113 protein-coding genes and 2 pseudogenes (1 of these 115 running past the window's edge) are annotated in these 111,850 nt (G+C 67.6%); 52 read left to right on the top strand and 63 right to left on the bottom strand.

The features are described from left to right. Positions 1-167, top strand: the end of a protein-coding gene (locus A5708_RS10270) for an LCP family protein (RefSeq protein WP_155765965.1). The gene continues 1,402 nt to the left of window position 1, outside the view; only the last 167 of its 1,569 coding nucleotides appear in the window; the start codon falls outside the window, past its left edge; the stop codon is at positions 165-167. A gap of 7 nt (positions 168-174) precedes the next feature. On the opposite strand, the gene A5708_RS10275 is transcribed toward A5708_RS10270, so the two are convergent. The 5 genes from A5708_RS10275 to A5708_RS10295 all read right to left on the bottom strand — a co-directional run bounded on the left by A5708_RS10275 (position 175) and on the right by A5708_RS10295 (position 4,510). Further along, positions 175-966 carry an SDR family NAD(P)-dependent oxidoreductase gene (locus A5708_RS10275; RefSeq protein WP_065028510.1) on the bottom strand — a complete coding sequence of 264 codons (792 nt, stop codon included), beginning with the start codon at positions 964-966 and terminating at the stop codon, positions 175-177. 13 nt (positions 967-979) lie between these two features. Beyond that, positions 980-1,810 carry an SDR family oxidoreductase gene (locus A5708_RS10280; protein WP_065028511.1) on the bottom strand — a complete coding sequence of 277 codons (831 nt, stop codon included), beginning with the start codon at positions 1,808-1,810 and terminating at the stop codon, positions 980-982. A gap of 101 nt (positions 1,811-1,911) precedes the next feature. After that, positions 1,912-2,847, bottom strand: coding sequence for an enoyl-CoA hydratase (locus A5708_RS10285; protein WP_065028616.1), 936 nt, complete (start codon positions 2,845-2,847; stop codon positions 1,912-1,914). Between the two features lie 110 nt (positions 2,848-2,957). After that, on the bottom strand, positions 2,958-3,746 hold the full coding sequence (locus A5708_RS10290; protein WP_065028512.1) for an ABC transporter permease: 789 nt from the start codon (positions 3,744-3,746) through the stop codon (positions 2,958-2,960). After that, positions 3,746-4,510 carry a phosphate ABC transporter ATP-binding protein gene (locus A5708_RS10295; RefSeq protein WP_196772597.1) on the bottom strand — a complete coding sequence of 255 codons (765 nt, stop codon included), beginning with the start codon at positions 4,508-4,510 and terminating at the stop codon, positions 3,746-3,748. The genes A5708_RS10290 and A5708_RS10295 overlap by 1 nt, the downstream gene beginning before the upstream one ends. A gap of 80 nt (positions 4,511-4,590) precedes the next feature. Here A5708_RS10295 and A5708_RS26750 point away from each other — a divergent pair, with 80 nt between their 5' ends. The 3 genes from A5708_RS26750 to A5708_RS10305 all read left to right on the top strand — a co-directional run bounded on the left by A5708_RS26750 (position 4,591) and on the right by A5708_RS10305 (position 6,900). After that, on the top strand, positions 4,591-4,755 hold the full coding sequence (locus A5708_RS26750; protein ID WP_155765966.1) for a hypothetical protein: 165 nt from the start codon (positions 4,591-4,593) through the stop codon (positions 4,753-4,755). Then, a complete protein-coding gene (locus tag A5708_RS10300) occupies positions 4,756-6,237 on the top strand; it encodes an alpha,alpha-trehalose-phosphate synthase (UDP-forming) (protein ID WP_065028513.1) in 1,482 nt (493 codons plus the stop codon). It begins immediately after the preceding gene. 84 nt (positions 6,238-6,321) lie between these two features. Then, the gene (locus A5708_RS10305; protein ID WP_065028514.1) at positions 6,322-6,900 is read left to right on the top strand and encodes a hypothetical protein; all 579 of its coding nucleotides are present in this window, start codon (positions 6,322-6,324) and stop codon (positions 6,898-6,900) included. A 16-nt stretch (positions 6,901-6,916) separates the two neighbouring features. Here the strand turns inward: A5708_RS10305 and A5708_RS10310 are convergent, their stop codons facing one another. The 12 genes from A5708_RS10310 to A5708_RS10365 form a co-directional block, all read right to left on the bottom strand. Then, positions 6,917-7,408, bottom strand: coding sequence for a mammalian cell entry protein (locus A5708_RS10310; protein ID WP_065028515.1), 492 nt, complete (start codon positions 7,406-7,408; stop codon positions 6,917-6,919). Next, positions 7,408-8,115: a mammalian cell entry protein gene (locus tag A5708_RS10315; protein ID WP_065028516.1), complete on the bottom strand. Its 708-nt coding sequence runs from the start codon at positions 8,113-8,115 to the stop codon at positions 7,408-7,410. The genes A5708_RS10310 and A5708_RS10315 overlap by 1 nt, the downstream gene beginning before the upstream one ends. After that, positions 8,115-9,842: a virulence factor Mce family protein gene (locus A5708_RS10320; protein WP_065028517.1), complete on the bottom strand. Its 1,728-nt coding sequence runs from the start codon at positions 9,840-9,842 to the stop codon at positions 8,115-8,117. The genes A5708_RS10315 and A5708_RS10320 overlap by 1 nt, the downstream gene beginning before the upstream one ends. A 14-nt stretch (positions 9,843-9,856) precedes the next feature. Further along, positions 9,857-11,011, bottom strand: coding sequence for an MCE family protein (locus A5708_RS10325; protein WP_065028518.1), 1,155 nt, complete (start codon positions 11,009-11,011; stop codon positions 9,857-9,859). Next, the gene (locus A5708_RS10330) at positions 11,008-12,450 is read right to left on the bottom strand and encodes a virulence factor Mce family protein (protein ID WP_065028519.1); all 1,443 of its coding nucleotides are present in this window, start codon (positions 12,448-12,450) and stop codon (positions 11,008-11,010) included. Before A5708_RS10330 ends, A5708_RS10325 begins: the two co-directional genes overlap by 4 nt. Then, positions 12,447-13,511 (bottom strand): virulence factor Mce family protein, encoded by a 1,065-nt coding sequence (locus A5708_RS10335; RefSeq protein ID WP_065028520.1) that lies wholly within the window; start codon positions 13,509-13,511, stop codon positions 12,447-12,449. Before A5708_RS10335 ends, A5708_RS10330 begins: the two co-directional genes overlap by 4 nt. Next, positions 13,501-14,556, bottom strand: coding sequence for a virulence factor Mce family protein (locus tag A5708_RS10340; protein WP_065028521.1), 1,056 nt, complete (start codon positions 14,554-14,556; stop codon positions 13,501-13,503). The genes A5708_RS10335 and A5708_RS10340 overlap by 11 nt, the downstream gene beginning before the upstream one ends. Further along, on the bottom strand, positions 14,556-15,758 hold the full coding sequence (locus A5708_RS10345) for an MCE family protein (protein ID WP_065028522.1): 1,203 nt from the start codon (positions 15,756-15,758) through the stop codon (positions 14,556-14,558). Before A5708_RS10345 ends, A5708_RS10340 begins: the two co-directional genes overlap by 1 nt. A gap of 20 nt (positions 15,759-15,778) precedes the next feature. After that, positions 15,779-16,621 (bottom strand): MlaE family ABC transporter permease, encoded by an 843-nt coding sequence (locus A5708_RS10350; RefSeq protein ID WP_007772500.1) that lies wholly within the window; start codon positions 16,619-16,621, stop codon positions 15,779-15,781. Between the two features lie 19 nt (positions 16,622-16,640). After that, complete coding sequence (locus A5708_RS10355; RefSeq protein WP_007772499.1) at positions 16,641-17,405, bottom strand: MlaE family ABC transporter permease; 765 nt, start codon at positions 17,403-17,405, stop codon at positions 16,641-16,643. Positions 17,406-17,641: 236 nt separating this feature from the next. Further along, the gene (locus tag A5708_RS10360; protein ID WP_065028523.1) at positions 17,642-18,556 is read right to left on the bottom strand and encodes a 3-oxoacyl-ACP reductase; all 915 of its coding nucleotides are present in this window, start codon (positions 18,554-18,556) and stop codon (positions 17,642-17,644) included. 44 nt (positions 18,557-18,600) lie between these two features. Next, a complete protein-coding gene (locus A5708_RS10365; RefSeq protein WP_065028618.1) occupies positions 18,601-18,792 on the bottom strand; it encodes a ferredoxin in 192 nt (63 codons plus the stop codon). 212 nt (positions 18,793-19,004) lie between these two features. Here A5708_RS10365 and A5708_RS10370 point away from each other — a divergent pair, with 212 nt between their 5' ends. The 5 genes from A5708_RS10370 to A5708_RS10390 all read left to right on the top strand — a co-directional run bounded on the left by A5708_RS10370 (position 19,005) and on the right by A5708_RS10390 (position 23,969). Beyond that, complete coding sequence (locus tag A5708_RS10370) at positions 19,005-20,186, top strand: acyl-CoA dehydrogenase (RefSeq protein ID WP_065028524.1); 1,182 nt, start codon at positions 19,005-19,007, stop codon at positions 20,184-20,186. Between the two features lie 29 nt (positions 20,187-20,215). Continuing rightward, positions 20,216-21,313: an acyl-CoA dehydrogenase family protein gene (locus A5708_RS10375; protein ID WP_065028525.1), complete on the top strand. Its 1,098-nt coding sequence runs from the start codon at positions 20,216-20,218 to the stop codon at positions 21,311-21,313. A 5-nt stretch (positions 21,314-21,318) separates the two neighbouring features. Further along, positions 21,319-22,830 carry a long-chain-fatty-acid--CoA ligase FadD17 gene (gene fadD17, locus A5708_RS10380; RefSeq protein WP_065028526.1) on the top strand — a complete coding sequence of 504 codons (1,512 nt, stop codon included), beginning with the start codon at positions 21,319-21,321 and terminating at the stop codon, positions 22,828-22,830. A gap of 59 nt (positions 22,831-22,889) precedes the next feature. Next, on the top strand, positions 22,890-23,120 hold the full coding sequence (locus A5708_RS10385; protein ID WP_065028527.1) for a hypothetical protein: 231 nt from the start codon (positions 22,890-22,892) through the stop codon (positions 23,118-23,120). A gap of 135 nt (positions 23,121-23,255) precedes the next feature. Beyond that, positions 23,256-23,969 carry a hypothetical protein gene (locus tag A5708_RS10390; protein WP_065028528.1) on the top strand — a complete coding sequence of 238 codons (714 nt, stop codon included), beginning with the start codon at positions 23,256-23,258 and terminating at the stop codon, positions 23,967-23,969. On the opposite strand, the gene A5708_RS10395 is transcribed toward A5708_RS10390, so the two are convergent. Genes A5708_RS10395 through A5708_RS10410 form a run of 4 tightly spaced genes read right to left on the bottom strand, consistent with a single transcriptional unit; the run spans position 23,955 to position 28,785 of the window. Next, positions 23,955-25,505, bottom strand: a complete 1,551-nt coding sequence (locus A5708_RS10395) for an acetolactate synthase large subunit (RefSeq protein ID WP_065028529.1) — start codon at positions 25,503-25,505, stop codon at positions 23,955-23,957. The two genes, A5708_RS10390 and A5708_RS10395, sit on opposite strands and share 15 nt — an antisense overlap. Then, a complete protein-coding gene (locus A5708_RS10400; RefSeq protein WP_065028530.1) occupies positions 25,502-26,329 on the bottom strand; it encodes an amidohydrolase family protein in 828 nt (275 codons plus the stop codon). The genes A5708_RS10395 and A5708_RS10400 overlap by 4 nt, the downstream gene beginning before the upstream one ends. Positions 26,330-26,368: 39 nt before the next feature. Continuing rightward, the gene (locus A5708_RS10405) at positions 26,369-27,136 is read right to left on the bottom strand and encodes a fructosamine kinase family protein (RefSeq protein ID WP_065028531.1); all 768 of its coding nucleotides are present in this window, start codon (positions 27,134-27,136) and stop codon (positions 26,369-26,371) included. Next, entirely contained in the window at positions 27,133-28,785 is a 1,653-nt protein-coding gene (locus A5708_RS10410; protein ID WP_065028532.1) for an acyl-CoA synthetase, read from the bottom strand. Before A5708_RS10410 ends, A5708_RS10405 begins: the two co-directional genes overlap by 4 nt. A gap of 34 nt (positions 28,786-28,819) precedes the next feature. On the opposite strand from A5708_RS10410, the gene A5708_RS10415 reads away from it, so the two are divergent. After that, positions 28,820-29,683: a crotonase/enoyl-CoA hydratase family protein gene (locus A5708_RS10415; RefSeq protein WP_419538319.1), complete on the top strand. Its 864-nt coding sequence runs from the start codon at positions 28,820-28,822 to the stop codon at positions 29,681-29,683. Between the two features lie 147 nt (positions 29,684-29,830). Then, positions 29,831-30,634 (top strand): DUF559 domain-containing protein, encoded by an 804-nt coding sequence (locus tag A5708_RS10420; protein WP_065028533.1) that lies wholly within the window; start codon positions 29,831-29,833, stop codon positions 30,632-30,634. A 20-nt stretch (positions 30,635-30,654) separates the two neighbouring features. Here the strand turns inward: A5708_RS10420 and A5708_RS10425 are convergent, their stop codons facing one another. Then, entirely contained in the window at positions 30,655-31,878 is a 1,224-nt protein-coding gene (locus A5708_RS10425; RefSeq protein WP_065028534.1) for a cytochrome P450, read from the bottom strand. A 42-nt stretch (positions 31,879-31,920) separates the two neighbouring features. On the opposite strand from A5708_RS10425, the gene A5708_RS10430 reads away from it, so the two are divergent. Next, entirely contained in the window at positions 31,921-32,643 is a 723-nt protein-coding gene (locus A5708_RS10430; protein ID WP_065028535.1) for an acetoacetate decarboxylase family protein, read from the top strand. Positions 32,644-32,792: 149 nt separating this feature from the next. On the opposite strand, the gene A5708_RS10435 is transcribed toward A5708_RS10430, so the two are convergent. Then, complete coding sequence (locus A5708_RS10435) at positions 32,793-33,824, bottom strand: LLM class F420-dependent oxidoreductase (protein WP_065028536.1); 1,032 nt, start codon at positions 33,822-33,824, stop codon at positions 32,793-32,795. A 66-nt stretch (positions 33,825-33,890) separates the two neighbouring features. Here A5708_RS10435 and A5708_RS10440 point away from each other — a divergent pair, with 66 nt between their 5' ends. From A5708_RS10440 to A5708_RS10460, 5 genes are all read left to right on the top strand, one after another. Next, complete coding sequence (locus A5708_RS10440; protein ID WP_196772593.1) at positions 33,891-34,886, top strand: Zn-ribbon domain-containing OB-fold protein; 996 nt, start codon at positions 33,891-33,893, stop codon at positions 34,884-34,886. 15 nt (positions 34,887-34,901) lie between these two features. After that, positions 34,902-35,966 (top strand): thiolase domain-containing protein, encoded by a 1,065-nt coding sequence (locus A5708_RS10445; protein WP_065028538.1) that lies wholly within the window; start codon positions 34,902-34,904, stop codon positions 35,964-35,966. Then, positions 35,966-37,165 (top strand): thiolase domain-containing protein, encoded by a 1,200-nt coding sequence (locus A5708_RS10450; RefSeq protein WP_065028539.1) that lies wholly within the window; start codon positions 35,966-35,968, stop codon positions 37,163-37,165. The genes A5708_RS10445 and A5708_RS10450 overlap by 1 nt, the downstream gene beginning before the upstream one ends. Next, complete coding sequence (locus tag A5708_RS10455; RefSeq protein ID WP_065028540.1) at positions 37,162-37,569, top strand: nuclear transport factor 2 family protein; 408 nt, start codon at positions 37,162-37,164, stop codon at positions 37,567-37,569. Before A5708_RS10450 ends, A5708_RS10455 begins: the two co-directional genes overlap by 4 nt. 96 nt (positions 37,570-37,665) lie before the next feature. Continuing rightward, positions 37,666-38,454 (top strand): alpha/beta hydrolase, encoded by a 789-nt coding sequence (locus A5708_RS10460; protein WP_065028541.1) that lies wholly within the window; start codon positions 37,666-37,668, stop codon positions 38,452-38,454. Here A5708_RS10460 and A5708_RS10465 read toward each other — a convergent pair. Continuing rightward, positions 38,451-38,975 carry a gamma carbonic anhydrase family protein gene (locus A5708_RS10465; protein WP_065028542.1) on the bottom strand — a complete coding sequence of 175 codons (525 nt, stop codon included), beginning with the start codon at positions 38,973-38,975 and terminating at the stop codon, positions 38,451-38,453. The genes A5708_RS10460 and A5708_RS10465 overlap by 4 nt on opposite strands. A 115-nt stretch (positions 38,976-39,090) precedes the next feature. Between A5708_RS10465 and A5708_RS10470 the strand changes: the two genes are divergently transcribed. After that, positions 39,091-40,269: a Rieske 2Fe-2S domain-containing protein gene (locus A5708_RS10470; RefSeq protein ID WP_065028543.1), complete on the top strand. Its 1,179-nt coding sequence runs from the start codon at positions 39,091-39,093 to the stop codon at positions 40,267-40,269. 5 nt (positions 40,270-40,274) lie between these two features. Beyond that, positions 40,275-40,727, top strand: a complete 453-nt coding sequence (locus A5708_RS10475; RefSeq protein ID WP_065028544.1) for a hypothetical protein — start codon at positions 40,275-40,277, stop codon at positions 40,725-40,727. Between the two features lie 119 nt (positions 40,728-40,846). Here the strand turns inward: A5708_RS10475 and A5708_RS10480 are convergent, their stop codons facing one another. The 7 genes from A5708_RS10480 to A5708_RS10510 form a co-directional block, all read right to left on the bottom strand. Beyond that, positions 40,847-41,935, bottom strand: coding sequence for a sulfotransferase family protein (locus tag A5708_RS10480; protein WP_231117872.1), 1,089 nt, complete (start codon positions 41,933-41,935; stop codon positions 40,847-40,849). A gap of 105 nt (positions 41,936-42,040) precedes the next feature. Further along, positions 42,041-42,823, bottom strand: a complete 783-nt coding sequence (locus A5708_RS10485; protein WP_064882164.1) for an SDR family oxidoreductase — start codon at positions 42,821-42,823, stop codon at positions 42,041-42,043. Beyond that, positions 42,820-43,947, bottom strand: coding sequence for a hypothetical protein (locus A5708_RS10490; RefSeq protein WP_065028546.1), 1,128 nt, complete (start codon positions 43,945-43,947; stop codon positions 42,820-42,822). Before A5708_RS10490 ends, A5708_RS10485 begins: the two co-directional genes overlap by 4 nt. Positions 43,948-44,035: 88 nt before the next feature. After that, positions 44,036-44,347, bottom strand: a complete 312-nt coding sequence (locus tag A5708_RS10495) for a hypothetical protein (protein ID WP_065028547.1) — start codon at positions 44,345-44,347, stop codon at positions 44,036-44,038. 63 nt (positions 44,348-44,410) lie between these two features. Continuing rightward, on the bottom strand, positions 44,411-45,469 hold the full coding sequence (gene dmpG / locus A5708_RS10500) for a 4-hydroxy-2-oxovalerate aldolase (protein ID WP_065028548.1): 1,059 nt from the start codon (positions 45,467-45,469) through the stop codon (positions 44,411-44,413). Then, on the bottom strand, positions 45,466-46,398 hold the full coding sequence (locus A5708_RS10505; RefSeq protein ID WP_065028549.1) for an acetaldehyde dehydrogenase (acetylating): 933 nt from the start codon (positions 46,396-46,398) through the stop codon (positions 45,466-45,468). The genes dmpG and A5708_RS10505 overlap by 4 nt, the downstream gene beginning before the upstream one ends. A 52-nt stretch (positions 46,399-46,450) precedes the next feature. Next, positions 46,451-47,236: a 2-keto-4-pentenoate hydratase gene (locus A5708_RS10510; protein ID WP_065028550.1), complete on the bottom strand. Its 786-nt coding sequence runs from the start codon at positions 47,234-47,236 to the stop codon at positions 46,451-46,453. A gap of 71 nt (positions 47,237-47,307) precedes the next feature. Here A5708_RS10510 and kstD point away from each other — a divergent pair, with 71 nt between their 5' ends. After that, positions 47,308-48,999 carry a 3-oxosteroid 1-dehydrogenase gene (gene kstD, locus A5708_RS10515; RefSeq protein ID WP_065028620.1) on the top strand — a complete coding sequence of 564 codons (1,692 nt, stop codon included), beginning with the start codon at positions 47,308-47,310 and terminating at the stop codon, positions 48,997-48,999. 5 nt (positions 49,000-49,004) lie between these two features. Continuing rightward, positions 49,005-49,865, top strand: a complete 861-nt coding sequence (locus A5708_RS10520; RefSeq protein ID WP_065028551.1) for a MaoC family dehydratase — start codon at positions 49,005-49,007, stop codon at positions 49,863-49,865. Positions 49,866-49,930: 65 nt separating this feature from the next. Here the strand turns inward: A5708_RS10520 and A5708_RS10525 are convergent. From A5708_RS10525 to A5708_RS10555, 7 genes and pseudogenes are all read right to left on the bottom strand, one after another. Then, positions 49,931-50,775 (bottom strand): annotated as a pseudogene (locus tag A5708_RS10525) (endonuclease domain-containing protein). A gap of 126 nt (positions 50,776-50,901) precedes the next feature. Continuing rightward, the gene (locus A5708_RS10530; protein WP_064951988.1) at positions 50,902-52,071 is read right to left on the bottom strand and encodes a lipid-transfer protein; all 1,170 of its coding nucleotides are present in this window, start codon (positions 52,069-52,071) and stop codon (positions 50,902-50,904) included. Continuing rightward, positions 52,072-52,473 carry a MaoC family dehydratase gene (locus A5708_RS10535; RefSeq protein WP_065028552.1) on the bottom strand — a complete coding sequence of 134 codons (402 nt, stop codon included), beginning with the start codon at positions 52,471-52,473 and terminating at the stop codon, positions 52,072-52,074. After that, positions 52,470-53,432, bottom strand: coding sequence for a bifunctional MaoC family dehydratase N-terminal/OB-fold nucleic acid binding domain-containing protein (locus tag A5708_RS10540; protein ID WP_065028553.1), 963 nt, complete (start codon positions 53,430-53,432; stop codon positions 52,470-52,472). The genes A5708_RS10535 and A5708_RS10540 overlap by 4 nt, the downstream gene beginning before the upstream one ends. Further along, complete coding sequence (gene fadE29 / locus A5708_RS10545) at positions 53,429-54,592, bottom strand: acyl-CoA dehydrogenase FadE29 (RefSeq protein WP_065028554.1); 1,164 nt, start codon at positions 54,590-54,592, stop codon at positions 53,429-53,431. Before fadE29 ends, A5708_RS10540 begins: the two co-directional genes overlap by 4 nt. Next, positions 54,583-55,596 (bottom strand): acyl-CoA dehydrogenase family protein, encoded by a 1,014-nt coding sequence (locus A5708_RS10550; RefSeq protein ID WP_065028555.1) that lies wholly within the window; start codon positions 55,594-55,596, stop codon positions 54,583-54,585. The genes fadE29 and A5708_RS10550 overlap by 10 nt, the downstream gene beginning before the upstream one ends. Continuing rightward, the gene (locus tag A5708_RS10555; RefSeq protein WP_065028556.1) at positions 55,596-56,846 is read right to left on the bottom strand and encodes a cytochrome P450; all 1,251 of its coding nucleotides are present in this window, start codon (positions 56,844-56,846) and stop codon (positions 55,596-55,598) included. Before A5708_RS10555 ends, A5708_RS10550 begins: the two co-directional genes overlap by 1 nt. Before the next feature lie 121 nt (positions 56,847-56,967). Here A5708_RS10555 and A5708_RS10560 point away from each other — a divergent pair, with 121 nt between their 5' ends. The 4 genes from A5708_RS10560 to A5708_RS10575 are packed head-to-tail and all read left to right on the top strand — an operon-like array spanning position 56,968 to position 59,502. Then, positions 56,968-58,131 (top strand): steroid 3-ketoacyl-CoA thiolase, encoded by a 1,164-nt coding sequence (locus A5708_RS10560; RefSeq protein ID WP_065028557.1) that lies wholly within the window; start codon positions 56,968-56,970, stop codon positions 58,129-58,131. A 19-nt stretch (positions 58,132-58,150) separates the two neighbouring features. Further along, complete coding sequence (locus tag A5708_RS10565; RefSeq protein ID WP_196772600.1) at positions 58,151-58,558, top strand: hypothetical protein; 408 nt, start codon at positions 58,151-58,153, stop codon at positions 58,556-58,558. Further along, the gene (locus A5708_RS10570; RefSeq protein WP_065028559.1) at positions 58,559-59,011 is read left to right on the top strand and encodes a nitroreductase family deazaflavin-dependent oxidoreductase; all 453 of its coding nucleotides are present in this window, start codon (positions 58,559-58,561) and stop codon (positions 59,009-59,011) included. A gap of 38 nt (positions 59,012-59,049) precedes the next feature. Next, positions 59,050-59,502: a nitroreductase family deazaflavin-dependent oxidoreductase gene (locus A5708_RS10575; protein WP_065028560.1), complete on the top strand. Its 453-nt coding sequence runs from the start codon at positions 59,050-59,052 to the stop codon at positions 59,500-59,502. Here A5708_RS10575 and A5708_RS10580 read toward each other — a convergent pair. Both A5708_RS10580 and A5708_RS10585 read right to left on the bottom strand, forming a co-directional pair. Continuing rightward, on the bottom strand, positions 59,499-60,404 hold the full coding sequence (locus A5708_RS10580; protein ID WP_065028561.1) for an SDR family oxidoreductase: 906 nt from the start codon (positions 60,402-60,404) through the stop codon (positions 59,499-59,501). The genes A5708_RS10575 and A5708_RS10580 overlap by 4 nt on opposite strands. Before the next feature lie 14 nt (positions 60,405-60,418). Beyond that, positions 60,419-61,213 (bottom strand): SDR family oxidoreductase, encoded by a 795-nt coding sequence (locus tag A5708_RS10585; protein WP_155765967.1) that lies wholly within the window; start codon positions 61,211-61,213, stop codon positions 60,419-60,421. 60 nt (positions 61,214-61,273) lie between these two features. Here A5708_RS10585 and echA20 point away from each other — a divergent pair, with 60 nt between their 5' ends. From echA20 to A5708_RS10615, 6 genes are all read left to right on the top strand, one after another. Beyond that, the gene (gene echA20 / locus A5708_RS10590; RefSeq protein WP_065028562.1) at positions 61,274-62,029 is read left to right on the top strand and encodes a (7aS)-7a-methyl-1,5-dioxo-2,3,5,6,7,7a-hexahydro-1H-indene-carboxyl-CoA hydrolase; all 756 of its coding nucleotides are present in this window, start codon (positions 61,274-61,276) and stop codon (positions 62,027-62,029) included. Then, a complete protein-coding gene (ipdA, locus tag A5708_RS10595) occupies positions 62,029-62,913 on the top strand; it encodes a cholesterol ring-cleaving hydrolase subunit IpdA (protein WP_065028563.1) in 885 nt (294 codons plus the stop codon). Before echA20 ends, ipdA begins: the two co-directional genes overlap by 1 nt. Before the next feature lie 8 nt (positions 62,914-62,921). Further along, positions 62,922-63,662: a cholesterol ring-cleaving hydrolase subunit IpdB gene (gene ipdB / locus A5708_RS10600; RefSeq protein ID WP_196772601.1), complete on the top strand. Its 741-nt coding sequence runs from the start codon at positions 62,922-62,924 to the stop codon at positions 63,660-63,662. Next, entirely contained in the window at positions 63,662-64,735 is a 1,074-nt protein-coding gene (gene ipdC, locus A5708_RS10605; protein WP_065028565.1) for a (3aS,4S,5R,7aS)-5-hydroxy-7a-methyl-1-oxo-octahydro-1H-indene-4-carboxyl-CoA dehydrogenase, read from the top strand. Before ipdB ends, ipdC begins: the two co-directional genes overlap by 1 nt. Positions 64,736-64,800: 65 nt before the next feature. Continuing rightward, positions 64,801-65,448, top strand: a complete 648-nt coding sequence (locus tag A5708_RS10610; RefSeq protein WP_081292903.1) for a SatD family protein — start codon at positions 64,801-64,803, stop codon at positions 65,446-65,448. Further along, positions 65,445-66,185 (top strand): hypothetical protein, encoded by a 741-nt coding sequence (locus A5708_RS10615; protein ID WP_065028566.1) that lies wholly within the window; start codon positions 65,445-65,447, stop codon positions 66,183-66,185. Before A5708_RS10610 ends, A5708_RS10615 begins: the two co-directional genes overlap by 4 nt. A 12-nt stretch (positions 66,186-66,197) precedes the next feature. Here A5708_RS10615 and fadA6 read toward each other — a convergent pair whose 3' ends face one another. The 5 genes from fadA6 to ipdE1 form a co-directional block, all read right to left on the bottom strand. Next, positions 66,198-67,358, bottom strand: coding sequence for a steroid 3-ketoacyl-CoA thiolase FadA6 (gene fadA6 / locus A5708_RS10620; protein WP_065028567.1), 1,161 nt, complete (start codon positions 67,356-67,358; stop codon positions 66,198-66,200). 53 nt (positions 67,359-67,411) lie between these two features. Then, entirely contained in the window at positions 67,412-68,032 is a 621-nt protein-coding gene (kstR2, locus tag A5708_RS10625; protein ID WP_155765968.1) for a TetR family transcriptional regulator KstR2, read from the bottom strand. 75 nt (positions 68,033-68,107) lie between these two features. Next, a complete protein-coding gene (locus A5708_RS10630; RefSeq protein ID WP_065028569.1) occupies positions 68,108-69,280 on the bottom strand; it encodes a DUF4878 domain-containing protein in 1,173 nt (390 codons plus the stop codon). Between the two features lie 82 nt (positions 69,281-69,362). Then, positions 69,363-70,151, bottom strand: coding sequence for a (5R,7aS)-5-hydroxy-7a-methyl-1-oxo-2,3,5,6,7,7a-hexahydro-1H-indene-carboxyl-CoA reductase (gene ipdF / locus A5708_RS10635; RefSeq protein ID WP_065028570.1), 789 nt, complete (start codon positions 70,149-70,151; stop codon positions 69,363-69,365). Continuing rightward, positions 70,148-71,296: an acyl-CoA dehydrogenase IpdE1 gene (gene ipdE1, locus A5708_RS10640; protein WP_065028571.1), complete on the bottom strand. Its 1,149-nt coding sequence runs from the start codon at positions 71,294-71,296 to the stop codon at positions 70,148-70,150. The genes ipdF and ipdE1 overlap by 4 nt, the downstream gene beginning before the upstream one ends. A gap of 85 nt (positions 71,297-71,381) precedes the next feature. Here ipdE1 and fadD3 point away from each other — a divergent pair, with 85 nt between their 5' ends. The 5 genes from fadD3 to A5708_RS10665 are packed head-to-tail and all read left to right on the top strand — an operon-like array spanning position 71,382 to position 77,113. Next, positions 71,382-72,917: a 3-((3aS,4S,7aS)-7a-methyl-1,5-dioxo-octahydro-1H-inden-4-yl)propanoate--CoA ligase FadD3 gene (fadD3, locus tag A5708_RS10645; RefSeq protein WP_065028572.1), complete on the top strand. Its 1,536-nt coding sequence runs from the start codon at positions 71,382-71,384 to the stop codon at positions 72,915-72,917. Then, a complete protein-coding gene (locus tag A5708_RS10650; RefSeq protein ID WP_065028573.1) occupies positions 72,917-74,062 on the top strand; it encodes an acyl-CoA dehydrogenase family protein in 1,146 nt (381 codons plus the stop codon). The genes fadD3 and A5708_RS10650 overlap by 1 nt, the downstream gene beginning before the upstream one ends. Further along, positions 74,059-75,003 (top strand): acyl-CoA dehydrogenase family protein, encoded by a 945-nt coding sequence (locus A5708_RS10655; RefSeq protein WP_065028574.1) that lies wholly within the window; start codon positions 74,059-74,061, stop codon positions 75,001-75,003. The genes A5708_RS10650 and A5708_RS10655 overlap by 4 nt, the downstream gene beginning before the upstream one ends. Next, positions 75,000-75,950, top strand: a complete 951-nt coding sequence (locus tag A5708_RS10660) for an acyl-CoA dehydrogenase family protein (protein ID WP_065028575.1) — start codon at positions 75,000-75,002, stop codon at positions 75,948-75,950. The genes A5708_RS10655 and A5708_RS10660 overlap by 4 nt, the downstream gene beginning before the upstream one ends. Then, complete coding sequence (locus A5708_RS10665; protein ID WP_065028576.1) at positions 75,947-77,113, top strand: pyridoxal phosphate-dependent aminotransferase; 1,167 nt, start codon at positions 75,947-75,949, stop codon at positions 77,111-77,113. The genes A5708_RS10660 and A5708_RS10665 overlap by 4 nt, the downstream gene beginning before the upstream one ends. An 18-nt stretch (positions 77,114-77,131) precedes the next feature. On the opposite strand, the gene A5708_RS10670 is transcribed toward A5708_RS10665, so the two are convergent. After that, the gene (locus tag A5708_RS10670; protein ID WP_065028577.1) at positions 77,132-77,962 is read right to left on the bottom strand and encodes an arylamine N-acetyltransferase family protein; all 831 of its coding nucleotides are present in this window, start codon (positions 77,960-77,962) and stop codon (positions 77,132-77,134) included. Between the two features lie 124 nt (positions 77,963-78,086). Between A5708_RS10670 and A5708_RS10675 the strand changes: the two genes are divergently transcribed. Next, a complete protein-coding gene (locus tag A5708_RS10675) occupies positions 78,087-78,575 on the top strand; it encodes a hypothetical protein (protein ID WP_065028578.1) in 489 nt (162 codons plus the stop codon). 15 nt (positions 78,576-78,590) lie between these two features. On the opposite strand, the gene A5708_RS10680 is transcribed toward A5708_RS10675, so the two are convergent. The 6 genes from A5708_RS10680 to hsaA form a co-directional block, all read right to left on the bottom strand. Then, complete coding sequence (locus tag A5708_RS10680) at positions 78,591-79,403, bottom strand: CHAD domain-containing protein (protein WP_231117865.1); 813 nt, start codon at positions 79,401-79,403, stop codon at positions 78,591-78,593. 105 nt (positions 79,404-79,508) lie between these two features. Continuing rightward, positions 79,509-81,116, bottom strand: a complete 1,608-nt coding sequence (locus A5708_RS10685; protein WP_065028580.1) for an FMN-binding glutamate synthase family protein — start codon at positions 81,114-81,116, stop codon at positions 79,509-79,511. Positions 81,117-81,213: 97 nt separating this feature from the next. Next, positions 81,214-81,780: a 3-hydroxy-9,10-secoandrosta-1,3,5(10)-triene-9,17-dione monooxygenase reductase subunit gene (hsaB, locus tag A5708_RS10690; RefSeq protein ID WP_044487525.1), complete on the bottom strand. Its 567-nt coding sequence runs from the start codon at positions 81,778-81,780 to the stop codon at positions 81,214-81,216. 10 nt (positions 81,781-81,790) lie between these two features. Then, complete coding sequence (gene hsaC / locus A5708_RS10695) at positions 81,791-82,693, bottom strand: iron-dependent extradiol dioxygenase HsaC (protein WP_065028581.1); 903 nt, start codon at positions 82,691-82,693, stop codon at positions 81,791-81,793. Next, the gene (gene hsaD, locus A5708_RS10700; RefSeq protein WP_065028582.1) at positions 82,690-83,565 is read right to left on the bottom strand and encodes a 4,5:9,10-diseco-3-hydroxy-5,9,17-trioxoandrosta-1(10),2-diene-4-oate hydrolase; all 876 of its coding nucleotides are present in this window, start codon (positions 83,563-83,565) and stop codon (positions 82,690-82,692) included. Before hsaD ends, hsaC begins: the two co-directional genes overlap by 4 nt. A gap of 3 nt (positions 83,566-83,568) precedes the next feature. Continuing rightward, positions 83,569-84,753 carry a 3-hydroxy-9,10-secoandrosta-1,3,5(10)-triene-9,17-dione monooxygenase oxygenase subunit gene (gene hsaA / locus A5708_RS10705; RefSeq protein WP_064882082.1) on the bottom strand — a complete coding sequence of 395 codons (1,185 nt, stop codon included), beginning with the start codon at positions 84,751-84,753 and terminating at the stop codon, positions 83,569-83,571. 158 nt (positions 84,754-84,911) lie between these two features. Here hsaA and A5708_RS10710 point away from each other — a divergent pair, with 158 nt between their 5' ends. Continuing rightward, positions 84,912-85,994, top strand: coding sequence for a ferredoxin--NADP reductase (locus A5708_RS10710; RefSeq protein WP_065028583.1), 1,083 nt, complete (start codon positions 84,912-84,914; stop codon positions 85,992-85,994). 46 nt (positions 85,995-86,040) lie between these two features. Further along, positions 86,041-86,571 (top strand): hypothetical protein, encoded by a 531-nt coding sequence (locus A5708_RS10715; protein ID WP_065028584.1) that lies wholly within the window; start codon positions 86,041-86,043, stop codon positions 86,569-86,571. Positions 86,572-86,573: 2 nt separating this feature from the next. On the opposite strand, the gene A5708_RS10720 is transcribed toward A5708_RS10715, so the two are convergent. Further along, positions 86,574-87,455 (bottom strand): SDR family oxidoreductase, encoded by an 882-nt coding sequence (locus A5708_RS10720; protein ID WP_065028585.1) that lies wholly within the window; start codon positions 87,453-87,455, stop codon positions 86,574-86,576. Between the two features lie 85 nt (positions 87,456-87,540). On the opposite strand from A5708_RS10720, the gene A5708_RS10725 reads away from it, so the two are divergent. Then, positions 87,541-88,113 carry a TetR/AcrR family transcriptional regulator gene (locus tag A5708_RS10725; protein ID WP_065028586.1) on the top strand — a complete coding sequence of 191 codons (573 nt, stop codon included), beginning with the start codon at positions 87,541-87,543 and terminating at the stop codon, positions 88,111-88,113. Here the strand turns inward: A5708_RS10725 and A5708_RS10730 are convergent. Then, on the bottom strand, positions 88,110-90,260 hold the full coding sequence (locus tag A5708_RS10730; RefSeq protein ID WP_065028587.1) for an acyl-CoA dehydrogenase: 2,151 nt from the start codon (positions 90,258-90,260) through the stop codon (positions 88,110-88,112). The genes A5708_RS10725 and A5708_RS10730 overlap by 4 nt on opposite strands. 342 nt (positions 90,261-90,602) lie before the next feature. On the opposite strand from A5708_RS10730, the gene kstR reads away from it, so the two are divergent. Continuing rightward, complete coding sequence (kstR, locus tag A5708_RS10735; protein WP_064952052.1) at positions 90,603-91,202, top strand: cholesterol catabolism transcriptional regulator KstR; 600 nt, start codon at positions 90,603-90,605, stop codon at positions 91,200-91,202. 13 nt (positions 91,203-91,215) lie between these two features. On the opposite strand, the gene A5708_RS10740 is transcribed toward kstR, so the two are convergent. Beyond that, a complete protein-coding gene (locus A5708_RS10740; RefSeq protein WP_065028588.1) occupies positions 91,216-92,295 on the bottom strand; it encodes a LacI family DNA-binding transcriptional regulator in 1,080 nt (359 codons plus the stop codon). Positions 92,296-92,422: 127 nt separating this feature from the next. On the opposite strand from A5708_RS10740, the gene A5708_RS10745 reads away from it, so the two are divergent. The 7 genes from A5708_RS10745 to A5708_RS10775 all read left to right on the top strand — a co-directional run bounded on the left by A5708_RS10745 (position 92,423) and on the right by A5708_RS10775 (position 98,776). Next, the gene (locus A5708_RS10745) at positions 92,423-93,358 is read left to right on the top strand and encodes a metal ABC transporter solute-binding protein, Zn/Mn family (RefSeq protein ID WP_065028589.1); all 936 of its coding nucleotides are present in this window, start codon (positions 92,423-92,425) and stop codon (positions 93,356-93,358) included. Beyond that, the gene (locus tag A5708_RS10750) at positions 93,355-94,176 is read left to right on the top strand and encodes a metal ABC transporter ATP-binding protein (RefSeq protein WP_065028590.1); all 822 of its coding nucleotides are present in this window, start codon (positions 93,355-93,357) and stop codon (positions 94,174-94,176) included. The genes A5708_RS10745 and A5708_RS10750 overlap by 4 nt, the downstream gene beginning before the upstream one ends. After that, positions 94,176-95,036, top strand: a complete 861-nt coding sequence (locus tag A5708_RS10755; RefSeq protein ID WP_065028591.1) for a metal ABC transporter permease — start codon at positions 94,176-94,178, stop codon at positions 95,034-95,036. Before A5708_RS10750 ends, A5708_RS10755 begins: the two co-directional genes overlap by 1 nt. A gap of 37 nt (positions 95,037-95,073) precedes the next feature. Next, positions 95,074-95,784: a sensor domain-containing protein gene (locus A5708_RS10760; protein WP_065028592.1), complete on the top strand. Its 711-nt coding sequence runs from the start codon at positions 95,074-95,076 to the stop codon at positions 95,782-95,784. A gap of 61 nt (positions 95,785-95,845) precedes the next feature. Further along, entirely contained in the window at positions 95,846-96,604 is a 759-nt protein-coding gene (locus A5708_RS10765) for a LamB/YcsF family protein (protein WP_065028593.1), read from the top strand. Further along, positions 96,604-97,521, top strand: a complete 918-nt coding sequence (locus A5708_RS10770) for an MBL fold metallo-hydrolase (RefSeq protein ID WP_065028594.1) — start codon at positions 96,604-96,606, stop codon at positions 97,519-97,521. Before A5708_RS10765 ends, A5708_RS10770 begins: the two co-directional genes overlap by 1 nt. 13 nt (positions 97,522-97,534) lie before the next feature. Then, the gene (locus A5708_RS10775; RefSeq protein ID WP_065028595.1) at positions 97,535-98,776 is read left to right on the top strand and encodes an SLC13 family permease; all 1,242 of its coding nucleotides are present in this window, start codon (positions 97,535-97,537) and stop codon (positions 98,774-98,776) included. Here A5708_RS10775 and A5708_RS10780 read toward each other — a convergent pair. Then, on the bottom strand, positions 98,773-101,415 hold the full coding sequence (locus A5708_RS10780; RefSeq protein ID WP_065028596.1) for a LuxR C-terminal-related transcriptional regulator: 2,643 nt from the start codon (positions 101,413-101,415) through the stop codon (positions 98,773-98,775). The two genes, A5708_RS10775 and A5708_RS10780, sit on opposite strands and share 4 nt — an antisense overlap. A 212-nt stretch (positions 101,416-101,627) precedes the next feature. On the opposite strand from A5708_RS10780, the gene A5708_RS10785 reads away from it, so the two are divergent. Further along, complete coding sequence (locus tag A5708_RS10785) at positions 101,628-102,995, top strand: FAD-dependent oxidoreductase (protein WP_231117867.1); 1,368 nt, start codon at positions 101,628-101,630, stop codon at positions 102,993-102,995. On the opposite strand, the gene A5708_RS10790 is transcribed toward A5708_RS10785, so the two are convergent. The 6 genes from A5708_RS10790 to carD are packed head-to-tail and all read right to left on the bottom strand — an operon-like array spanning position 102,992 to position 108,085. Further along, a complete protein-coding gene (locus A5708_RS10790; protein ID WP_065028598.1) occupies positions 102,992-103,939 on the bottom strand; it encodes a glycerophosphodiester phosphodiesterase in 948 nt (315 codons plus the stop codon). The genes A5708_RS10785 and A5708_RS10790 overlap by 4 nt on opposite strands. 50 nt (positions 103,940-103,989) lie before the next feature. Beyond that, complete coding sequence (rlmB, locus tag A5708_RS10795; protein WP_065028599.1) at positions 103,990-104,922, bottom strand: 23S rRNA (guanosine(2251)-2'-O)-methyltransferase RlmB; 933 nt, start codon at positions 104,920-104,922, stop codon at positions 103,990-103,992. Further along, a complete protein-coding gene (gene cysS, locus A5708_RS10800; RefSeq protein ID WP_065028623.1) occupies positions 104,923-106,341 on the bottom strand; it encodes a cysteine--tRNA ligase in 1,419 nt (472 codons plus the stop codon). Between the two features lie 49 nt (positions 106,342-106,390). After that, positions 106,391-106,870: a 2-C-methyl-D-erythritol 2,4-cyclodiphosphate synthase gene (gene ispF / locus A5708_RS10805; RefSeq protein ID WP_065028600.1), complete on the bottom strand. Its 480-nt coding sequence runs from the start codon at positions 106,868-106,870 to the stop codon at positions 106,391-106,393. Further along, the gene (ispD, locus tag A5708_RS10810; protein WP_065028601.1) at positions 106,867-107,580 is read right to left on the bottom strand and encodes a 2-C-methyl-D-erythritol 4-phosphate cytidylyltransferase; all 714 of its coding nucleotides are present in this window, start codon (positions 107,578-107,580) and stop codon (positions 106,867-106,869) included. The genes ispF and ispD overlap by 4 nt, the downstream gene beginning before the upstream one ends. A 16-nt stretch (positions 107,581-107,596) precedes the next feature. Then, on the bottom strand, positions 107,597-108,085 hold the full coding sequence (carD, locus tag A5708_RS10815) for an RNA polymerase-binding transcription factor CarD (protein WP_003419482.1): 489 nt from the start codon (positions 108,083-108,085) through the stop codon (positions 107,597-107,599). Positions 108,086-108,374: 289 nt separating this feature from the next. Between carD and A5708_RS10820 the strand changes: the two genes are divergently transcribed. The 3 genes from A5708_RS10820 to disA are packed head-to-tail and all read left to right on the top strand — an operon-like array spanning position 108,375 to position 111,501. Continuing rightward, the gene (locus A5708_RS10820) at positions 108,375-108,935 is read left to right on the top strand and encodes a hypothetical protein (protein ID WP_065028602.1); all 561 of its coding nucleotides are present in this window, start codon (positions 108,375-108,377) and stop codon (positions 108,933-108,935) included. A gap of 49 nt (positions 108,936-108,984) precedes the next feature. Continuing rightward, on the top strand, positions 108,985-110,421 hold the full coding sequence (gene radA, locus A5708_RS10825; protein ID WP_065028603.1) for a DNA repair protein RadA: 1,437 nt from the start codon (positions 108,985-108,987) through the stop codon (positions 110,419-110,421). 6 nt (positions 110,422-110,427) lie between these two features. Continuing rightward, positions 110,428-111,501: a DNA integrity scanning diadenylate cyclase DisA gene (disA, locus tag A5708_RS10830; RefSeq protein WP_065028604.1), complete on the top strand. Its 1,074-nt coding sequence runs from the start codon at positions 110,428-110,430 to the stop codon at positions 111,499-111,501. 24 nt (positions 111,502-111,525) lie between these two features. Here disA and A5708_RS10835 read toward each other — a convergent pair. After that, positions 111,526-111,850, bottom strand: a pseudogene (locus tag A5708_RS10835) (hypothetical protein); the annotation flags it as partial.

Consider the following 111,850-nt stretch of genomic DNA (forward strand, 5'->3'; position numbering starts at 1 on the left):
TGCCCACCCCCGACGAGACCCAGATGGACGACTCCACGAGCACCACCAGCTCCAGCACGACGTCGACCAAGGCCAAGAGCTACTACTACAACGGCACGACCACGACGTATCCGACGCCCGATCAGGGAAAGCCGATCGACGGCGGCGGCGTGCCCTGCGTCAACTAGCCACGCTCTAGGCGTGCGTGCCGCCGTCCATCCGAATCTCGGTGCCCGTGATCCAGGCGCCGTCATCCGAGACCAGCATGGCGATCACACCGGCCACCGCTTCTGGTCCGGCCATGCCCGCGCCGCTGGATTCCGTCGTGGTCGGCAGGATGGGCATCAGCCGGGGAAACAGCGACCAGTCGGCGTCCTTCGGGATGTATCCGCCGGTGGCATCGGTGATGCCGGACTTGATGCTGCCCGGGGCGACGCACGCCGCGCGCAGCCCGTCCTTGGCGTATTCCAGCGCCAGTGAATGAGTGAAAGCCTGAATGCCGCCCTTGCTCGCGGCGTAGGCGGCCATGTACGGGTGGGCGAACGACGCCGAGGTGGAGCTGAAGTTCACGATCGCGCTGCTGGGATTTGCCAGCAGGGACGGAAGCGCTTCCCGCACTACCAGGAAGGTTCCGGTCAGGTTGACGGCGATGATCCGATTCCACTGCTCGAGGGTGGTCTCGTGGGTGTGCCAGGCGCGCAGGATGCCCGCCGCATTCACCAGTGAATCCAGACCGCCCAGCTTCTCTACGGCCGAGCCCACGCCGTCGATCACCGAATCCTCGTTGCCGACGTCCATCGGCATCGTGGTGAGACGGTCGGCGGTGCCGGCCTGCACGGCATGGCCTTGCGTGCCGCTCAGGCCGTCCGTCGAGACGTCGGCCGCCACCACGCCGGCGCCCTCGCTCAACAGCCGCAATGCGGTGGCCTGACCGATCCCCGACGCGGCACCGGTGACCAGGATCCGTTTGCCCTCAAGCCTTTTCATCTGATACTCCCGGCTAGACCACTCCGCGTAGCGCGTCGGCGCCGAAGGCCGGTTCCAGCATCGCCGAGAAATCCGGGCCGCGACGCAACAGCACCCCGCCGTCGACGTTGATGATCTGCCCGGTCACGTAGCTGGAAGCATCGCTCAGCAGAAACATCGCCACGTTCGCGACGTCCTCGACCTCACCCGGCCGAGGCAGCGGCGTGATGGCGCGGTAGTCCGCGCTCAGCTCGGGCGAATCGAGGATGGGGGCCACCAGCTCGGTGCGGATCAGGCCGGGGCGAATGCTGTTGACCCGCACCCATGACGCTCCGAGTTCGTCGGCGGCCAACTGCATCAAGTGATCCAGCGCCGATTTACCGACGCCGTAGGCGCCGAACCAGCGGTGGGTGTTGCTGGCCGCGATCGACGAGATGCCGACGAACGATCCGCCGCCACCGCGCACCATCTCGCGCGCGGAGTGCTTGAGCACATACATGGTTCCGTTGACATTGAGGTCGATGGTCCGTCGCCACAACTCCGAGTCGATCTGGGTGATCGGCCCGATGGTCTCCGATCCGCCCGCGCAGTGCACCACGCCGTGCAGCCGGCCATGCCAGGCCGTCACGGCGTCGACGGCGCGCGCCGCCTCCTCTTCATTGGTGATGTCGGCGGGCTCGTAACGAATGGAGCCGTCGCCGGGGAGGGCTTCGATCTCCTTGACGGCGTCCGCGAGCCGATCGGCGTTACGGCCGACGATCATGACGGAGGCGCCGGCGGCGACCAGCCCGGCGGCCACGCCCTTGCCGATCCCGCTGCCGCCGCCGGTGATCAGATAGGTCCGGTCTTCGAACGAAAGCTGCACGCGAGGCCCTTTCAAACTGGAACAAGTTCTAGCTATAGAAGCATGTCCCCTCGGGGTGAATATCGCTACCCCCGGTCTCGTTAGGCCCCCGCTGCGCGGCGCTACGGCGTGTCGCGGCGCGCCACCTTCGTCGGCTTCGCGTCACGCCAATCCTCGACGTGCGGGGGCTGGCCAACCGGCCACCGGTTCTCGTTGAACGCCGCCCAGTGGGCATGCCCCAGCAGGTGCACGTGGAACGCGTGCCGCAGCGCCTCGGTGTAACCCATCGCGTCGGAGGCGGCGTTGACCGAATCTTTGATGAGCAGCGACGCCATCGTGGGTCGCTCGGCGATGCGTCGCGCGAATTCCAGTGTCTTTTCCTCTAATTCGTCGACCGGGAAAACCTTGGACACCATGCCCAGCCGGTGCGCCTCGTCCGCGTCAATCGAATCACCGGTCAGCAGCAGCTCTTTGGCCTTGCGTGGCCCGAATTCCCAAGGGTGAGCGTAGTATTCGACACCCGGCATGCCCAGCCGGACCGCGACGACGTCGCTGAACTTCGCGTTGTCGGCCGCGACGATCAGGTCGCACGCCCAGATCAGCATCAAGCCGGCCGAGATCGCGTTGCCCTGCACCTGGGCGATGGTGATCTTGCGCAGATCCCGCCAGCGGCAAGTGTTTTCGAAGAAATAGTGCCATTCCTGGTGGTACAGCTTCTCCATGATCGGCTCGAGCGTGGCCCCGCGCGAGCGGAAGCTGGGATGCTGCCCCGGCCCCGGTGCGCGCTCGGCCAGCGCCTGCTCGGAACCCAGGTCGTGACCGGCGGAAAAGTTCCTGCCGCGCGCCGCCAGTATCACCACGCGAACCGTGTCGTCGGCCTCGGCCCGGCCGAACGCCTCGTCGAGCTGTACCAGCAGACCGCGACTCTGCGCGTTGTGGGCCTCGGGCCGGTTCAGCCAGATCCGGGCGATGCGGCCCTCATCGAGGGTTTCGTAGGCCACCAGTTCCGGGGCGTTGGCTTCGGCCGCCCCGGCGTCGGCTTGCTCGGAGACTGTCATTCCGCCCACCTCGTTCATCGTTGAATTGGCCTTGTTTACAGATTACGGCCAGTGTGTAACCGCGCACGCGCTGGGGTGATGGGCTGCCCTGCCCCGCCGACCATGCGTTCTCACCCGGCGGTCTCTGGCCGCCGGCCCAGCGGCAGCAGCCGATGGTCGCGGGTGAACACCAGCCGGACGATGCCCATCGCGACGACCACGGTGGTGGCCGCGACCGACCCCAGGATCAAGAACATCACCACGGCCTGCACCAGCACGGCCTGCAGTGGCGGCACCCCGGCGAGGATGAGGCCGGTCATGGCGCCCGGCAGGAACACCAGGCCGGTGGCCTTGGTCGTCTCGATCTGCGGAGATATCGCCGAGCGCAAGGCGATTCGCAGGTAGGGCGCCGCGGCCTGCCGCGACGGTTGCCCCAGCGCGAGACGGGCCTCGACCTCGTCGCGTTTGTCGCGCAGCTCGTCGACCAACCGCCGAGCCACCAGCACCATGGCGGTCATCGAGTTGCCGATCATCATCCCGGCAACCGGCACCAGCGTGCGCCCCTGCAGCGGGAACACCCGCAGGCCGAAGATCACGCCCAGCGTCACCACGGCCGCACCGGCGAACGCGGCCACGGCCAGCGGCGCAAACCGCGGCACCTCCGGCGCCCTGCGCCGGGCGACATCCCCCGCGTAGGCCACCATTCCGGCGACCCACGCCCACGACCACCACAGCGATCGGCCCGGCTCGAACAGCAGCGTCAGCGCCCCGCCCACGAGCAGCAGCTGCACCAGCGCGCGGGCCGCGGCCCACAGCAGCTGCCGCTCCAGACCCAGCCGCCGCCACAGCGAGATCCCGGCCGCGAACGCCACCAGGATCAGCGATGTCACCAGGCCCACCCAGCCGATTTGACCGTTCATCAAGCCACCGAACCGTCGCCGGGCTTCGACGCGACCGGGCCCAGGCCCAGGCTGCGGCCGGAGTCCAGGCGCAGGACTCGGTCGGCCGCCCTTTCCACCTGCGCCGAGTTATGGGTGACCCATAAGGCGGGAATGCCGTCGGCGGCCAGTTCGCGCACCGCGCGCTCGATGACTTCGGCCGCCTCGGTGTCGACGGCGGAAGTGGGTTCGTCCAGCAGCAGCACCTGGGGTTCGGCCATCAGGGTGCGGGCCAGGCACACGCGTTGCGCCTCGCCACCCGAGAGGGCGGCCACGTCGCGCTCCAACCACGATCCGGTCAGCGCCACGCGGGCCAGCGTTTCGTGCATACGTGCGTCGGACGCGTCGGGATCGGCGGCCCGCAGGTTGTCGGCGACCGTGCCCGGGAATGGCGTCGGGCGCTGAAAGCACATGCCCACCCGGCGCCGCAGCCACAGCGGGTCGAGCCCGCCGATGTCCGACCCGTAGAAGGAGGCCCGTCCGCTCGTCGGCAGCTCCAGCCGGTTGCACAGCCGGAGCAGGGTCGATTTGCCCGAGCCCGACGGCCCGAACACCGCCGTCACACCGTGAGCCGGAATGGCGGCGGTCAGCCCGTCCAGAGCACGCACTCCCTGCCGTTCCACGACGACATCGACGAACTCGAACACCACGTCGTTACCGGCGTCCCGATCGGCCACCTGCTTATCCTGCATCACCGCGGCGACGGTCGATCGTGTCTTCGCGAGCGGCGCGGCGAACCCCTGCAAACCAGCCATAAATGCGGCTAGAGCCCGTTAGCTGGTGAGACGGCCTGCGACCGGTCGCAGGCGTCGCCTACAGTTAAGTCATGCCTACAAAATCTGATCCTGGCGAAATCGGCGACGTCGAGCCGCTGGCCGACGACACTGCGAGCCAGGCCCGGCGGGTCGTCGCGGCGTACGCCAACGACGCTGACGAATGCCGGGTCTTTCTGTCCATGCTGGGTATCGGGCCGGCGAAACTCGACGCGTAAATGTCTCCCGGGGGAGGGCGGGGCTCGAAGACAGCCGAATTCGGCAATTCCGACTTCGTCGTGGTTGCCAACCGGTTGCCGGTCGATCAGGAGCGCCTCCCCGACGGCACCACCGCGTGGAAACGCAGCCCGGGCGGGCTGGTCACGGCCCTCGAGCCGCTGCTGCGTCGCCAGCGCGGGGCGTGGGTCGGCTGGCCCGGGATCGTTGACGAGAACACCGACCACGATGGTGAGCCCATCGTTCAGGACGATCTGGAGCTCCGGCCGGTCAAGCTGAGCGCCGACGACGTCGCCGAGTACTACGAGGGTTTCTCGAACGCCACGCTGTGGCCGCTCTATCACGACGTCATCGTCAAACCGATCTACCACCGTGAGTGGTGGGACCGCTACGTCGCGGTCAACCGCCGCTTCGCCGAAGCCACCTCCCGCGCCGCCGCGAAAGGCGCGACGGTCTGGGTGCAGGACTACCAGCTGCAGCTGGTGCCCAAGATGCTGCGCGAACTGCGGCCCGACCTGACCATCGGCTTCTTCCTGCACATCCCTTTCCCCCCGGTCGAGCTGTTCGTGCAGATGCCGTGGCGGACCGAGATCGTCGAGGGTCTGCTCGGCGCCGACCTGGTCGGCTTCCATCTGGCCGGCGGCGCACAGAACTTCCTGTTCCTCGCCCGACGGCTGATCGGCGCCAACACCTCGCGCGGGGCGGTGGGCGTGCGGTCGCGGTACGGCGAGGTCGAGCTCGAGTCCCGTGTGGTTCGGGTGGGCGCCTTCCCCATCTCCATCGACTCCAGCTCGCTGGACCAGGCGGCGCGGCACCGCAACATCAAGCGCCGTGCCCGGGAGATCCGGGCGGAGCTGGGCAACCCACGCAAGGTGCTGCTCGGCGTCGACCGGCTCGACTACACCAAGGGCATCGACGTGCGGCTGAAAGCCTTTTCGGAGCTGCTCGCGGAGGGCCGGGTCAAGCGCGACGACACGGTGCTGGTTCAGCTGGCGACACCCAGCCGCGAACGGGTGGACAGTTATCAGCAGCTGCGCAACGACATTGAACGCCAGGTCGGCCACATCAACGGCGAGTACGGCGAAGTCGGGCATCCGGTGGTGCACTACCTGCACCGGCCGGTCCCCCGCGACGAACTCATCGCGTTCTTCGTCGCCGCCGACGTCATGCTGGTCACCCCGCTGCGCGACGGGATGAACCTGGTCGCCAAGGAGTATGTCGCCTGCCGCAGCGATCTCGGAGGCGCGCTGGTCCTGTCCGAATTCACCGGCGCCGCCGCCGAACTCCGGCAGGCGTATCTGGTCAACCCGCACGACCTCGAAGGCGTCAAAGACACCATCGAGGCCGCGCTGAACCAATCCACCGAAGACGGACGGCGCCGGATGCGGTCACTGCGCCGCCAGGTCCTCGCGCACGACGTCGATCGCTGGGCGAGGTCGTTCCTCGACGCGCTCGCCGAATCCCGACCCGGTGACACCGATTAGCTCGCGTGGGCAGGACCCCATGGTGTTGACGCCCGGACGCTGTGATACTCAGGTGCAGCGTCGCACGCGAGGGAGGGGTATCAGATGAAGCTCCGTCACGGCATGGCCGCGGGCGCCGGCATCTGCACGGCCGTCGCGGTGGGAATCGCGCTGCAGTCCGGTGAACCGGCCAAGGCGCTCGGACCACCGGCCGACGGCACCTACAACTTCAACGAGGCGGGCGTGTCCGGGGTGACCTGGACCATCTCGGCACTTTGTGATCAGCCCTCGGGCACCCGGAACATGAACGACTACAACGACCCGATCGTGTTCGCGATGAACTGCGCGCTGAACATCGTGAGTTCGACGCCCGAGCAGATCAGCGCCGCGGACAAGCTGCAGAACTTCAGCGGCCGCGCCCGGATGTCCAGCATGCTGTGGACCTTCAAGGTCGACAAGGCCGACGGTGTGGCATGCCCGGGCGGCGGCACCGCACCTTCCACCGAAACCTTCGCGTTCAGCGACGAGACCATGAGCGGCACCCACACCACGCTGCACGGCGCGGTGTGCGGGATGCAGCCGGGGATGAAGAAGGAACCGTTCTCGCTGGCGATGACCGGTCCGCCACCCAGCCCGATCAACCGTTACCCGTTGTACTGCAACGGCATTGCGATGTGCTACTGAACGTCTACCGACGAGGTCAGATCGGCGTGATGTAGGCGATCAGCCACTGCTTGCCGACCTTCTTGAAGTCGACCCGCAACCGGCTGCCGTCATACAGCGGCTGGCGTGACTTGTCCGTCACGGTCCGGTTCATGAAGACCATCACAGACGCCGATTCCCGCTTGGCCGACATCACGCCCACGCCAACGACATTGGCCTGCACGACCACTTCGCGTTTCTTGGCCTCGGGGATGATCTGGTTGTTGACGCTCTTCTGGAACTCGGCGCGATAGTCGGGAGTCAACAACGGATACGCCGCCGACAGGCTCCGCTCGACGGTTTGGTAGTCGTACGCGAAGACCGCGGGGACCTCCTTGGCCGCCAACCCGGGCAGCACCGCACGCGCCGCCTGCTCGCCGCGGGTCTGCACCCGGTCCCAGTACATCCAGCCGGCCACCGCGGACAACGCGACGAACGCCACGGCAACGAGGTAACCCGCGACGACCAGCAGCCAACGCCGCCATCGCATCAATTACCCCCGTCTGGATATTTGAGGTCGTAGCCGGTCATCTTCCCGGCCTCGTCTTCGTGCACGATGACGCGCAAGCGATAGGGCATGGACGGCTTGTTCACCCCGTCGATGTCGGCGACGGTGACGCGCACCGAGACGAGCACCGAGGCGTTATCGCTCACGGCGTCAACGCCTTCCAGCGCGGCGCCGTTGATGACGGCCTCCGAGGTCGCATTGGTGGAGCGGAACAGGCCCTTGAGGTTCTCGACGTTGTTGTTGGCGCCGAGCATGCCGCGCAGCGGGCCGCTGGTGCCGTTGACGAAGCGGTTCACGCTCTCGTCGATGTTGTCCTGCTTGTAGCTGAACATGTTGACCACCGTCTGCGTGGCGGTGTCGACGAAACGCTGATCGCGCGTCTGCGCCGCGGTCGCGTGACGCTGCTGGATGAGCAGCGCCGCCACACAACCGGCCAGCGCCCCGACCGCCAACAGTGCCGCGGCGAACGAAATCCACGCGACCAGGGCGCGGTGCGGCTGCCGTCGTGGCGGCGGCTTGATGGACTTGAAGGCCTTGACGGGTTTCGCCGGCGGCTTGGGCGCGGCCGGCACCTCGCTCGTGACCGTGACGTCCCGGGCCGGGTCACCCTTGGCCGGCCCCGCCGCACGCGACGCTCGTCGACGAACCCGCGGCGTGGTCTTCGGTTCGTCTGCCACAGCAGGGTCCATTACATCGGCCTTGGATCAAGCATCAGGTCCACCCAGTTCTCGGCGCCGGAGGTACCGGTAGCGCCGGCCGCGAAGATACCAGTGCCACCGGCCGGATCGACAAACGCGCCGGTCTTCTCGTCGTAGGTCGCATATGCGGGGGGCCCGCCGGCCTGCGGCTGCCCTCCGGGCGGCGGACCCCACGGCTTCTCCGGCCCCGGGCCCGCCGGCGGCGGGTTGATGCCCTCCGGCGGTGCCGGCGGGGGCAGCCACTTCGGATACGGCAGCTGAGGCGGCACCGGGGGTACGCCGGGCGGCTGCCACGAGGTGAACGGCGGTGGCGGCCCGTTGTCATTGGGCGGCGGCGGGTCGAAGGCCGGCTGCTTGTTCGGCAGCGGCCCGGGCCCCGGCACCACGCCCGGCGGCGGCGGCCCGACTATGGGTGTGCCCGGATCCGGCTCGGCGCCCGGCGGGATGTACGGGAAGTGGTTGGGCGGCAAGACGTTCAAGCCGTTGGTCACCGGGGTGTCATACGGCACGGGCGGCCCACGCCACGGGTTGCGGCCGATAGGCACGTAACCCTTCGGATCGCGACACAGCTGGATCGTCGGGGCGCGCTTGCCGGGGAACTCCTGGCACGGGTAGTTGCGCGCGCCGCGCACGGTGCTCGGGTCGTTCTGCGCGGTCTTGCAGTACATGTCCTTCGGCAGCTCGCGCACCGTCTGGTCGGCCGGGGTGCGCATCAACGGCGGCGGCAGGAAGCCGACGGCGCACGGCGGCGGATCGTTGAGGTCGAGCTTGAAGTCCAGCTTGGCGCCCTCGTCCTGCGGCCCACCACCCGCGGCGGTGGTGATGGCGGCGAACAGCGCCGGCAGAACGACCAGCAGCTGCTCGATCGACTTGTGGTAGATCACGCCGACCCGGCCGAGGTTGGCCAGGCTGGCGGCCAGGGCCGGGAACGAGGGGCGGATGCCGGAGAACGCGGTGCTGGCCTCGTCGGTGGCGCCCGGTGCCGTCGCCAGCGTGTCGCGAAGCTGCGGGTCGGCCTGGCGCACCTCGGAGGTGAACCGCGCCAGCCCGTCGGACAGCGACTTGATGTCGCCACCGGCGCGCATCTGGGCCTGCAGGAACGGGCCTGCCTGATCGATCAATTGGGAGACTTGCGGATAGTTGGTGTTGGCCTCGTCCACCAGCAGCCGGGCGGACTCGTAGAGCCGGGCCATCTCCGGGCCGGAACCGTTTGCCGCGATGAAGGTCTCGTGCAGCAGCTCGCGCAGCCGGGTGTCGCCGAGGCTGTTGACCAAGGTCTCCGAGCGCTTCAACAGGTCGGCGACGTCCTGACCGATCCGGGTGTTCTGCCGCTGGATGCGGGCACCGTTGGTCAACTTCGTCGATGCCGGCGAGCTCGGGGGCACCAGGTCGATGTACTGCTCGCCGACCGCCGACACGCTCTTGACGGTGGCGGTGACATTCGACGGGATGGCGGTGCCGCTGTTCAGCCGCATATCGGCGATGACGCCGTTGGGGCTCAGGCCCACCGACTCGACGCGGCCGACGGCGACGCCGCGGTAGGTGACGTTGGCGTTCTTGTACAGGCCGCCGCCGGCGACGAAATCGGCGCTCACGCCGTAGGTTCCGATACCGAACGTCGCGGGCAGCCGCAGGTAGAAGATCGCCATCACGGTCAGGGTGATGGCCGTGATCACCGCGAAGATCCACAGCTGGATCTTGGTCAGTCTGTCGTGCATCTGCGCCCGCCCCCTTACTGTCCTGAAGCCGTGCCGGGCGGGATCTTGAACGGGTCGGCCGCCTGTCCGGACAGGTTGGCCATCTCGCCGGTCAAGAAGTCGGGCGGGTTGAGGATCTCGTTCATGTGGGCCATGTTCGGGTCGAAATACGCTGTGGTGAAGAACGTTTCACCAAGGCGGCGCAGGGTGAGGTCGAAGGTGGTGAACACGTTGAGGTAGTCGCCACGCACGGCCTGCTTGATGCCGAAGTTGGGGAATGGGAATGTCAACAAAATCTGCAGAGAGGTGACGAAGTTCTTGCGGTTGTCGTTCAGAGCCTTAACAGCCGAGTAAAGATCTTTCACGTCGGCGGCGAAGTCCACCTTGGTCTTTGCCAGGATGTTCGAGGTGACGTTCGCCAGTTTGTGCAGCGCGGCGAAGGCCTCGACGATGTGGCCGCGGCTCTTGTTGAGCACGCGAATCGCCTCGGGCAGCGTGTCCAGCGCCCGGCCCAGATTGTCCTTGTCGTGCGCCAGGGTCGCCGAGAATCGGTTCAGTCCGTCGACGGCGTCGATGATGTCATTGACCTGACGGTTCAGTCCGGAGGTCAGCTCCGCGAGCCTGGGGATCAGGTCGACGAACTGGTCCTGGCGGCCGGCGACCGCCTTGTAGGTCTCGTCGGTGATCTCTTCCAGGGCACCGACATTGCCCTTGTTCACCACCACGCCGAGCGCCGAAAGCACCTCTTCGGTGGTGGGATAGCGGCCGGTGTTGGCCTCCGCGATCTTCGACCCGTCCTTCAGCTTGCCGACGGCCGGCTTGTCCTTCGGCCGGGCCAGGTCGATGTGCATCGAACCGAGCAGCGAGGTCTGGGCGACCGTCGCGGTCGAGTTGGCGGGCAGCACCACGTTCTTGTCGAGCGCCAATTTCACTGCGGCATAGAACGATCCGTCGGCCCGCTGTTCGGCCGAGATGCCGGCGACGCTGCCGACGGTGACGTCGTCGACCATGACCGGAGAGTTCTGCGGCAGCGTCGCCACGTCGGGCAGCTCGACCGTGATCGAGTAGGCGCCGCTGCCGTGCCCCGCGGTGCCGGGCATCGCCAGCGAGTTCAGCCCGCTGAACTGGCAGCCGGCCAGCAGCATGCTGCCGGTCGCCAATCCGCTGGCGCGCAACCACATTCGGTTCATCCGCCACCGCCCAGGCCGGCCGCAGGCCCACCGGGGGCCTGGCCCGGAGCCGGACCCGGCAACGGACCGAACGCGCTTCCGGGAGCGGGGCCGGGCGCGGGAGCGGCGCCCGCCGGCGCCGGTTGGCCCGGCCCGGGAGCGGCCTGCGGGGCCGTCGGGACCAGCAGGGCCTGCAGGTCAGCCGGGTTCTGGGCGGCGGGCGGCGTCTGCGCGCCCTTGGCCGGGATCCAGGTCAGCTGTGGTACCGGGGTCGCCGACTTGGCCTGCGTCTCCGGGGTGTCGTAGATGATCTGGCCCTTGTACGCCGTGATCGTGTTGAGCGGGTGGAACATCAGCGGCGGGTAGTTCACGGTGAGCCGGCGTAGCACCGGTCCCAGTCGCTCCCGGCAGAGCTCGGCCCGCTTGAAGTAGTCGGGCGCCCTTGGGCCCCCGGCGGTTTCGAAGGATCCACCGCAGATGAACTGCACGGGGTTGGCGAATTCCGGTATCGACAACAGACCGTTGAGCGTGCCCTGCGCGGGGTCGTAGATGTTGTAGAAATTGGCGATACCCGGGCCCGCGACGTGCAGCACCTGCTCGATGTTGTCGCTCTGGTCGCTGAGCGTCTTCGCGAAATCGTTGAGGTTGTTGACCGTATCGACGATCGTCGAGTTGTTCTCGTGCAGGAAACCCCGGATGTCCGACAACGCCTTGTTGAGGGTGCCCAGCGTGGTGTCGAGGTGGCGCGAACTGTCGGCGAGCACCTGCGACACCGAGGCGACGTTGCCGGCGAACTGGACAATCTGCTCGTTGCTGGACGAGAGCGCGTTTACCAGTACCTGCAGGTTTTTCACCGTGCCGAAGATGTCGCCGCGCGAATCCCCAAGCCGCCCAGCGGCTTGCGAGAGCTCACGCAACGCGTTGTGGAAGGACTGGCCCTTGCCGTCGAAAGTGTCGGCGGCCTGGTTGATCGCGGCACCCAGGGGGCCCTGCATCGATCCGGCCGTGGGTCCGAGTTGCACGGCCAGCTGGGTCAGCGACTCCTTGACTTCGTCCCATTCCACCGGGACCGCGGTGCGGCCCAGGCCGATGCTGGCGCCGTCGGACATCTCCGGACCGCTGGTGTACGCCGGTGTCAGCTGAATGAACCGGGCCGCCACCAGGTTTGGCGACATGATGATCGCCTTGGCATCCTTCGGTATCTTCACGTCCTTGCTCACCGACATGGTGATCTTGACGTCGGAAGGCCGCGGGTCGATCGTGTCGATGGTGCCGACCGGCACACCCAGGACGCGCACCTGGTCACCGGGGTACAGGCCGACCGCGGAGGCGAAGTAGCCGACGATCTTGCGGTTGTTCGCTTGCGACGAAAGCACGTACACGCCACCCACCAGCACCGCGACGAGCGCGATGATGGTGGCGTAGCGCAGCCCCCTGCTGCCGAGGATCCGCTGCGTCATGGCGACTTCGGCCTGATCACCCAGCGTTCCTGAATCAGACCACGCAGGTAGTCGGCGAGGCTGGCAGGCATCTTGCCGGGCTGATAGAAGAAGTCGAACATGGTCGCAATCAGCGGCGCCGGGATCACGCCGTAGACGTTGACGTTGAATCCGGGACCCGAACCGACGACCTCACCCAGCTCGGTGGCGTAGGTGGGCAGCCGCTTGAGAGCCTCGGTGATGTAGTCGCGACGCTCGTTGAGGTTGGACAGCACGTCGTTGAGCTTGTTCAGCGCAGGACCGAATTCCTTGCGGTTATCGGCGACAAAGCCGGAGATCTGCGTGGAAAGGTCCTGGATCCCCGAGATCAACTGACTCAGGGCGCTGCGCCGTTCGTCGAGGGCGGCGAACAACTCGTTACCGTCATCGACCAGTTTGTTGACCTGGTCGGCGCGCTGCGACAACACGCCGGTAACCGACTTCGCATGTGCCAGCAGGCTTTGCAGCGCCTCGTCGCGGCGGTCCAGCGTGCGCGACAGCGACGTCACGCCGTCCAGCGCGCCGCGCAACTGCGGGTTGGCGTCGTGCAACGTGTCGGTCAGGACGTTCAGCGCCTTCTCGAACTGCGGCTTGTCCAGGTTGTTGGCGTTCTGACCCAGATCCTCGAGCGCGCCGGCGAGCGTGTACGGCGTCGTCGTGCGGCTGAGCGGGATGGTGGTCGCCTTGCCACCGCCGGCCGGGGTCACCGAGATGGAGCGCTCACCGAGGATGGTGTCGGTGCGGATCGCGGCCAGCGACTGGTCGCCGACCCCGACGTGGCGATCGACGCTGAAGCTGATCTTGGCGCTGTCGCCGGCCAGACCCACCGAGGTCACCTTGCCGACCTTGAAGCCCGAAACATAAACGGCGTTGCCGGGATTGATGCCGCCGGCGTCGGTGAAATAGGCGTCGTAGATCTTGCCCTGGGGCCAGAACGGTAACCCGGAGTAGCCGAACGCAATGAGCACGACACACACCACCAGCACCACGCCGAAGATGCCGGTGCGCAGTGGATCGCGCTCACGCCCTGCGTTACTTGACAAAAGCGCACCTGCCCTTGCTGGGATCCACCTGGCCCCCGAGCGGCAGCAGGATGTCGCTGCCGGCCGGGCCGTTGATCTTGATCGTCACGGAGCAGAAGTAGATGTTGAAGAACGAACCGTAGGCGCCGAGGGCGGACAGCCGCAGATAGTCCTCGCCCAGCTGCTCGACGTCGTTGTTCACCTCGGCCTTGCGGTTGTCCAGTTCGGTCGCCAGCGGGCGGGTGTTCTCCAGGATGCCCTGCAGCGGACGCCGCGAATTCTTCAGCAGCTCAGTCAGATCCGTCGTCGTCGAAGCCAGTGGTGGAATGGCACCGGCGATATCGTCCTTGTGCTGGGCCAGCCCGGTGATCAGTTGTTGCAGCTGATCGACGCTGGTCGAGAATTGTGCGCTGCGTTGGTCCACGGTCGTCAGCACCGTGTTGAGGTTGTTGATCACGTCGCCGATGAGCTGGTCGCGCTGGCCCAGGGCCGAGGAGAACGCGCTGGTGTCGGCCAGCACATTGGACAACGCGCCACCCTGGCCCTGCAGCAACTGGATGACCGCGCTGCTGATGGTGTTGACCTTGTCGGCGTCAAGGCCTTTGAGCACCGGTCGCAGCCCGCCCAGCAGTGCGTCGAGATCCAGTGCGGGCTGGGTGTGTTGGCTGTTGATCGTCGCGCCGGCCGGCAGCTTCCGCAGCTCCCCGGGGCCCGACGTGATTTCCAAAAACCGGTCGCCGACCAGGTTTTCGTAGCGGATCACCGCGCGCGTGGACGAATAGAGCGTGTAGCGCTTGTCGACCCCGAACTTCACGTCGATGGTGTTGTCGGGGTTGAGCTTGATGCCCGACACCGCGCCGACCGGCACCCCGGCGATGCGCACCTTCTGACCGGACTTCAGCCGTGACACGTCGGTAAACGTTGCGTGGTAGGTGCTTTCGGGGCCGAAGCGGAAGTCGCCGAAGACCACCACCAGTCCCGCGGACACCAGCAGCATCGCCACCGCGAAGATGCTGACCTTGGTGATCATCTCGCGGTGCGACGGCATTCCTGAGGAGCCGGCCATCAGAAGTCGTCCCGTTCCGCGAAGGCGCCGTGGAACAAGAACTGCAGCGTGGAGGGCGCGTCGAACTGCAGCTCGGTGAACGGCTCGTACGGGATGTTCGCGTTGTCGGTCACCAGGAACGGGGAACGGAAGAACGATCCGCCGGTCTGCTTGGTCGGAATGTCAGGCAGCCCACGGCAATTCGGGCCGCCGGAGGCGTTCACGATCGGCAGCGATTCGGGGTAGGTGTAGGCAGGGGCACCCAGCACGAAGCTCGACGACGTGAACAGGCCCGCCTTGCGGACACCGAGCAGCGGGGCGAATTCCTTGATACCGCGCTCGACGCCGGCGAACAGGCAGCCGAGTTCCGGCGAGTAGTCGGCGGCCACCTTGAGCGGGGCGCGCAGCCGGTTGATGGCGGCGATGAAATCCTCTTCGGCCGGCGCCAACGTTTCGTACGCGTTGTTCGACAGGCCGATGGTGGCCAACAGCGTGCTGTCCAGGTTCTTCTGCTGGTCCACGACCGTCTTGTTGATCGTCGGCAGGTTGTCGATCACGGTGGTCAGGTCCGGCGCGGCGTCGGCGTAGACATTGGCCACCACCGCGGCCTTGCGGAAGTCCTCCTGCAGCGCGGGCAGCTTCGGGTTCGCCTGGCGCGTCAGCGTATTCAGGCCGGTCAGGATGCCGCCCAGGTCGTCGCCGTGGCCGCGCAGGCCTTCCGCGAACGCGCTCAGCGTGCCGTTGAGTTCGACGGGGTCGATCTTGTGCAGCAGGTCCATCAACGACTGGAACAAGGTGTTGACTTCCAGCTGCACCGAAGAGGCGGCCACGTGCGCGTCCGGACGCAGCGAAGTCGGCGAAGGAGCCTGCGGCGGAATGAATTCCACCGCCTTGGCGCCGAAAATGGTGTTACCGGCGATGTGCACCGTCGCGTTGGACGGAATGAAATGCATGTCGTCGCTGGTGATCCCCAGCGTCAGCCGCGCCTGGTCACCGGAATAGTCGATGGCTTCGACCTTGCCGATCTGGATACCCCGGTATTTGACCTTGGCGCCCTTCTCCATCACCAGCCCGGCCCGGGGTGCCGACACCGTGACGGTGTCGATCGACGCGAAGGCCGCCGTGTAGGAAAGGTAAGTCAGCACAGCGAAAGCCACTATCAGGCTGGCCAGCACTGCTGCTGCCAGCCGGACGGTTGTGCGGCGCGCGTCTGTTTCTGCCATGTCCCTTTTAAGCGGTCCTCTTATCCGGAGAGGTTGAAGTTACCGGACGCCCCATACACAGCGAGCGAGATGAACAATGTAATGACGACCACGACGATCAGCGAGGTCCGCACGGCCTGGCCGACCGCGATCCCGACTCCGACCGGACCGCCGTGGGCGTTATAGCCGTAATAGGTATGTACGAGCATCACCGCGATCGACATCACGATCGCCTGCAGGAACGACCACAGCAGGTCCGACGGAATAAGGAAGGTATTGAAGTAGTGGTCGTAGAGGCCCTTTGACTGCCCGTTGATGTACACAGTGGTGAAGCGGGCGGCGAAGAACGCGGCCAGCACCGACAGCGAATACAGCGGGATGATCGCGATGAGGCCGGCGATCAGGCGGGTCGATACCAGGTAGGACACCGAGTGCACCGCCATGCATTCGACGGCGTCGATCTCCTCGGACACCCGCATGGCGCCCAACTGTGCGGTGGCGCCGGCGCCGATGGTGGCGGCCAGCGCGATACCGGCGATCACCGGCGCGACGACCCGGACGTTCAGGAATGCCGACAGGAATCCCGTCAGCGCCTCGATGCCGATGTTGCCCAGCGACGAATACCCCTGCACGGCAATGACACCGCCGGAGGCCAGGGTCAGGAAGGCGGCCACACCGACCGTGCCACCGATCATGACGAGCGCTCCCGCGCCCATCGTCATCTCGGCGATCAGCCGGACGGTCTCCTTGCGGTAGCGGGTGAGCGCATTGGGGACATACCGCATGGTCTGCCCGTAGAACAACGCCTGCTCGCCGAAGTCGTCGACCGGCTCTTGCAGCCGGGTGAAGATGCGGCGGAACCGCAGTGTTGCGTCGTAACTCATGGCGTGCGCACCCGTCCCATCACTTCGCCGAGATCCGCACGCCGATGGCGGTCATCACCACGTTGATCACGAACAGACAGATGAAGGCGTAGACCACGGTTTCGTTGACCGCGTTGCCGACGCCCTTGGGCCCACCCTTGACGGTGAGGCCGCGGTAGCAGCCCACCATGCCGGCCATCACGCCGAACAGCAGCGCCTTGACTTCGGCCAGCACCAGCTCGCGCAGGCCGGTCAGCACTGTCAGGCCGTTGATGAACGCGCCGGGGTTGACGCCCTGCAGGAAGACGGAGAACACGTAGCCGCCGGAGAGACCGATGGCGCACACCAAGCCGTTGAGCAGCAGGGCCACCACCGTGGAGGCCAGCACGCGGGGCACGACCAGCCGCTGAATCGGGTCGATGCCGAGCACCCGCATCGCGTCGATCTCTTCGCGGATGGTGCGAGCGCCGAGGTCGGCGCAGATCGCGGTAGCACCGGCGCCGGCCACGACGAGCACGGTCACCACCGGCCCCAGCTGGGTGATGGTGCCGAATGCCGTCCCGGCGCCGGACAGGTCGGCGGCGCCGATCTCGCGCAGCAGGATGTTGAGGGTGAAGGCCACCAGGACCGTGAACGGGATGGACACCAGCAGCGTGGGGACCAGCGACACGCGCGCGATCATCCACGTCTGGTCGAGGAACTCACCGAATTGAAACGGCCGGCGAAAAGCTGCCCGGCCGGTATCCAGCATCATTTCGAAAAATCCGCCGACGGCGCGGGCGGGAACCGCAAGTTGTTCCCTCAACGCGGTTCCCCCCTCGGTTTGGTCTCGGCGAAGTCTATGTGTGGCCTTTGCGTCGTCTACGGTCGCACGTGGCTCGGTGTGAGCCGGATCATATTAACTCAGAACAACTTCACCATGTCAATGAACAGCGCTTCCTTATCCAAACCGTTAATTTGCCAGGTCAGACGCACTTATCACGTGTCAAACTGACACACGTTCTACCTGGCGATTCCCCCCGGTCAACCAGCCATTTACGGCTATTGCTCCATCAGCGCGCCAGCCGAGAAATTGTGCTCAGGATCACGGCCAGCAAAGTAATCCTGCAGCGTCGAACTCAGCTGTGCGGGGTTCCAAGCGACGCCGTCGGCGCTGAATTTCCGCTCCACGGTCGGCGCGGCGACCAATGTCACCTGTGGACCGTAGACGATGAACACCTGACCGTTCACCTCGGCAGCCGCCGGGGACGACAGAAACTTCACCAGACTGACCACATGCTCGGGCGACAACGGGTCGACACCGCCCGCTTCCACGTCGGGTGCGTCGCCGAACACGTCGGCGGTCATCGCGGTGCGCGCGCGGGGGCAGATGGCGTTGGCGCACACCCCGTAGCGGCCCAGCGCCCGTGCGGCCGTGAGGGTGAGCGAGATGATGCCCGCCTTGGCGGCGCCGTAGTTCGCCTGCCCGACCGGACCGACCAGCCCGGCCTCCGAGGCGGTGTTGACGATGCGCCCGAACGTCTGGCCGCCGGCGTCCTTGGCCTTGGAGCGCCAATAGGTCGCCGCGTTGCGGGTCAGCAGGAAGTGCCCACGCAGATGCACGGCGATGACAAGGTCCCACTCCTCGTCGGACATGTTGAACAGCATCCGATCGCGAGTGATCCCGGCGTTGTTGACCACGATGTCGAGGCCACCCAGCGAATCGGCCTGGGCAACCAGTTCGTCGGCGGTGGAGCGTTCGCTGATGTCGCCGGCCACCGCGACGGCCTTCGAACCGGCGGAATTGATTTCGTCGATGACATCGGAGGCGTCCAACGCCGCGGCGATGTCGTTGACGACGACGGTCGCGCCCTGGCGCGCCAAGCCGAGCGCCTCGGCGCGTCCCAGGCCCGCGGCCGCACCGGTCACCACCGCGACCTTTCCGGAGAGATCGGTCGCGTTCGTGCTGCTAGTCAATTTATGAATACCTCTAGTTTCGGGTTACGCGCTCTGGGCTCGGATTAATCGCCGCGCAGAAGTGCCGCGCGCGGGCATTCGGCGATCGCCTGCTCGGCCAGTTGCTCCTGATCCGCGGGAACCGGGTCGAGCTTCACCACGGCGTAGTCCTCGTCGTCCAGGTCGAAGATATCTGGCGCAATTCCCAAGCACACCGCGTTACCTTCGCACCGGTCACGGTCCACAATCACCCGCACAACACCCTCCTTGAACCTGGCCTCCACCGCAGGACTCGCCTCGTCAGTCCGTAGGTCCACCATAGGGCCCCGACACCTCTGGCGAAACGGTCGCTGGATTCCCAGACTAGAACGTGTTACAACCGGGGAGGCGAACGGGTAGCCGTTGGTCGAGCTGCAGCCTGTGACGAGGCTTGTTACTCCGAACGTCGTTAACCTCAAGGACGGCCGAAATGCGTATCAGTTACACCCCGGAACAAGAGGAGCTGCGTCGCGAGCTGCGGTCGTACTTCACCGAGCTGATGACCCCCGAGCGGCGGGAGGCGCTGACCTCGTCAGGGGGTGGCGAGGTCGGCACCGGCACCGCCTACCGCGACACCGTCGCGCAGATGGGCAAGGACGGGTGGCTCACCCTGAACTGGCCCAAGGAGTACGGCGGCCAGGACCGCTCCCCGATGGACTCGCTGATCTTCACCGACGAGGCCGCCATAGCCGGCGTGCCGGTGCCGTTCCTGACCATCAACAGCGTGGCGCCGACCATCATGGCTTTCGGCACCGAGGAACAGAAGAAGTTCTTCCTGCCCAAGATCGCGGCCGGCGAACTGCACTTCTCCATCGGCTACTCCGAGCCCGGCGCCGGCACCGACCTGGCCAACCTGCGCACCACGGCGGTGCGCGACGGTGACGACTACGTCATCAACGGTCAGAAGATGTGGACCAGCCTGATCGCCTATGCGGACTGGGTGTGGCTGGCGGTGCGCACCAACCCCGAGGCCAAGAAGCACCGCGGCATTTCCATGCTGACCGTGCCGACGACCGCCGAGGGTTTCTCCTGGACGCCGGTGCACACCATGGCCGGCGTGGACACCAGCGCCACCTACTACTCCGATGTGCGCGTCCCGGTGACCAACCTGGTCGGCGAGGAGAACGGCGGCTGGAAACTGGTGACCAACCAGCTCAACCACGAGCGGGTCGCGCTGGTCTCGCCGCAACCGATCTTCCTGGCCCTGCGCGAGGTTCGCGAATGGGCGCAGAACACCAAGGACGCCGGCGGCGCCCGGCTGATCGACTCGGAATGGGTGCAGATCAACCTGGCCCGCGTGCACGCCAAGGCCGAAGTGCTCAAGCTGATCAACTGGGAACTTGCCTCGGCGGCAGACGAAGCGCTGTCACCCGCCGACGCGTCGGCGGCCAAGGTGTACGGCACCGAGCTGGCCACCGAGGCCTACCGGCTGCTGATGGAGGTGCTGGGTACCGCCGCGACGGTGCGCCAGAATTCGCCGGGCTCGTTGCTGCGCGGCCGGGTCGAACGGATGCACCGGGCCTGCCTGATCCTGACGTTCGGCGGCGGCACCAACGAAGTGCAGCGCGACATCATTGGCATGGTCGCCCTCGGCCTGCCCCGGAACCGCTGAGCCGCTACGGAATAGAAGGACGGACGTTCATGGATTTCACCACCACCGAAGCGGCCAACGACCTCGGAAACCTGGTCGACACCATCGTGGATTCGGTATGCACCCCCGAGCACCAGCGTGAGCTCGACGGGCTCGACCAGCGGTTCGACCGCGACCTGTGGCGCAAGCTGATCGACGCCGGCATCCTGTCCAGCGCCTCGGCTTCATCGCTGGGCGGCGACGGTTTCGGCGCGCTCGAGCAGATCGCGATCCTGGTCGCGCTGGGACACCAGCTGGCTGCGGTGCCCTACCTGGAGTCGGTGGTGTTGGGCGCCGGAGCGCTGGCCCGGTTCGGCTCCGATGAGCTGCGACAGAGTTGGGGCGTGCCCGCGGTCAATGGTGAGAAGACGCTGGCCGTCGCCCTCGACGGCGAGATGGGCGACGGCCCCGTGCAGGCGGTCGGCGCCGGCGGCGGGTACCGGCTGACCGGAACCCGCACCCAGGTCGGCTTCGGCCCGGTGGCCGACGGGTTCCTGGTGCCCGCCGAAACGGACTCCGGCACGGCGGTTTTCCTGGTCGCCGCCGACGACCCCGGTGTCACGGTGACCGCACTGGAAACCACCGGCCTGGGCAGCGTCGGGCACCTGGCCCTGGATGGGACCGAGGTGGACGAGGGCCGCAAGGTCGGCGGCGCCGAGGTGGTGACGTGGCTCGGAACGCTGGGCAGCTTGGGCCGCAGCGCTTTCCAGCTCGGCGTGCTCGAGCGGGGCCTGCAGATGACAGCCGAATACGCGCGCGAGCGTGAGCAGTTCGACCGCCCGATCGGCAGCTTCCAGGCGGTGTCGCAGCGACTGGCCGACGGCTACATCGACGTCAAGGGGCTACGACTCACGCTCACCCAGGCTGCATGGCGCGTCTCGGAGGACATTCCGGCCGAAATCGATGTCGCCAGCGCCGCGTTCTGGGCGGCGGATGCCGGTCATCGGGTGGCGCACACCATCGTGCACGTGCACGGCGGCGTCGGCGTCGACACCGATCACCCCGCGCACCGCTACTTCCTGGCCGCCAAGGAGACCGAGTTCGCCCTGGGCGGTGCCACCGGGCAGCTGCGCCGGATCGGCCGGGAGCTGGCCGAGACACCCGCTTAGGCGCAATGGATCTCACCGATGACCTGACGGTCACCAAGCTGCTGGCGCCGCTGACCGAGATCGACGACCGGGGTATCTACTTCGAGGACTCGTTCACCAGCTGGCGCGATCACCTGCAGCACGGTGCCGCCATCGCCGCGACGTTGCGGGCGCGGCTCGACCCCGGCCGACCGCCTCATGTCGGCGTGCTGCTGGAGAACACCCCGTTCTTCTCGGCGATGCTGGCGGCGGCGGGAATGTCGGGGATCGTGCCGGTGGGGCTCAACCCGGTGCGCCGCGGCGAGGCGCTGCAGCGCGACATCGCAAGGGCCGACTGCCAACTGGTGCTGGCCGACTCGACGTCGGCTGAGACGCTGGGCGACATCGAGCATCTGAACGCCGACTCGCCCGAGTGGGCCGACGAGATCGCCGCGCACCGCGGCGCGGCGATCTCTTTTCAGAACGCCTCGCCGGCCGATCTTTTCATGCTGATCTTCACGTCGGGCACCAGCGGCGAGCCCAAGGCGGTCAAGTGCAGCCACGGCAAGGTCGCGATCGCGGGCGTGACGATGTCGCAGCGCTTTGCCCTCGGCCGCGACGACGTCTGCTATGTGTCGATGCCGCTGTTTCATTCCAACGCGGTGCTCGTCGGCTGGGCGGTGGCGGCGGCCTGCGCGGGCTCGATGGCATTGCGGCGCAAGTTCTCCGCCTCGAACTTCATCGTCGATGTGCGTCGCTACGGCGCCACCTACGCCAATTACGTCGGCAAGCCGCTGTCGTATGTGCTCGCCACGCCCGAGCGCCCCGACGACGCCGATAACCCGCTGCGCGCCGTCTACGGCAACGAGGGCGTGCCCGATGACATCGAGCGCTTCGGGCGCAGGTTCGGGTGCGTCGTGCAGGACGGATTCGGTTCCACCGAAGGCGGCGTTGCGATCGCGCGCACGCCGGACACGCCGGCGGGTTCACTGGGCCCGCTTCCCGACGGCATCGACATCATCGACCCCGACACCGGCACGTCATGCCCGCCGGGCGTGGTCGGCGAGCTGGTCAACAGCGCGGGGCCGGGCCGTTTCGAGGGTTACTACAACGACGAGGCCGCCGAGGCCGAGCGGATGGCCGGCGGGGTGTACCACAGCGGTGACCTCGCCTACCGCGACGACGCCGGGTACGCGTACTTCGCTGGGCGGCTGGGCGATTGGATGCGGGTCGACGGCGAAAACCTCGGTGCGGCCCCGATCGAACGGGTGTTGCTGCGCCACCCCGACATCACCGAGGTCGCGGTGTACCCGGTGCCGGACGCGATAGTCGGCGACCAGGTGATGGCCGCCGTGGTGATGGCGCCGGGCACCGAGTTCGACGACGGGAAGTTCCGCGCCTTCCTGGCCGAGCAGCCGGACCTGGGACCCAAACAGTGGCCGTCGTACGTGCGAATCAGCGCCGAACTCCCGCGGACGGTGACGTTCAAGGTGCTGAAGCGACAGCTGGCCGCCCAGGGCGTCGACTGCGGCGATCCGGTGTGGAAGATCCCCCGTTAGCCGCCCGACGGCGGCCGTTGCCGCCTGATGCGTGGCCCTGGCAGTAAACTCAGTGGTTGATGAAAATCCGCGAAGTGATCGCCGGCTCGATCCTGGTCGGGTCGCTGGGCGTTGCCGCGCTCGGACTGGGTGCCGGTTTCGTCGCGGCGGAGCCGCCCCCGCCGCCTCCGCTGCCGCCCCCGCCGCCGCTGGTGTGGTCACCGCCGACGCCGGACCCCGAACAGTGGCAAGCTCCTCCCCCGCCGGAACAAGGGCCGCCGCTGCCGCCGCTCCCGCCACCGGCGGGCTGACGACCTGGCCCCGCACCCGCCGCAGACCGCGGGGCCGCAAATCAGAATGCCGCAACGATAAGGAGACGCGATGGTGGATGCGCAGGTCGCCCACCTCGGCGTCAACGTCGCGGACGCGGATAGGGAAATCAGCGCATGACCGCACGGCCTCTCGAACTCGCACTGGAAGCCAGCTTCGAACAGCTCTCCGCCGCGGCACCCGCGAACGTCGGCGTCGCGATCGCCCGGCCGGACAGAACGTTTTCCCTGGGCAGCTGGTGGTCGGGCGTGGCATGGTCAACCATCAAGGTGCCCTTGGCGATCGCGGCGCTGCGCAACGATTGGCTGGGCTCGCGCGAGCTGGTCGTGAAGGCCATCACCGAATCCGACAATCGCGCCTCCGAACAGTTGTGGTCGCAACTGGGCGAGCCGATGGACGCGGCGCGGCGGGTCCAGGGCGTGGTGGCCGAAGGCGGTGACACCGCGACGGTGGTCGAATCGCGGCGACTTCGCCGCGGCTTCACCGCTTTCGGCCAAACCCAGTGGAGCCTGCAGCGCCAAGCGCGATTCGCCGCGGAGCTGTCTACCATCCCCGATGCGGTGGAAGTGATCGACCTGATGCAGCGGCTGGTCGCCGGCGACCAGTGGGGGCTGGCCGCCAAAGGTCATGCCGCGAAGGGTGGTTGGGGACCGGGCGTGCATGGCGGATACCTGGTCCGCCAGTTCGGCATCGTTCCGACGCCGTCCGGCCAATGGGGTGTGGCGCTGGCTGCGGACGCGGACGACGGCGCGTTCGAAACGGGCATCGACGTGGTCAATACGATGACGGACTGGCTGCTGAGCCGGCTGCCGACCCTAGCCCGTTATTGACGGCACCACGGCGTCGATCAGGTGCGGCCCGGGTTCGGCGAAGGCGGCGCGCAGCGCATCGGCCAATTCCTCGGCGGTGGTGGCGCGGCGCGCGGGCACACCCATGCCCTCGCTAATCTTCACGAAATCCATTGTGGGGTCTGATAAATCGAGCAACGCGAGCGCTTCGGGCCCGGGCGCGGACCCGGCGCCGACGCGTTGCAGCTCAATCCGGAGGATGTCGTAGGCGCTGTTGTTGTACAGCACGGTGGTCACGTTGAGGTTCTCGCGGGCCTGGGTCCACAATCCCGAAATCGTGTACATCGCAGAGCCATCGGATTCCAGACACAGCACCGGACGGTGCGGGGCGGCCACCGCGGCGCCCACCGCGGCCGGGATGCCATAGCCGATCGCCCCGCCGGTCAGGGTCAGCCAATCGTGCGCCGGCGCGCCGGCGGTCGCCCCAGCGAGCAATACACCTGAGGTGTTCGACTCGTCGACCACGATCGCGCCTTCGGGCAACAGCGCCCCGATCACGTCGGCGGCCGACGCGGAGGTCAGCGGACCCGTCGGCAGCTGAGGACGCGATGCGGGCGCCACCGGCGCTTCGGTGCCCGGCGCCAGCTGATCGGCCAGGGCGATCAAAGCGTCTGCCGCGCCGCTGTATTCGGCGAGCACATGCACCTCGCAGCCGGCCGGTACCAGATCGCTGGGCATGCCCGGGTAGGCGAAGAACGACACCGGCGACTTGGCGCCGGCCAGCACCAGATGCTTGGCGCCGTCCAGCTGGGCCGTCGCGGCCTCGGCGAAATACGCCAGCCGGTCGACCGCGGGGACGCCGGCGCCGCGCTCCAGCCGGGTCGGGAAGGTCTCGCACAGCACGCGGGCGCCCGTGGCCGCCGCGATGCGGGTGGCCGCCGCCAGGCCGGCGTGGCGGGTGGCGTCGCCGCCCACCATGATCACCGTGGGCTCCCCGGAGCGAAGCACCTCGAGCACCTCGGGCGCCAGCAGCGGGTCGGCGCCCGTCGGTTGCGCCTCCATGTTGGAGAACAGCTGGGCGCCGTCGGACCAGGACACGTCGGCGGGCAGGATCAGCGTCGAGATCTGCGAACCCCACCGGCTGGCCGCGATGCCCTCGACGGCGTCGGCCGAGACCTGGGAGGCGTCACCGGTTCGGCGCACCCATCCCGAGACGCTGCCGGCAAGGGCGTCGATGTCGGATTCCAGTGGGGCGTCGTACTTTTTGTGATACGTGGCGTGGTCGCCGACCACCACCACCATCGGCACCCGCGCGCGACGGGCGTTGTGCAGGTTGGCCAGGCCGTTGCCGAGTCCGGGGCCCAAGTGCAGCAGGACCGCGGCCGGGCGATCGGCGATGCGGGCATAACCGTCGGCCGCGCCGGTGGCGACCCCCTCGAACAACGTCAGCACGCCGCGCATCCGCGGCACGGCGTCCAGGGCGGCGACGAAGTGCATCTCCGACGTGCCCGGGTTGGCGAAACACACGTCGACGCCACCGTCGACCAGGGTGTTGATCAGGGCCTGGGCACCGTTCACTTCATTGCCTCCAGTCGGAAAACTCGTTCGGCGTTGCCGCGCAGGAAGTCTCGGCGGGCCTCGTCCGTCAGCCCGAGTTCGTCCAGTCCCGCCAGCGCGTGCTCGTGGGTGATCATCGGATAATTGGTGCCGAACAACACTTTTCGCTGCCCGGTTCCGGTCTTCATGAACCGGACGAGTTCGTCCGGCAACCGCTTGATCGTGTACGCCGAGGTGTCGATGTAGACGTTTTCGTGCTTGCGCGCCACCGCGACCATCTCCTCGGTCCACGGGTAGCCGACGTGGCCGCAGACGATCACCAGCTCCGGGAAGTCCAGAGCCACCTGGTCGATGTAGGGAATCGGCCGGCCGGTCTCCGACGGGCGCAGTGGGCCGGTGTGGCCGACCTGGGTGCAGAACGGCACGCCGGATTCCACGCACTGGGCGAACAGCGGGTAGTAGCGACGATCGGTGGGTGGGGCGTTCCACAACCACGGCACCACCCGCAGCCCCACGAATCCCCCGTCGGCTATCCGGTGCCGCAACTCCCGGACGGCGTCCATCGGGCGGTCCAGGTCGACGGTGGCCAGGCCGGCGAGCCGGTCCGGGTGCGCGGCAATCCATTGCGCCACCTCGTCGTTGGAGACGAGGTCCGCTCCGCCCGGCCCGCGCCACGCGCTGAGCAGACCCAATTCGACGCCGGCGGCGTCCATCGCGGCCAGGGTCGCCTCGATCGGGATGTCGGTGTCGGGGATCGTCCCGCCCGTCCACCGCCGCAGGGATGCCAGCATGTCGCTGCGCAGGAACCGCGCAGTCGGATGCTGCATCCAGACATCGATCGTCATGCGATTCGACTCTAGACCGGGGGGCGCCGCGGACCGAGGTCAGATGGTCAGCGCCGCGCGGGCGCAGGCGTGCGTCTGCTGCGCGTACCCGCCGCCGAACAGCACGACGTGCGCCAGCAGCGGGAAGAGTTGGTGCAGCCCGATGCGGTCGCGCCAGCCGGGCCGTAGCGGTCGCACCGCCTGGTAGCCGGCGATCACCGCGTCGTAGTGCGGACAGCCGAACAGCGCGAGCATCGCCAGGTCGGTCTCGCGGTGGCCGGCGTGCGCGGCGGGGTCGATGAGCACCACACCGTCGGGCGTCCACATCACGTTCCCGCTCCACAGATCGCCGTGCAGCCGGGCCGGCCGCTCGTCGTCGTCGAAATCGCCCGCACGGCAACGCGCCGCCACGGAGTCGACGGCGTCGCGGATGCCGGCGTCGAGCCGGGGGGCCGCGAGTTCGGCCATCGGGGCCAGCCGTCCCTCGGCGTAGAACTCGCCCCAGTGGCGGTGCGGGCGCAGCGACATCGGCAGGGGCTGCGACAGCGGGCCGAAGAAGCCCGGGCCGTCCCAGCCTTCCGGGCCGGCCCCGAACGCGCGGGCGCCGGCGTCGTGCGTGACGGCCAGCCGGCCGCCGAACGCGCGTGCGGCCTCGGGGGTCGGACCCACCGATTCCAGTCGCCGCAGGGTCAGGCTCGTGTCGTCCACGGCGACCACCTGCGCGCACGGAGCGCCGCCTTCGACGGCCGAAAGCCATTGCAGCCCTGCGGCTTCGGCCGCGAAGAAATCGACCGGTGCGGCCGGATTACGTTTGACGAAGTCGGTCACGCAGTGGCGTGAGCGGCGTGCACGTCGTCGGCGGGGCGGGCCTCGGTCTGCTCCTTGGCCCAGCGGTAGTCGGGTTTACCCGCGGGCGAGCGCTTGACCTCGTCGACCAGCCAGAGGCTGCGCGGCACCTTGTAGCCCGCGATCTCGGAGCGCACGAAGCTGTCCAGCTCCGACAGCGCCGGTCGGGCGCCGGGCCGGGGCTGCACGACGGCGGCGACGTGCTGCCCGTACCGCGGGTCGGGCACGCCGACCACCAGGGCGTCGAAGACGTCGGGGTGGCCCTTGAGCGCGGCCTCGACCTCCTCGGGGTAGATCTTCTCGCCGCCGCTGTTGATCGACACCGAGCCGCGGCCCAGCATCGTGACGGTGCCGTCGGCCTCGACCTCGGCGAAGTCACCGGGGATGGCGTAGCGCACGCCGTTGAAGGTCTTGAACGTCTCGGCGGTCTTCTTCTCGTCCTTGTAGTAGCCGACCGGGATGTTGCCCTTCTTCGCGATGAAGCCGCGCACACCGGAGCCGGGCTTGACCTCGTTGCCCTCTTCGTCGAGGACGACGGTGCGGTGGTCGATCGTCACGCGTGGGCCACCGGCGTGCGGCGCGTCCTTGGCGACGATGCTGGTGCCACCGAATCCGGTCTCCGACGATCCGATGGAGTCGGTGATCACCCGGTTGGGCAGCAGCTCGAGGAACTTCTCCTTGATGCTCGGCGAGAACAGCGCCGCGGTGGAGGCGAGCAGGAACAGCGAGGACAGGTCGTATTCGTTGCCCTTGTCCTGGTGGGCCAGCAGTGCATCCAGCAGCGGCCGCGCCATCGCGTCGCCGGTGAAGAACAGCAGGTTCACCTTGTGGTCGTGGATGGTGCGCCAGACCTCGTCGGCGTTGAATTCCGGTGCCAGCACGGTGGTTTGGCCCGAGAAGATCGACATCCAGGTGGCCGACTGGGTGGCGCCGTGGATCATCGGCGGAATCGGGTGGCGGACCATCGGCGGGTTCTCCGCGGCGGCCTTGGCCAAGTCGTACTCGTCCTTGACGAATTCCCCTGTGGCGAAGTCGGTTCCACCGAACAGCACCCGATAGATGTCCTCGTGGCGCCACATCACGCCCTTCGGGAAGCCGGTGGTGCCGCCGGTGTAGAGCAGGTAGATGTCGTCGGCGCTGCGCTCACCGAAGTCGCGCTCGGGCGAGCTCCCCGCGATCGCGGAGTAGAACTCGACACCGCCGTAGCTGCTGAAGTCGTTGTCGCTGCCGTCCTCGACGACCAGGATCGTCTTGACGTCGGGGGTCTCGGGCAGCACGTTGGCCACCCGGTCGGAGTACTGGCGCTCGTGGACCAGCGCGACCATGTCGGAGTTCTCGAACAGGTAGCGCAGCTCGCCCTCGACATAGCGGTAGTTGATGTTCACCAGGATCGCTCCGGCCTTCACGATGCCGAGCATCGCGATGACGATCTCGATGCGGTTGCGGCAGTACAGTCCGACCTTGTCGTCCTTTTTCACCCCCTGCTCCAACAGGTAGTGAGCCAGGCGGTTGGCCTTCTCCTCTAGCTGGGCATAGGTCAACTTCTCGTCGCCGCAGATCAGGGCGACACGGTCGGGCACAGCGTCAATGGCGTGCTCTGCAAGGTCGGCAATATTCAAGGCCACGGCCACCAAATTAGAACGTGTTACATTTCGAGGCAAGCTCGTGCCCATTGTCGAGGGAAAGGCGGTAGCCGTGTCCGTGGAGAATGCCGGAACCCCAGCAAACACAGAAAACGGGGAGACCGGACCCGACGCGCTGGTCGAACAGCGTGGTCACACCCTCATCGTGACCATGAATCGGCCACACCGCCGCAACGCCTTGAGCACGGAAATGATGGAAATCATGGTCCAGGCCTGGGACCGCGTCGACAACGACGACGACATCCGCTGCTGCATCCTGACGGGCGCCGGTGGCTACTTCTGCGCTGGCATGGACCTCAAGGCGGCAACCCAGAAGCCGCCGGGTGAGTCGTTCAAGGACGGCAGCTACGACCCGTCGCGAATCGACGCGTTGCTCAAAGGTCGTCGGCTGAAAAAGCCACTGATCGCCGCCGTCGAGGGCCCGGCCATCGCCGGGGGCACCGAGATCCTGCAGGGCACTGACATCCGGGTCGCCGGCGAGAGCGCCAAATTCGGCATCTCGGAGGCCAAGTGGAGCCTGTACCCGATGGGCGGCTCGGCGGTCCGCCTGGTGCGCCAGATCCCCTACACCGTGGCCTGCGACCTGCTGCTGACCGGACGGCACATCACCGCCACCGAAGCCAAGGAGATGGGCCTGATCGGGCACGTCGTTCCCGACGGGCAGGCGCTGACCAAGGCGCTCGAGATCGCCGAGGTCATCGAGAACAACGGGCCCCTGGCCGTGCAGGCGATCCTCAAGACGATCCGTGAGACCGAGGGCATGCACGAGGAAGAGGCCTTCAAGCCCGACACCGCCAACGGCATCCCGGTGTTCCTCTCCGAGGACTCCAAGGAAGGCCCGCGGGCCTTCGCCGAGAAGCGCAAGCCCAACTTCAAAAACAAGTAACCTCCGCTCTCGAGCGCCTGCCCTCGTCGCCGATCTCAGCCGCCCTCTGCTTTCCGCCGAGCGTGAACTCAGGGCGGCTTTTCGGCCGATTTTTCACCCGGAGTTCACACTCGGCGTCTTGTCAGTCCTTCGCGCCACACTGCTCGCGTGCACGAACCCTTCATCGGCAGCGAGGCGCTCGCGGCCGGCGCCCTAACCCGGCATCAGCTGCGGAGTCGATTCGTCGCTCTGCACCCCGGCGTCTACGTCACCCCCGGCACGGAACCGACGGCCACATCACGTGCGTGCGCGGCGTGGCTGTGGTCGCGGCGCCGGGGCATCGTCGCCGGCCGCTCCGCCTCGGCGCTGCACGGAGCCAAATGGGTCGACCACCGGGCGCCGGCGCAATTGTTCTACCAACACCGCCGTCCGCCGACCGGGATCAACACATGGTCGGATTCACTGGCGCGCAACGAAGGCCGAGTGATCGGCGGCATACCCACGACATCCGCGGCGCGGACAGCTTTTGACATTGCCTGCCGCAACCCCATCGACAAGGCGGTCGCGGCCCTCGACGCGCTCGCTCGGGCAACGAAACTCGACATCGCCGAAGTCGAGTCGCTCGCTGAGCGCTACAAGGGCCATCGCAACGTTCGCCGCGCGCGCCGCGCACTACGACTCGTCGATGCGGGGGCCGAATCTCCCCGCGCAACATGGCTGCGCCTGCTGCTCATCGATGCCGGTTACCCGCGCCCGAGCATGCAGATTCCTGTTTACGGCGATTACGGAGAGCTGGTCGCCATGCTCGATATGGGCTGGGAGAACGTCAAATTAGCCGTCGAGTACGACGGGGATCACCACCGTTCTGACCGACGACAATTCAACAAAGACATTCGACGTGCGGAATCACTCGCGCAGATGGGTTGGACCAACATACGAGTTACCGCGGACGACACGGCAGGGGGCGTCTGAGACCACGGCGCAAGTCAAGATCAGCTCAGCAGCGGCGCGCTCGGGGTGAACACCACCGGCATCGCTTCCAGACCGCTGACGAAGTTCGCCGGCCGCAGCGGCAGGCTCGAATCCTCGTCGGCCAGCCGGAGATCCGGCAGCCGCTTGAGCACCCGCTCGGTCATCATCGAAAGTTCCAGGCGGGCCAGCTGATTCCCCAGGCAGAAGTGAGTACCGAAGCCGAAAGCCATGTGACTGTTGGGGTTACGCCGGATGTCGAAATTGTCCGGCTCCTCGAACACCGACTCGTCGAAGTTGCCCGACTCGAACAGCAGCATGATCTTCTCGCCCTCACGCAGTGAGGTGCCGTGGAATTCGGTGTCGGCGGTCAGGATCCGGCACATGTTCTTCACCGGCGACGTCCAGCGCAGCATCTCCTCGATGGCCCCGGGCAGCAGCGACGGGTCGCGCACCAGGGCATCCCACTGGTCGCGGTGGCGCACCAGCTGCTCGGTGCCCCCGCTCAGCGTGTGGCGGGTGGTCTCGTCGCCGCCGATGAGGATGAGCAGCGTCTCCATGACGATCTCGTCGTCGGACATCCGCTGCCCCTCCACCTCGGCGTTCACCAAAATGGAGAACAGGTCGTCGGTGGGCTCGGCTCGCCGCTTGGTGATGATGTCCATGGTGAACGCGGTATAGGCGGCGAAAGCGTTCATCACGCTCTGGGCCACCTTCGATTCCGGGTCGATGTGCGAGCTCAGCCCGCACACCAGGTCGTCGGACCACTTCAGCAGCATGCTGCGTTCGGTGGGCAGCACGCCCAGCATGTCGCCGATCACCGCCATCGGCAGCGGGGCGGCGATGTCGCGGACGAAGTCACACTCGCCGCGCTCACACACCGCGTCGATCAGGGTGTCGCACAGCTTGGCGATGGACGGCTCCTTCTCCTTCACCCGCTTACGGGTGAAGCCGGCGTTGACCAGCTTGCGCCGCACCAGGTGTGCCGGATCGTCCATGTCGATCATGTAGGGCATGCCGGGCTGATCGGGACGGATGCCGCCCGTACTGGAGAACAGTTCCGGGTTGCGCTCGGCGTCGAGGATGGCTTGATACGTGGTAGCACCGGCCAGTCCGTTGCGATCACGAAACACCGGCTGGTTGGCCCGCATCCAGCGATAGGCCTCGCGTGATGTGCGACGGCCGGAGTAGAAGTTGCCGTCGGTCAGGTCGATGTTCGAGATCGCTTCGGGGATGGTCGAAGTCATTCATAGCCTCCAAATATTGACGAGCGGATTACAGTAACCGGCATGCCTGAGTCACAACACGTAGTTGCGGGGACAGTCCTCACCATGCCGGTGCGGATACGAAAAGCGGACGTACACACCGCCATGTTCTCGGTGGATGCGCAAGCGGCACAACGCCTTATCGACTACAGCGGTCTGCAGGTCTGCCAGCCCCGCCCTGGCCGGGCGGTGGTGAACCTGATGCTGGCGCGCTACATCGACGGCGATTTGGGGCAGTACCACGAATTCGGTACGTGCGTCATGGTCAACCCGCCCGGCTCGACGGCGCGCGGCTGGCGGGCCCTGGGTGATGCGGCCGCGTTCATCCACCATCTGCCCGTCGACCAGAGCTTCACCCTGGAGGCCGGACGCTCGATCTGGGGATTCCCGAAGATCATGGCGGACTTCACCGTTCGCGAGCACGGCCGGTTCGGATTCGACGTCAGCGCCGACGGCGCCCACATCGCCGGCATCGACTTCGCCCGCGGAGTGCCGGTGCCCTCGAGGTTCACGTCGCGCCCGCAGGTGCTCAAGACCTACACCTACGCCGACGGCACCACCCGGGAAGTGCCCTGGGAGATGCGGGTGCGCGGGCTGCGCGGTCGGCTCGGCGGGGCGAAGTTGCGACTGGGCGATCACGCCTACGCCGAGGAGCTGGCGTCGCTGGGCCTGCCAAAGCGGGCGATGGTCTCTGGATCTGTCGGCCACGTCGAGATGACATTCGGCGACGCCCACCCGCTCGGCTGACCGGCCGGGCCGGAGTCGATTGCCCGGCTCCTCCGCATCGCGCTGCGCGCTCTGCATCGTCGTCGGGCGTGCCATCCGGACAATCTAGAACGCGTTCTAAGTCCCTGGCAAGAAAATTAGAACGTGTTCTAGTTTGTCGTGGGCAAGGGTCAGATCAGGGTCGCCAGCTCGCGGACCTGCTCTGTACTACGGCCGGATACCACCATCATGGTGACGCCGGCGGCCTCCCAGGCCTTGATCTGCTTACGCACGTAGTCGAGGTCGCCGACGATCGCGGCGTCGTCGATCACCTCGTCGGGGATGATTTCCGCCGCCTTGTCCTTCTGGTTGCTGCGGAACAGTTTCGTCACGTCGTCGACCACTTCGGAGTAGCCCATCCGGCGGTAGACGTCGGCGTGGAAGTTGGTGTCCTCCGCACCCATCCCACCCATGTAGAGCGCGATGTAGGGCTTCATGGCCGCGAAGGCCGCGCTGCGGTCCTCGGTGATGACGATGTTGGCCGTCGCGCAGATCTCGAAGTTCTCGCGGCTGCGGCGCGCGCCCGGGCGGGCGAATCCCTCGTCCAGCCATTCGTTGTAGGTGTCGGCCATGCGTGGCGTGTAGAAGATCGGCAGCCAGCCGTCGCAGATCTCGGCGGCCAGCGCGACGTTCTTCGGTCCCTCGGCGCCCAGCATGATGGGGATGTCGGCCCGCAGCGGATGGGTGATGGGCTTGAGCGGCTTGCCCAGACCCGTTGCGCGCTCGCCGGTCAGCGGCAGCGGGTAGTGCGGCCCGGCGCTGGCCACCGGGGCCTCGCGCGCCCACACCTGCCGGATGATGTCGATGTATTCACGGGTGCGGGCCAGCGGCTTGGGGAACGACTGGCCGTACCAGCCCTCGACCACTTGCGGGCCGGAGACGCCGAGGCCGAGGACGTGCCGCCCGCCGGACAGGTGGTCGAGCGTCAGGGCCGCCATGGCGCAGGCCGTCGGGGTGCGGGCGGACAGCTGGACCACCGAGGTGCCCAGCCGCACCCGCGACGTCGACGAACCCAGCCAGGCCAGCGGTGTGTAGGCGTCCGAACCCCAGGCCTCGGCGGTGAAAACGGCGTCGTATCCGGCATCCTCGGCCGCGGCGACGAGCTCGCCATGGTTTTGCGGCGGCTGAGCGCCCCAATATCCCAGCTGCAATCCCAGCTTCATCGTCTTCGCCCTTCCTTCGCGGACCCGATGTTGAATCCGTTCTTAGAACCTGTTCTACTCGATGGCGTGACAGCCAGCTCGAGTAGCCCGCCCCTGATGGATCACCCTGAGCCACCGCTCGCCGCGCCACTGACGTTGTCCTTCGACTACACCCGTTCGGTCGGCCCCACGCTGAGCAAGTTCTTCACCGCGCTGCGTGACCGCCACGTCCTGGGTGTGCGCGGATCGGATGGCCGGGTGCACGTGCCGCCGGCGGAATATGACCCGGTCACCTATGAGCCGCTGGGCGAGATGGTACCGGTGTCCAGTGTCGGCACCGTGGTCTCGTGGACCTGGCAGCCCGAGCCGATCGAGGGCCAGCCGCTGGACCGACCGTTTGCCTGGGCGCTGGTCAAGCTCGACGGCGCTGACACCCCGCTGATCCACGCGGTGGACGCGGGCGAGCCGAACGCCATCAAGACCGGCACCCGGGTGCACGTGCACTGGGTGGACGAGCCGGTAGGCGCCATCACCGACATCGCCTATTTCGCGCTCGGCGACGAAGCCGAAACGGTGACCGAGCAGTCGGACGGCGACAAAGACCCGGTGACCATGATCGTCACGCCCGTGTCGCTGACCATCCAGCACAGCGCCTCGCACGAGGAGAGCGCCTACCTGCGGGCCATCGCGCAGGGCAAGCTGCTCGGCGCGAAGACGGGCGAGAACGGCAAGGTCTATTTCCCGCCGCATGGCGCCGACCCGGCCACCGGTCAACCGACGACCGAGTTCGTGGAGCTGCCGGACAAGGGCACCGTCACGACGTTCGCGATCATCAACATCCCGTTCCAGGGCCAGCGCATCAAGCCGCCCTACGTCGCGGCCTACGTCCTGCTCGACGGGTCCGACATCCCGTTCCTGCATTTGGTCGCCGACATCGACGCCCACGAGGTCCGGATGGGCATGCGCGTCGAGGCGGTATGGAAACCCCGCGAGGAGTGGGGATTCGGCATCGACAACATCGAGTACTTCCGGCCGACCGGGGAACCCGACGCCGACTACGACACCTACAAGCACCACCTGTAAAGGGCCTACCTGCACATGAGCGCTCGCAACGTTGCGGTCGTCGGCTTTGCCCACGCCCCACACGTCCGCCGCACCGACGGCACCACCAACGGTGTCGAGATGTTGATCCCGTGCTTCGCCCAGCTGTACGAGGAGCTGGGCATCAGCAGGACCGACATCGGCTTCTGGTGTTCCGGATCATCCGATTACCTTGCCGGACGGGCATTTTCGTTCATCTCGGCGATCGACTCGATCGGTGCCGTCCCGCCGATCAACGAGTCACACGTCGAAATGGACGCAGCCTGGGCACTTTACGAGGCCTACATCAAGATCCTGACCGGCGAGGTCGACACCGCGCTGGTGTACGGCTTCGGTAAGTCGTCGGCCGGCATCCTGCGTCAGATCCTGTCGCGGCAGACCGACCCCTACACCGTCGCGCCGTTGTGGCCCGATTCGATCTCGATGGCCGGGCTGCAGGCGCGCATCGGGCTCGATACCGGCAAGTGGACCCAGGAGCAGATGGCCCGCGTGGCCTTCGACTCCTTCGGCAACGCGCGCCGGGTCGACAATGTGGAGGGATCCATCAGCGTGGCCGAATTGCTCGAGCGGCCGTTCTTCGCCGACCCGCTGCGCCGGCACGACATCGCTCCGGTCACCGACGGCGCCGCGGCCATCGTGCTCGCGGCCGGCGACCGGGCGCGCGAGTTGCGCGAAAACCCGGCGTGGATCACCGGAATCGAGCACCGCATCGAGACCCCGTCGCTGGGCGCACGGGATCTCACCGAATCCCCGTCGACCAAGGCCGCGGCGCACGTGGCCACCGGCGGGCGGACCGACAACCTCGATGTGGCCGAGATCTGCGCGCCCTTCACCCACCAGCACCTGATCATCGCGGAAGCCATCCGGATACCGGGACCGACCAAGGTCAATCCGTCCGGCGGCGCGCTGGCGGCCAATCCCATGTTCGTCGCCGGTCTCGAGCGTATCGGCTTTGCGGCACAACACATCTGGGACGGATCGGCTGAGCGGGTGCTGGCGCACGCCACCAGCGGGCCCGCGCTACAACAGAACCTGGTCGCGGTGATGGAAGGAAAGAACTGATGGCCGGTGCAGGGCCAAACGTTGCTGCGGTACTAGGTACCGGACAAACGAAGTACGTCGCCAAACGCCAAGACGTTTCGATGAACGGCCTGGTGCGCGAGGCGATCGACCGGGCGCTGGCCGACTCCGGCAGCACCTTCGACGACATCGACGCCGTCGTGGTCGGCAAGGCGCCGGACTTCTTCGAGGGCGTCATGATGCCCGAGCTGTTCATGGCCGACGCCATGGGCGCCACGGGCAAGCCGCTGATCCGGGTGCACACCGCGGGATCGGTCGGCGGGTCCACCGGGGTGGTGGCCGCCAGCCTGGTGCAGTCCGGCAAGTACCGGCGCGTGCTCGCGATGGCGTGGGAGAAGCAGTCGGAATCGAATGCCATGTGGGCGTTGTCGATTCCGATCCCGTTCATCAAGCCGGTGGGTGCCGGCGCGGGCGGGTACTTCGCCCCGCACGTGCGCTCATACATCCGCCGGTCCGGCGCGCCGACGAACATCGGTGCCATTGTCGCGGTCAAGGATCGGCTCAATGGCAGCAAGAACCCGCTGGCGCACCTGCACCAGCCCGACATCACCGTCGAGAAGGTGATGTCGTCGCCGATGCTGTGGGACCCGATCCGCTACGACGAAACCTGCCCGTCGTCCGACGGTGCCGCCGCCGTCGTGATCGGCAACGAGGAGGCCGCCGAAGCCCGTCTGGCGCAAGGACATCCGGTGGCGTGGATCCACGCCACCGCGCTGCGCACCGAGCCGCTGCAGTTCTCCGGGCGCGACCAGGTCAGCCCGCAGGCCGGCCGTGACGCTGCCGCGGCGCTGTGGGCGGCCGCCGGCATCGAGAGCCCGATCGACGAGATCGACGCTGCGGAGATCTACGTGCCGTTCTCTTGGTTCGAGCCGATGTGGTTGGAAAACCTCGGGTTTGCCGCCGAGGGCGAAGGCTGGAAACTCACCGAAGCCGGCGAAACCAAGATCGGCGGCCGGCTGCCGGTGAACCCGTCGGGCGGCGTGCTGTCGTCGAACCCGATCGGCGCTTCCGGCCTGATTCGCTTCGCCGAAGCGGCCATTCAGGTGATGGGCAAGGGTGGCGACCACCAGGTGCCCAACGCGCGAAAGGCTTTGGGACACGCCTATGGCGGTGGCTCGCAGTACTACTCGATGTGGGTGGTGGGCGCCGACAAGCCCGCGGCCCAAAAGGTCGATGCGTGAGCGAGCATCTCGCGCATGAGGCCGGCCGCCGCTCCCGAGAGGCGGTGGCGGCCCGGGACAAGGGCGCCTGGCTGGCGGTGTTCGCCGACGACGCCATCGTCGAGGATCCGATCGGACCTTCGGTCTTCGACCCCGAAGGCCTGGGGCACCGCGGCCGCGACGCGATCTCGGCGTTCTGGGACAAGGCCATCGCCCCCACCACGAAGATCGAGTTCTTCTTCCGCGACACGTATCAGTGCGGCAACGAGGAAGCCAACGTGGGGCACATCCTCATCACGACGGGTGAGTACCAGACAACCGCCGAGGGTGTCTTCACCTACCGAGTGAACGCCGAGGGCAAGATGGTGGCCCTGCGCGCCTACTGGGAGATGGAGCGCGCGGCGGCCAACACGCGCAAGGTCTAGAGCGGTTCCAGCCCGCCGTGAAACCCACGGCGCGACACGCCGGTTGAACATCGCAGATTTCACATTCGGCGGGACATCGGTGTCAGGCTGATGCCCATGTCCGACAAGCACGTCGTGCTCGTTCACGGCTCGTGGAGCCGCGGGCAGCAGTGGGTTCCCGCCCGGGCCGCTTTTGAGGAACGCGGCTTCACCGTGCACACCCCGACTCTGCGGCATCACGAACTGCCTCTGCGCGAAGGCGCGGCCAAAATTGCGTCGTTGAGTATCCGTGATTACGCGGACGATCTCGTCGCCCTGGTCGCCGCGCTGGACTCCCCGCCGCTCCTGGTCGGACATTCGTTGGGCGGTCTGTTGGTCCAACTGGTCGCCGCCCGCACGGCGCACGTCGGCTTGATCGCCGCATGTCCGTCGTCAGTGGGCCCGTCGGGGCTCAACCCGACGACTCTTGGGATCGCTCTGCCGCATGCTTTCAAGGCGAAAGCATGGGCCAAGCCGGTTTATCCACCGACCTGGCAACGGTTTCGGCGAGGAGTCGCGGGCAGGCAGACCGAGGAGGTCGCGCGTACAGCGTTCGACGATCTGGTCTGCGAATCCGGACGGGTGCTGTTCTTCGAACTGGCTATGCCGCGGCTGGACCGGGCCGAGGCCGCGAAAGTGGACCGCAACGCCGTTCCGGGACCAGTGCTCGTGATCGCGGGCGGGCAAGACCGTATTGTGCCCCCGCGGCTCGCGCGCCGGACCGCTGCCCGGTTTACAAACGCGAGTTATGCCGAAATTCCCGGTTCGGATCACATGGTTTTCAATGGTGCGGCATTACCCGTCACCATGCACTACATCGATGATTGGATCGCGCAAAACATCCGCCTGACCGGTGATCCGCTCTAGAGCGGTTCCAGCCCGGCCAGATGCCGCAGGGCGAGGTCGCGGTAGGCCTGCGGGTTCACCTTCACCCACATTTCGGCGCCCGTCCCGGCGACCGGTCCCCTGATCTGCGCCGGTGCGCCGACGGCCAGCATCCCGGGCGGGATTTGGGTGCCTGCCGTCACCAGTGAGTGCGCGGCGATCAGGCTGCGTGCGCCGATCACCGCACCGTCCAGAACGGTGGCGTGGTTGGCGATCAGTGCCTCCTGCCCGACGTGAACCCCGTGAATGACGCACAGATGCGCGATTGTCGCGCCGGGACCGATGTCGACCGGGATACCGGGAGGCGCGTGCAGAACCGACCCGTCTTGGACGTTGGCACCCTCGCGCACCACGATGGGCCCGTAGTCGCCGCGCAATACGGCGTTGAACCAAACCGAGGCCCCCGCCTCCACCACGACGTCGCCGATCAGCGTGGCCGTCGGGGCCACGAAAGCGGTGGGATCGACCCGTGGCGCGCGGCCCTCGAACGCAAACATCGGCATCGTTTAGATATACCCCAGCGCGCATATGTAGTGGCCAGGCTCGCCGTCGTTGCGCGGCCCCGCCGCAAAACTGTAACGTGTTCTAGTTAGAGGCCCAGTGACTTGGAGGTGACAGGTGAGTACCGACACCAAGGCGGTCGGCATCCGGGAAATCGATCCCGGCGACTTGCCGACCAGATACGCCCGCGGCTGGCACTGCCTGGGTGTTGCGAAGGACTTCCAGGACGGTAAGCCGCACTCGATTGAGGCGTTCGGCACCAAGCTGGTGGTGTTCGCCGACTCGCACGGGGACATCAAGGTCCTCGACGGGTACTGCCGCCACATGGGCGGGGACCTCTCGGAGGGCACCATCAAGGGCGACGAGGTCGCCTGCCCGTTCCACGACTGGCGCTGGGGCGGCGACGGCCGGTGCAAGCTGGTCCCCTATGCCAAGCGCACACCCAAGACGGCGCGGACCCGGTCGTGGACGACCGACGTGCGCGGTGGCCTGCTGTTCGTGTGGCACGACCACGAGAACAACCCGCCGGACCCCGCCGTCCGCATTCCGGACATCCCGGAATCCCACAGCGACGAGTGGACCGAGTGGCGCTGGAACAGCATCCTCATCGAGGGATCCAACTGCCGCGACATCATCGACAACGTCACCGACATGGCGCACTTCTTCTACATCCATTTCGGGTTGCCGACGTACTTCAAGAACGTCTTCGAGGGCCACATCGCGTCGCAGTACCTGCACAACGTGGGCCGGCCCGACGTCAACGACCTCGGCACGTCGTACGGTGAGGCGCACCTGGATTCGGAGGCGTCCTACTTCGGGCCGTCGTTCATGATCAACTGGCTGCACAACAGCTACGGCGGCTACAAAGCCGAGTCGATCCTGATCAACTGCCACTACCCGGTGACCCAGAACTCGTTCGTGCTGCAGTGGGGCGTCATCGTCGAAAAGCCCAAGGGCATGGACGAAAAGATGACCGACAAGCTGTCGAAGGTGTTCACCGAGGGCGTCAGCAAGGGCTTCCTGCAAGACGTCGAGATCTGGAGGCACAAGACCCGCATCGACAATCCGCTGTTGGTCGAGGAGGATGGTGCGGTTTACCAGCTGCGCCGGTGGTACCAGCAGTTCTACGTCGACGTCGCCGACATCGAACCGGAAATGGTGGAGCGCTTCGAGATCGAGGTGGACACCACCCGCGCCAACGAGTACTGGAATGCCGAGGTCGAGCAGAACCTCAAGGCCAAGGACTCCGAGGCCGACGAGGCGGTCACCGACGACGTGCCGGCCGAACAACACTAGGAATCATGGGCGACGATCAGCCGGCGGTACCTGACGTCGATCAGCTTGCGCGGTCGATGTTGTTGCTGCACGGCGATCATCACGACCACGACGAGCATCCGGCAGCCCCCGAGCGCAAGGGCGGAACCTGGTCGAAGTCACGGGATTTCGCCAACGATCCACAACGCGCGGCGGCGGTTTCCGAAGCCAGTCGCGCCGACCGCGAGCGATACCTGAACTCGGGTCTGCTGCCGGTGGACTGCCGGTTCTGCCACGTGCGGGTCACCGTCCGCAGGCTCGGGCCGGGACACACCGCGGTGCAGTGGAACACCGAAGCGTGGCAACGCTGCGCGCACTTCACCGAGGTGCGCGAGTCCGGGGGCGACACCGCGCGCACGAGGTCGTGCCCGAAACTCGGTGACAGCATTGAACATGCGGTCGCCGAGGGTTATCTCGACGACGAGCCGGACGACGACTGAGCGAACGTCGCCCGTGTTCGAGCGACAACTCGGGGCGCCCCAGCGATTCGTGAATCTTGTCGCTCAGAGGGGGCAAAAGGTACACCCTCCGACTCAGAAACCCTTGTGGCGCTCGTGACTCAGAGGTGCGCGAACCGCTCCTTGACCGTCTCGGTGCTGAGGCCGTAGTCGGCCAGCGAGTAGGTGTGCTTGGGCGCCCGCGCGCCGGACTGGCTGTCGGCGTGGGTCTTCTCCATGGCTGCCCTGGCCTCTTCGGTCAACGTCAAATCGAAGTGCCGGTAGATGTCGGCCACCGTGCCCATCGGGTCGGCGATCAACTCCTTGTAGTTCACGTCGTAGAACTGCGACGGGCTGTATTTGGCCCGCGCGGTGTTGAACCGCTCCAGCCCGCGGGACCAGGTTTCCATTGCGTCAGAGCCGATTTGGGCGCCGGTGAACGACGTCGACCACCCCTCGGCGGTGTGCTGCGCCAGCGAGCACATCGAGGCCATGATGGTTTCGACCGGACGATGGGTCTGGATCACCAACGCGTCGGGATAGGTCGCCATCAACGCGTCCAACGCGAACAGGTGGCTGGGATTCTTCAGCACCCACCGCTTGTCGGCCTCGTTGAGGCCGATCAGCTGAAGGTTGCGGCGGTGCCGCTGATACGACGGGGTCCAGTCCTGCTGGGACAGCCACCGCGAGTAGGTGGGCAGGTGCGCCAGCGTCTCGTAGGACGCCGAGTGCAGCGACTGCCGCAGCAGCTGCCAGCACTCCTCCAGCTCGTACGCGGCCATGAAATGCAGGCCCGTGTAGTCCGGGTTTTCGGCATGATGCTTCTCGAACTGTGCGTTCAGTTGGCTGTAAAACGGGTTGGATTCCCAGGTTTCGCGGGGCGGGCGCGGTTGCGGAAATTCGGCCAACCACAGATGCAGGCCCTGGTGCGCGGGATCGGCCCCGAGCAGCCGATGCAACGCGGTGGTGCCGGTGCGCACCAGCCCGGTGACGAAAATCGGCCGCTCGATGGCGACGTCCGCGTGCTGCGGGTATTGCTTCCAGGCGGCCTCGGACAGCAACCGCGCCACCAGCGCACCGCGCAGGAAGAACCGATTCATCTTGCTGCCCAACGGCGTCAAGTCGGCGTCGCGCCGGTAGGAGTCCAGCAGCACTTCCAGCGCTTCGAGGTAGTTGTCGTCGTTGCTACCGAAATCGTCCAGCCCGATCATCTTGCTGGCCGACGCTTTCAGGTCGTCAACGGTGCCGACATCGGTGCGCTCAGGCACTATTACGCCACCTCCTCATCGCTTCGCTCTGCATCGTCGGCGTCGGCATCAGGTGTGATACTCCCCGCAATTGACGTCCAGGGTCTGCCCGGTGATGCCGCTGGACAGGTCGCTGGCCATGAATAGGATCGCCGAGGCCACCTCGTCCTCGGTCGGCAGCCGCTTCAGGTCGGAGTCGGCCGCGGTGGCCTGGTAGATCTGCTCGGCCGTGGTGCCGTACTTGCCGGCCTGGTGGTTGAAGTAGCCCTGCAGTGTCTCGCCCCAGATATAGCCGGGTGCAACAGAATTGACCCGGATCCCCTGCTCGCCCAGCTCGGTGGCCAGCGAATGCGACATGGACAGCAGCGCGGACTTGGCCATCTTGTAGGCGCCGTACTTCGCCTGCGAGTGCCGCAGCACCATAGAGTTGACGTTGACGATCGAGCCCTTCGACTCGGCCAGCGCCGGCGTGAACCCTTGGATGAGGCGCAGTGCGCCGAGCGCGCTGAGTTCGATCGCGTCACGGATATGCTGAAAGCTGGTGCCCGAGAATGGCTTCAGCGACGGCACCCGGAACGCGTTGTTGATCAGCACGTCGACCTTGCCATAGGCCTCCAACGTGGCGTCGACCAGGTTGCTCACCTGGTCGTCCTCGGTGATGTCGGTGCGCACCGTTGTCGCACGGCCGCCGAGGTCGGCGATCTGTTTGGCGACGTCGTCCAGGCGTTCCGGCGTGCGGGCCGCCAGCACCAGGTCGGCGCCTTCGCGCGTGCACCGGTGCGCCAGCGTCGTGCCCAGACCCGGGCCCACGCCGCTGATCACCACTACCTTGCCGTCCAGCAACTTCGTCATCCCAACATCCTCGCCTGAATCTGTTGATGGCGCAGCGTAATTCGGGCGCGCCAGTCGTCCTCTGAAATCTTGTTGTGGTCGAAGTACGGCAACGCGGCCGGAACCTTGTCGATGTCGACCACCTCGACGGTCGGACCGTCGGCGTCGGTGAGTTCACGCGACACCCGCTGCCAGCGGAACTGCAGGAAGCCACGCCCGTGGCCGACCGTCTCGGCCCAGTTCGTCACTCCCGGGTTCTGCTCGGCGACGACGATGCGGACCTTGCCGTCCGGATCAACCTGCGCCTGAGTGTTGTTCAGCGAGGTCTGGTGGTTGATGTAGTCCAGCGAGATGTACCAGAGGCTGCCCAGCTGGAAGCCGAGGTAGGGCGCGTCGGAGGCCGGGATGGTGATGACCATCGCCTGATCGGGTCGCAGGTCGAAATGGCCGACCGACGAGTACTGCGTGGCCAGCCCGCCCGGCGTCAGCCGCGGCGGCACCATGGTGTTCACCGGCAGGTCGAGATAAAACCATTGCGGGAATTGCAGCCAGGTCTTCACCCGCTGGACAAGCTGCTTTCCCGCTGTGGCATAACGCTTTTCGATAAGCTCGCGGGTCAACGGCGGCGGTGCGGTGCCCGCCGTGTCAAGGCGGGAGATGGCCAGCGTGCCGCGCTGCGCCGCCCAGTCGCCGTACACCTCGCGGATCACCAGTTGCCCGGGACTCGTCGGCCGCACCCGCCACTCGAAGCTGCCGTCGGGCGCGATCTCGAGCTCGCGGTCGTCGAACGCGGCCTGACTGACGGGCACGAAGTCGTCCGTGTACTCGCCGCCGAGTAGCTGAAAACTCAGGTCGGTGGTGGTCCCGCGCCGGCCGGTGACCACGTAGTCGTGGTTCGCGTGCACCCGCGTACCGAAGTAGAGGGTGTCGGGATTGTCCAGGCCCATCTTGGTGAACGGCCCGGTGCCCGACTGCAGGAAGGGATGGTCGCGGTCGTAGTCCACGGCCAGATGGATGCAGCCCGAGATACAGCCGGCTAGATACTGCAACCCTTCAAGCAGGTCGGCTTCGGTCTCGATGAACGGTGCATCGGCCACCAACTGCTCGGCCTCTGCGATCGCAGCGGTGAGGGAATCAGAGAACACGCCTAGACGCTAGAACGTGTTCTACTTTTTCGTCAATGGCGAACGTTCCCGCGCGTCGGCCGCAGCGTTCAAAGACGACGCCGACTCACTAGGGTGGGCAGGCGTGGGAAAGGTCGATCAGATGCTGGCGGACGTCGGGATGCCGGTTGAGGTAGTCGATGACGTTGCCGTTGCCGCCCTCAGCCTGCGACTTGGCCTGCAGTTGCTGGTGAAGGTCGGGATGCCGCTGCAGGTACGAGTCGATGGATGAACCGACGTCCTGATTGCACTGCGGGTCCGCACTGGCTATGCCCGCCACGGGTAGCGCGATCACCGTTGCGGCGGTAGCGGTCATTAACCCCCCGGCGAGCAGGCCGTACAGCCCACGGCGACGTGCGCCGACTGTCTTGGATGTGCTCATACGCGCCAGGATACCCGCGGCACCTTTGCGCAGCCTGTGTGCGCCGTCACCCAAAAGGGCGGGTCAGCGCGCGGGGGCGGCGCCGCTCTCCTGCTCGCGCTTGATCTCCAGCGCGATGTCGATGAGTTGGTCTTCCTGGCCGCCGATAAGTTTGCGCTGGCCCGCGCGGTGCAGCAGTTGGTGGGCCGGCACACCGTAGCGCTCGGACTGGCGGATTGCGTGCTTCAGGAAGCTCGAATACACGCCCGAGTACCCCATGATCAGCGCGTTGCGGTCGAGCAGACACTCGGCGGGCATGGCGGGGGCGACCACCTCTTCGGCGGCGTCGGCGATGTCGAAGAAGTCGATCCCGGTCTTCACGCCGATCTTGTCGAACACCCCGATCAGCGCTTCGACGGGGGCGTTGCCTGCGCCGGCGCCGAACCGGCGGCAGGAGCCGTCGATCTGCTTGGCGCCCGCCCGCACGGCCTCGACGCTGTTGGCGACGCCGAGCCCGAGGTTCTCGTGGCCGTGAAAGCCGACCTGGGCGTCGTCGCCGAGCTCGGCGACCAGAGCGGCGACCCGGTCACGCACGCCCTCGAGGACCAGGGCCCCGGCCGAATCGACCACGTAGACGCATTGGCAGCCCGCGTCGGCCATGATGCGGGCCTGCGCGGCCAGCTTCTCGGGCGAGATGGTGTGGCTCATCATCAGGAACCCGACGGTTTCCAGGCCGAGTTCGCGGGCCAGGCCGAAGTGCTGGATCGACACGTCGGCCTCGGTGCAGTGCGTGGCGATCCGGCAGATCGAGCCGCCGTTGTTCTGGGCCTCTTTGATGTCCTCCTTGGTGCCGACGCCGGGCAGCATCAAGAAGGCGATCTTGGCTTCTTTGGCCGTGTCGGCGGCCAGCTTGATCAGCTCCTGCTCAGGGGTCTTGGAGAACCCGTAATTGAAGCTCGAGCCGCCCAGGCCGTCGCCGTGGGTGACCTCGATGACGGGCACCCCCGCAGCGTCCAGGGCGGCCACGATGGCGCCGACCTCGTCCGTGGTGAACTGGTGGCGCTTGTGGTGGGAGCCGTCCCGCAACGACGTGTCGGTCATCCGGACGTCCCAGATCGGGTTGAAGAAGATATCGGTGGTCATGATTGCGCTCCTCCGGCCGTCGCGCTCAAGGACTCCTTGGCGATCTCCTCGCCGACCTTGGTCGCCGCGGCGGTCATGATGTCCAGGTTGCCCGCATAAGGCGGCAGGTAATCGCCGGCGCCCTCGACCTCAACGAACGTGGTGACCAGCGCCTGGCCGCCGGAGTTGATCGACGGGTCGTCGAACTGGGGCTCGTTGAGCAGCCGGTAACCCGGCACATAGGTCTGCACCTCGGCCACCACGTCGTGGATGGACTTGGCGATCGCGTCCCGGTCGGCGTCCTCCGGGATGGCGCAGAAGATGGTGTCGCGCATGATCATCGGCGGGTCCGCCGGATTCAAGATGATGATCGCCTTGCCGCGTTTGGCGCCGCCGATGGTCTCCACACCCCGGCTGGTGGTCTTGGTGAACTCGTCGATGTTGGCGCGGGTGCCGGGGCCGGCCGACAGCGAGGCGACCGAGGCGACGATCTCGGCATACGGCACGCCGCCGAGGTCGGCGACGGCGCGTGACACCGCGTAGACAATCGGGATGGTCGCCTGCCCGCCGCAGGTGATCATGTTGACGTTCGGCGCGTCCAGGTGCTGGCGCAGGTTGGCCGGCGGGATCACCGCGGGGCCCACCGCGGCCGGCGTCAGGTCGATGGCCCGGATCCCGGCGGCCTCGTACTTGGGGGCCGCATCGCGGTGCACGTAGGCGCTGGTCGCCTCGAACACCAGGTCGGGCTTCTCCGACTGGGCCAACAGCCAGTCCACCCCCTCGTGGGTGGTCTCCAGACCCAGCTTGCGGGCCCGGGCCAAGCCCTCGCTCTCCGGATCGATGCCCACCATCCAGCGCGGTTCCAGCCACTCCGATCGCAGCAGCTTGTAGAGCAGGTCAGTGCTGATGTTCCCCGACCCGACAATGGCCACAGTCGCCTTAGTCGGCATGATGCCCCTTTTCGAAGCGTTTGAGATTTAAGTTAGACGATTTAATTCGAGCTTATTCGAACGATAAACGCACGGAACCGAGGCCCGCGAAGTCGGCGACGAAGTTGTCGCCGGGGTGCGCGTCGATCGCCCGCGTGCACGATCCGGGCAGCACGACGTCGCCTTTGCGCAGGCGGACACCGAAGCCGTCCACCTTGCGGGCCAGCCAGGCCACCGCGGTGACCGGATTGCCCAGCACCGCGTCGGTACGGCCTTCCGCGACCACCTCGTCGTTGCAGCGCAACACGGCGTCGATCCCCTTGACGTCGATGTCATTAGGGGAAACGCGCGCCTCACCGAGCACGAAACCCGCCGACGACGCGTTGTCGGCGATGGTGTCGCACAGTTCGATCTTCCAGTCGGTGATCCGGGTGTCGATCAGCTCGATGGAGGGCACCAGTGCCTCGGTGGCGGCCAGCACGTCGTCCTCGGTGCAGCCGGCTCCAGGCAGGTCCGCGTTCAGGACGAACCCGACTTCGACCTCCACCCGGGGGTACAGGTAGCGGTTCGCCTTGACCGGGGTGTCTTCGAACAGCTGCATCTCGTCGAGCAGATGTCCGTAGTCCGGCTCGTCGACACCCATCATTTGCTGGATGGCCAACGACGACAGCCCCACCTTGTGGCCCAGCACCCGGGCCCCCTCCGCGACTCTCTGGCGGATGTTGATCAGCTGAATCTCGTAGGCGTCGACGACGTCGATGTCCGGATAGGCGGCGGTAAGCGGGGCGATCGGCTCGCCGCTCCGCTCGGCTTGCGCCAAGTCGGCAGCCAGCTCGTCGCGCGTGGCAACACTGAGCATTTTTCACGTCTCCTCGTACGGTCGACCGGGTCAGTAGCGGTCGCCCGGGGCAATTCTATAACGTGTTCTACATGTCAGCGCAGGAGTACGACGTCGTCGTGGTCGGGAGCGGCGGGGCCGGCATGGTCGCGGCCCTTACCGCCGCTCACCGGGGTCTTTCCACCATAGTCATCGAGAAGGCCCCACACTTCGGCGGTTCGACCGCACGCTCAGGCGGCGGCGTTTGGATCCCAAATAACGAAGTCCTCAAGCGTGACGGGGTCCGCGATACCGCCGAGGCCGCCCGCACCTATCTGCACGGGATCGTCGGCAACGTCGTCGAGCCGGAACGCATCGATACCTACCTCGAGCGCGGCCCCGAGATGCTGTCGTTCGTGCTGAAGCACACCCCGCTGAAGATGTGCTGGGTGCCCAAGTACTCCGACTACTACCCCGAGTCCCCGGGCGGGCGCGCGGAGGGGCGATCGATCGAGCCGAAGCCGTTCAACGCCCGCAAGCTCGGCGCCGACGAAGCCGGCCTGGAACCGGCCTACGGCAAGGTCCCGCTCAACGTCGTGGTGATGCAACAGGATTACGTGCGGCTGAACCAACTGAAGCGTCACCCGCGTGGCGTGCTGCGCAGTCTCAAGGTCGGGGCGCGCACCATGTGGGCCAAGGGGACAGGCAAGAACCTCGTCGGCATGGGCCGGGCATTGATCGGGCCGTTGCGAATCGGGTTGCAGCGGGCCGGGGTTCCGGTAGTGCTCAACACCGCGCTCACCGACCTCTACGTCGAAGACGGTGTGGTGCGCGGTGTCTACGTGCGCGGCGCCGGCGATGCCGAATCGGGTGAGCCCCAGCTGATCCGGGCCCGGCGCGGCGTGATCCTGGCGTCGGGTGGGTTCGAGCACAACGAACAGATGCGGGTGAAATACCAGCGCGCACCGATCACCACCGAGTGGACCGTCGGCGCGGTCGCCAATACCGGCGACGGGATATTGGCGGGCGAAAAGCTCGGCGCCGCACTGGACATCATGGAGGACGCCTGGTGGGGGCCGACCGTCCCGCTGGTGGGTGCACCGTGGTTCGCGTTGTCCGAGCGCAATTCGCCGGGGTCGATCATCGTCAACATGTCGGGCAAGCGGTTCATGAACGAGTCGATGCCCTACGTCGAAGCCTGCCATCACATGTACGGCGGCGAATACGGTCAGGGACCGGGCCCGGGCGAGAACATCCCCGCGTGGCTGGTGTTCGACCAGCAGTACCGGGACCGCTACATCTTCGCGGGATTGCAGCCTGGACAACGTATTCCGCGCAAGTGGCTGGAGTCCGGCGTCATCATCACCGCCGACACTCTGGCGGAGCTGGCGCAGAAGGCCGGCCTCCCGGTGAGTGAATTCACGGCGACCGTGGAACGTTTCAACGGCTTCGCCCGCTCCGGCATCGACGCAGACTTCCAGCGCGGCGAGAGCGCCTACGACAAGTACTACGGCGACCCGACCAACAAACCGAACCCCAACCTCGGCGAGATCAGTCACGCGCCGTACTACGCGGCCAAGATGGTGCCCGGCGACCTGGGCACCAAGGGCGGCATCCGCACCGACATCCACGGCCGGGCGCTGCGCGATGACGGCAGTATCATCGAAGGCCTCTACGCCGCGGGCAACGTCAGTGCTCCGGTGATGGGCCACACGTACCCCGGTCCGGGTGGCACCATCGGCCCGGCCATGACGTTCGGCTACCTGGCGGCGTTGCACATAGCCGGCGAAGCCGGGGAAAGGTAACCGCGATGCCCATCGACGTAGACGTCGCGCTGAATGCCGAGCTGGATCCCATCGAATTCTCTTGGGCCAGCAGCGATGTGCAGCTCTACCACCTGGGGCTGGGTGCCGGCGCCGATCCGATGGATCCGCGCGAGCTCCGCTACCTGATCGATGACACCCCGCAGGTGCTGCCGACGTTCGGCAACGTCGCCGCCACCTTCCATGTCACGAAGCCGCCGACCGTCAAGTTCCCCGGCATCGACATCGAGTTGAGCAAGGTGCTGCACGCCAGCGAGCGCGTCGAGGCGCCCGCTCCGCTGCCCCCGTCGGGGTCGGCCACGGCCGTCACCCGGTTCACGGACATCTGGGACAAGGGCAAGGCCGCGGTGATCTGGAGCGAGACGACGGTGACCGCGCCGGACGGCACGCTGCTGTGGACGCAGCGACGCTCCATCTTCGCCCGCGGCGAAGGCGGATTCGGCGGCGAGCGCGGGCCGTCGACGTCGGACGGCGCGCCCGACCGTGCCCCCGATCTCGAGGTCGACATGCCGATTCTGCCGCAGCAGGCGCTGCTCTACCGGTTGTGCGGCGACCGCAACCCGCTGCACTCCGATCCCGAATTCGCCGCTGCCGCAGGCTTTTCCCAGCCCATCCTGCACGGGCTGTGCACCTACGGCATGACCTGCAAGGCGATCACCGATGCACTGCTCGACGGCGATGCCGGAGCGGTGGCGGCCTACGGTGCCCGTTTCGCCGGGGTGGCTTTCCCCGGCGAAACGCTCAAGGTCGGCATCTGGAAGGACAACGGCCGCTTCCTGGCCAGCGTTGTCGCGCCCTCGCGCGACAACGCCGTCGTGCTGTCGGGCGTCGAACTGGTGCCCGCATAGGAGTTTCGGCGCTTCCTTTTTCGCCGAGCGCCCGGCTAGCCGGGCCCAAGCGTCCGAGCGCCCGTCTAGCCGGGGTTTCGTCCATCGCGCGCGGCGCGAACCCTGCGAACGATGTCGCCGGGCCGGTCACCAGTGACCACCCGAATGACGGTCCACCCCAACCGCTCAAGCATCTCTGAGCGTCGTATGTCCCAGGTGTATTGACGCCGACTGCTTCGATGCTGCTCGCCATCGTATTCGACAGCGACTTTGACGTCCCCCCACCCCATGTCGAGATAAGCGAAGGCGCTACCGAATTCGTCGACCACTGGAATCTGGGTCTGGGGCCGAGGCAAGCCCGCCTGGACCAAGACGAGCCGCAGCCATGTCTCCTTCGGAGACTGAGCACCCGCGTCGAACAGCCCCATCGCAACGCGTGCTCGCGCGATGCCTCGGCGCCCCGCGTACCTGCGGCCCAGCAGCTCAACGTCGGCCGGCTTGATTTCCGTCGCTGCGGCCAGCGCATCGATGGCCGCCACCGCAGTCATCGTCGGGTACCAGCAGCCGAGGTCGAGGGCCGTCCTGGCCGGCGATGTAGTCGCTATGCCACGGATCATTTCGATTTCGTCTGCCTCGACGAGGTCTCGATGCAGCTGTATTCCCGGCGCGCAATGGTGGTTGTCGTGGATCAGCTCTACGGCTCTTGCCTTGTCAACCCATTTGCTTCCGTGCAGCGCGGCGGCCGAGAACCCGCCACAATTCCCTGGCAGCCGGTCCACAACCACCCGGCTTTGGCGCGCACCGCGGCCGTCAGCTCAGCGTCTCGATCAATGTAGACGCCTCGAAACAGCCGGATATAGCGCGTTTCCAGCTGACTTTTGGTCAGCAGACCGCGTGCAATGGCTTCGCTCCCGACAAATGGCTCGCCCATCGCCGCAGCGTCGCATGCCATATCATCGGCGTCACTTCAGCCGACGAGCGCCCAGCTAGCCGGGCGTTGAGGCGCGAGTGCCCCGCTGGCCGGGCACTCGGCCCAACCGAGAGGGGCAGCCGGGGCTTAGCCCAGGATCAGGCCGGAGGTGGGCACACCGGTTCCCGCGGTGACGAGGACGTGCTCGACGTCGGGAACGGGGTTGACCGAAGTGCCCCGCAGTTGCCGCACGCCCTCGGCGATGCCGTTCATGCCGTGGATGTAGGCCTCGCCGAGCTGGCCACCGTGGGTGTTGATCGGCAGCCGCCCACCGATCTCGATGGCGCCGTCGGCGATGAAGTCCTTGGCCTCGCCCTTGCCGCAGAATCCCAACTCTTCCAACTGAATCAGGGTGAACGGCGTGAAGTGGTCGTACAGGATCGCGGTCTGGATGTCGGTCGGCTTCAACCCCGACTGCCCCCAGAGCTGCTGGCCCACCACACCCATCTCGGGCAGGCCGAGCTCGGGCCGGTAGTAGCTGACCATCGTGTACTGGTCGGGGCTGGAACCCTGGGCCGCCGCCTCGATGATGGCCGGTCGCTGCTTGAGATCCTTCGCGCGCTCCGGCGACGTCACGACGATCGCCACCGCGCCGTCGGTCTCCTGGCAGCAATCCAGCAGTCGCAGCGGCTCGGCGATCCACCGTGAATTTTGGTGGTCCTCAATGGTTATCGGCTTTTCGTAGAAGTACGCCTTCGGGTTCTTGGCCGCATGCTTACGATCGGCCACCGAAATCGCACCGAAGTCCCGACTGGTCGCGCCGGACAGATGCATGTAGCGCTGCGCGATCATGGCGACCTGCGCGGCCGGCGTCGAGAGCCCGTGCGGGTAGGAGAAAGAGTTGTCCGCCGCCGTCGAATCCGCCTGCACACCGGCGTTTCCCACCAGCCGGGTCTGCACCTGACCGAACCGCATGCCCGAGCGCTCGTTGAAAGCCCGGTACGCGACGACGACGTCGGCCACCCCGGTGGCCACGGCGATCGCCGCCTGCTGGACGGTCGCGCACGCGGCGCCGCCGCCATACCCGATCTGCGAGAAGAACTTCAGGTCACCGATACCGGCCGCACGCGCCACCGCGGTCTCGTTGTTGGTGTCCATCGTGAACGTGGTCAGCCCGTCGACGTCCGAGGGGCTCAACCCCGCGTCGTCCAGCGCATCCAGGACCGCCTCGGCCGCCAGCCGCAGCTCGCTGCGGCCGGAGTCCTTGGAGAAGTCGGTGGCGCCGATGCCGACGATCGCAGCCTTACCCGACAACATCTACGAACCCCCGATCGTGAGCGTCACGTTCGCGATGACGTGATCGCCAAGGCTGTTGCGGCCGAACACCTTCAGCGTGATCAGACCGTCGTCGATGGCGGTCACCTCACCGGAGAAGGTGACGGTGTCGTAGGCGTACCATGGCACGCCGAGCCGCAGCCCGATCGATTTGATCCGCGCCGTCGGACCCGCCCAGTCGGTGACGTAGCGCTGCACCAGGCCGGTGTCGGCGAGGATGTTGACGAAGATATCCTTGGAGCCCTTGGCCTGGGCCAGGTCCCGGTCATGGTGCACATCCTGAAAGTCCCTGGTGGCCAGGGCCGTTGAGATGATGAATGTCGGCGTACCGTGCAGCTTGAGTTCGGGCAGCGTGGTGCCCACTTCGGTAACGGGTGCGCTCATGCTTGATCTCCCAAGGGCTCCCAGGCGTAGAGGCTCCATTCCGGGCCGGACTCACCGGCCGGGAAGTCGATATAGGTTGCGCGGACCGGCATTCCGATCTTGATCTCGGCGTGGTCGACGTTGCGTAGTTCGCCGAGCATCCGAACGCCCTCTTCCAGTTCGATCAGTGCGATCACGAACGGCAGGGTGCGACCGGGCACCTTCGGCGCGTGGTGCACCACGAAGCTGAAGACCGTGCCGCGGCCGCTGGCCACCGCGTAGTCGATGGGCTCGGCCTTGTCCTGCCACACCGCCGGCACCGGTGGGTGCTGCAGCGTGCCGTCGGCGAGGCGCTGGATGCGCAGTTCGTGCGCTTTGACGCCCTCCCAGAAGAAGGCGGTGTCGCGCGACACCGCGGGACGCATCATGGCGTCGGCGTCCAGGTCCTGTGGGACGGATCCGGTGGCGCCGGAATCCTCGCGTGGTCTGAACTTCAGTATGCGCCAGGCCATTTCGGCGACATCCTCGTCGCCGACCCGCCAGGTGATGTGCTGATTGATGAACCAACCCTCGCCGAGGCCGGTCTGCTTGGGGCCGACCACGTCGCGCATCTCGGAGTGGACGGTGACCTGCTCACCCGGACGCAGATACCGGTGATAGGTCTGCTCGCAGTTGGTCGCGACCACACCGATGTAGCCGGCGTCGTCGAACAGCTGCATGATCGGGCCCATGGGGTCGTCGGTCGGGCGTTCGCCACCCAGTCCGAACATGGTCCACACCTGAATCATGGCCGGCGGTGCGACGATTCCGGGATGACCGGCGGCCTTGGCGGCGGCCTCGTCGACGTAGATCGGGTTGGCATCGCCGAGCGCCTCGACCCAGTTGTTGATCGTCGGCTGGTTCACCGGATCCCGGGCGTCGCGCGGTTTAGCGACGACGGTGGCGGTGATTTCCGCTACCGCTTCTTTGATATCGGTCATCGAGGCACCCTCGGCACTTTGAGGCCGGACGCGGCGATCATCTCGCGCATCACTTCGTTCACGCCCCCGCCGAAGGTGATGACCAGGTTGCGCTTGGTCTGGGAGTCCAGCCAGTTGAGCAGGTCGGCGGTGTCCGAATCGGCGGGGTTGCCGTACTTGCCGACGATTTCCTCGGCGAGCCGGCCGATGTACTGGATGCGCTCGGTGCCAAAGACTTTCGTCGACGCTGCGTCGGCCACGTTGATGTCCTCGCCCGCCGCGGCCACCTGCCAGTTGAGCAGCTCGTTGATCCGCCACATCGCGTGGATCTCGCCGAGCGCCCGCTTGACATCCTGGTGGTCGATCGGCGTGACGCCGTCGCTGCCCGGCTTGGACGCCCAGGCGTGCACCCGGTCGTAGATGCCGGCGGTGCGGCCCGCGGGGCCCAGCATGACCCGCTCGTTGTTGAGCTGGGTGGTGATCAGCCGCCATCCGCCGTTCTCCTCGCCGACCAACATGTCCGCGGGCACCCGTACGTCGTTGTAGTAGGTGGCGTTGGTGTGGTGGGCGCCGTCGGACAGGATGATCGGCGTCCAGGAGTAACCGGGATCCTTGGTGTCGACGATCAGGATCGAAATGCCCTTGTGCTTCACGGCTCCCGGGTCGGTGCGGCAGGCCAGCCAGATGTAATCCGCGTCGTGGGCGCCGGTGGTGAAGATCTTCTGCCCGTTGACGATGTACTCGTCGCCCTGGCGCACGGCGGTGGTCCGCAGGGAGGCCAGGTCGGTGCCCGCCTCGGGCTCGGTGTAGCCGATCGCGAAGTGAACCTCGCCCGCCAGGATGGCCGGCAGGAACTTCTTCTTCTGCTCATCGCTGCCGAACTGCTGCAGAACCGGGCCGACCGTCTGTAGCGTCACCGCCGGCAGCGGCACGTCGGCCCGATGCGCCTCGTTGACGAAGATCGACTGCTCGATCGGACCGAAGCCCAAGCCGCCGAACTCCTTTGGCCATCCGACGCCGAGTTTGCCATCGCGACCCATCCGCCGGATCACCGCGCGGTAGGCCTCGTTGTGGCGGTCCTGCTCCATCGCCTTCATCTCGTCGGACGAGATCAGGTTCGAAAAGTATTCCCGCAGTTCCGCTTGCAGCTGGCGCTGCTCCGGAGTCAGGTCTATGAACATTGCGCTCCCACCAGATCGAGACGATGAGAAGGACCGCCCAGCAACCGGGACAGGTCCTTGATCGTGGAGTAGTACCGGTGCATCGGATAGGTGATGTCCATTCCCATCCCGCCGTGCAGGTGATGGCAGATCTGCATGACCGGCGGTGCCTGAGAGGTGATCCAGTAGCCGAGGACATCCAGGTCGTCGTCGGCGTCCCGGCCCTCCGACAGCCGCCAGGCAACGGACTTCGCCACCAAATCGATGGTCCGCGAGGCGATGTAGACCTCGGCGAGCTGGGCGGCCACGGTTTGGAACGTCGACAGCGGCTTGCCGAACTGCTTGCGGTTGGCCACGTAATCGGCGGTCAGGCGCAGCGCGCCGGCCACCAGTCCGTCGGCGTAGGCGCCGATCGCCGCCAGCACCAACTGATTGACCCGGGAAGCCGTCGCGCCCGCCAGAACGTCGGAGTCGTCGACCGCGACGTCGGCGAACGTGACCGTGTACTCCTCGGAGTCGTTCGAGGCCGGGGTTTGAACCACCTCGACCCCGTTGGCCTTCGCCGACACCACGACCACCGCGCTGTCGGCGGTGACGAGGATCCAATCCGCTTGTCCGGCATAGCCGACGCCGACCTTGGTGCCCGACAACCGTCCGCCTGCGAACGTGGTCGAGGGCCGGTCCGGCAGCGCGTTACCCGGCTCGTTGAGGGCGGCGGTCAGGACCGCGCCCTTGGCGACGCTGGCCAAAAACCGGTCCTGCTGTTCGTCGGAGGCCAGATCGAGCAGCGGCAGCACGCCGAAACCCAGGGTGGCCAGCGCCGGCGTGATGGCGCCGTGGCGGCCGATCTCGGTAAGCACGGTGGCGACCTCGGGCAGACCCACGCCGTCGCCACCGAGACGCTCGGGCACCGGAAGCGCCGTCACGCCCCCGCTGACCAAAGCGTCCCAGCTCAATTCGCGCTCGGACACCGACGTCACCACATCGGCGACGGCCTGTTGCGTCGCGGTGAGATCGAAGTCCATCAGGACGTCACCGCGGCCTTGCCGGCGTAGTCGACCTGCCAATGCTTGATGCCGTTGAGCCAGCCCGACCGCAACCGCTCGGGCTCGCCGATCGGCTTGAGATCGGGCATGTGATCGGCGACCGCGTTGAAGATCAGGTTGATCGTCATGCGGGCCAGGTTGGCACCGATGCAGTAGTGGGCTCCGGTGCCGCCGAATCCGACGTGCGGGTTCGGGTCGCGCAGGATGTTGAAGCTGTGCGGGTCCTCGAAGACCTCTTCGTCGAAGTTGGCCGACCGGTACGACATCACCACCCGCTGGCCCTTCTTGATCTGCACGCCGCCCAACTCGGTGTCCTCGTTGGCGGTGCGCTGGAAGGCCGAAACCGGTGTGGCCCAACGGATGATCTCGTCGGCCGCAGTCGCCGGGCGCTCCTTCTTGAAGAGCTCCCATTGATCGGGGTTGTTCGCCATCGCGATCATGCCGTGGGTGATCGAGTTTCGCGTCGTCTCGTTGCCCGCCACGGCCAGCATCACCACGAAGAAGCCGAATTCGTCGTCGGACAGCTTCTCGCCGTCGATGTCGGCCTGGATGAGCGTGGTGACGATGTCGTCGGTGGGGTTCTGGTTGCGCTCCGCAGCCATCGCCATCGCGTACATGATCAGTTCCATCGACGACTGCGCCGGGTCGACGGTGGCGTACTCGGGGTCGGTGCCACCGGTCATCTCGTTGGACCAGCGGAAGAGCTTGTCGCGATCCTCCTGCGGAACGCCCAGCAGGCCCGCGATGGCCTGCAGGGGCAGCTCGCACGACACCTGTTCGACGAAGTCACCGCTGCCTTCTTTCGCGGCGGTCTCGGCGATGTTCTGAGCGCGCTGGGCCAGCTCGGCCTCCAGCCGTCCGATGGCCCGCGGCGTGAACCCGCGGGAGATGATCTTGCGCAGCCGGGTGTGGTGCGGCGCGTCCATGTTGAGCATGACGCTGCGCTGCAGCTCGACCTGCTCGCGCTTCATCTCCGGTGGCCAGGTGGGGATGGCGCCGTTCATCCAGCTGGAGAAGATGTCGCTGCGCTTCGACACCTCCTTGACGTCGGCATGCTTGGTGACGATCCAATATCCGTGGTCCTCGAACCCGCCCGCGCCGTTCGGGATGTCAACCCAGTGGATCGGCTCTGCCTTACGCAGCTGGGCAAGTTCCTCGACGGGCAACCCGGCGAGGTTGACGTCGGGGTCAAGAAAGTCGAAGTCGGCGGGAATGTTGGGGGGTGCCATGCGTATGCGCTCCTCAATTGCAACGTGTTCTAGTGCCAGTAAAACACGCCTCCTGCGCAGATAAAAGGCAGGTCACCATCCTCGCTTGTCAGAGTAATGAAACGTGTTCTAGCCTGACGGAATGGGTAACCCTGTCATCGTTGAAGCCACTCGTAGCCCCATCGGCAAGCGGAACGGATGGCTGTCCGGTTTGCACGCCACCGAGCTGTTGGGTGCGGTCCAGAAGGCGCTGGTCGAGAAGGCCGGCATCGACGCCGGCGACGTCGAACAGGTCATCGGCGGCTGCGTGACACAGTACGGCGAGCAGTCCAACAACATCACCCGGGTCAGCTGGCTGGTGGCCGGGCTGCCGGAGCACGTCGGCGCCATGACCGTGGACTGCCAGTGCGGCAGCGGCCAGCAGGCCAACGGCCTGGTCGCCGGCCTGATCGCGGCGGGCGCGATCGACATCGGCATCGCGTGCGGCATCGAGGCCATGAGCCGGGTCGGACTCGGCGCGAACGCCGGTCCGGACCGCAGCATTCTGCGGCCCGCATCGTGGGACATCGACCTGCCCGACCAATTCACCGCGGCCGAGCGGATCGCCAAGCGGCGCGGCATCACCCGTGAGGACATCGACGAGTTCGGCCTGGCGTCCCAGACCAAGGCCAAGCAGGCGTGGGAGGAAGGCCGCTTCGACCGCGAGATCTCCCCGATCGAGGCCCCGGCGCTCGACGAGAACAAGCAACCGACGTCCGAGCGCGTCACCATCAGCCGCGACCAGGGCCTGCGCGACACCACGCTGTCGGGCCTGAGCTCGCTGAAGCCGGTGCTCGAGGGCGGAATCCACACGGCGGGAACGTCGTCGCAGATCTCCGACGGCGCGGCGGCCGTGCTGTGGATGGACGAGGACAAGGCCAAGGCGCTGGGCCTGCGGCCGCGGGCCCGCATCGTCAGCCAGGCGCTGGTCGGGGCCGAGCCGTACTACCACCTGGACGGCCCGGTGCAGTCGACGGCGAAGGTGCTGGAGAAGGCCGGGATGAAGATGGGCGACATCGACATCACCGAGATCAACGAGGCATTCGCTTCCGTGGTGCTGTCGTGGGCACGGGTGCACGACCCGGACATGGCCAAGGTCAACGTCAACGGCGGGGCCATCGCGCTGGGCCACCCGGTCGGCAGCACCGGAAGCCGGCTGATCACCACCGCGCTGCACGAGCTGGAACGCAGCGACCAGACCACCGCGCTGATCACCATGTGTGCGGGCGGCGCCCTGTCGACCGGCACCATCATCGAGCGCATCTAGCGCTCGGTCGTTTCATTATCTGGTGAGCGTCTCCGACGATAGCCGCATCGCCGCGGCGCAGGCCTACATCGACGCATTGGTCAACCATGACGGTGACGCGGTTCCGTTCGCGCGCGGGTGCACCCGCATCGAGCAGGGAATCAAGAACGGCTTCTCCGGAAATCATCTGCGGCGCAGCCTCAATCGCGGGCTTCAATATCGGTTGCTCGCGGACACGACGCCGCCGGACTACCGCATCGAGGGCGACCGGGTGCACGCGTCGTACCAGGTGCTGACCAAAGCCGCGTTCGGCGGTAGGCGGCTCGCCGCGCACGTCGACGAAACCTTCGTGATTCCGGCCGAAAGCGCAAGCGGGAAAGCCGAAATCCATCACATCAAGGTTCGCTTCCAACCCTTTGTCCAGCGTCAGGGACGTCAAGGAGCTTAAATGCCGAAACCGAAGCCACGTTCACTCAATGCGCCCTGGGTCGGCTTGATCATCAAGTGGATGGCCAAGGGCAACACCTGGATCTACAAGCGCAGCAACGGAAGGCTCGGCAACACCTTCCAGAAGGCTCCGGTCGCGCTGCTCACTACCACCGGCCGCAAGAGCGGTGAACCGCGGGTCAGCCCGCTGCTCTACCTACGCGAGGGAAACCGGGTGATCCTGGTCGCTTCCAAGGGCGGCAGCGACAAACACCCGCAGTGGTACCTCAACCTCAAGGCGAATCCCAAAGTGTCCGTGCAGATCAAGGACGAGGTCCTGCAGCTGCAGGCGCGCGATGCCACCGAGGCGGAACGCGCCGAATACTGGCCGAAGCTGGACGCCATGTATCCGTCGTTCGACGACTACCGGGCCTGGACCGATCGGGTCATCCCGGTCATCATCTGCGACCCCTGAGTTTCCATTTCGCCCAGCCGGGGAATCACCTCGGCACCATGTCCGACCGCCGCTGGATTCGCAACTCGCGGCCGATTGCGCTGCTGCTCAAGTATTTCGCGCGCGCCCATATCTGGGTGTACCGACGAACCAACGGGAGGGTCGGCGCCAAGCTGCTGTGGTTCCCGGCGGCCTTGCTGACCACCACCGGACGCAAGTCGGACGAGCCGCGGACCACCGCGACGCTCTACCTGCGCGACGGGGAGCGGGTGATCCTGCCCGCGTCCTTCGGTGGGCGCGACGAGGATCCGCTGTGGTATCTCAACCTCAAAGAGAATCCCGACGTGCAGGTGCAGATCCGCGCCCGGCGGCTGGACCTGGTCGCCCGCGACGCCACCGACGCTGAGCGGGAACGGTATTGGCCGCGACTGATGCGGATTTACCCGCCCTACCGCAAGTACCGCGAGGCGGCCGACCGGGTCATCCCGCTGGTGGTGTGCGAGCCTCGTTAGGCGCCGTACACCGGCACCGGCCGGCGCGCCTTGGCGAGCAGGTCGGCGACCACGCGCCCCAGTTCCGCGGGGTCCCACTTCGCGCCCTTGTCGATCTCCGGCCCGTGCGCCCAGCCCTCGGCGACCCGGATCTTGCCGCCCTCGACCTCGAACACCTTTCCGGTGACATCGCGCGCCTCGGCGCTGCCCAGCCAAACCACCAGCGGTGAAATGTTTTCCGGAGCCATGGCGTCGAAGTCCTGGTCCTGCGTCGCCATCATCTCGGCGAACACGGTTTCGGTCATGCGGGTGCGGGCCGACGGTGCGATCGCGTTGACGGTGACGCCGTAGCGCCCCATTTCGGCGGCGGCGACCAACGTCATGGCCGCGATGCCGGCCTTGGCGGCGCTGTAGTTGCCCTGTCCGACGCTGCCCTGCAGCCCGGCACCGGAACTGGTGTTGATGATCCGGGCGTCAACGGTTTTGCCCTCCTTGGACAGGCCCCGCCAGTATGACGCGGCGTGGCGCATCGTGGCGAAGTGTCCCTTGAGGTGCACGGCGATGACGGCGTCGAATTCCTCTTCGCTGGTGTTGGCCATCATCCGGTCGCGCACGATGCCGGCGTTGTTCACCAAAACGTCCAGGCCGCCGAAGTTTTCGACGGCGGTTTGGATCAGGCTCGCCGCCTGGTCCCAATCCGCGATGTTGGACCCGTCGGCGATGGCTTCACCACCGGCGGCGACGATTTCGTCGACGACGCTCTGGGCGGCGCTGCCACCGCCGGCCGGCGAACCGTCCAGGCCCACTCCGATGTCGTTGACCACCACACGCGCACCTTCTTCGGCGAAGGCCAGCGCATGCGCGCGACCGATACCGCCGCCCGCTCCGGTGACGATGACGACGCGGCCGTCAACCACTCCCATAGTCCTTCTCTCCTCTACTTGATCGCGCTCGCGTTCGTGGTGGCCAGATAGTGCGGCGGCTCGCCGCCACCGTGCACCTCCAACGAGGCCCCGCTGATGTAGGACGCTACGTCGGAGGCCAGAAACGCTGCGGCCCAACCGATATCGGCGGGCTCGGCCAGCCGGCCGAGTGGCACATTCTTCGAGATCGCGGCGATGGAGTCGGCATCGCCGTAGAACAGTTCGGATTGCTCGGTCTCCACCATGCCCACGACGCAGGCGTTCACCCGGACCTTCGGGCCCCACTCCACCGCCAGGGTCTGCGTCAGGCTTTCCAGGCCGGCCTTGGCGGCGCCGTAGGCGCCCGTCCCCGGGGACGGGCGGCGGCCGCTGAGGCTGCAGATGTTGATGATCGACCCGCCCTGCTGCTGGGTTTGCATATGGTCGTTCGCGTGCTGCGAAACCGACAGCGCACCAATCAAATTGAGTTCGATGATCTTGCGGTTGAACTTGGCGCTGGCCTCCGCGGTCATCACGTAGGGGGATCCCCCGGCGTTGTTGACAACGACGTCGAGCCGCCCGTGCCGGTCCACGATGGTGTCGATCAATCCCTTGACGGCGTCGTCGTCGCGAACGTCGCACGAATGGAATTCGTAGGGCAATCCCTCGACCGCCCGTCGCGCGCAGGTGACGACGGTGGCGCCCTGCTTGGCGAAAACGGAGCTGATGCCGGCACCCACCCCGCGGACTCCGCCGGTGACGAGAACCACCCGCCCGGCCAGCCCCAAGTTGATGGCTTCAAATGGGGGGCATGCTTCGGCGCGAGTCACTGTGCTAGCGTACCAAGCAAGTGCTTGCTTAGGTAGTTACCCCCACAAGGAAGTGGCACCTTGCCCATCACATCCACAACCACCGAGCCGGGCATCGTCGCGGTCACCGTCGACTTCCCGCCCGTCAACGCCATCCCATCGCGCGGCTGGTTCGAGCTTGCCGACACCATCACCGCGGCCGGCCGAGATCTCAACACCCACGTGGTGATCCTGCGCGCCGAGGGCCGCGGCTTCAACGCCGGGGTCGACATCAAGGAGATGCAGCGCACCGAGGGATTCACCGCGCTGATCGACGCCAACCGCGGCTGCTTCGCCGCGTTCCGCGCGGTCTACGAGTGCGCGGTGCCCGTCGTCGCCGCCGTCAACGGGTTCTGCGTCGGCGGCGGCATCGGGCTGGTCGGCAACTCCGACGTCATCGTGGCCTCCGACGACGCCACCTTCGGGCTGCCGGAGGTGGAACGCGGCGCGCTCGGCGCGGCGACCCACCTGTCGCGACTGGTTCCGCAGCACATGATGCGGCGGCTGTTCTTCACCGCGGCCACCGTCGACGCCGCCACCCTGCACCACTTCGGTTCGGTGCACGAGGTGGTGCCGCGCGGCGAACTCGACGAGGCCGCCCTGCGGGTGGCGCGCGACATCGCCGCCAAGGACACCCGCGTCATCCGTGCGGCCAAGGAAGCGCTGAACCTGATCGACGTGCAACGAGTCAACTCGAGTTACCGCATGGAGCAAGGCTTTACGTTCGAGCTCAACCTCGCCGGGGTTTCCGACGAGCACCGTGACGCGTTCGCCGGTACCGAGAAGGGCAAGAAGTAGTGGGCGACAAGAGAACCACACTCGACGAGGCCGTCGCGCAATTGCGCAGCGGCATGACCATCGGTATCGGCGGCTGGGGATCGCGGCGCAAGCCGATGGCGTTCGTGCGCGCGCTGCTGCGCACCGACATCACCGACCTGACGGTGGTGACCTATGGCGGGCCGGACCTGGGCCTGCTGTGCTCGGCCGGCAAGGTCAAGCGCGTCTACTACGGATTCGTCTCGCTGGACTCCCCGCCCTTCTACGACCCCTGGTTCGCCAAGGCCCGCGCCAACGGCGCGATCGAGGCCCGGGAGATGGACGAGGGCATGCTGCGCTGCGGACTGCAGGCCGCCGCGCAGCGCCTGCCGTTCCTGCCGATCCGCGCCGGGCTGGGCAGCTCGGTGCCGGACTTCTGGGAGGGCGAGCTGCAGACGGTGACCAGCCCGTATCCGGCACCCGGCGGTGGGCACGAGACCCTGATCGCGATGCCGGCGCTGCGCCTGGATGCCGCGTTCGCGCACCTCAATCTCGGTGACGCGCAGGGCAATGCGGCCTACACCGGGATCGACCCGTACTTCGACGACCTGTTCCTGATGGCCGCCGAGAAGCGTTTCCTGTCGGTGGAACGCGTCGTGTCCACCCAGGAATTGGTCAAGGCGGTACCCCCGCAGGCGCTGCTGGTGAACCGCATGATGGTCGACGGCGTGGTCGAGGCGCCGGGCGGCGCCCACTTCACCACCGCCGCACCGGATTACGGCCGCGACGAGAAGTTCCAGCGGCACTACGCCGAGGCGGCCTCGACGGACGAGGGCTGGCGGCAGTTCGTGCAGACCTTCCTGTCGGGCAGCGAAGAGGACTATCAGGCGGCCGTGCGCGCTTTCAAAGAGGAGGCCTCGTCATGAGCGGCGTTGTGATCACTCGTCCCGAGATCTGCGCGGTGGCCTGCGCCGAATTGTTCCGGGATGCCGGCGAGATCATGGTCAGCCCGATGACCAACATGGCCTCGGTCGGAGCCCGGCTGGCCCGGTTGACCTTTTCACCGGACATCCTGCTGACCGACGGCGAGGCGCAGCTGCTGGCCGAGACCCCGGCCCTGGGCGCGTCCGCTCCCGTCGAGGGCTGGATGCCGTTCGGCCGGGTGTTCGAAACCCTGGCCTGGGGCCGACGGCACGTGGTGATGGGCGCCAATCAGGTCGACCGCTTTGGCAATCAGAACATCTCGGCGTTCGGCCCGCTGCAGCAGCCCAAGCGCCAGATGTTCGGTGTCCGGGGTGCGCCCGGCAATGCCATCAACCACGCGACCAGCTACTGGGTGGGCAACCACTCCAAGCGGGTGTTCTGCGAGAAGGTCGACATCGTCTGCGGAATCGGTTGGGACAACGTCGACGCCGACAACCCGGCGTTCCGCTTCGCGAACACGTATCGGGTGGTGTCCAACCTCGGTGTCTTCGACTTCGGCGGGCCGGATCGAACCATGCGGGCGGTGTCCCTGCATCCCGGCGTCACGGCCGCCGAGGTCGCCGAGAACACCTCGTTCGAGGTGCACAGCCTGGACGGCGCCGCGGAGACCAGGCTGCCGACCGACGACGAGCTGCGCCTGATCCGCGAGGTCATCGATCCGAAGGCGCTGCGCGACAGAGAGATCCGTTGATGAAGCTGCGCACGCCGCTGACCGAGCTGGTCGGTGTCGAGCACCCGGTGGTCCAGACCGGGATGGGCTGGGTGGCCGGTGCCCGGCTGGTGTCCGCAACTGCCAACGCCGGCGGGCTGGGCATCCTGGCCTCGGCCACCATGACGCTCGACGAATTGGCCACCGCCATCGCGAAGGTCAAGGCGGCCACCGACAAGCCGTTCGGCGTGAACATCCGCGCCGACGCCGCCGACGCCGGCGACCGCGTCGATTTGATGGTCCGCGAGGGCGTCAAGGTGGCGTCGTTCGCCCTGGCGCCCAAGCAGGAACTCATCGCCCGGCTGAAAGATGCCGGTGCCGTGGTGATTCCGTCGATCGGCGCGGCCAAGCACGCCCGCAAGGTGGCGAGCTGGGGCGCCGACGCGATGATCGTGCAGGGTGGCGAGGGCGGCGGCCACACCGGGCCGGTCGCCACCACCTTGCTGCTGCCCTCGGTGCTGGATGCCGTGCAGGGCAGCGGGATTCCGGTGATCGCGGCCGGTGGATTCTTCGACGGGCGCGGCCTCGCGGCCGCGCTGAGCTACGGCGCCGCCGGCGTCGCGATGGGCACCCGCTTCCTGCTGACCTCGGATTCGACCGTGCCCGATGCGGTGAAGCGCCGTTACCTGGAGTCGGCGCTGGACGGCACGGTCGTGACGACGCGCGTTGACGGCATGCCGCACCGGGTGCTGCGCACCGGCCTGGTCGAGAAGCTGGAAAACGGCACGCCGATCAGGGGTCTGACCGCCGCGGTGCGCAACGCCGCCAAGTTCAAGCACATGTCGCAGATGACGTGGCGGTCGATGATCAGCGACGGCCTGGCGATGCGCCACGGCAAGGAGCTGACCTGGTCGCAGGTGGTGATGGCGGCCAACACCCCGATGCTGTTGAAAGCCGGTTTGGTGGACGGGAACACCGAGGCCGGCGTGCTGGCTTCCGGACAGGTGGCCGGGATTCTCGAGGACCTGCCGTCGTGCGCCGAACTGATCGAATCGATCGTGTGCGACGCGGTCAAACACCTGCAGGCGGCATCCGGGCTGGTGGAGGGTCCGTAACCGGCCGGCGCGCAGCGATTGAAGCCTATAGCTAAAGTTATGCGCTATTAAGCTATAGTCTTCATATGGTCCGGATGAAGCAATATTCTTCACCGCGCGCGACCCTCATCGGCGACGTCGTCGGCTCCCGCCGCGCCACCGACCGCTCGAAGCTGCACCGGGCCCTGGCGAACGCCTTGCGGCATATCGCCGTCGGCGCCATCGACCCGCCGGCGTTCACCGTCGGTGACGAGTTTCAGGGCAGCTACCCGACCGTGGGTGCGGCGATCGATGCCGCGCTGTCGCTGCGGCTGGCCGTCGGCCCCGACGTCGACGTCCGGTTCGGCATCGGCTGGGGCGCGGTCACCGTCCTGGATGCCGACGCGGGAATCCAGGACGGGCCGGGCTGGTGGAGCGCGCGAGAGGCCATCCAGCAGACTGCGGCGGCTCAGCGGCAGCCGGGCTTCCAGCTGGTGCGCACGACCTTCCGGGCGGACGGTGACACACGCGATGACGTCGCCGCGGTCAACGCGGCCCTGATTTGTCGGGACCATCTGCTTGGATCGCTCGATGAGAGGTCGTTGCGGATTGTGACGGGGTTGATGACAGGCCGGACCAAAAAGGAGCTCGCCGCCGACGAGGCCATCAGCCCGTCGGCGGTGTCCCAGCGCGCCAGTCGCGACGGCTTGGATCTGGTTGTCCTTGCCAGCCAATATCTTCGGAGCCTGCCGTGAGCGCCATCGCGGTCTTTCTCATCGCACTGGGAGTCGCCGACCTCTGCCGGCGGGCGACCCGCGCGGTCTGGCCGCCGCTGTTGATCGGGCCGGTGGTATTGGCGGCGTGTGCGGCGCTGGGGGCTCTGTGGCATGCCGGCGACATCGCATTGCTGGTGTTGGCCGCCGCGGCGGTCATCGCCTGGGAATGGCTGTGCGGGCGAAGCGAGCGCAGCGGCACCGGGCAAGGCGCACCGTTGGCCGTCTTCGGCTCCGCGCTGGCGCTGCTGGCCGTGTCGTCCGGCTGGTCCTCGCCGGCCGACGGCGCCGTCGCGCGGTGGTCGGCCTGGGTTCACCTGCCGCTCGACCACGTCGCGCCCACCCGGCTGCTGATGCTCATCGGAGTGGTCCTGGTCCAGTTCGCCACCGCAAATCAGTTGGTGCGCTTGGTACTTGGCTCGGTGGGCGCGGTGCGCCCGGCCGGTGAGCCGCAACCGTCGGACCGGCTCAAGGGCGGCAGGCTGTTGGGACCGATGGAGCGCCTGCTGATCCTGAGCCTCGGTGTCGGCGGACAGGTGGCCGCGGCCAGCGCCGTGGTCGCCGCCAAGGGCATCATCCGGTTTCCCGAATTGAACGCTCAAACCAACCGTAACGGCGGCGTCGGCATCGACGAGGTGACCGAGTACTTCCTGGTCGGCAGCTTCACGAGCTGGCTGCTCGCCCTGGGCAGCATCGGGCTGGTGGTGGCAACCCCCTAGCGGCGCAACGAGTTACAGGCGCTCGATGATCGTGACGTTGGCCGTGCCGCCGCCCTCGCACATCGTCTGCAGGCCGTAGCGCCCGCCGATGCGCTCCAGCTCGTTGAGCATGGTGGTGAACAGCTTGGCGCCAGTGGCGCCCAGCGGGTGACCGAGCGCGATCGCGCCGCCGTTGGGATTGACCTTCTCCGGGTCGGCCTTGATTTCCTTGAGCCAGGCCAAGACCACCGGCGCGAAGGCCTCGTTGATCTCCACGGTGTCGATGTCGTCGATGGACAGCCCGGCCTTGTCCAGCGCATAACGGGTCGCCGGGATGGGTCCGGTCAGCATGAAGACCGGGTCGGCGGCGCGCGCGCTGATGTGGTGGATACGCGCCCGCGGCGTCAAATTGTGCTCCTTGACGGCCTTTTCGGACGCCAGCAGCACCGCACTGGCACCGTCGGAGATCTGACTGGCCATGGCCGCCGTCAGCCGGCCCCCTTCGACCAGCGGCTTGAGGCCGGCCATCTTCTCCAGCGACGACTCACGCGGACCCTCGTCGACCCGGAACGGCCCGGATTCCGTTTCGACGGTGATGATCTCGTTGTCGAAGTGGCCGCCGCGGATGGCCGCGAACGCGCGCTCGTGACTGGTGAGCGCGTAGCGCTCCATCTCCTCGCGAGACAGGTTCCACTTCTCGGCGATCAGCTCCGAACCGCGGAACTGCGAGATCTCCTGGTCGCCGTAGCGATGCAGCCACTGCTTGGACTCGTTGGTGGGCGAGGTGAATCCGAACTGCTCGCCCACCGTCATGGCCGACGAGATCGGGATCTGGCTCATGTTCTGCACGCCGCCGGCGACGATCAGGTCGGCCGTGCCAGACAGAACCGCCTGCGCCCCAAAGGAAATGGCCTGCTGACTGGAACCGCACTGCCGGTCGACGGTGACGCCGGGAACCTCTTCGGGATAACCGGCGGCCAGCCACGAGAGCCGGGCGATGTTGCCGGCCTGCGCGCCGATGGCATCGACACAGCCGGCGATCACGTCGTCAACGGCGGCGGGATCGACGTCGACCCGGTCAAGCAGTCCGCGCCAGCCCAGGGCACCCAGATCCACCGGGTGAACCCCGGCCAGCGATCCGCCGCGCTTGCCGACCGCGGTACGCACAGCGTCGATGACGTACGCCTCAGTCATTGTGTCGCTCCTCCTCATCGCTTCGCTGTGCATCGTCGCCGACACGTGGCATTTCAGACTCCTTCTTCGATCTTCTTCGATTCCGCAGTGATTCCGCCAAGAACGATGGCGAGGTATTGCCGGCCGACCTGCTCCGCGGAGAGCGGCCCGCCCGGTTGATACCAGCGCACCGACACCCACGTGGTGTCCCGGATGAAGCGGTAGATCAGGTCGACGTCGAGGTCGGGCCGGAAACAGCCCTCCTCCACGCCCTGATTGAGCAACTCGAGCCACATTTTGCGTTGCTGCCGGTTCATGTCCTCGATGTAGGAGAACCGGGGCTGGGACAGCAGCCGCTGGGCCTCATCCTGGTAGATGACGACCTGCGCGTGCCGGTGCTCGATCGCCTCGAACGACACCATGAACAATCCCTTGAGCCGCTCCAGCGGATTGGCCTCGCTGTCCACGATCTCGCGGTAGCGCGCGAACAACCAATCCAGGAAACTGCGCAGGAGCTCGTCGACCATCTCCTCCTTCGAGGAGAAGTGGTGATACAGGCTGCCGGACAGGATGCCGGCGCTGTCGGCGATGTCGCGCACGGTGGTGGCACGCAATCCACGCTCGGCGAACATGGTCGCGGCAAGCTCCAGTAGCTCGTCTCGCCGGCTGTTGGCCTGACCGGGCACTCGGTCCACCCGATCAGAGTATCAACCAAGCGCTTGCTTGGCTACCGAGGTGTGGTTTCCCGCCCCCGGGGGCCGCCGCAAGCGTCAGCGCAACGAGACCACCGGCGGGCTCTGCGACTCGTCGGCGTTGCCGGACACGAACGCGTTCACCACGCTCGTCTTGGTGCCGCCCGATCGGGTCTGGGCGGTCAGCGGGAAGTTGACCGACCCGGAGAAGGACGCCTCGAGCCGGAACGGGTCGAACAGATTGATCTTGAGGCCACTGATGTCCGGCTTGCCCCACGCCGCGGTCCCGTCCACCAGGTCGTAGTCGAAGGCGTGCTGGGGACAGTCAGTCGGCCGCAGCTGGGTGGAGTTCGCGCAATTCCCCAGCGCCGCCGAGATCGCGGAACTGGTCGCCGCCACCCCCTGGTCGCTCAGCTTGAACTCCAGATCGTTGAAGTACGCGCCCGCCGTCGTCAGATTGTCAAGCAGGAAAGGCTTTTTCGGGTTGACGGCCAGATTCGGGTTGCTGCTGGCGACGTCCAGCCAACCCGGAAAGACGTAGACCGGTGCGGTGCCGACGGGCTTGCCGAAGAACGTCGCGGTTTTCACGGCGGCCTGTTCGATGCCCGCGTTGAGCGTGTCCACCTTGATCGCGGCGTGGTCGAGCTTCCAGTCGTTGCCGGCCTTCTTGATCGACATGGTCACGTCCGAGGTGTTGTCGCCGAATTTCGCCGACACGTGCACCTGCCCGAAACCGAAGCCGCGCGCGGAATTGTCGTCGAGGATCTTGATGTCGGTGATCGGCCACCGCGCGATCTGCCGTTTGAGGACGTCGTCGGTCAGGAATTCTTTGGACGCCGGCTGGTCGGTGCTGTACGTGAGCGCGGCCTGCGCGTCCCCGCGGGCGAGCGCTTCCAGGTAGCCCTTCGCGGCATCCCCGGCGCTGCCCGATCCGCCGCCACTGCTGACGGCGATCACGGCGATGACGATCACGACAAGCACGGCGGCGGCCACGCTCAGCCCGATGATCAACGGCTTGCGGTTGCGTTGACCGGGCCCACCGTGCGGGCCGTTGAAGTGGGCGACGGTGACCGGCGGCGGCGACGACCACGGCCCGTATGCGGGCTGTTCGAAAGGCGTCGCCGGGCCGCCTTGGCCCCACTGCTCCGGCCAGCCCGCGCCCGATTGCCAGGGGGCGCCGGGCGGCTGGCCGGGTGTGCTTGCGGGAGTCGGGTTCTCACCCCACGGCCGGTGACCCGGTCCTTCGCTCACAGCGCCCTCCCACCTGCATCAACCGCGTTGGTCGACAATTGTAAACACGTCGCGGCGTCGCGCTAGTCAGCGAGACCGCAGCTCACGGGTGCTGGCTGGACACCGAGATGACCTCGCCGGTGAGGTAGCTGGAGTAGTCGCTGGCGAGGAACGCGATGGTGGCCGCCACCTCCCATGGCTCGGCGGCCCGCCCGAAGGCCTCGCCGGCCGACAGCCGGTCGAGCAACTCCGACGACGACGTCTTCTCCAGGAACTTGTGCCGCGCGATGCTCGGCGACACCGCATTGATCCGCACGTCGTATTCGGCGGCTTCGATTGCGCTGCAACGGGTCAGCGCCATCACCCCGGCCTTGGCCGCGGCGTAGTGCGACTGCGAGTGCTGCGCGCGCCAGCCGAGGACACTGGCGTTGTTGACGATCACCCCGCCGTGCGGTGCATCGCGGAAGTAGCGCAGCGCCGCGCGGGTGGCGCGAAACACCGACGTGAGGGTGACGTCCAGCACGCGGTCCCATTCCTCGTCGGTCATGTCGACCACCGGGGTCTGCCCGCCCAACCCGGCGTTGTTCACCAGGACGTCGATGCGTCCCATCCGCGCGGTGGCCGAGGCGAACAGCGCATCGATCTGCGCGGTCGACGTCACGTCGCACAACACGCTTTCCACCCTGCCCTGTCCAAGTGCCGTGAGCTCGTCGGCGGTCTCCCCCAGCCGGCGTTCGTGGTGATCCGAGATCACCACGTCGGCGCCCTCGGCCAGCGCCCGTCGCGCCGTCGACGCGCCGATGCCGGTGCCCGCGGCCGCGGTCACGACCACCACCTTGCCCTGCAGAAGCCCGTGTCCGGCAATCTCTTTCGGAGCTTCGGACAGACTCATCCTTTGACCTCTCGGGGTAGGCCGAGCACCCGCTCGGCGATGATGTTGCGCTGGATCTCATTGGATCCGCCATAGATGGTGTCGGCGCGGGTGAACAGGAACAGCCGCTGCCATTCGTCGAACTCGCCGTCTGTGAGCGTGAGTCCCGGCTTGCCGATGACGTCCATGGCCAGCTCGCCCAGATCGCGATGCCAGTTGGCCCACAACAACTTCGACACGTTGTCCTGGCCGGGCTGCTCGACGTCCATGGTGGCAAGCGCGTAGCTGCGCATCGCCCGCAACCCGGTCCAGGCCCGGGTCAGCCGCTCGCGGATGAACGGGTCGTCGGCGGCACCGGTGCGCCGGGCAAGCTCGGCCAGGTTGGAAAGCTCACGGGCGTACTGGATCTGCTGTCCCAGCGTCGACACGCCGCGCTCGAAAGTCAACGTCCCCATCGCGACCCGCCAGCCGTCGCCGGGCTCGCCGACCACCAGGTGAGCCTCGGTGCGGGCGTCGTCGAAGAACACCTCGTTGAATTCCGAGTCGCCGGTCAGCTGGATGATCGGGCGGACTTCCACGCCCGGCTGATCCAGCGGCACCAGCAGATACGACAGCCCGGCGTGGCGCTTGGAGCCCTTCTCGGTGCGCGCGACCACGAAGCACCACTGCGCCCAGTGCGCCAGCGACGTCCACACCTTCTGGCCGTTGATCACCCACTCGTCGCCGTCGAGTTCGGCGGTGGTCGCCACGTTGGCCAGGTCACTGCCGGCGCCGGGCTCCGAATAGCCCTGGCACCACAGCTCGGTGACGTCGAGGATGCGCGGCAGGAAGCGCTGCTGCTGCTCGGGTGTCCCGAAGGCGATCAGCGTGGGGCCGAGCAGCTCCTCGCCGAAGTGGTTGACCTTGTCCGGGGCGTCAGCCTTGGCGTACTCCTCGTAGAACGCCACCCGGTGCGCGGTGGACAGGCCGCGACCGCCGTGCTCGACCGGCCAGCCCAGGCAAGTCAGCCCGGCTTCGGCCAGATGCTGGTTCCACGCCCGGCGCTCCTCAAACGCCTCGTGCTCGCGTCCGGGCCCACCGAGGCCCTTGAGAGCTGCGAATTCGCCGACCAGATTGTCGGCGAGCCACTGACGGACCTCGGCCCGGAACTCCTCGACGTCCTGCATGCCCTGTAGGCTAACCTACCAAGCACTTGCTTTGTTAGGCCGTCGGCGACTGCGCTTCGCGGACGGAACTTTGTAGGAGCATTCGATGACCAACGATCCGCGCACGGTGCCCGCGGCGCTGGATCGTTTCGCGGGCCAGCTCGCCGATCACGACGCGTTGATCACCGACGAACGGTCCTTCACCGCGGCCACGCTGCGCGACGAAGTGCACCGGGCCGCCGCCGCCCTGATCGACCTCGGCGTGCGGGCGGGCGACCGGGTGGCGGTCTGGTCGCCGAACACTTGGCATTGGGTGGTGGCCTGCCTGGCGATCCACCACGCCGGGGCGGCCATGGTGCCACTGAACACCCGCTACACCGCCGCCGAGGCCAGCGACATCCTGGCCCGCACCGGCGCGCCCGTGCTGTTCGGGATGGGCCGATTCCTGGGCAACGATCGCATCGCCGACCTGGACCGCGCGGCGCTGCCCGCGCTGCGGCACGTCGTGCGGATACCGATCGACGCAGACGACGGAACCTGGGACGAATTCGTCGCGCGCGGCAGCGACCTCGACGCGGTTGCCGCTCGCGCGTCCGCCGTCGTACCCGACGACGTCAGTGACATCCTCTTCACGTCCGGTACCACCGGCCGCAGCAAAGGCGTGCTGTGCGCGCACCGGCAGTCGCTGTCGGCCTCGGCGGCCTGGGCGGCCAACGGCAAGATCACCAGCGACGACCGCTACCTGTGCATCAACCCGTTCTTTCACAACTTCGGTTACAAGGCCGGCATCCTGGCCTGCCTGCAGACCGGCGCGACGCTGATCCCGCATCTGACCTTCGATCCGCTGCGCGCATTGCAAGCCATTGAGCAACACCGCATCACGGTGCTGCCGGGGCCGCCCACCATCTACCAGACGCTGCTGGACCACCCGGCGCGCGGCGACTACGACCTGAGCTCACTGCGGTTCGCGGTGACCGGCGCCGCGACCGTGCCGGTTGTGCTCGTCGAGCGCATGCAATCCGAACTCGACATCGACATCGTGCTGACCGCCTACGGGCTGACCGAGGCCAACGGCATGGGCACCATGTGCCGCGCCGACGACGACGCCGTCACCGTGGCCACCACCTGCGGACGGCCCTTCGCCGACTTCGAACTGCGCATCGACGCCAACTCACCCGGGGCATCGGGCGAGGTGTTGCTGCGCGGGCCGAACGTGATGCTGGGCTACCTCGAAGACCCGGAGGCCACCGCGGCCGCCATCGACGCCGACGGGTGGCTGCACACCGGTGACATCGGCGCCGTCGACGCCGCCGGCAATCTGCGGATCACCGACCGGCTGAAAGACATGTACATCTGCGGTGGATTCAATGTGTACCCCGCCGAGGTCGAGCAGGTGCTGGCGCGCATGGACGGTGTGGCCGACGCCGCCGTGATCGGGGTTCCCGATGAGCGGCTCGGCGAAGTGGGCCGGGCGTACCTGGTGACCCGGCCCGGCGCCCAACTCGACGAACAATCCGTGATCGCTTACACCCGTGAACATCTGGCGAACTTCAAGGCACCGCGGTCGGTGCGGTTCGTCGACGCGTTGCCGCGCAATGCGGGCGGCAAGGTGGTCAAACCACAACTGCGAGAGCAGGACTAATGGATCTGGAACTCGATGAAGACACCGTGGCCTTTCAGGCGGAGGTGCGGGAATTCTTGTCGGCCAACGCCGATTCGATCCCGACGAAGTCATACGACAACGCCGAAGGCTTCGACCAGCACCGGCATTGGGACCGCGTGCTGTTCGACGCCGGGCTCTCGGTGATCAACTGGCCGAAGAAGTACGGGGGCCGTGACGCGCCGCTGCTGCACTGGGTGGTGTTCGAGGAGGAGTACTTCCGGGCCGGCGCGCCGGGCCGGGCCAGCGCCAACGGCACCTCGATGCTGGCGCCGACGCTGTTCGCGCACGGCACCGAGGAACAGCGGATGCGCATTCTGCCGAAAATGGCGAGCGGCGAGGAGATTTGGGCCCAGGCGTGGTCGGAACCCGAGTCCGGCAGCGACCTGGCGTCGTTGCGGTCCACCGCCACCCAGACCGACGGCGGCTGGCTGCTCAACGGGCAGAAGATCTGGAGCTCGCGGGCACCGTTCGCCGAGCGCGGTTTTGGGCTGTTCCGCTCCGACCCCGGCGCCGAGCGGCACAACGGGCTGACCTACTTCATGTTCGACCTGAAGGCCGAGGGCGTCACGGTGCGGCCCATCGTCCAGCTGGGCGGCGACACCGGGTTCGGCGAGATCTTCCTCGACGACGTGTTCGTGCCCGACGAGGACGTGATCGGCACCCCGCACGAGGGCTGGCGCGCGGCCATGAGCACCTCAAGCAACGAGCGCGGCATGTCCCTGCGCAGCCCGGCCCGCTTCCTGGCCACCGCCGAGCGGCTGGTGCAGCTGTGGAAGGAGATTGGCTCACCCGACGCGTTCGCCGACCGGGTCGCCGACGGCTGGATCAAGGCGCAGGCCTACCGGCTGCAGACCTTCGGCACGGTGACCCGGCTGGCCCTCGGCGGCGAGCTGGGCGCCGAATCGTCGGTGACCAAGGTGTTCTGGTCTGACCTCGACGTCGAACTGCACCAGACCGCGCTCGACCTGCTCGCCGCCGACGGCGAGCTCACCAGCCGGTGGACCGAGGGCCTGCTGTTCGCGTTGGGCGGCCCGATCTACGCCGGCACCAACGAGATTCAGCGCAACATCATCTCCGAGCGGTTGCTGGGCCTGCCGCGCGAGAAGTCCGGGGGCAAGAAGTGAAATTTGCGCTAGACGAACAGCAGCGCGACTTCGCGGCCAGCATCGACGCCGCGCTCGGCGCGGCGGATCTGCCCGGCGCGGTGCGCGCGTGGTCCGCGGGGGATACCGCACCGGGCCGCAAGGTGTGGGAGCAGCTGGCCAACCTCGGCGTCACCGCCCTGGCCGTGCCGGAGAAATTCGACGGCATCGAGGCCGATCCGGTCGACCTCGTCGTCGCCATCGAGCGCCTCGGCCGTTGGTGCGTGCCGGGACCGGTGGCCGAATCCATCGCCGTGGCACCGGTATTGCTCGCCTCTGACGATCACGCCGAGCGCTGCGCCGGATTGGCATCCGGTGAGCTGATCGCCACCGTCGCTCTGCCGCCGCAGACGCCACGCGCCGTCGACGCCGACGTCGCCGGCCTGGTGCTGCTGGCCGGCGAGGACGGCGTCACCGAGGCCACGCCGGGTGAGGTCCACGAGTCCGTCGACCCCAGCCGGAGGCTCTCCGACGTGACCGCGACCGGCGCGGCGTGGCAGGCAGACGTCAAGCGCGCCTACGAATTCGGTGCACTGGCCACCGCGGCCCAGCTGGTCGGTGCGGCCGAGGCGCTGCGTGACGGCGCGGTCGACTACGCGAAGCAACGCACCCAGTTCGGCCGGGTGATCGGCTCGTATCAGGCGATCAAGCACAAGCTCGCCGACGTGCACATCGCGATCGAACTGGCCCAGCCGCTGGTCTACGGCGCGGCGCTGACGATGGACCCGCGCGATGTCAGCGCGGCCAAAGCGGCCGCGTCCGAGGCGGGGCTGTTGGCGGCGCGGTCGGCGTTGCAGACCCACGGCGCAATCGGTTTCACCCAGGAACACGACCTGTCGCTGTTGCTGCTGCGCGTGCAGGCGTTGCGGTCGTCCTGGGGGACGCCAGAGGGACATCGGCGGCGAGTGTTGGAGGCGCTATGAGTGAAGAACGCGAGCTGCTCCGGGAGACCGTCGCCGCCCTGGTGGCCAAGCACGCCGGCCCGGCGGCCGTGCGCGCGGCCATGGACTCCGACCGCGGCTACGACGAATCACTGTGGCAGCTGCTGTGCGAGCAGGTCGGCGCCGCGGCGCTGGTGATACCCGAGGAGTTGGGCGGTGCGGGCGGCGAATTGGCCGACGCCGCAGCCGTTCTGCAGGAGCTCGGCCGCGCCCTGGTGCCCTCGCCGCTGCTGGGCACCACGCTGGCGGAGCTGGCGCTGTTGAGCGCGACCGAGCCGGACGCCGCGACGCTGGAAGCCCTCGCCGAGGGCACCTCGATCGGTGCCCTGGTGCTCGATGCCGACTACGTGGTGAACGGCGATGTCGCGGACGTCGTGGTCGCCGTCGAGGACGGCACGGTGAGCAGGTGGACGCGATTCGGTGCGGAGCCCGTCACCACCATGGACCCCACCCGGCGCCTGGCGCGACTGACAGCCGAGGAGACCGAGTCGATCGGCACCGACCCGGGGCTGGCGGACCAGGCGGCCGTCCTGGTGGCCGCCGAGCAGGTCGGCGCCGCCGAGCGCTGTTTGGAACTGACCGTCGAATACGCCAAGGACCGAGTGCAATTCGGCCGGCCGATCGGCAGCTTCCAGGCCCTCAAGCATCGGATGGCCGACCTGTACGTCACCGTCGCCGCCGCGAAGGCCGTCGTCGCCGACGCGTGCGATGACCCCACTCCCACCAACGCCGCCGCCGCCCGCCTGGCCGCCACCGAGGCGCTGAACACGGTGGCCGCCGAGGGCATCCAGCTGCACGGCGGCATCGCGATCACCTGGGAGCACGACATGCACCTGTACTTCAAGCGTGCCCACGGCAGCGCGCACCTGCTGGATTCGTCGCAGGAATTGCTTAGGCGACTGGAATCCGAGGTACTCAAGACGCCGTGACCGACCGTGTCTCGTTGCGCGCCGGCATCCCTCCGTTTTATGTGATGGATGTCTGGCTGGCGGCCGCGGAACGCCAGCGCAGCCACGGCGACCTGGTCAACCTGTCGGCGGGCCAGCCCAGCGTGGGAGCGCCCGAGCCGGTGCGCGCGGCCGCGGCGGCCGCCGTGCATTCCAACGAGCTCGGTTACTCGGTGTCGTTGGGCACCCCCGAGCTGCGCGCCGCGATCGCCGCGGATTATCAGCGCCAGCACGGGCTCGACGTCGAACCGGACGCGGTGGTGATCACCACGGGCTCCTCGGGCGGCTTCCTGCTCACCTTCCTGGCGTGCTTCGACGTCGGTGACCGGGTTGCGCTGGCCAGCCCCGGCTACCCGTGCTACCGAAACATTCTGTCCGCGTTGGGCTGCGAGGTGGTGGAGATCCCCTGCGGCCCCCAGACGCGTTTCCAGCCGACCGCGCAGATGCTCGCCGAGCTCGACCCGCCGGTGCGGGGGGTCATCGTGGCGAGCCCGGCCAATCCGACGGGCACGGTCATCGAGCCGGCGGAGCTGGCCGCCATCGCGTCCTGGTGCGACGCCACCGGAGCGCGGCTGATCAGCGATGAGGTCTACCACGGCCTGGTCTACGAAGGGGCACCGCAGACCAGCTGCGCGTGGCAGACATCGCGAAATGCTGTGGTGGTCAACAGTTTTTCCAAGTACTACGCGATGACGGGCTGGCGGCTGGGCTGGCTGCTGGTGCCGCCCGAGCTGCGCCGCGCGGCGGATTGCCTCACCGGAAACTTCACCATCTGCCCGCCCGTGCTGTCCCAACTCGCCGCGGTGGCGGCCTTCACCCCGGAGGCCACCGCCGAAGCCGACGGCCACCTGCATCACTACGCGACCAATCGCTCGCTGGTGCTCGACGGGCTGCGCAGCATCGGCATCGAACGCCTGGCCCCGACCGACGGCGCCTTCTACGTGTACGCCGACGTCTCGGAATTCACCGACAACTCGATGGAGTTCTGTTCGAAGTTGTTGGTAGACACCGGCGTTGCGATCGCGCCGGGCATCGACTTCGACACGGCGCGCGGGAATTCGTACGTGCGGCTGTCCTTCGCGGGGCCGACGAAGGACATCGAGGAAGCGGTGCGGCGGCTCGGTCCCTGGCTCGGGGCCCGCTAGCGGAAGACGTCCGGCCGCCTACGCGTCGAGCACCTGGGCGATGCGCGCCTCGAGCGCACCGGGGTCGTCGATGGCCGCCACGTCGATGCCGAACCGCTCAGCGAGCACCTCGACGACCGCCGCCGCGTCGTCCAGACGGACCTTCTCGCTGCCGTCGGCGCGGTGGATGGTCAGGTTCCGCCCGGCCAGGTTGTAGCGCGCGTCGGCGGTGGTCCGCGCGATCATCAGACCGGTGACGAAGATCGACGACGGGTGCGTGGACACGTACCAGCTGCCCACCCGCAGATCGACCTGCGGCACGGTCTGCGTGCCGAACACGTAGAGCGGTTGCCACTCGTCCCGGACCAGGGCTTGCAGGACCAGGCCGTCGCCGCGGTCGTTGAGCCGGTACGGCTCGTGCGTGGTCTGCTGCGCGTTACCGGTCTGCAAGCGAATGGGTGAGGTCAGGGTCTGGCCACCGAACCCGACGTCGACCAGGAACGAACCCTGCGATCCCGGGAACGTCACCGCCAGCACCGTATGCGTCTGGGCGCCCAGGGGCGTGTCGTGCGGCAGCATCCAGACCACCCGGCCGGCCAACCGCCGTACCCGGAACCCGATCTCGGTCAGCACGTACCCCATCAGGCCGTTCTGCTCATAGCAGTAACCGCCGCGGCGGCGGCGGACCAGCTTGTCGGTCAGGGCTTCCGGGCTCAGGTCGTCGACCGGCACGCCCATCAGCGGGTCGAGGTTCTCGAACGGGATCGACCCCGTGTGCGCGGTCATCAGCTCCTGCAGCACCTCGAGGGTCGGCTCGGCGGCCCCGCGGTAGTTGATGCGATCGAAGTATCCGTCCAGGTCCACCGTCATGACACCATTCTGGCTTGCGGTGCGGGCCCGAGGCAGCGGGCTGCATCGCTTGTTTCATTCCCGTCGAATAGGGCAACCCGCCGATTGAGCCTTTGCGCTCTTCATACCGACAACGGAGCACATCATGAACACCGTCTGGATCGTCATCGCCGCAGTTGTGGTCGTCCTCGTGATCGCCGCGCTTGCCGTCGCCGCCCGCACAGCAACCAGGCGCCGCCGCCAGCGGGAGGCCGAGAAGATTCGCGAAGAGGCCAAGCTCGAAACCGCCAAGGTCGAGCGCCGCGAGGCGCTGGCCGCCGAAACAGCCGCGAAAGCGCGTGCCGCACAGGCTGAAGCCGAGGCCAAGGCGGCAGAGGCTGCCCGGCTGCAGGATCGGGCTTCGGCGCATCAGACCGAAGTTGCGTCCTCGCGCGAACAGTTGGACGAGCAGTGGCAGCGTGCCGACAGCCTCGACCCGAGGGTGAAAGCTGAAAAGGACGCGACTGCCGGCGAGGCCGGCACCGACCGCGACGCCGCGTGGAGCCAGGAGCAGCCGATTCCGGACAACTCGCCCACGGTGAACCTGTCCGGTGAACACCGCGACGCCGGTGGCCATCGCTCCTCGTCGGCGTAGGACGCCGCTTGCCCGTCAGAGCCGCCGGGCATCGTGACGGCATTGGCGGGCGATCTGCTTTTCGCGCGCATACATCATGCCGAAGGTAAAGCCGTTCTCTCCGACCGTGGTTCCCGCCGCCAATCCCATCCTGCGGAGCGCTTCGGCGGCGACCACGGAGTCCTGATGATCGCCCAGCGTGCCTTGTATCCGCTTGTAACGCTTGATGGTTCGTTTGGCGCGATTGCGCTTGCCCAAAGAATCGCAGAGTTCGGCGGCGTACCGGGCACGCTTGGCCGCTTTGCGCGCGCGGTGCAGCATCGCGGCGTCTTCCGATTCGAGCGCGGCCGCCAACCGCCGGTCCGCTTTGCGCTGTGCACGGCGCGCCCGCTGTTGCAGCGTTCCGGTCGCCACGGCTCCCGCGATGGGAGGCTCGGCGCGCCAGCGTCGTAGCGCGGCCATCATGCTCCGGTAGCGCGCGGATTCCATCGTCTCACTGACGTTTTCGCGTGCCGGAAGCTCGATGGACGCAAAATGACTGCCGATCCGCGACTTGACCGGACCCAGGATCAGTTCGTCGGGCATGCCGTCGAGCACCTGGTTGAACCGGGCGCTTTGGACTTGGCAATCGCGAACATCGCCGAGCAATCCGGCAAACCACTTGAGCTCGGTTTCCATCCCCTTGATTTCCGATGCGTCCAGCGCTTTGCCGAACACCCGCAGGGTGCTGCGCAACCGCCGGATCGCCACCCGGGTGTCGTGAATGGTGTCGTCGCCCTCACCGTGGCGCAGAGCGATGTCGCCCGCCTCTGTCCGATCGATCTGCGTATTGAGATAGTCGACCAGCATCCGGGAACCCCGGGCCTTGCGGACCTGTGACGGCGCGGTCGCGTGCATGCGTCACGCATTCCCGCCCGAACGCGTGCGAAACATCGGAGTCAGAGCCAGGCGTTTCTAGAAAATCGACGGCCGCGAAGTACCGGCCGGAGCGAATGAGTCGGGATCGGCTGCGTCCCAATCCGACCGCCAGGTGGCAGGAGCATGATCCAGCAGCACACCGACTTGCAGCCACTCGTAAAGCTCGGCGTACGACCGCTGCTCGAAGGCCGAGACACGCTTGCGCAGCATGTGGGGGTTCAGCATGGACGGGTCGGAGACACCCATCGACCCCATGATGAGCATCGCCTGGGCGACCGTCGCCCGCTGGTAGCGGTATACGCGCTCGCTTTTGTCCTCGACGTCCAGTGCGCGCGCCCGGGCCGGATCTTGCGTCGCGACCCCGACCGGGCAGCGGTTGGTATGGCAACGCTGCGATTGGATGCATCCCGTGGCCATCATCATCGACCGGGCCGAGTTGGTGTAGTCCGCGCCCTGGATCAGACGCTTGACGATGTCGTTCGCGGTCGCCACCTTGCCGCTCGCGCCGATCCGAATCCGGTCGCGCAGGCCCGTCCCTACCAGCGCGTTGTGCACGGTCATCAACCCGTCGGTGAGGGGAAGGCCAACGTGATCTTCGTATTCCAGCGGCGCCGCGGCGGTACCGCCTTCGGCGCCGTCGACAATGATGAAGTCGGGTGTGACCCCTTCCGCGAGCATCGCCTTGCAGATGGCCAGCAGGTCGATCCGCGAACCGACACACAATTTGAATCCCACCGGCTTGCCCTTGGCCAACTCACGCAGCCGCGCGACAAAACCGATCAGTTCGCGCGGAGTGGCGAACTCCGAGTGTGCCGCCGGGCTGATGCACTTCTCGCCGACCGGCACACCCCGGTACTCGGCAATCTCTTTGCTTACTTTCGCGGCCGGAAGGACGCCGCCGATACCAGGCTTTGCGCCTTGACTGAGCTTGATCGAGACACACTTGACAAAATGGTGGGCGGCCTTGTCCGCGAACTGAATTGGATCGAACGCACCGTCTCTGGTCCGGGTCCCGAAGTAACCGGATCCGATTTCCCAGACCACGTCCGCACCGCCGAGATGGTAAGGCGTCAGCCCACCTTCGCCCGTGTCGTGCGCAAAGTGACCCTTGCGCGCGCCGTTGTTCAGGGCCCGTAGCGCATTGCCGGACAGCGAACCGAAACTCATCGCGGAGACGTTCATCAGCGCGATGTCGTAGGGCTGCTTGCAATCGGGGCCACCGATTCGAACACGATAGGGTTCCGGCGGAGGATCGACCGGGGCCGTCGAATGGACCAGGTATTCGTAGCCGTCCCAGTCGATGTCGCGCTCGGTGCCATATGACTGCTCGGCGGCTGTGCCTTTGGCGCGCTGGTAGATCAACGAGCGGACGTCGCGGTCGAACGGCCGGCCGTCGAAGTTGCGCTCGATGAAATACTGCTGGATTTCCGGACGGAGCGCTTCCAGCAGAAACCGCAGATGCCCGAGCACCGGGTAGTTCCGCAGCACGGAGTGCTCGCGCTGGATGAGGTCGTAGACGCCTACGGCGGCGACGGCCGCAACCGTCGTCGCGGCAATCCACCAGCCCCACGATCCCACGATCGCCAGCCATGCCAATGCCGCCGAGACGACAACCAGCAAAGCCACGCATCCGAAACGAATCAACGACGACCCGCCTTCCCGGGCTTAGGTGACTTACCGACCTCGTCGTATTACATACCCCGCCTTACCGGTGGTCAGACACGGGGATGGCGGGGGCAGCTCAGAGCCAGGTGTCCTGCGTGGTGGTGGTGAGGAACGCTTCCAGATCGTCGCGCCACTGCGCGGGCGTCGTCTTGTCCGGCTCGATCCCGGTGTATTCGCCGCGATAGAACAACAGCGGCCGGGGCTTGATCTTCGGTGCCTCCGAAAGCGACTGCACCGCACCGAAAACCACGAAGTGATCGCCCCCGTCGTGTGCGGAAGCCACCGTGCAGTCGATGTAGGCCAGCGACCCGTCGATGATGGGCGAGCCGAGTTCGGAGGGATGCCAGTCGATGCCGGCGAACTTGTCGGGCTCCTTGGAGCCGAATCGTGCCGAGACGTGCTTCTGCTGCTCGGTCAGCATGTTCACGCAGAACCGGCCGCTCGCCTCGATCGCCTTCCACGACCGGGACACCTTGGTGGGGCAGAACAGCACCAGCGGCGGGTCCAGAGACAGCGCCGCGAAGGACTGGCAGGCGAAGCCGACCGGGGCGTCGTCGTGCACGGTGGTGATGATGGTGATCCCGGTGCAGAACTGGCCGAGCACGCTACGGAACGTGCGCGGGTCGATCGGCGCGGCAGTCATGACCTCGAAATTACCCCTTGAAGCCGACGCTGAAGTCGTGGCCCCACAGGCTGATCGCGGTGCTCTCCCGGGCGATCCAATCGTCGTCGGTGACTTGCCTTCCCTCGCAGCCGAATTCGATATCGAACCCGCTGGGCGTCTTCATGTAGAAGGACAGCATCAGATCGTTGACGTGGCGGCCCAGGGTCGCCGACATCGGCACCTTCTTACGCAGCGCCCGATCCAGGCACAGCCCGACGTCGTCGGCCTCTTCGACCTCGACCATCAGGTGCACGATGCCGCTGGGGGTCTGGCCGGGCATGAACGCGAGGCTGTGGTGGCGAGGGTTGCAGCCCAGGAACCGCAGCCAGGCCGGCGGGCCATCCGCGGGCCGGCCGACCACCTGGGGCGGCAGCCGCATCGAGTCGCGCAGCTTGAAGTCCAGCACATCCCGGTAGAAGTGCAGTGTCTCTTCGTCGTCGCGGGTGGTCAGCACCACGTGCCCCAGGCCCTGCTCGGCGGTGACGAACTTGTGGCCGTACGGGCTGACCACGCGGCGGTGCTCGAGGGCGGCGCCGTGGAAGACCTCCAGGCAGTTGCCGGACGGGTCGGAGAACCGGATCATCTCGTCGACCCGGCGATCGGCCAGCTCGGCGGCGGTGGCCTCCTTGTAAGGTGTGCCCTCGACGTCCAGCCGGTTCCGGATCTCTTGCAGGCCAGCCGCGTTCGCGCACTCCCAGCCCGCTTCGATGAGCCGGTCCTGCTCGCCGGGCACGATCACCAGCCGGGCCGGGAAATCGTCCATCCGCAGATACAGCGCACCCTCGGTCGCGCCCCTGCCCTCGACCATGCCGAGGACCTTAAGCCCGTACTCGCGCCAGGCCGCCATGTCGGTGGCCTCGATACGCAGGTAACCCAGAGAGCGGATGCTCATCGCGCACCTCCCAGGAAATCGATGGTGAGCTTGTTGAACTCGTCGAACTTCTCCACCTGCGCCCAGTGCCCACATTGCCCGAAGACGTGGAGCTGGGCCCGCGGAATGGTTTTCAGCGCGACCAGCGCCCCGTCCAGCGGGTTGACCCGGTCCTCGCGTCCCCAGATGAGCAGCACCGGCTGACGCAGCCGATGCACCTCGCGCCACATCATGCCGAGCTCGAAATCCGCTCCGGCGAACGACATTCCCATCGCTCGGGTCGCCGTCAGCGATTCGGGCGTGCTGGCCAACTCGAAACGCTGGTCGATCAATTCGTCGGTGATCAGTTTCTGGTCGTAGACCATCACCCGAAGGAAAGCCTCGAGGTTTTCTCGGGTGGGCTCGGCGGAGAACTTGCCCAGCCGCTTGACGCCCTCGGTCGGGTCGGGCGCGAACAAATTCACGCTCACCCCGCCCGGCCCCATCAGGACCAGCTTGCCGGCCCGGTCCGGGTAGTCGAGCGCGAACCGCACCGCCGTACCGCCGCCGAGCGAATTCCCAACCAGCGGAACGCGTCCCAGACCGAGCTGGTCGAAAAGACCGGCCAGCGCCCGCGCCGCGTAGTGGTTGAACTGGCCGTGCTCGGCGCGCTTGTCGGAGTGGCCGTAGCCGGGCTGGTCGACGGCCAGCACGTGGAACTGCTGCGCCAGCACCGGGATGTTGCGCGAGAAGTTAGTCCAACTCGCCGCGCCCGGGCCGCCGCCGTGCAGCAGCACCACCGTCTGGTCGTTGCCCACGCCGGCCTCGTGGTAGTGCAGCTTCAGCGGCCCATCCACGTCCACCTCTGCGAAGCGCGAGGTGGACTCGAAGGTCAATTCCTCGGTCGCAGTCATGGATCAGACCATGGTGTCGCCGGGCGGCAACCCGAACTCGTTGTTTCCGAAGATCTGGTAGGCCCGCTCGGGGTCGTTCGCCGCGTGCACCCGGCCGGCGTGCGCGTCGCGCCAGAACCGTTGTACCGGTTGGTCATTGCCCAGGGCCGTGGCGCCCGAAGCCTCGAACAGCCGGTCGATGGAGGCGATCGCGCGGCCGGTGGCGCGCACCTGGTCGCGGCGAGCGCGGGCACGCAGGTCGAACGGGATCTCCTTGCCGGCCGACAGCAGCGCGTACTCGTCGGCGACGTTGCCGCTCAGCTGGCGCCACGCCGCGTCGATGTCGCTGGCCGCTTCGGCGATGCGGACCTTGGCGAACGGGTCGTCCTTGGCCTTCTCCCCGGCGAACGCGGCGCGCACCCGCTTGCCCTGGTGCTCGACGTGCGCATCGTACGCGCCGTAGGCCATGCCGACGATCGGCGCCGAGATCGTGGTGGGGTGCATTGTGCCCCAAGGCATCTTGTAGACCGCGGCGGTGTTGTTCTCGTATCCGCCCGCGGTGCCGTCGTTCATCGCCTTGTAGGACAGGAACCGGTGCCGCGGCACGAAGACGTCCTTGACGACGACGGTGTTGCTGCCGGTGCCGCGCAAACCGACGACATGCCACACGTCGTCGATGCGGTACTCGCTGCGCGGGATCAGGAAGCTGCCGAAGTCGACCGGGCGCCCGTCCTTGATCACGGGACCGCCGAGGAACGCCCACGTGGCGTGGTCACATCCCGACGACCAGTTCCACGAACCGTTGACCAGGTAGCCGCCGTCGGTCACCACGCCGGCACCCATCGGGGCATACGACGACGAGACCCGGGTCTTGGGGTCCTCGCCCCAGACCTCCTCCTGCGCCTGCTGGTCGAACAGCGCCAAGTGCCAGTTGTGCACGCCGATGATCGAGCTCACCCAGCCGGTGGAACCACACGCGCTGGCCAGCCGCCGCACCGCCTCGTAGAACAGCGTCGGATCGCACTGCAGGCCGCCCCACTGCTCGGGCTGCAACAGGGTGAAGAAGCCCACATCCTGCAGGTCCTGAACGGTCTCGTCGGGCAGCCGCCGCAGATCCTCCGTCGCCTGAGCGCGTTCGCGAATCTGCGGGAGCAGATCATCGATGCCAGCCAAAACCGACTGCGCATCACGCTGTTGAATGGACGTCACTTACGTTTGCCTCCTGCGCCAGACTTACTCAGCGGACTTACACCAGAGACTAGAACACGTTCCGATTTGTGTCGAGCAGGGTATTCCTGCGGCTGGTAGCGATACGAATCCGCTTTTCTGTAACATGTTCTAGTTGCAACGAAAGGAAGGGACGGGCCTTGACCGAGGCGATTCCCGACGAGCCTCTCGGTGACCACGTCCTCGAACTGCAGGTCGCCGAGGTCATCGCCGAGACCGACGATGCGCGGTCGCTGGTGTTCGCGGTACCCGACGACGCGGGCGACCCCGACATCCCACCCGAGCGGTTACGGTACGCGCCGGGCCAGTTCCTGACGCTGCGCGTGCCCAGCGAGCGCACCGGCTCGGTGGCCCGCTGCTACTCGCTGTGCAGCTCGCCGTTCACCGACGACGCGCTGACGGTCACCGTCAAACGCACCGCGGACGGTTACGCGTCCAACTGGCTGTGCGACCACGCGCACAAGGGTATGCGGATCCACGTGCTGGCCCCGTCGGGCAACTTCGTCCCCAAGACGCTGGGCGACGACTTCCTGCTGATGGCCGCGGGCAGCGGGATCACGCCGATCATGTCGATCTGCAAGTCCGCGCTCGCCGAGGGCAGCGGGCAGGTGACGCTGATCTACGCCAACCGCGACGACCGTTCGGTGATCTTCTCCGAAGCGCTGCGCGAGCTGTCCGCCAAATATCCCGACCGGCTCACGATGTTGCACTGGCTGGAATCGCTGCAGGGCCTACCCAGCGTGGCCGCGCTGGCCAAGCTGGCCGCCCCCTACACGGATCGGCCCGTCTACATCTGCGGCCCAGGCGCCTTCATGGACTCGGCGAAAGAAGCGCTCGAAGCGCTGAAAGTGCCCGCGCCGCAAATACATATCGAAGTGTTCAAGTCGCTGGACTCGGACCCGTTCGCGGCGGTGAAGATCGAGGACACCCCCGAAGGCGACGAGCCGCCGGCGACCGCGGTGGTCGAACTGGACGGCGAAACGCACACCGTGTCGTGGCCGCGCAACGCCAAGCTGCTCGACGTCCTGCTGGCCAAGGGCCTCGACGCGCCCTTCTCCTGCCGCGAGGGTCACTGCGGCGCGTGCGCGTGCACGCTGCGCAAGGGCAACGTGAGCATGGAGGTCAACGATGTGCTCGAGCAGCAGGATCTGGACGACGGCCTGATTCTGGCCTGTCAATCTCACCCGGAATCTGATTCGGTAGAAGTCACCTACGACGAATAGTCGTGGGGTTAAGTTCACCCTGGGGTCAGAGGGAAGGGAAGCATCGATGATGCGGCTGATATCGGGATTCGCAGTCGTCGCAGTGATGCCGATGTTTCTGCCCGCCGCGGTTTGCGCGGCGTCGAGCAACACCGCCACCACGCTGTTCCCGCTCGACGGGCCGAACCAGCTCGAGACGCGCATGATCCTCAATTGCTTCAAGGCCGACGGCCACTGCGACTTCACCGCCGGGGCGGACATGCTGACGCCCGGCGGGGTGACCGGCTTCCCACCCGGCCTGTGGGCCCGGCAAACCACCGAGATCCGCTCCTCGAACCGGCTGGCCTACCTCGACGCGCACGCCGACGGCCAGTACGAGCGGGTGCACAAGTCTATGGGTTCCGACGAGATCACCACCATCTACATGGGTGAGGGCCCGCCGGAGAAATACCAGACGAACGGGCGCATCGACTCCACCGACTGGCAGACCGGCCAGCCGAAGACCGACAACAACGTCATCGCCTGCACCCACATCCAGGTGGTCTACTCCGGGGTCAACATCACCTCACCCAGCACCTGCGCAGTGACGACGTTCTAGCGCTACTCCGGGTAGTCGCCGACTTCCAGATCTTCGAGCAGGCTCGGATGTGTTGGCGCCCAACCGAATCGCTGCCGGGTCAGTGCGCTGGATGACGGCTGGTCGACGCCGAACATGATGCCGAGCGGACCGAAATTCTCCGCCGGAACCGGTTCGACGGGAAGACCGAGCCGGCGGCCGATCACTTCGGCGATCGCCCGCATGGGGTCGCCTTCGTCGCCGACCGCGTGCAGCACCGAGCCGGGCGGGGCCTGCTCGAGGGCCAGCCGGAACAACGACGCGGCATCGTCTCGGTGCACGGCGGGCCAGCGTTGCGCGCCGTCACCGACATAGGCCGATACGCCACTGTGCCGGGCGGCCTGGATCAGCAGGCTGGCAAAGCCATAACGGCCGCCGGCGTCGTGCACCGACCGTGGCAGCCGCACGACGGATGACCGGACGCCACGCTCGGCCAGATCGATGGCGGCCTTGCCGGTGCGGCCGCGGCCGGCCATCGGGCCCTCGGTGTTGAAGGGGTCGTCTTCGGTGCTCGGACGTCCGAGCGCCATCGGGGTGCCGTTGGCGAGCACCAGCGGCTTGCCGGTGCCGACGAGTGCTTCACCGAGCGCGGCGACTGCACGTGATTCGTCGCCGATGGCGTCCCCGACGCTGCTGAAGTCATGCGAGAACGCGAGGTAGACAACGCCATCGGCGTCCACGGCCGCCTTCTGCAAGAGATCGAGGTCGGTGACATCGCCGCGCAACGGCTCGGCGCCGAGTCCGGTGATGGTCGCGGCCGCGGTATCGGATCGGGCCAGGCCGACGATCTGATGATCGGCAGCGATGAGTTCTGTGACGACGGCCGAGCCGATTCCTCCGCTGGCGCCGGTGACGAATACACGCACGAGCAGCTCCGTTCTGGTGATGCGACTATTATCCCATCACCCTACACCCGCGATGAGACAATGGTCGCATCACTAAGCTGGGGGGATGGCTCGCTGGGAACCCGATGCGCGCGCCCGCTTGGTCGCCGCGGCATTGGACCTGTTCAACGAACACGGATACGACGAGACGACGGTTGCGCAGATCGCCGAGCGTGCGGGCCTGACCAAGAGCACGTTTTTTCGGCATTTCCCGGATAAGCGAGACGTGCTGGCGGCCGGCCAGGACGCGATCGCCCGACTACTCCGTGAGGGCATCGCCGCGGCCCCTGCCGACGCGACACCGCTGGCCGCGGTGTGCTCCGGATTGAAGTCGGCCTCGGCCGCGTTCACCGCGTACAACCGGGACCTCGCGCCCCGACTCAAGGCTGCGATCGCCGCCAGCGCCGAGCTTCAAGAACGCTACGCGCTCAAACAGATTGGGCTAGCCCTGGCGGTGTCCGAAGCGCTGCAAGCCCGTGGCGTGCCGGGGCCGACCGCGGCGTTGGCCGCCGAGCTGGGGGCGCTGGCGTTCAAGACCGCCTATGCTCGCTGGACCGAGCCCGACGAAAGCCGGGACATGGGCACCATCGCATGCCAGGCGCTAAGCGAATTGCACGCTGCCGCAGCTGATCTCGGCTAGCGGGGCAGGCCGAGAAGTCGCTCCGCCGCGACGGTGAGCAGGATCTGCTCCGTGCCGCCGGCGATGGTCAGGCAGCGGGTGTTGAGGAAGTCGAACACCGCTCGGTCGCCGTCCGCCCGGCGGTCAACCAGGCCGCCGCCCTCGGACACGTCCATCGTGAACTCGGCCAGGGCCTGGCGGTAGCGGACACCGATGAGCTTGCGCACACTGGACTGCGCCCCGGGGTCTTGGCCGCCGACGGCCAGCTGGGCAATCCGCTGGTCCAGCAGCGCGCCGGTCTGCGCGGTAACGATCAACCGCCCCAACCGATCTTGCTCCGCGGCGTCCAGGTCGAGCTCGGCCAGCAGCTCGAGCAGTTCCTCCATCGGGTTGCCCAGCGCCGTTCCGTTGGCCATCGCGACCCGCTCGTTGGCCAGCGTGGTGCGGGCCAGCCGCCAACCGTCGTTCACCTCACCGACGACCAGCTCATCGGGAACGAACACGTTGTCCAGGAACACCTCGTTGAACAACGAGTCACCGGTGATCTCACGCAGCGGACGGATCTCGATGCCCGGGGAGCTCATCTCCACCAAAAAGTAAGTGATGCCTTTGTGCTTTGGCGCATCCGGATCGGTGCGGGCCAGGCACACGCCCCACTTCGCCTTATGCGCGGCCGACGTCCACACCTTCTGGCCGGTCAGGTTCCAGCCGCCCTCGGTGCGGACCGCCTTGGTGCGCAGCGAGGCCAGGTCGGAACCGGCCCCGGGCTCGGAAAACAGCTGACACCAAAGGAATTCGCCGCGCGTGGTGCCCGGCACGAAGCGCTCGACCTGTTCCGGTGTGCCGTGCTCGAGGATGGTCGGCGCCGCCCACCAGCCGATCACCAGGTCGGGCCGGGCCACCCAGGCCGCCGCCAGCTCCTGATCGATCAGCAGCTGCTCGGCCGGACCCGCGCCGCGCCCGTAGGGCGGCGGCCAGTGCGGCGCCTGCAGGCCCGCCTCGGCCAGGGCCGCCTGCCGCTTCTCCTCGGGCAGCTCGGCGATCCGGGCCACGGCGGCGGCGATCTCCGCCCGCTGGTCCTCGACCTCGGTCAGGTCGATCCTCAGCCGGCGCCGCACACCCGCCTGGGTCAGCGCGGTGATGCGACGCAACCAGGTCTCGGCCCCGCCCAGGAAACGGCCGATGGCATGCGCCCGGCGCAGGTACAGGTGCGCGTCGTGCTCCCAGGTGCAGCCGATGCCGCCGAGCACCTGGATGCAGTCTTTGACGTTGGCCTTCACCGCGGCGATGCCGGTGCTCGCGGCCAGGGCCGCCGCGATGGAGAACTGGGATTCGTCGCCCTCGGCGGCGGCGCGCGCGGCGGCGGCGGCGGCCACCTCGGCCTGCTCGGCGCGGCACAGCATTTCGGCGCAGATGTGCTTGATGGCCTGGAAGCTGCCGATCGGCTTGCCGAACTGCTCGCGGACCTTGGCGTAGTCGACGGCGGTCTCCAGCGACCAGCGGGTGATGCCGGCCGCCTCGGCCGCCAGCACAGTCGCGGCCAGCTCCTCGACGCGCGCGCGGGTCTCCGACACGACGGTGGCCGGGACGGAGTTCAGCACCACCCGGGCCAACGGCCGGGAGAAGTCGCTGGCAGCCAGCGGCTCGATCTGCACACCGTCAGCGCCGGTGTCGATCAGCAGCCACGTCCCGTCGGCCGGCGCCAACAGCACCGCGCCCTCGGCCACACCCAGCGCGACCGGCAGGATGCCCGACGCCGTCGAATTCGCGCCGTCGAACTCGATGTCGCCTTCCAGCGCCAGCCCGGCAAAGCGCTCCCCGGAGGCGAGGGCGCCCAGCAACTCGGGATCCGAGCCCGCCTCGGAGAGAAGCACAGTGGCCAGCGCGGTGGTGGCCACCGGCCCGGGGACCAGCGCTTTCGCCGCTTCCTCGACCATCGCGCACAGGTCTTCGATGCTGCCGTCAGCGCCGCCCAACTCCTCCGGGATCGCGACGCCGAAGATCCCCAGCTCGGCCAGCCGGGAGAACACCGGCCGCCAGGCGTCGGACTTGCCCTGCTCCACGTCGCGGATCGCCGCGGTGCCGCCCGGCCCCGACGTCGAATTGCGGGCCCAGTCGCGCACCAGGGCACGCGCGGCAAACTGCTCGTCGGTGACGGTCGCTACCACCTGAGGACCTCCGCGTCCTTGACTCGACGTGACAAGAGGATCGAACCCCTGTCCTGATTGTGCGATCTGCCCGCCAAGCGGGTATGTCTCCAACACGTGTTGGCACGCAACCCGCTCTCTTCGAGACTAGAACGTGTTCTAATAGTGCCAGTGATCGACCGTCAAGTCGAACGCCATTACAGCAGCACAGCGCTTGTCCGCGGCGGTATGGAGGTGGGAAATTCACACGCAGAATGCGTATCGTTTGCAAACGAACCGCCGGGAACAGGAGCAAACCGTCACATGCCAACCAACGCAAATCCGAGCCGCGTGTCTGACGCGCAGCCGCGCGAGGTCATAAACGTGGCGGTACTGGCGGAATCCGAACTGGGGTCGGAGGCGCAGCGGGAACGCCGCAAGCGCATCCTGGACGCCACCATGGCCATCGCCTCCAAAGGCGGCTACGAGGCGGTTCAGATGCGGGCGGTGGCCGATCGCGCGGACGTCGCGGTGGGGACGCTGTACCGGTATTTCCCGTCGAAGGTGCACCTGCTGGTGTCGGCGCTGGGCCGCGAGTTCAGCCGCATCGACGCCAAGACGGACCGCTCTGCGATGACCGGTGGCACTTCCTTCCAGCGGCTCAACTTCATGGTGGGCAAGCTCAACCGAGCGATGCAGCGCAATCCCCTGCTGACCGAGGCGATGACGCGTGCCTACGTGTTCGCCGACGCGTCGGCAGCCAGCGAGGTCGACCAGGTCGAGAAGCTCATCGATTCGATGTTCGCGCGCGCGATGGCCGACGGCGAACCGACTGAGGACCAGTACCACATCGCCCGGGTGATCTCGGACGTGTGGCTGTCGAACCTGCTGGCGTGGCTCACCCGGCGGGCCTCGGCCACCGATGTCAGCAAGCGGCTGGACCTGGCCGTGCGGCTGCTGATCGGCGACCAGGACTCCAAGTAGCCAGTAGCCCGGCTCACGCCGGCGGGCCGGCGGTGCGGCCGCGGACGAGTTCGGTGTTCAGCAGTTCGACGGCCGGCAGCCCGGATCGCGGCGGCTTCAGCAACAGCTCCCCCGCCCGGCGGCCCTTCTGCAGGCTGGATTGCGACACCGTGGTCAGGCCGCGGTTGATGGCCTCGGGCACGCCGTCGAACCCGGTGACGGTCATCTGGCCGGGCACGTAAATGCCGTGCGCGCGCAGGTAATCCATGGCGGACAGGGCCAAGATGTCCGCGGTGCACATCAGCGCGGTGATCCGCGGATTGGTCTCGAGGGCCACCTTGGCGGCCGCGCCGCCCGATTCGGGCAGATGTTCGTAGCTTTCCACCACGGTCAGGGAATCGGGGTCGACCCCGGCGGCCGTCATCGCCTCCCACACGCCGACGATGCGCTCGCGCTGCACGTCGAAGGCGGGCGAGCGCAGCCGGTCGGCGTCCACCAGGCCCTGGCGCCGGTCGCGGCCCAGCCGCATGGTCAACAGCCCGATCTCGCGGTGTCCCAGGCCCAGCACGTAGTCGGCGAGCTCGCGCATCGCGGCGCGGTCGTCGATGCCCACCCGCGAGGCGCCGGCGAGCCCCTTCGGTTGGTCGACCACCACGACCGGCAGCCGGCGCTGCAGCACCACCTGCAGGTAGGGGTCGTCGTCGCACACCGAATACACCACGAAGCCGTCCACGCCTGCCGAAAGCACCGCGGCCGTCCCGTCTTTGAGGCTGCGGCTGGGCCCGACGGCCACCAGCAGCAGCCCCTGACCCAGCGCCTCGCACGACTGCGCCACCCCGGTGACGAAGTCCCGCGCGGCGGGGTCGCTGAAGAAGTAGGTCAGGGGTTCGGCCATCACCAGGCCGACCGCACCGGCCTTGCGGGTGCGCAACGATCGCGCCACCGGGTCGGGGCCGGCGTACCCGAGCCGCTTGGCCGTTGCGAGCACGCGCTCACGCAGGTCCGGCGAGAGCTGATCGGGCCGATTGAAGGCATTCGAGATCGTCGTGCGCGAAACGTTGAGCTCGTCCGCCAACGACGCCAGAGTCGCACGCCGGCGCGGTGTGGGACTCACGTTCGGTGAGGCTACAGCGGATCGGGGCCCGCGCGTACGCGCTTCAGCTTGCGGCTTGTAATGGAAACGGTTTTCATTAGTATTATGGATCGGCTGACTGGCCGGCGGGAGGAAATCGGACGTGCGCATGGCACCGACACGGCGGCGAACGGCGAAGGCCAGGACCGCCGATGCGACGCGACGGCTGGCGGCCGCCCTGGTGCTGACCGGCGGGGCGATCCTCACCGCCTGCAGCAGCACCCCGCACTCGCGCGCCATCTCCGTCGTCGCCTCCACCGATGTGTGGGGCAGCGTGGCGCGCGCCGTCGCGGGCTCGCATGTCGCCGTCAAATCCATCCTCAGTGGTGCGGACGTCGACCCGCACTCCTACGAAGTCAGCCCCGCGGACGCCGCCGCGATCGCCGACGCCCCGTTGGTGGTCTTCAACGGCGGCGGGTATGACGGCTGGGTCGACGAGGTGCTGGCCCGCCACCCCGACGCCAAGCCGGTCGATGCCTACTCGTTCCTTGACGGCGGGCAACCCCGCAACGAGCACGTCTTCTACGACCTGACCGTCGCGAAGTCGGTTGCGGCCACGATCGCCGACCGCCTCGCGACGATCGACCCGGGCAACGCCGCCGACTATCGGGCCAACGCCGCCGCGTTCGGCCGCGACGCCGACGCGATCGCCGGCGTCGAACACTCGATCGCGATCACCCACCCCAACACCTCGGTGATCGCGACCGAACCGGTCGCGTTCTACCTGCTGAAGGCTTCGGGGTTGGTGAACCGGACCCCGCCCACGTTCGAGGCGGCCGTCGAGAACGAGACCGATCCCACGCCGGCCGACATGGCGATGGTCCTCGATCTGGTCAACCGGCGTCAGGTGTCGGCGGTGCTGATCAACCCGCAGACCTCGACGACCGCGATCAACGGACTGCGCGACGCCGCGCGGCACGCGGCTGTCCCGGTCACCGACGTCTCCGAAACGCTGACAGACGGCACGGATTACCTGACCTGGCAGCGCAATACGGTCAACCAGCTGCAGAACGCGCTGCAGTCGAGCCGGCCCCTACCGTCATGAGCCTCGAACCCGTCGCGGCCATCGAGAACCCCGCGGAGACCGTTTCGCTGCGCGGCGCGCGGCTGTCGTTCGGCGACCGCGTGCTGTGGGACCAGCTGGACCTGTCGGTGTCGCGCGGCGAATTCATCGCGGTGCTGGGCCCCAACGGCAGCGGCAAGACGTCGCTGCTCAGGGTCCTGCTCGGGCAGCTGGCACTGAGCGCCGGCGCCGGGCTGGTGGACGGCAAGCCGATCACCTCGGGCAGCGGACGCATCGGCTATGTGCCGCAACACCGTCCGATGGACGCCGACGTGATGCTGCGCGGGCGCGACCTGGTCCGGCTGGGCATCGACGGGCCGCGCTGGGGCGCCATCCCGCTACGGTCCGCCGATCGGGAGCGCCGGCGCGCGGCCGTGCGCCAGGCACTGCGCCAGGTCAACGGCGAACATCTGGCCGACGTCCGGGTCGGGATGATGTCGGGCGGCGAATTGCAGCGGGTGCGCATCGCCCAGGCGCTGGTCAGCGACCCGCTGCTGTTGCTGTGTGACGAACCCCTGCTGACGCTGGATCCCGCCAACGCCAAGCTGGTGTCGGCGCTGATCGAGCGGCGCCGCCAGGACGCAGCGACCACGGTCATCGTCGTCACCCACGAGCTCAACCCGATCCTGCCGTACGTGGACCGGCTGCTGTACCTGGTCGACGGGCGGTTCGAGGTCGGCACCGTCGAGCAGGTGATGACCAGCCAGACGCTCTCGGCGCTGTACCAATCCGACATCCAGGTGGTGAAGGTCAAGGACGGCTACGTGGTGGCCGGGGCGCGCGACGACGGGTACTGCTGATGGAGCATCGGCTCGCCGGGCTGCTGGACCATCTGTTCTCCTTCGACATCACCGCCCACCTGCTCGGTCACGACTTCGTGCAGCAGGCACTGCTCGCCGCCGCCCTGCTGGGACTGGTGGCCGGGCTGATCGGGCCGTTCATCGTCATGCGGCAGATGTCGTTCGCCGTGCACGGTTCCAGCGAATTGTCGTTGACCGGAGCAGCTTTCGCGCTGCTGGTCGGCTTCGGCGTGGGGGCGGGCGCGCTGATCGGCAGCGCCCTGGCCGCGGCGCTGTTCGGCGTGCTCGGTCGGCGCGACCGGGAGCGCGATTCGGTGATCGGCGTGGTGCTGGCCTTCGGGTTGGGCCTGGCGGTGCTGTTCATCCACCTCTACCCGGGCCGCACCTCGACCAGCTTCGCCCTGCTGACCGGCCAGATCGTCGGGGTCGGCTATACGGGCCTGACCATGCTGGCGCTGGTCTGCCTGCTCGTCATCGCCGTGCTGGCGACCTGTTACCGGCCGCTGCTGTTCGCCACCGTCGATCCCGATGTCGCCGCGGCCCGCGGTGTGCCGGTCTACGCGCTGGGCATCGTGTTCGCGGCCCTGGTCGGCGTGGTGGCGGCCCAGGCGGTGCAGATCGTCGGCGCGCTGCTGGTGATGTCGTTGCTCATCACGCCGGCGGCCGCGGCCGCCCGGGTGGTCGCCTCGCCGGCGGCGGCGATGGTGACTTCCGTGGTGTTCGCCGAGGTGTCCGCCGTCGGCGGCCTGGTGTTGTCGCTGGCGCCCGGTGTGCCGGTGTCGGTCTTCGTCGCCAGCATCTCGTTTCTGATCTATCTGGTCTGCTGGATGATCGGGCGCCGGCGGGAGTCCGCCGCATAAGCTGGTTGCACACATTGGCCCCAGGTCGGAGAGGGCAGTGGTGCGCGGGCGAATCGCGTTCCTGGTGCTTGCGGCGGTGTGCGCCGTGACGGCCGGCTGCACCACCGTGGTCGGCGGCCGCGCGTCGCCCGCCGATACCTCCGGTCCTCTGCCCCAGACCCCGCTGACCGCCGCGGCGCTCGACGGGCTGCTGCTCGACACGGACCAGATCAATTCCTTGCTCAGTGCGGGGATGCGGCTCCGCTACGGCGTGCAGGAGATGTGGGACTGGAGCTCGACTTTCAGCGACAAGAGCTGCCTAGCAATGGACGGCCCGGCCCAGGCAGCCGTCTACGCGGACACCGGCTGGACGGCGATGCGCGGCCAGCGCCTCGACGACAACTTCGACGACCCGGCGGTCCGCAACGACTCCGCGATCCAGGCCGTGATCGCCTACCCGTCCGCCCGGAAGGCCAACACCTTCTACGACGCCTCGGTGCGACGCTGGTTCGCCTGTGCCAATCGCAAGTTTTCCGAACGTCCCACGGGCAAGCCCGAAATCGTGTGGGCGGTGGGCGAGGCCCACAAGGTCGGGGGCACGCTCAGCACGTCCGAGGTTCAGGACAGCAGCGACGGCTGGACGTGCCAGCGTGCGCTGACCGCGCGCAACAACGTCGTCATCGACGTCGCCACCTGCGGCTCCTTCCTGCCCGGCGGGTCCGCGGTCGACCTCGCCGAGCAGATCGCGGCCAAGGTCAGCAAGCAGTAGCCGGGCGCCGCACCGCCTCCTCGCCTACGCCGGCGCGACCGCGCCCCCATAAGCTGGGCGGGTGGCCGGTATCGACCTCAACGCCGACCTGGGCGAGGGCTTCGGCGTCTGGCGCCTGGGTGACGACGACGCCATGCTCGGCATCGTCACGAGCGCCAACGTCGCGTGCGGCTTTCATGCGGGCGACCCCGCGGGCCTGTTGCGGGTATGCCGGTCGGCCGCCGCGCGTGGGGTCCGCATCGGGGCCCAGGTGAGCTATCGCGACCTGGCCGGGTTCGGCAGGCGCTTCATCGACGTCGCCGCCGAAGACCTGATCGCCGACGTGGTGTACCAGATCGGCGCGCTGCAGGCGATAGCGCACGCGGCCGGCTCGTCGGTGTGCTACGTCAAACCGCATGGCGCGCTGTACAACACGATCGTGACCCACACCGAGCAGGCCGCCGCCGTGGCCGAGGCGGTGCGCCTGGTGGACGCCGGGCTGCCGGTGCTGGGCATGGCGGGCTCGGCGTTTTTCGACGAAGCCGCCCGCCGCGAGTTACGCACGGTCGCGGAGGCTTTCGCCGACCGGGCGTATCGGCCCGACGGCCGGCTGGTGTCCCGCCGTGAGCAGGGCGCGGTGCTGGAAGACCCGGCGGAGATCGCCGACCGGGCTGCCGCCATGGTCACCTCGGGGCGGGTCACCGCGACCGACGGCACACAACTCGCTTTGAAGGCGGAATCCGTTTGCGTGCATGGTGATTCGCCGGGAGCCGTGCAGATCGCCGCCGCCGTTCGCGACCGCCTCGAGGCGTCCGGCGTCGAGATCGGGGCCTTCTGCTGATGCGGCTGAAACTCGGGCGCCCCGACATCGCGCGGTACGCGGACCGGTTCGACGCGCCCGCCGCCGCGCCCGGCGCGCCCTCGGTGACCTGGATGGGTGTGGCGACCCTGCTGATCGACGACGGCTCGTCGGCGTTGATGACCGACGGATACTTCTCCCGGCCGAGCCTGGCCAGGGTCGCGGCCGGCAAGGTGGCGCCCTCGCCGGCCCGCGTCGACGGATGCCTTGCCCGGGCCAAGGTCTCGCGGCTGGCCGCGGTCATTCCGGTGCACACCCACATCGACCACGTGCTGGACTCGGCCCTGGTCGCCGATCGCACCGGCGCGCAGCTGGTCGGCGGGCTGTCCGCGGCCAATGTCGGGCGCGGGTACGGGCTGCCCGAAAACCGGATCGTCGTCGCGGTCGACGGTCAACCGATTCGGTTGGGCGCCTACGACGTCACCCTGATCGAATCGCACCACTGCCCGCCCGACCGGTTCCCCGGCGTCATCGACGAACCGGTGACTCCGCCGGTCAAGGCGTCGGCCTATCGCTGCGGGGAATCCTGGTCGACGCTGGTGCATCACCTGCCGACCGACCGGCGGCTGCTGATCCAGGGCAGTGCCGGCTTCGTCAAGGGCGCCCTGGCCGGTCAACGAGCCGACGCCGTGTACCTGTCCGTCGGGCAGCTCGGGCTGCAGCCGCGGTCATACCTGGTCGACTACTGGACCGAGACGGTGCGGGCGGTGGGGGCCCGCCGGGTGATCCTCATCCACTGGGACGACTTTTTTCGCCCGCTGACAAAACCGTTGCGCGCCTTGCCCTATGCGGGTGACGATCTGAACGTCTCCGTCGGCATCCTCGATGAGCTGGCCGCACAGGACGGTGTCGCGGTCCACCTGCCCACGGTGTGGCGACGCGAAGACCCTTGGCAGTGAAGCGGTTCTGACGTTGGCCCTGACGCTTGCGCTGTTGCTGCTTGCTGTTGTCCTGGCGTTCGCCGTCGCGCGCCCCGGGGGCTGGCCCGAGGCGCTGGCGGCCGTCCCGGCGGCCCTGATCCTGGTCGCCGTCGGCGCGATCTCGGTTCACCAGGCCGCGAAACAGATCGCCGACCTGTCCGGGGTGGTGGCGTTCCTGGGTGCGGTGCTGGTGTTGGCCAAGCTGTGCGACGACGAGGGCCTGTTCGAGGCCGCGGGCGCGGCGATCACACGGGGGCGGGTCGGGTCGGGCGGCCTGCTGAGGCGGGTGTTCGTGATCGCCTCGGTGATCACCGCGGTGCTGAGCCTGGACGCCGCCGTGGTGTTGCTGACCCCGGTGGTGCTGGCCGCCGTGCGGCGACAGCGTACCCGGGTGCGGCCGTACGCCTACGCCACCGCGCATCTGGCCAACGGCGCCTCGCTGTTGCTGCCGGTGTCGAACCTGACCAACCTGCTGGCCTTCCACACCGCCAACATCTCGTTCACCAAGTTCACGCTCGTGATGGCGGCGCCGTGGGTGGGCGCGGTGGCCGTCCTCTACCTGATCTTCCGGTGGTTCTTCGCCGAGGACCTGCGGGTGCAGCCGGACCCGGAGCAGATGGGCGCGCCGCCGCGCCCGCCGGTGTTCGTGTTGGTGGTCGTCGCGCTGACGCTGGCCGGGTTCGCGGTCGCCCAATCCGTGGGCATCGCGCCGGCCTGGGTGGCGCTGTGCGGCGCGGTCGTCCTCGGGGTGCGCAGCCTGCGCCACCGGCACACCTCGGTGTCCGACATCGTCCGCTCGGTGAACGTGTCGTTTCTGGTGTTCGTGCTGGCGCTGGGCGTCGTGGTGCAGGCGGTCATGCTCAACGGGATGGACAAGGCGATGTCGGCGGTGCTGCCGTCGGGTTCGGGCCTGCCGGCGTTGCTCGCCATCGCCGCGATAGCCGCCGTGCTGGCCAACGTCGTCAACAACCTGCCCGCCACGCTGGTGCTGCTGCCGCTGGTGGCGCCGAGTGGACCGGTGGCGGTGTTGGCCGTGCTGATCGGGGTGAACATCGGCCCCAACCTGACCTATGTGGGTTCGCTGTCGAACCTGTTGTGGCGGCGCGTGTTACGCCAGCACGACGTCGACGCCGGTGTCGGCGAATACACCCGCCTGGGCGTGTGCACGGTGCCCGCCTCGCTGGCGGTGGCGGTGCTCGCGCTGTGGGCCTCCGCGCGGCTGCTGGGGCTCTAGGGCGCGGGCGGGCCGCAGGGGCCCGAGCGGATGATCGACGCCAGCTCCTCGCGCGACTGCGCCCCCACACGCTGGCAGGCCCGGTACACGTGGCCCTCCACGGTGCGCACCGACATCACCAGCTTCTCGGCGATCTCGCGATTGGACAGGCCGGCCACCACGAGTTCGATGACGGCGCGCTGTCGGCCGGACAATTTCAGGCCCGTGGGGGTGTGCAGCGCAGGAGTGTGCAGGCCACCGCACTCGTCGGCCAGCTCCCTGGCCAACGCCGCGGCGTACATTGCCCGGCGCCGGTGTTGGTGTTCGTCGAACACCACCGAGGCCTGCGCCGCCGCATCGGCGGCCGCGACCCGATCACCGATCCTCCGGTACGCCGCCGAGGCCGCCAGCAGGCCCTCCCCATCGCGGCCCGACAGCGCCTCCGCGTGCGACGCGACGGCGTCGGCCAGCGGCAGCGACAACGCGCCGGCCAGCTCCCGCGCCCGCGCCGCGTGCCCGGCGTCGCCCCACTGCGCCGCCGCCTGGATGCAGGCCAGCTCGTGGGTGGGCTGGCCACGGTCGCGGGCCAGCCGGGCCGCGTCCGTCGCGCATGCCACGGCCTCGCCCAGCCGGCCGCTCGCCGCCATCGCCCACCCCTCGGCCAGGGACATGGCGGTGTGCATGAACAGAAAGTCCGCCGGGACGCAGGACCGCGCCGCGGCGACCGCCTCGTTCGCATCGTCGGCCTGCCCGAGCTTCGCGTGCGCCTCGGCCAGCGCGAAATAGCTCGCTGGTCGCAAACCGGTTGTCACGTAGTGTATTTGAACCCCGGCCACCGCCTCATGTACCAGCCGGGCCGCCTCGGCGACGGCGCCGTGAGCCAGCTCGGCGGTGCCGGACAGCAGGGCGAGGTTCGCATACGCAAGGCCGGGGATGTCACGGGAAGATTCGGCCAGTTGTCTTGCTGTGCCGACATATTCATCGATCCGACCGGTCAACCGGCAGGCACGACCGTAGACGGCGCCGAACCAGAACCGCATATGCGACGCCTGAAACGACGTCGTCGCCCGCCGCAGCGTCTGCTCGGCCACGCCGGCAAGCTCGTCGACCTGGCCCAGCGCCCCCATCGCCATGATCAACGCGAGCGAGGCCATCATCGTGTGGAAGCCGGGCAGGTCGGGAAAATTCAAGGCGGCCTTGGCATTTGCTACGGCGGTCTCGCAGCGTGCCGCCACCGCATCCAGGCACGCCTGCACCGCCAACCGCTCCGCCCGCTGGGCGGGGGTCTCGGAGTCAAGCGCGACAAGTCCGTCGAGGATTTCGACCGCGCCGCGGGGGTCGAAGAGATTCCACATCAGGTTGGCCGCCCGCACGGTCGCCCAGTGATGGCCGTCGGGCAGGTCGCTGTCGGCCATCGCGCGCAGCGCCGCCTCGGCCAGCTCGCCCCGTCCCAGCAGCGCCAGGTTCATGGCCCGCACCCCCGCCGCCCCGGGCGCACCGGCTTCCGTTGCGGCGGTGGCGAACCGGTCGGCCAGATCCAGATCCAGCAGGGTCATCGCATGCCGCGCCGATTCCAGGTACAGCCCAGGGTCGGCATCGAGGTCCGACTCGAGGCGCAGCAACGCGCGGCGCACCGTGGCCTGCATGTCGGCGTCGCCCTCGTCGCCCAGCCGCGCCGCCAGCCTGCCGCGAATCTCCGACAGATACAGCTCGCCGGCGCTCGCGCGGCGCAGCTCACCGAACAGCGGGTGGGCAAGTCTGGCCGTCAAACCGGCGCCGGTGCGTTCGATGCTCACCAGGCCCATCCGCTCGGCTGCCGCCAAGTCGCTGCGCCGCGCCAGATCGCACAGCACCTCGACGGCCAGCGGCTCACACTGCGACAACGTGTCGATCACCATCGCCACTTCCGGGCTGAGCCGCCCCATCTGACGGCCCACCGTTTCGGACAGGCTCGCCGAGACCGCAACGTCGCCGTCCCACATCCATACCCCGGCCGTCTTACACATCCGCCCGGCGGCCACCTGATCCGCCAGCAGCTGCCGCAGGAACAGCGCGTTGCCACCGGTCAGCTTCTGGAACCGCGCCGCGCTGCGCGCATCGACCGGACCGTCCAGCGTGCTCTCGATGACCTCGCGTGTCGTCGCGGCCGAAAACGGTTTGAGGTCAATCCTTTCCAACAACCCGTCTTTCCACAGTGCCGTCACCGCGTCCGGTTCGTCGAGGCCGATGCGTACGGTGACCACCAGCCGGACCCCACCCGACTGCGCCAACTGGTGGACGACCATCGCGGACAATCCGTCCAACAGGTGCGCGTCGTCGACCCCGATCAGCACGCGGCGTTGACGCTGTTGCGCGACAAACGAATTGATCACCCGTCGCACATCGGTCAAAGGATCCGACTGCGCCTCATTCAGAGCCTCGGTCATCGACCCGATGAACGCGCCCAGCGGCAGGGCCTGCGCCGAGTCGGTGCCGACGATCCACCTGGTCCGCTCCCCCGACGCCTCGGCGCGCCGCAGCACCTCGTGGGCGAGCCAGGTCTTGCCCACCCCGGGGGCTCCGGCGATCACCACGCCCGTGCGGTTGCCGCCCGCACTCAGGGCACGGCGAATGATTCCCAATTCGCTGGCCCGCCCGGCCAGCGGCTCGGTGCCGATCATTCGGCGACTATAACGGGCCGCGGCCATCGCCCGGGGCCGCTTTGTCGGCGTTCGCTGGCATCGCGAGTAGCCGGCCCGGGGCGGTGGCGTAGTCGACTACGCTGTCGGCCCCCGTTTCGCCCCATGAGCATGGTGCTCGTCGGGTACGCGCTCAGCACAGGCGGTGGGCTATGGCAAGGACGGGCAACCACGCGGTGGTATTGGGAGCGAGCATGGCCGGTTTGACGGCCGCGCGATCGCTCAGCGAGTTCTTCGCCACGGTCACGGTGGTGGAGCGCGATCCGCTGCCCGACATCCCTCCCGAAACGGCCTGCGCTCGCCGCGGTGTGCCGCAGGGTCGCCACCTGCACGGTCTGCTGCCTCGCGGCGCCCAGGCGCTCGAGCATCTGTTTCCCGGCGTCCTCGATGCGATGGTCATCGACGGCGCGCATCACCTGGATGGCCGTGATCTCTCGCAGCTGTACTACTGCTTGGGCGACCATCTGATGGTGCGTTCGGGGGGCGCGCCTTCGTTCGCCGCATATCTGGCCACCCGGCCGTTCCTCGAGGAGCATGTCCGAGCGCGACTGCGGCGGATCCCCGCCGTCACGCTGCTCGACGAGCACGACATCGTGGATTTGACCACGACATCGGACCGCAGACGGGTGACCGGCGTCCGGGTGGTCGACCGTCGCACCCGCCACGACGTCACGCTGGGCGCGGACTTGGTGCTCGATGCCACCGGGCGCGGCGCGCGCACCCCGGCGTGGCTGACCGCGCTGGGCTACCAGCGGCCGGCCGAGATTCATGTGCCGGTACAGCTGACCTACGTGAGCCAACGCCTGCGCATGGCGCCGGACGCGCTGCACGAATTCGGTTTCATCGTCGCAGCGGTGCCGGGCCGGCCGCGCGGGCTGGGCATGTTGCGCTCGGAGAACGACACCTGGATGTTCACCGTGTACGGCATAGCGGGCCATGCACCGCAGCCGGACCTGGCATCGATGTGCGAGTTCGTCGAGGACTGCGCACCCGCCCACCTGCTGGCCGCGGTCCGAGCCGCCGAACCCATCGGCGAGCCCACCCGGCACGGTCAGCCGTCCAGCCAGTGGCGCCGTTACGACCAGATGCAACGCTTCCCGGAAGGCCTGCTGGTGATGGGCGATGCGATCTGCAGCTTCAACCCGATCTACGGTCAAGGCATGACGGTCGCCGCGCTGGAGGCGCTGGCGCTGCGCGACTGCCTGTCCGAGGGCGCAAAAGATTTGGCGCGGCGATTCTTCCGGGCCGCCGCGGTGCCGATCCGCCAGGCGTGGGAGCTGTCGGCGAACCCGGACCTGTGTCTGCCCGAGATCGAGGGCACGCCACCGCTGCTCACCCGGCTGCTCAACGGCTATATCGATCGCATACTCACCGCGACCGAATACGACGCCGTCGCGGTCGATCGGTTCGTCAGGGTCACCGCACTTCTCGATCCCGCTTCCCGGCTGCTGCGCCCGGGCATGATGTGGCGGGCCGCGTGCGCGAACCTTCGCCGACCGCGGCGCGGCGACGACCGGCCGGCTCACGACAGCGGCGAACTGGCCGGCAGCGCCGCGCGCTAGCCCCGCCGGTAGGCCGGCGGCAACGGCATCGCCAGTTCGGCGAGCACGCCGCGCAGCAGCGTCGGATAGTCGGTGATGATGCCGTCGACCCCGTATCCGATCTGCTGACGCATGGCGGTGGTGTCATCAACGGTCCACGGAATCACCTTGAGTCCCAACGCATGTGCGCGGCCGACGTATGCTGGACCGGTGACCAGTCGATAATCCGGTGAGACGATGCCGGCGCCCACCAGCCTCGCGCCGATCAGCGGATCGCCGATGAGCGTGGCGTTTTCGCCGGCCAGCCAGGGCGAGTCCGGTGCCCAGGTGTGCCCGTCGTAAAGGGCCGCCAATGGAATTGACGGTTCGGCGCGCCGCACCAGCGGCAGGGTCCGCCAGTCGAAGCTCTGGATCTCTACCCGGTCGATCTTGCCCGCGGACCTGACGGCGGCCAGAATCACGTCGACGAACTCCTGCGGCTCGGCCGACGCGCCGGGCCGGTCGGCCTCCACCTTGGTTTCGATGTTGTAGCGGATCCCGTCGGCGCGGTAGGAGTCGGCGAGCGCGAAAACCTGCGGCAGCGTCGCTATCTTGTTGCCCCGCACCACCTCGGCCCGGGGATACTCATCGAGCAGGCGGCCGCAGTCCAGGGTGTTGACCTGCGCCGCGGTGAGTTCGTGCACGAGCTTGCCGACGTACGGGTAGTGGGGGTCACCGGCGAACGCGGGCGCGGTGTCGGCGCACTTCTCGGCCTGGATCATCGGGTCATGCCACACCAGCGGTTGCCGGTCCGCGGTCAGGACGACGTCGAGTTCCAATGTGGTGACGCCCAATTCGAGCGCCTTGGCGAACCCGCGCAGCGACTCCTCGGTGGTCTCCCCGCGCCCCCCGCGGTGGGCCTGCAGGTCGAAGTCGGTCGCCTGGGCCCGGCCGACGCCGACCGGCCACAGCGCGACCGCCAGCATCAGCGCTCCCAGCGCCGCTAGAAGGCGCGCGGGCCGGCCGGGCACCGGGGTTAACTCCTGCGCTGGCGGGTGATTTCGGCGAGTACCACGCCGGCGGCCACCGACGCGTTGAGCGATTCGGTGTTTCCGGCCATCGGGATGGACACGACTTCGTCGCAGTTCTGCCGCACCAACCGCGACAGTCCCTTGCCTTCCGAGCCCACGACGACCACCAGTGGATCGGTGCCGTCGATGTCGTCGAGCGTGGTTTCACCGCCGGCATCCAGACCGATCACCCGCAGGCCGCGGCCGGCCCAATCCGTCAGTGTCCGATTGAGATTCGTGGCGCGTGCCACCGGGATGCGGGCCGCTGCCCCGGCGCTGGTGCGCCAGGCCACCGCCGTCACCGAGGCCGACCGGCGCTGCGGGATCAGCACCCCGTGGCCGCCGAATGCCGCCACCGAACGGACGATCGCGCCCAGGTTGCGGGGATCGGAGATGTTGTCCAGCGCGACCAGCAGCGCCGGCGGCGAGGCGAGTGCGTCGGCGACCAGGTCGTCGGGGTGGGCGTAGTTGTAGGGCGGCACCTGCAACGCGATCCCCTGATGCAGGTGGTTGCTGGTCATCCGGTCCAGATCGGTACGCGTTACCTCGAGGATGGAGATGCCCAAATCTGCTGCGCGGGTGACGGATTCGGTGAGCCGTTCGTCGGCCTCGGTGCCCAGCGCCACGTAGAGCGCGGTGGCCGGAACCCCCGCGCGCAGGCATTCGAGCACCGGGTTGCGGCCCAGCACCGTCTCGGCTTCGTCGGTGCGGCCCCGCGCCGGCCGACGGCTCTGGGCCTTGGCGCGCTTGGCGGCCGGATGGTTAGGGCGCATATGCGCGGGCGGGGTGGGGCCGCGTCCTTCCAGGCCGCGGCGGCGCTGGCCCCCCGAACCCACGGTCGGGCCCTTCTTGGTGCCCTCTTTGCGGATCGCCCCACGGCGACGCGAGTTGCCGGCCATCTACTTGTCGCGCTTTTCTTCGTGGGCCAAAAGCTCCCACTGCGGCCCGTCGGCGGTATCGGTGACTTCGATGCCGGCGTACTTGAGCCGGTCGCGGATCTCGTCCGCGAGCGCCCAGTTGCGTTCCTGGCGCGCCTTCTGCCGGTTCTCCAGTTCCGCCTGGACCAGCACGTCGACGGCGGCCAGCGCCGCCGACGTCTCGTCGCGGGTTTCCCAGCGTTCGTCCAGCGGGTCGCAGCCCAGGATGCCCATCATCGCGCGGAGCGCGCCGGCGTGTCGCAGCGCGCCTTCGTGATCGCCGGAGTCCAGCGCCCGGTTGCCTTCGGCGCGCGCCTGGTGCACCTCGGCCAGTGCGGCGGGCACCGCCAGGTCGTCGTTGAGCGCGTCGGCGAACTTCTGCGTCCACTGACCGGGCTCGACGCCACCGACCCGCACCCGTACGCGGTGCAGAAATTCCTCAACGCCGACATAGGCTTTCACGGCGTCCTGCAGGGCGTTGTCGGAGAATTCCAACATCGACCGGTAATGTGCGCTGCCCAGGTAGTAGCGCAGTTCGGCGGGGCGCACCCGCTGCAGCAACGCCGGTATGGCCAGCACGTTGCCCAGCGACTTGCTCATCTTCTCGCCGCCCATCGTCACCCAGCCGTTGTGCAGCCAGTAGCGGGCGAAGCCGTCGCCGGCAGCGCGGCTCTGGGCAATCTCGTTCTCGTGGTGCGGGAAGACCAAGTCCATTCCGCCGCAATGGATGTCGAATTCCGGTCCCAGATACGTGCGGGCCATCGCGGAGCATTCCAGGTGCCAGCCCGGGCGTCCGCGGCCCCACGGGGTGGGCCAGGACGGCTCGCCGGGCTTGGCGGCCTTCCACAGCGTGAAGTCGCGCTGATCGCGTTTGCAGGTCGCGACGCCTTCGCCCTGGTGGACGTCGTCGATCTTGTGCCCGGACAGCCGCCCGTACTCCGGGTAACTGAGCACGTTGAAGTAGACGTCGCCGCCGGCGGCGTAGGCGTGATCGGTTTCGATCAGCCGTCCCATTAATTCGACCATCTGAGTGATGTGCCCGGTGGCTCGCGGCTCGGCCGACGGCGGCAGCACGTCCAGGGCGTCGTAGGCGGCGCTGAAGGCACGCTCGTAGGTGGCCGCCCATTCCCACCACGGCCGGCCCGCCGCGGCGGCCTTGTTGAGGATCTTGTCGTCGATGTCGGTGACGTTGCGGATGAACGCGACGTCGCAGCCGCGCGCGATCAGCCATCGGCGCAGGATGTCGAAGGCCACGCCGCTGCGGACATGGCCGATGTGCGGCAGGCCCTGGACGGTGGCGCCACACAGGTAGATGGAGACGTGACCCTCGCGCAGCGGGACGAAATCACGCACGGCACCGGCCGCCGTGTCGTGTAGCCGCAAGCGGGCGCGATCGGTCACGACGTGCCAGCTTACCGGGTAGTTCCCCGGCACCCGGCGCTGCGCGGGCTTACCCGGCGGGGACCACCAACGCGGTGGCGATGGCGGCGAGGCCCTCACCGCGTCCGGTCAGCCCCAACCCGTCGGTCGTCGTCGCCGACACCGAGACCGGCGCGCCGAGCAATTCCGACAACACCCGCTGCGCCTCGTCCCGACGCGGACCGACCTTCGGCCGGTTCCCGATGACCTGCACGCCGGCGTTGCCGACCCGGAAGCCGTGCTGCGACACCAGATCCGCGACATGGCGCAGCATGTCGGCGCCGCTGACGCCCTTCCAGCGCGGATCGCCGACCCCGAATACCGCCCCCACGTCGCCCAGCCCGGAGGCCGAGAGCACCGCGTCGCACAGCGCGTGCGCCCCGACGTCGCCGTCGGAATGGCCGGCACAGCCGTCAGCGTCGGCGAAAAGCAGCCCCAGCAGCCAGCACGGCCGCCCGGGTTCGATCGGGTGCACGTCGACGCCAAGCCCCACCCTGGGCAGCGCGTTCACCGGCGCACCACGGTCTCGGCCAGCAACAGATCGAGCTGGGTGGTGATCTTGAACGCCAGCGGATCTCCGTCGACGACCTGGACCTGGCCGCCGACATGCTCGACCAGCGACGCGTCGTCGGTGAAACCGGCGCCGCCACCGGCCTGATAGGCCCCGTAGGCGCGCAACAGCAGTTCGGTGGCGAAGCCCTGCGGGGTCTGCACGGCGCGCAGCCCGGCGCGCTCCGGAGTACCCAGGACCACCCCGTTGGCGTCCACGGCCTTGATGGTGTCATGCAACCGCAGCGCGGGCACCACGGCGTCGTGCCCGCCCCGCAGCGCCTCCACCACGCGGGTGATCAGCGCCGGGGGCGTCAACGCCCGTGCGGCGTCGTGCACCAGCACGAACTCGGGTGCCGCCGTCGGCAGGGCCGCCAGGGCAAGGTTGACGGATTCGGTGCGGTCGGCGCCGCCGGCGACGACGGTGGCCTGCCCGGCGCCGACGTGGCCGCCCAGCACCTGCTTGGCGTCGTCGACGCGGTCGGCGGGAACCGCCACCACGACGTGATCGACCACCCCGGAATTCAGCAATCCGGCGACGGCGCGTTGCAGCAGCGTGCGGCCGTCAACCAAACAGAATGCCTTGGGAATTCCTGCGGCCAGCCGTTCGCCCGACCCTGCGGCGGGGACGACTGCAACTACTTTGCCTGAGGTGCCCGTCTCCGGGGCCACCGAAGTGTCAGGACCTTCAGGAAGCGGCGGCCAGAACCTCGTCGAGGATGGTCTCCGCCTTGGCGTCATCGGTGCTCTCGGCCAACGCCAATTCACCGACCAGAATCTGACGGGCCTTGGCCAGCATCCGCTTCTCGCCGGCCGACAGACCGCGCTCCTGATCGCGACGCCACAGGTCGCGGACTACCTCGGCGACCTTGTTGACATCGCCGGAAGCAAGCTTTTCGAGATTTGCCTTATAGCGGCGCGACCAGTTCGTCGGCTCTTCGGTGTGCGGCGCGCGCAGCACCTGGAAAACCTTGTCCAAACCTTCTTGTCCGACGACGTCGCGGACACCGACGTACTCAGCGTTCTCGGCGGGAACTCGAACTGTCAGGTCTCCCTGCGCCACCTTCAAGACGAGATATTCTTTTTGTTCCCCTTTGATCGTCCGGGTTTCGATCGCCTCGACTAACGCAGCACCGTGATGCGGGTAAACAACGGTGTCGCCGACCTTGAAGATCATCTGATTCGAGCCCCTTTCGTTACTTCATCCTAACACGGCCGCCTAGCTACGCGCGAAGCAACGATGCAGGTCAGGGGCACAACACGCGCAGATTAGGGGTTGACATGGGGATCAAGTCGTGCAGTGCAGCACATTACCAACGCTCCGAAAGCGGCCCGGCGGTGGCCTATCCGAGGCCCATTCGGGCGCTCCTGCGCTGGTCTGGCGCCCCGCGCTATCGCGCGCGGGACGTTCCTACTACTGTGCATAGTTGCATCAGTCGGACCGGCTCAGCAGGAGGCCTGAGAGAGTGAACCGCTTCAAGATCCGCCTCGGCCGTCCCGCGCTCGCCGTCGCCGGGGTGATGGCCGTTCTGGCCGCCCTGCTGAGCGGTTGCGGAGCCGGTCAGGTGTCACAGATGGCGGTCCAGGAGCCCGCCATCAACGGCAACAAGGTCACGTTCAACAACGTGGCGTTGCGCGACATCCGGATCCAGGCCAACCAGAGCGGCGACTACCTCAAGCCGGGCCGGACCGTGGACCTGGTGCTGGTGGCCGTCAACCAGTCGCCGAATTCCGCCGATCGGCTGGTCGGCATCACCACCGACATCGGCACGGTTACGGTCAGCGGCGACGCCCGGCTACCCGCCGGCGGGACGCTGTTCGTCGGCACGCCCGAGGGGCAGAAGGTGGCTCCCGGCCCGGTCGGTTCCAACACCGCGGCGGCCAAGGCGACCGTCAATCTGGCCAAGCCGATCTCCAACGGCCTCCTCTACAACTTCACCTTCAACTTCGAGAAGGCCGGGCAGGCCACCGTCGCCGTGCCGATTTCGGCCGGGTTGACGCCGCCGCAGCAAAACCAAGCGGGGTAACCGCCTGTCGTGACGCGGGCTTGTCGTAGCGGCTCGATACCGTCATGGCGTGGCAACTGCGCGCTCCCAATACCGGTGTTCGGAATGCCGGCATATCACCGCGAAGTGGGTCGGCCGCTGCATGGAGTGCGGCACCTGGGGCACCGTTGACGAGGTCCCGCTACTCAGTGCGGTCGCCGGCCGGCGCAGCGGCCTGGCCACGGCGTCGCCGGCCGTGCCCATCACCTCTATCGAGCCCAACGCGAGCCAGCACCGCACGACGGGTGTAGACGAACTCGACCGCGTGCTCGGCGGCGGTGTGGTGCCCGGCTCGGTCACGCTGCTGGCCGGTGACCCCGGGGTGGGCAAGTCGACGCTGCTGCTCGAGGTCGCGCACCGCTGGGCGCAATCCGGCCGTCGCGCGCTGTACATCTCCGGTGAGGAGTCCGCGGGCCAGATCCGGCTGCGCGCCGACCGCATCGGCTGCGGCAGCGACGAGCTCTATCTGGCCGCCGAATCCGACCTGCACACCGTGCTCGAGCACATCGCCACGGTCCGGCCGGCGCTGGTGATCGTGGACTCGGTGCAGACCATGTCCACCACCGAGGCCGACGGTGTGGCCGGCGGCGTCACGCAGGTACGCGCGGTGACGGCGGCGCTGACCGCCGCGGCCAAAACCAATGCGGTCGCGCTGATCCTGGTCGGGCACGTGACCAAAGACGGGGCCATCGCCGGGCCGCGTTCCCTCGAGCATCTGGTGGACGTGGTGCTGCACTTCGAAGGCGACCGCAACGGCTCGCTGCGCATGGTCCGGGGGATCAAGAACCGGTTCGGGGCCGCCGACGAGGTCGGGTGTTTCCTGTTGCACGACAACGGGATCGAGGGCGTCGCCGACCCGTCGAACCTGTTCCTGGATCAGCGTCCCGCCCCGGTCCCCGGCACCGCGATCACGGTGACGCTCGACGGCAAACGGCCGCTCATCGGCGAGGTGCAGGCGCTGCTGGCCACGCCGGCGGGCGGCTCGCCGCGGCGCGCCGTCAGCGGCATCGACCATTCCCGGGCCGCGATGATCACCGCAGTGCTGGAGAAGCACGCCAAGCTGCCCGTCGGCGCCAACGACATCTACCTGTCCACGGTCGGCGGCATGCGGCTGACCGATCCGTCGTCGGACCTGGCGGTCGCGGTCGCGCTCGCTTCGGCGCTAGCCGACCTGCCGCTGCCCACCACGGCGGTGATGATCGGCGAGGTGGGACTTGCCGGGGACCTTCGGCGGGTCAGCGGCATGGAGCGGCGCCTGTCCGAAGCCGCGCGCCAAGGCTTCAGCATCGCGCTCATCCCGGACGGGGACGATCCCCGGCGCGAGATCGTGCCGAACGGGATGCGGGCGCTGCGCGCACCCACCATCGTGGCGGCGCTGGAGCACATGATCGACATCGCCGACCACCGCGGCGCCGCGCCCGCAAACCCGCGGCGGCTGGACGTGTGCCGCGTCCGGCCTGAAGAATGACCTTTTGTGACTCGTCCGACGCTGCGTGAGACTGTCGCCCGCCTGGCGCCGGGCACCGGGCTGCGCGACGGCCTGGAACGCATCCTGCGTGGGCGTACCGGTGCGCTGATCGTGCTCGGCAACGACGAAGCCGTCGAGGCCATCTGCGACGGCGGCTTCGCTCTGGACGTCCGCTACGCGCCTACCCGGCTGCGCGAGCTGGCGAAGATGGACGGCGCCGTCGTGCTGTCCACCGACGGCAGCCGCATCGTGCGGGCCAACGTGCAGCTGGTCCCGGACCCCTCCATCGCCACCGACGAGTCGGGCACCCGGCACCGCTCCGCGGAGCGGGCCGCGATCCAGACCGGCTACCCGGTGATCTCGGTCAGCCATTCGATGAACATCGTGACCGTCTACGTGGGCGGCGAACGTCACGTGGTCGCCGATTCGGCGACCATCCTGTCGCGGGCGAACCAGGCCATCGCCACCCTGGAGCGGTACAAGATCCGGCTCGACGAGGTCAGCAGGCAGCTGTCGCGCGCGGAGATCGAGGACTTCGTGACGCTGCGCGACGTCATGACCGTGGTGCAGCGGCTGGAGCTGGTCCGTCGGATCGGCCGGGTGATCGACAACGACGTCGTCGAACTCGGCACCGACGGGCGCCAACTGCGGCTGCAGCTCGACGAGCTGCTGGGCGGCAACGACAACGCGCGTGAACTGATCGTGCGCGACTATCACGCCAGCCCGGAGCCGTTGTCCGAGGTGCAGATGTCGGCCACGCTGGACGAGCTGGATGCGCTCTCGGATACCGAGCTGCTCGACTTCACCATCCTGGCAAAGGTTTTCGGCTATCCGACGACCACCGAGGCGCAGGATTCGGCGGTCAGCCCGCGCGGCTACCAGGCGCTGGCCGGCATTCCGCGGCTGCAGTTCGCCCACGCCGACCTACTGGTCCGCTCGTTCGGGACGCTGCAGAACGTGCTGGCGGCCAGCGCCAGCGACCTGCAATCGGTCGACGGCATCGGCGCGATGTGGGCCCGCCACGTGCGGGAGGGACTGTCGCAGCTGGCGGAGTCGACGATCACCGACTCATTGAGCTAGGTCTGCGCTGAAGCGTGTTCGGTCTCAGCCGGCCGGCTGCGGGGGCACCGGCGGTGCCTCCGGCTGGGGCACGGCGCCCGGCTGACCCGGCCCGGGCACCGGGCCCGGTGGCGGCGGCGGCTGGTTCATGATGAACGGAACCGGCATCGAGCGCAGGTTGCCCAGCTGCACCACGAGGTTGTAGGTGCCCGGCCCGATAGCGGGACGCGGCAGCGGGCAGTGCGGCGCCGAGCCCATGCCCGTCCACGTCACCGCGGTGGTCACCTGCTCGCCCGGCGTGAAGGTTTTGATCAGCGTCTCGTTGGACGGAGCGCAGTCCAGGTTCGACCACAGCCGCTTGTTGTCCAGC

It is taken from the genome of Mycobacterium colombiense (assembly GCF_001672755.1).
In the GTDB taxonomy this organism is placed as follows: Bacteria; Actinomycetota; Actinomycetes; order Mycobacteriales; family Mycobacteriaceae; genus Mycobacterium; species Mycobacterium colombiense_C.

Coding starts and splice junctions, on each gene's coding strand:
- A5708_RS10275 (WP_065028510.1), bottom strand. CDS start 966: ATGAAAAGGCTTGAGGGCAAACGGATCCTGGTCACCGGTGCCGCGTCG.
- A5708_RS10285 (WP_065028616.1), bottom strand. CDS start 2,847: ATGACAGTCTCCGAGCAAGCCGACGCCGGGGCGGCCGAAGCCAACGCC.
- A5708_RS10290 (WP_065028512.1), bottom strand. CDS start 3,746: ATGAACGGTCAAATCGGCTGGGTGGGCCTGGTGACATCGCTGATCCTG.
- A5708_RS26750 (WP_155765966.1), top strand. CDS start 4,591: ATGCCTACAAAATCTGATCCTGGCGAAATCGGCGACGTCGAGCCGCTG.
- A5708_RS10300 (WP_065028513.1), top strand. CDS start 4,756: ATGTCTCCCGGGGGAGGGCGGGGCTCGAAGACAGCCGAATTCGGCAAT.
- A5708_RS10305 (WP_065028514.1), top strand. CDS start 6,322: ATGAAGCTCCGTCACGGCATGGCCGCGGGCGCCGGCATCTGCACGGCC.
- A5708_RS10310 (WP_065028515.1), bottom strand. CDS start 7,408: ATGCGATGGCGGCGTTGGCTGCTGGTCGTCGCGGGTTACCTCGTTGCC.
- A5708_RS10315 (WP_065028516.1), bottom strand. CDS start 8,115: ATGGACCCTGCTGTGGCAGACGAACCGAAGACCACGCCGCGGGTTCGT.
- A5708_RS10320 (WP_065028517.1), bottom strand. CDS start 9,842: ATGCACGACAGACTGACCAAGATCCAGCTGTGGATCTTCGCGGTGATC.
- A5708_RS10325 (WP_065028518.1), bottom strand. CDS start 11,011: ATGAACCGAATGTGGTTGCGCGCCAGCGGATTGGCGACCGGCAGCATG.
- A5708_RS10330 (WP_065028519.1), bottom strand. CDS start 12,450: ATGACGCAGCGGATCCTCGGCAGCAGGGGGCTGCGCTACGCCACCATC.
- A5708_RS10340 (WP_065028521.1), bottom strand. CDS start 14,556: ATGGCCGGCTCCTCAGGAATGCCGTCGCACCGCGAGATGATCACCAAG.
- A5708_RS10345 (WP_065028522.1), bottom strand. CDS start 15,758: ATGGCAGAAACAGACGCGCGCCGCACAACCGTCCGGCTGGCAGCAGCA.
- A5708_RS10350 (WP_007772500.1), bottom strand. CDS start 16,621: ATGAGTTACGACGCAACACTGCGGTTCCGCCGCATCTTCACCCGGCTG.
- A5708_RS10370 (WP_065028524.1), top strand. CDS start 19,005: ATGCGTATCAGTTACACCCCGGAACAAGAGGAGCTGCGTCGCGAGCTG.
- A5708_RS10375 (WP_065028525.1), top strand. CDS start 20,216: ATGGATTTCACCACCACCGAAGCGGCCAACGACCTCGGAAACCTGGTC.
- fadD17 (WP_065028526.1), top strand. CDS start 21,319: ATGGATCTCACCGATGACCTGACGGTCACCAAGCTGCTGGCGCCGCTG.
- A5708_RS10385 (WP_065028527.1), top strand. CDS start 22,890: ATGAAAATCCGCGAAGTGATCGCCGGCTCGATCCTGGTCGGGTCGCTG.
- A5708_RS10390 (WP_065028528.1), top strand. CDS start 23,256: ATGACCGCACGGCCTCTCGAACTCGCACTGGAAGCCAGCTTCGAACAG.
- A5708_RS10400 (WP_065028530.1), bottom strand. CDS start 26,329: ATGACGATCGATGTCTGGATGCAGCATCCGACTGCGCGGTTCCTGCGC.
- A5708_RS10425 (WP_065028534.1), bottom strand. CDS start 31,878: ATGACTTCGACCATCCCCGAAGCGATCTCGAACATCGACCTGACCGAC.
- A5708_RS10430 (WP_065028535.1), top strand. CDS start 31,921: ATGCCTGAGTCACAACACGTAGTTGCGGGGACAGTCCTCACCATGCCG.
- A5708_RS10435 (WP_065028536.1), bottom strand. CDS start 33,824: ATGAAGCTGGGATTGCAGCTGGGATATTGGGGCGCTCAGCCGCCGCAA.
- A5708_RS10445 (WP_065028538.1), top strand. CDS start 34,902: ATGAGCGCTCGCAACGTTGCGGTCGTCGGCTTTGCCCACGCCCCACAC.
- A5708_RS10450 (WP_065028539.1), top strand. CDS start 35,966: ATGGCCGGTGCAGGGCCAAACGTTGCTGCGGTACTAGGTACCGGACAA.
- A5708_RS10460 (WP_065028541.1), top strand. CDS start 37,666: ATGTCCGACAAGCACGTCGTGCTCGTTCACGGCTCGTGGAGCCGCGGG.
- A5708_RS10465 (WP_065028542.1), bottom strand. CDS start 38,975: ATGCCGATGTTTGCGTTCGAGGGCCGCGCGCCACGGGTCGATCCCACC.
- A5708_RS10475 (WP_065028544.1), top strand. CDS start 40,275: ATGGGCGACGATCAGCCGGCGGTACCTGACGTCGATCAGCTTGCGCGG.
- A5708_RS10480 (WP_231117872.1), bottom strand. CDS start 41,935: ATGATCGGGCTGGACGATTTCGGTAGCAACGACGACAACTACCTCGAA.
- A5708_RS10485 (WP_064882164.1), bottom strand. CDS start 42,823: ATGACGAAGTTGCTGGACGGCAAGGTAGTGGTGATCAGCGGCGTGGGC.
- A5708_RS10495 (WP_065028547.1), bottom strand. CDS start 44,347: ATGAGCACATCCAAGACAGTCGGCGCACGTCGCCGTGGGCTGTACGGC.
- dmpG (WP_065028548.1), bottom strand. CDS start 45,469: ATGACCACCGATATCTTCTTCAACCCGATCTGGGACGTCCGGATGACC.
- A5708_RS10505 (WP_065028549.1), bottom strand. CDS start 46,398: ATGCCGACTAAGGCGACTGTGGCCATTGTCGGGTCGGGGAACATCAGC.
- A5708_RS10510 (WP_065028550.1), bottom strand. CDS start 47,236: ATGCTCAGTGTTGCCACGCGCGACGAGCTGGCTGCCGACTTGGCGCAA.
- kstD (WP_065028620.1), top strand. CDS start 47,308: ATGTCAGCGCAGGAGTACGACGTCGTCGTGGTCGGGAGCGGCGGGGCC.
- A5708_RS10520 (WP_065028551.1), top strand. CDS start 49,005: ATGCCCATCGACGTAGACGTCGCGCTGAATGCCGAGCTGGATCCCATC.
- A5708_RS10530 (WP_064951988.1), bottom strand. CDS start 52,071: ATGTTGTCGGGTAAGGCTGCGATCGTCGGCATCGGCGCCACCGACTTC.
- A5708_RS10535 (WP_065028552.1), bottom strand. CDS start 52,473: ATGAGCGCACCCGTTACCGAAGTGGGCACCACGCTGCCCGAACTCAAG.
- A5708_RS10540 (WP_065028553.1), bottom strand. CDS start 53,432: ATGACCGATATCAAAGAAGCGGTAGCGGAAATCACCGCCACCGTCGTC.
- fadE29 (WP_065028554.1), bottom strand. CDS start 54,592: ATGTTCATAGACCTGACTCCGGAGCAGCGCCAGCTGCAAGCGGAACTG.
- A5708_RS10550 (WP_065028555.1), bottom strand. CDS start 55,596: ATGGACTTCGATCTCACCGCGACGCAACAGGCCGTCGCCGATGTGGTG.
- A5708_RS10555 (WP_065028556.1), bottom strand. CDS start 56,846: ATGGCACCCCCCAACATTCCCGCCGACTTCGACTTTCTTGACCCCGAC.
- A5708_RS10560 (WP_065028557.1), top strand. CDS start 56,968: ATGGGTAACCCTGTCATCGTTGAAGCCACTCGTAGCCCCATCGGCAAG.
- A5708_RS10570 (WP_065028559.1), top strand. CDS start 58,559: ATGCCGAAACCGAAGCCACGTTCACTCAATGCGCCCTGGGTCGGCTTG.
- A5708_RS10575 (WP_065028560.1), top strand. CDS start 59,050: ATGTCCGACCGCCGCTGGATTCGCAACTCGCGGCCGATTGCGCTGCTG.
- A5708_RS10580 (WP_065028561.1), bottom strand. CDS start 60,404: ATGGGAGTGGTTGACGGCCGCGTCGTCATCGTCACCGGAGCGGGCGGC.
- ipdC (WP_065028565.1), top strand. CDS start 63,662: ATGAAGCTGCGCACGCCGCTGACCGAGCTGGTCGGTGTCGAGCACCCG.
- A5708_RS10610 (WP_081292903.1), top strand. CDS start 64,801: ATGGTCCGGATGAAGCAATATTCTTCACCGCGCGCGACCCTCATCGGC.
- fadA6 (WP_065028567.1), bottom strand. CDS start 67,358: ATGACTGAGGCGTACGTCATCGACGCTGTGCGTACCGCGGTCGGCAAG.
- ipdF (WP_065028570.1), bottom strand. CDS start 70,151: ATGAGTCTGTCCGAAGCTCCGAAAGAGATTGCCGGACACGGGCTTCTG.
- ipdE1 (WP_065028571.1), bottom strand. CDS start 71,296: ATGCAGGACGTCGAGGAGTTCCGGGCCGAGGTCCGTCAGTGGCTCGCC.
- fadD3 (WP_065028572.1), top strand. CDS start 71,382: ATGACCAACGATCCGCGCACGGTGCCCGCGGCGCTGGATCGTTTCGCG.
- A5708_RS10650 (WP_065028573.1), top strand. CDS start 72,917: ATGGATCTGGAACTCGATGAAGACACCGTGGCCTTTCAGGCGGAGGTG.
- A5708_RS10660 (WP_065028575.1), top strand. CDS start 75,000: ATGAGTGAAGAACGCGAGCTGCTCCGGGAGACCGTCGCCGCCCTGGTG.
- A5708_RS10670 (WP_065028577.1), bottom strand. CDS start 77,962: ATGACGGTGGACCTGGACGGATACTTCGATCGCATCAACTACCGCGGG.
- A5708_RS10675 (WP_065028578.1), top strand. CDS start 78,087: ATGAACACCGTCTGGATCGTCATCGCCGCAGTTGTGGTCGTCCTCGTG.
- A5708_RS10680 (WP_231117865.1), bottom strand. CDS start 79,403: ATGCTGGTCGACTATCTCAATACGCAGATCGATCGGACAGAGGCGGGC.
- hsaB (WP_044487525.1), bottom strand. CDS start 81,780: ATGACTGCCGCGCCGATCGACCCGCGCACGTTCCGTAGCGTGCTCGGC.
- hsaC (WP_065028581.1), bottom strand. CDS start 82,693: ATGAGCATCCGCTCTCTGGGTTACCTGCGTATCGAGGCCACCGACATG.
- hsaD (WP_065028582.1), bottom strand. CDS start 83,565: ATGACTGCGACCGAGGAATTGACCTTCGAGTCCACCTCGCGCTTCGCA.
- A5708_RS10715 (WP_065028584.1), top strand. CDS start 86,041: ATGATGCGGCTGATATCGGGATTCGCAGTCGTCGCAGTGATGCCGATG.
- A5708_RS10725 (WP_065028586.1), top strand. CDS start 87,541: ATGGCTCGCTGGGAACCCGATGCGCGCGCCCGCTTGGTCGCCGCGGCA.
- A5708_RS10745 (WP_065028589.1), top strand. CDS start 92,423: ATGGCACCGACACGGCGGCGAACGGCGAAGGCCAGGACCGCCGATGCG.
- A5708_RS10750 (WP_065028590.1), top strand. CDS start 93,355: ATGAGCCTCGAACCCGTCGCGGCCATCGAGAACCCCGCGGAGACCGTT.
- A5708_RS10755 (WP_065028591.1), top strand. CDS start 94,176: ATGGAGCATCGGCTCGCCGGGCTGCTGGACCATCTGTTCTCCTTCGAC.
- A5708_RS10770 (WP_065028594.1), top strand. CDS start 96,604: ATGCGGCTGAAACTCGGGCGCCCCGACATCGCGCGGTACGCGGACCGG.
- A5708_RS10780 (WP_065028596.1), bottom strand. CDS start 101,415: ATGATCGGCACCGAGCCGCTGGCCGGGCGGGCCAGCGAATTGGGAATC.
- A5708_RS10785 (WP_231117867.1), top strand. CDS start 101,628: ATGGCCGGTTTGACGGCCGCGCGATCGCTCAGCGAGTTCTTCGCCACG.
- A5708_RS10790 (WP_065028598.1), bottom strand. CDS start 103,939: ATGCTGGCGGTCGCGCTGTGGCCGGTCGGCGTCGGCCGGGCCCAGGCG.
- rlmB (WP_065028599.1), bottom strand. CDS start 104,922: ATGGCCGGCAACTCGCGTCGCCGTGGGGCGATCCGCAAAGAGGGCACC.
- carD (WP_003419482.1), bottom strand. CDS start 108,085: ATGATCTTCAAGGTCGGCGACACCGTTGTTTACCCGCATCACGGTGCT.